A 114,124-nucleotide genomic window follows, 5' to 3' on the forward strand; every position below is an offset into this window, starting at 1 on the left:
CAGGTAATTTTCTGGCGCGCGCATTCAATGCCACGCCAGCGCCAAATCGGCCACCAGCGCCGCAAAGCTCGCCACCACGCCAATCAGAAACAAGCGGTACGCATAACCCAGATAGCGATATTTCCGCCGCTGGAGCACCTGCCCATTCTGGTACATGTCACGTAGCATCGCCCGGCACAGCGCATCGTCATCCGCGACGAGCGCCATCATCCGCTCGCTGAACTCGGCCTCGCTGAGACTGGTGAAGATGCCGAAGAACAGCAGATTGTCACTCTCCTCCACTTGCCCCAACGGCCGCCCGACGCTCGGCAACACCGCGAGAATCGCGCAGGTCGCGGCCAGAAACACGCCCACCGCCAGCACCGCCACCGGCCACACCAGCGCGCCCGACCGCAATTGCGCGACGCACAGGGTGAAGATCACCATCGAAGCGCCGATCAGCATGTTCGCCTTCTGATCGGCCATCTGGCTCAGTTGCATATTGGTCTGCACCGCCGTGCGCAGCAGGTGGATCGCATTGGGCACCGGAGCATTAACCGCGTCCATCATCTTCCCCTCCCCTTTTTCGCGACACTCATGCCCGATTGCCGCCTTATTCCCTTGCCAAAGAGTGACGCTTGAGGGCAAAAGCCGCTCTTTCACGGAAAGCACCACGGATAATGACGGATCGCCAGCAGATTTTCGACAGCGTTTTGAGCCAGATCGCGCCTTTCAACAAAAAGGGCGCGGACCTGACCGAAGCCACCACTTTCGCGGGCGATCTGGAGTGGGACAGCTTGACCGTGATGGACTTCGTCGCCGCGATCGAGGACGAATTCGACATCATCATCACCATGAACATGCAGGCAGAGATCGAGACCATCGGCCAGCTCGTGGAAGCCGTGGCGAAGCTTAAGGGCTGAAGCCGGCTATACTGATCCTTGGCGCTGGCGACGGCGCCCGCATATTCGCTTAGCGTCCGGTTCTGCCCCGGACCAACGGCTATTGGGACCACATATGACGACCGAAACCCGTGACCTCTTCTCCAAATTCGACCCTTTGATCGCTGAGCGCGAGGCGCTGCTGGCTACCGGCGTGCGCGATCCCTTCGCGATCGTGATGGACGAGGTGAAGTCACCGACCCAGGCGGTCATCAAGGGCAAGGACACGATCCTGCTCGGCACCTATAATTATATGGGCATGACCTTCGATCCGGACGTGGTCGCGGCGGGCAAGAAGGCGCTGGACGAATTCGGCGCGGGCACGACCGGCAGCCGCGTGCTGAACGGCACCTATCAGGGGCACAAAGAGGTCGAGGACGCGCTCAAGGAGTTTTACGGCACGTCCGGCGCTATGGTCTTTTCGACCGGCTATCAGGCGAATCTGGGCATGATCTCCACGCTGGCGGGCAGGGGCGATTACGTCATTCTCGACGCCGACAGCCATGCCTCCATCTATGACGGCTGCTTCCTGGGCGATGCGGAAATCGTCCGCTTCCGCCACAACAGCGTCGAGGATCTGGACAAGCGTCTTGGCCGCCTGCCCGCCGACGCGCTGAAGCTGGTGGTGCTGGAGGGCGTCTATTCGATGCTGGGCGATGTCGCTCCGCTGCCGGAGATGGTCGCGGCGGTGCGCAAGCATCCCAATTGCATGATCCTGGTCGACGAAGCCCATGGCATGGGCTTTTTCGGCCCCAATGGCCGTGGCGTCTATGAAGAGCAGGGCGTGGAAAAGGACGTCGATTTCGTCGTCGGCACCTTCTCCAAGTCGGTCGGCACGGTCGGCGGCTTCTGCGTCTCCAACCATCCGAAGTTCGAGGTGCTGCGCCTCGTCTGCCGTCCCTATGTCTTCACCGCCTCGCTGCCACCCAGCGTCGTCGCCACGGCCGCGACCTCCATCCGCAAGCTGATGCATGCGGGCGAGAAGCGTGCCCATCTGTGGAAGAACAGCCAGCGGCTGCACAAGGGGCTTCAGGACCTCGGCTTCAGGCTCGGCACGGAAACCCCGCAATCCGCGATCATCGCGGTGATCCTGACCGACCAGACCCAGGCGGTGGCCATGTGGCAAGCGCTGCTGGAACTGGGCCTCTACGTCAACATGGCGCGTCCCCCGGCGACCCCGGCGGGGACCTTCCTGCTGCGCTGTTCGCTCTGCGCCGAACATAGCGACGAACAGGTGGGCCAGATCATTGCGATGTTCGAAGCGGCAGGCAAGGCCACGGGCGCCATCGGCTGATCGCGCCTTCATCTCGACCGCACGACCGGACGGGCATTTAACGCGACGTATTTTCACGCGAAATCGGAACTTTCCACCTGTGGCATTTCTCGCTTAATATTGTTCGTCTAGTGTAACTGTCGATGGCGGACGGGTTTTTCATGGATGAACAGGTGACCGGGTGGCGAGCGATCACAGCCCGCTTCCTGCCGCTGGTGCTGGTCGTTCTGCTGGTCGGGTCGCTCGGCATATTGCTGTACAGCGCCAGCCACGCCGCGCGCGACCATGAGCGCGCGCTGAAGGAACAGCGCCGCAGTTTCGAGACCATTGCCCTCGCCCGCGCTTTCGAGGCCAAAACCGCAAGGGCGGAGGTGACTCTGGCCCGCTATGTCATTAGCCTCGACCCCGATACGGGCCGGCTGTTCCAGGATCAGTGGCGCACCGCCGCAAGCCAGCTCAAGACCCTGAACTATACCACCCGCCATTCCGACTGGCAGCGCGGCAACGTACTGGCGCTGCAGGCGGCGTTCGACCAACGGGGCAAGACGTTGAGCGAGATCGGGCTGCGCACCACCTATGATCAGAAGGTAGGCGCACTCGCCCAGTTCCATCAGGCGGGCAAATCGCGGGACCTGATGCGCATCACCGCCCTGCTGGACCGGGTCATCCAGGCGGAAAATGCCCGGTTGCAGGAACGCAGCGAAGCCGTGTCGCTGGCCGGGGACCGCAATGCGTGGTTCGGCAAGACCTCGCAACTTTTCGGCCTGGTGCTGCTGGTCTGCGTGCTGTTCGCGCTGTGGTTTGCCAATGCCGCCTATAGCGAGCGGCGCAATGCGCGGCGGCAGGCTGAGAATGAAGGCGAGCGCGCCGACCGGCTGGAAGCGGCGGTCGCCGCGCGCACGGCCGAACTGTCCGACGCCTATGAGCAGCTCAAGAAGCAAACCACCGAGCGCGCCGCCGCTGAGGAAAATCTGCGCCAGATGCAGAAGATGGACGCCGTGGGCCAGCTCACCGGCGGCATCGCCCACGACTTCAACAATATGCTGGCGGTGGTGGTCGGCGGGCTGGAACTGGCCAAGCGCAAGCTGCGCCTGAAACCGCAGGAGGCGAGCCGCCACCTCGACAATGCGATGGAGGGGGCCAATCGCGCCGCCGCCCTCACCCGCCGCCTGCTGGCCTTTGCCCGATCCGAACCGCTATTGCCCAATGCGGTCGATCCCGATGCGTTGGTGGCGGGCCTCTCGGATCTGATCGACCGGTCGATCGGTGATCAGATCACCATGGCCTTCGAAAAGGAAGCGCAAGGCTGGCGGATCTTCGTCGACCAGCATCAGATGGAAAATGCGATATTGAACCTGTGCGTCAATGCGCGGGATGCGATGGATGGACGCGGCCGCTTGGTCATCAGGACCGGTCGCGCCCAACTCGCGCCCCAGGAGATCGGGGAATGCGCGGGCGGCGAATATGTGATGCTGAGCGTCAGCGACGATGGCTGCGGCATGACGCCCGAAATCCTCTCCCGCGTGTTCGAACCCTTTTTCACGACCAAGCCGGTCGGCAAGGGCACGGGCCTGGGCCTCAGCCAGATTTTCGGCTTCGTGCATCAGAGCGAGGGCGAGATCCGCATCGAATCCGAACCCGGTCAGGGCACCAGCGTCCACATCTACCTGCCCCGCCATATCGGCGCGGAGGGTGAGGATGCGGTCGACGCGCATGCCCCCGACCGGGAACCTGTCCTGCATCCGCCGACGCGCATCCTGGTGGTGGAGGACGATCCCCGCGTCCTCAACCAGACGATGGCGGCGCTGGCGGAACTTGGCCATCTGCCGGTGGCGTGCGACCATCCTTCAAAGGCGGCGAAGCTGCTGACCAGCCATCGCGACATCGGCCTCATCATGAGCGACGTGCTGATGCCCGACATGACCGGGCCGGAAATGATCCGCACCCTGCCCGCCGGCTGTGCGCATCTGCCGGTGCTGTTCGTCACCGGCTATGCGGGCGATACCATCGAAAGCGCGGATTTTGCGGGGCATGAAGTGCTGCGCAAGCCTTATACGCTAACGGGCTTGGCGCAGGCGCTGTCCCACGCGCTCAACGGATCGCACCACCCCGGAACAGCCGCGGCAGCAGAGTGAGCGCGCCGATCAGCGGCCAGCGCCGCTGCCAGGGCTTGATCTCGATTTGCGTGCCCGCGTGACGGTTGATCTTCCAGGCGAGATAATCGATGCCGCCCGCATAAGTGAAGCTGGCCTTGGCGAGACGGATGACGGAGAGCCATTTGCCCCGCCTTTGCAGCTGCCGCCAGCGGATAGCCGCCTGATCCGGCGCGAGCGATGGCGGAAGTCCCTGCGCCAGCGCAGCCTCCCCAAAGCGGCGATAGCGATCAGGATCGGCGTCGACGATGGAGAAAGAACGGCCTTTCCGCTCCGCGCGCAACTCCGCCCCATAGGTCAGCGTGAAGCCTGTCTTCCAGAGCGACAATGCATCCTGCTCCTCCGCCATCGGACGGGCGAGCGACAGCAGTGTCGGGGTGGCGCTGGCGACGGCACCGATGGCGCGCTGACGGGCGAGGTCGTCCGCTGCCCAGAGCAGCCGCGCCGGCTGGGCGAAACGCGCCCAGACCGAGACATTGTCGGCGGCCGGACTGTTCAGCCGCGCAAAATCCGCCTCCGACAGCACGGCATATTTGGCGATCAGGCCGTTATGCTCGAACGGGAACACATTGGGCGGAATCAGCCGGTTGGCGGTCGCGAGCCAGCGCTTTCCATAGGCGGTGCGATAGTCCGACACGATCAGATAGAAATCCAGCATCAACCCGTCGAGATTCTTCTCCCGCAGGCAGGAACCGTAGAAGAGCACGGCACGCGAGGCATGGGGGTATTTGGCCGCCAAAGCGCCAGCCATGGCAGCCGCTCGCGGATCGGCGGGGCCGGCGAGTTCGGCGGTGACGAGGGAGAGGAGAGTTTCGGGCATCGGTCCTGCTGGGCACTTCGCGCTCCTGCTTTCGCAGGCACGCGCCGGTCTTTCAATCCCGCCGTTTAAATAGCAACGACAGGTTGTTGGCAGGCATTTCCACAAGGCGGTCGAAGCGCAGCCCTTGGGCATCGGCGGCGGCGATCACATCCTCGACGCGGCGCAGGCCCCATTGCGGGTCGCGGGCCTTGAGCGAAGCATGGAATGCCAGATTGCTGGGCGCGGTTTCCACATCGTCACGCAGATAGGGACCGTAGAGATAAAGCAAGCCCTCGGGAGGCAAGCATGCCCCTGCCCCACGCAGCAGCCCGAGCGTCGCGATCCAGGGGGAGATGTGGACCATATTGATGCAGAGGATCGCGTTGGCGCGATCCACCGGCCAAGGCGCAGCAGCGTCGAGCCGGATCGGCGTGCGGAGATTGGTAAGGCCCGCTTCCTGACGCCACGCCTCGATGGATGCCAGCGCTGCCGGATCGGGATCGCTCGGTTGCCAATCGAGATCGGGCAAGGCTGCGGCGAAGTGGATCGCATGTTCGCCGCTGCCGCTCGCCACCTCCAGCACGAGGCCGGAGGATGGCAGTTCTTCGCGCAGCAGGCCAAGAATGGCGTCGCGGTTGCGCTCCGTGGCGGGAGCATAGCGCCTGAGATCGCCGCTGCCCGCTGCAACCGGGCCGGAACCGGGTTCCCACGGCTCCGGCTGGTCCGTCATTCGGCGGCCTGCGCCAGCGTGGGTTCGCTCCAGGTCAGGACCGGCTTGCGCGCTGCCAGCGTCTCATCAAGGCGGCGGCGCGGGGCGAAATAGGGCGCGCCCTTCAGCGCTTCATCGCCCGCCTTGGCGCGTTCCGCCAGGCTGCGCAGCGCCATGATGAACTGGTCGAGCGCGGCCTTGCTTTCCGTCTCGGTGGGTTCGACCAGCATCGCGCCATGGACGACCAGCGGAAAATACATGGTCATCGGGTGGAAGCCCTCGTCGATCAGCCCCTTGGCGATGTCGAGCGTGGTGAAGCCCTCGGCCAGCCCCTTGTCGCTGAACAGAGCCTCATGCATGCAGGGGCCGCTGCCGCCGAACGGCGCGTCCAGCACATCGTCCAGGCTGCGCAAGATGTAATTGGCGTTCAGCACCGCGTCACTCGCCACCTGGCGCAGACCGTCCGCGCCGTGGCTGAGGATATAAGTCAGCGCGCGGGTGAACATGCCCATCTGGCCGTGGAAGGCGACCATGCGGCCGAAGCTGCTGGCATGATGCTCCCCGGCCGTCTCTTCCTCGACCAGCGCGAAACCATTGCCCTGCTTTTCCACAAAGGGCAGCGGCGCGAAGGGGGCGAGCGCTTCCGACAGCACCACCGGGCCGGAACCCGGACCGCCGCCGCCATGGGGCGTGGAGAAGGTCTTGTGCAGGTTGATGTGCATGGCGTCGACGCCCAGGTCGCCGGGACGGACCCGGCCGACAATGGCGTTGAAGTTCGCACCGTCGCAATAGACGAAGGCTCCGGCGGCGTGGACCGCGTCGGAGATCGTCTTCATGTCGCGCTCGAACAGGCCGCAGGTGTTGGGGTTGGTGATCATCACCGCCGCGACGTCAGGGCCAAGGCGGGCCTTCAAGGCTTCCAGATCGACGCGGCCGTCCGGGGTCGCCGGAATATCCTCGACCTTGTAGCCGCAAAAAGCGGCGGTGGCCGGATTGGTGCCATGGGCGCTTTCCGGGACGAGGATGACGCTGCGGGCGTCGCCACGGGCTTCCAGCGCGGCGCGGATCGCCAGCAGGCCGCACAGCTCGCCATGCGCGCCTGCCTTGGGGCTCATCGCGACCGAATGCATGCCAGTCAGCTTTATGAGCCATTCGGCCAGTTCATGGATCACCGCCAGCGCGCCCTGCACCGTCGATTGGGGCGCAAGCGGGTGGAGATCCGCGAAACCGGGCATCCGCGCGACCTTTTCGTTGAGGCGCGGATTATGCTTCATCGTGCAGGAGCCAAGCGGGAACAGGCCAAGGTCGATGGCGTAATTCTGGCGGCTGAGGCGCGTATAATGGCGCACCGTTTCCTGTTCCGACAGGCCCGGCAGGCCGATGCCGTCCGTGCGGGCGAGATTGCCCAGGCGGCTGGCGACCTTCGGCGCTTCCGCGAAGTCGACGCCGGTGGTGTCGGTCGAACCGATCTCGAAGATCAGCGCCTCCTCCAGCATCAGCGCGCGGTTGCCCGTGGCGGTTGCGGGGGCCGTGTCGGCTTCGTCCAAGGCTTGCGGCGCGGTGGGGCGGCCTTCCTTCAGCATGGTCATGCCAGTTCCTCCTCAAGTGCCTTGGCAAAACTCTCGATATCCTCCGGCGTCACGGTTTCGGTGACGGCGACGACGAGGCCGTGGCCGATATCCGGCGCATCCGGGAACAGGCGGCCCAGCGACACGCCGCCCAGCACGCCCTTGTCGGCAAGGGTGCGAACGATTTCGCGGGCGTCCTTCGACAGAACCAGCGTGAACTCATTGAAGAAGCTGTCGTTGAGCAGCTTCACGCCCGGCACCTGCGCCAAACGGTCGGCCGCCTGACAGGCAAGCCCATGGTTGAGCGTGGCGAGTTCGCGCAAGCCCTTCTCGCCCAGCAGCGTCATGTGGATGCTGAACGCCAGCGCACAGAGGCCGGAATTGGTGCAGATGTTCGACGTCGCCTTTTCGCGGCGGATATGTTGCTCGCGGGTCGATAGGGTCAGCACGAAGCCGCGCTTGCCCGCCGCGTCCACCGTCTCGCCGCAGAGGCGGCCCGGCATCTGGCGGACATATTTCTGCTTGCACGCGAACAGGCCCAGATAAGGCCCGCCAAATTGCAGGCCGACGCCGATCGACTGGCCTTCACCCACCACGATGTCCGCGCCCATATGGCCCGGCGCCCGACAAGCGCCCAGCGCAACCGGCTCCGTCACGACGGCAACCAGCAGCGCGCCCGCCGCATGGGCAGCGTCCGCGAGCGGGGCCAAGTCAGCGATGCGGCCGAGAATGTCGGGATATTGGACGACGACGCAGCTCGTATCCTTGTCGATCCTGGCGATCAGCGCATCGATGTCCGTGACGGCGTCCAGGGTCGGCGCTTCATGCACCAGCGCGTCGCCGGTGAACTTCGCCATGGTGTTGGCGACCGAGACATAATGGGGATGCAGGCCGGAGGAGAGGATCGCCTTGCCCCGCTTGGTGATGCGGCGGGCCATGCCGATCGCCTCCCAGCAGGCGGTCGAGCCGTCATACATGGACGCGTTGGCGACATCGCAGCCGAGCAGGCGCGCCACCTGCGTCTGGAATTCGAACAGCACCTGGAGCGTGCCCTGAGCGATTTCCGGCTGATAGGGCGTATAGGCGGTCAGGAACTCGCCGCGCTGGATCAGATGATCGACGCTGGCGGGGACATGATGCCTGTAGGCGCCTGCGCCCAGGAAGAAGGGCGCCTCCCCTGCCGACAGATTTTTCCGCGCCAGGGCCGCCATGTGGCGCTCGACCGCCAGCTCGCTGGCATGATCGGGCAGGCCTGCGATCTTGTCGGAAAGCCGGGCTTCGGCGGGGACGTCCACGAACAGGTCATCGATGGAGGTCGCGCCGATGACAGACAGCATCTCCTGCCGGTCGGTGTCGGTAAGGGGTAGGTAGCGCATGATGTTTTCCTGCGGGCGTCATCCCCGCCTTCGCGGGGATGACGATGATAAGATCAGAGCGAGGCCACGAACTTCTTGTAAGCGGCTTCGTTCATCAGGCCTTCCAGCTCGCTCGCATCGGCAATGCGCAGCTTGAAGAACCAGCCGTCTTCCTCGGCGTCGCTGTTCACCAGCGCGGGTTCATCCTCCAGCGCGCCGTTGGTCTCGACGACTTCGCCGGAGATCGGCGCATAGACGTCCGAAGCGGCCTTGACCGACTCCACGACGGCGGCGTCGTCGCCCTTTTCGAAGCTGGTGCCTTCGGCGGGCAGTTCGACGAACACGATGTCGCCCAACTGTTCCTGCGCATAGTCGGTGATGCCGACGGTGGCGATTTCGCCCTCGACATCGATCCATTCATGTTCGTCGGTGAAATAACGGCTCATGGATTTACTCCCCTCGGAAAACAGTCAAGCCTTGCGGCGGTAACGGTGCGGCACGAACGGCATCGGCGCGACGGTGGCGGCGATGCGCTTGCCACGCACCTCGATCTCCAGCGCTTCGCCCAGCCCGGCATGGGGCAGGCTGACCCAGCCCATGGCGATCGGCGCGCCCACGGTCGGCGCGAAGCCGCCCGACGTCACCTCGCCCACCAGCACGTCGCCGGCATAGATCGCCGCGCCTTCACGCGCAGGCAAGCGGCCTTCGATCTTCAGGCCCACACGCTTCGAACCCGGCCCGTCGGCCAGTTCCTTCATCACGCGGGCATGGCCGATGAAGCCGCCTTCCTCGCGGCGGCGCTTCTGGATGGCGAAGCCCAGATCCGCGCCGATGGTGCTGACGGCGGGCGTCAGATCGTGACCATAGAGCGGCAAGCCCGCCTCCAGCCGCAACGAATCCCGCGCACCAAGACCGATCGGCTTCACCTGCGGCAGTTCGCACAGCGCCTCCGCCAGCAGCGCCGCATCCTCGGCGGGAACGCTGATCTCGAAGCCGTCCTCGCCGGTATAGCCCGAACGGCTGATCCATAGCGACACGCCGCGCCAGGTGAACGGGCCGGACTGCATGAAGATCAGCTCGGCGGTTTCAGGAATGAGCGCCGCCAGCGCCTCGCCCGCTTCCGGGCCTTGCAGGGCCAGCAGAGCCTGCTCGTCCATATGATTCATGACGACCTCATCGGGCAGATGCTCGATCATCCAGCCGATATCGTCATATTTGGTCGCGCCGTTGACGACCATATAGATGGCCGCGCCATCAAAGGCGTCGCCGCCAAGGCGCGAGACCATCAGATCATCGAGAATGCCGCCCTCTTCGTCCAGCAGCATCGAATAGCGCTGGCGGAAGGGTGTCAGTCCCTTGATGTCGCTCGGCAGCAGATGCTCCAGCGCCTCGTCCACGCCCTCGCCGGAGAAGGTGAGCTGACCCATATGGCTGACGTCGAACAGCCCGGCATGCTCGCGCGTCCAGGCATGTTCGGCCATGATGCCTTCATATTGGATCGGCATGTGATAGCCGGCAAAGCCGACCATTCGCGCACCCCTGCCACGATGCCAGGCATCCAGCGGCAGATCCTGCAGCGGCAATTCTTCTTCGAGATGAGCGATGTCGTCATTGCCGGACATGGGAGGTGGCCTTTCCGTACGAGTTACAGGCGACACACGCAGGCGTCCGGAGTCGGACCCATCGCGTCTGCCACCCCCTCTGTCACGGAACCTGAGAGCTTTGACCACCGGCCAATCGACCGGATGGCTTACCCCTTCGGTGGGACGGCGTTAAACCGTCCGCTTTCCAGAGTGCCTGCCCATGATGCGGTCCTTTGGCCTGAGAGATTCCGGGGCGGTTGCTCCTTCGGCGATGGGGTGGCCTGAAAGGCTTCCCATGCTCTCCCGCATCAAGTCCGGCGCCGAATCCTCGGCAACGGAGACCTCTTCGCATTGCGTCAAACGCGCCCCGGCGTCAATCGGGCAATCGGAGAGTATGAGCGGTTTTAGGCAATCTCCAGCCTGCCGAAGATTTCCGCATGGCGCTTTTCCGCATAACGATCGGTCATGCCGGCGATGAAATCCGCGATGTGGCGGCTGCGCTGCGGTTCGGACGAGACGCAATCGTCGCGCCATTCCTCGGGCATCAGCTTCGGATCGGCCTGATAGGCGCGGAAGAGGTCGATGACGATCACCCTCGCCCGGTCGGCCGCCGCAAGCTGCGTGGGATGGTGGTAGAGCGTGGCGTACATGAAACGCTTGAGTTCGCGCTCCTGCGCCGCCAGTTCGGGCGAGAAGGCGACCAGCGTGCGTCCAGCCCCACGGACATCGTCGACCGTTTTCACGCCGGCGTCCGCGATATTGGCCCGGGTAGCGGCGATCAGGTCGTTCGCCATGACCCCGATCTGCTCACGCACCAGTTCGCGCAGCAACCGGTCCTGGGGCACGTCGGGATAACGGACGCGAACGCGATCCCAGCAGATCCTGACCAGCGGAATGGTCAGCAACTGGTCCAGGCTCAGCAATCCGGCGCGCAGGCCGTCATCGATGTCGTGATTGTCATAGGCGATGTCGTCCGCGATCGCCGCCAACTGCGCCTCCAGCGAGGCATGGCTCGCAAGGTCGAGCGGAAACAGCGCGTCCACCTCTTGCATCGCCCAGCCGGGACGGGTGATCGGGCCATTATGCTTGGCCAGCCCCTCCAGCATTTCCCAGCTCAAATTCAGCCCCCGGAACAGCGGATAGGGGCTTTCCAGCAGCATCAGCGTGCGCAACGTATGGGCATTGTGATCGAAGCCGCCATGATCGTCGAGCGCCGCCTCCAGCGCATCCTCGCCTGCATGGCCGAAGGGTGGATGGCCGATGTCATGGGCGAGGCAAAGCGCCTCAGTCAGATCTTCGTTGAGGCCCAGGGTCCGCGCCGTGGTGCGGCCGATCTGCGCGACCTCCAGACTATGGGTCAGGCGGACGCGGAAATGATCGCCGTCGGGGGAGACGAACACCTGCGTCTTGTGCCGCAGGCGGCGGAAGGCGATGCTATGGATGATCCGGTCGCGGTCGCGCTGAAACACGTCGCGGGGGCCGCGCATCTCGCCGCCGGGTTCGGCGTGGAGGCGGCCCCGGCTCTTGCCGGGGTGCGATGCATAGGAAGCAAGCAGCGTCATGCCGCGCCCTTTAAAGCTGTTTCCCGTAATTGGCTACGCCGGCCTCGCGGTTCCGAGTCTCCAGATGGTCCATCCGACCTGAAATCGCTCTACTTGGCCGGGAGCTGTTCAACGACCTCCCCGGCATCGCTTTTCCAGGCAAACACGTCCGCCCCTGCCGATTTGAGCTTGTCCGCCAGCGCCTTGGCGCGGGCGAAGCTGCTGAACGGTCCGACCAGCAGGCGGTTGGTTCGGCCCCAGCCCGCGACCCAGGCATCCTGGGGTTCGAGCGAGTCATATTTCTTGCGTAGCCCCTTCATGGTGAAGGCCAGCGCACCCTTGTTCGCTCCCGTACCCACCTGAAGCCAGTTGCGCGAGGGATTGGCGGCAAGGCGCGCCTTTTCCTCGGCGGCCTTCTTCTTTTCTTCTGCCAGTTGCTTCGCCTTGGCGTCTGCTTCCGCCTTTGCCTTGGCGGCAGCGGCCTTCTTCGCCTTTTCCGCGGCAACAGCGGCGGCGGTTTCGCGTTCGGCGCGGCGGGCTGCCTGCATCTGCGCGATTTCGGAAAGGTCCACCGCGACGACGCTCGATTGGCGTTCGGATTCCGGCACGTCGATGGCGTGGATGATGTCGGCCAGCGACCGGGTCACGGCGGGGTCGATCTGCGGCTGGGGCGCGGTTGCCGGAGGCGCGGCTTCAGCCATAGCGGCAGGAGGGGTGGCTGGCGGAGTAGGTGCGGGCGCCGGGACGGGCGCGCTCTGCGGTTGTGGCACGGGCGAACGAGGCACGGACGCCTGCGCCAGCGTGATCGCGTTGAGCTGACTGGCCGATGGGCTGGCGGGCGTGGCAGGCTGGGCCGGGACAGACTCGAAACCGGGCGCCGGTGGACCCTGCACATTCGCGGCAGGAATGGTGGCCTGTTGTGCTGCGCGGGGCGCAGCCTGAGGTGTGGAAGCGGGCGCCTGCGCTGGTCGAGCGGCGGCTTCCCGTGTCGGCGCAGGCTGATAGGAAGGCGGCGCGGCGACCGGACGAGGCGGCCCTTCCGCCTGGGCGAGCGTGGCGCTGCCCGCCCCATTGCGGCGCGAACGATCCTGCCGTCCGGCCTTGGCAGCTTGCGGCGTCTCGGCAACCGGCGGCCTGGCGGTTGACGCCGCTGACGCAAAGGCTGGCGGCGTCGGCGTCACGGCGGCGATGGTCGTGCCGACATTGGCCGGGAAATGCCCGAAATGCACGGCCGCCGCTTTCTGGGCCGCCGTCAGATAGGGCATTTTCTGCATATAGGGCAGGATCGCCGTGGCGAGTTGCGACGGCATGGTCTGCTCGGCAATCTTCTTCGCGTCGGCCTGCCGGTTGTTCATCGCCAGGATGAAGGCGCGGTAGCGCCAGGCGGCACGGTCGCTCTTGTAAAGCAGCGGTTTCAGCACCCGTTCCGCCGCATCCACCTGCCCCGATATGCCAAGGGACGCCGCGTAGCGATGGGTCAGTTCCACATCATCGGGCGTCCGCTGGAGCGCCGCCTGATAATCGCGCTGCGCCCCGGCCTGATCGCCGGTCATGTCCTTGGCAAGGCCGCGATCGGACAGCAGCACCACTTCGGAATAGCCCAGCCGCGTTGCCTGATCGAACAGGCGCAGCGCCTCGCCCGGATTCTGGTTCTTGAGCATCACCCGGCCAAGGCCCGCCTTCACCTTGCCATTATTCGGCTGGAGCATGTCGGCGCGCGCGAAAAAGCCCGCCGCCGCACGCGCGTCGTCCATGTCGAGCGCCGCCTCGCCCGCGCCGATCAGCGCTGCCACATCGCGCGGATTGGACGCCAGACGCGCGAGATTAGTGTTGAGATTTTCCGCGCTGGAAGGGCGCATCCCCTGCACCTGAGCCGGTTGTGCCAGAATTGGTTGTGCTGGCGCGAGGCCCGCTAAAAGCAGCCCGCCCAGAATCCATATGTCATAACGTCTCACAGGCAGCCCTTTAGCGGAAGGAAGCGGGGCAAGGGAATATGTCGAAAGAAAAAGCGCGCCCGGTTGCCCATGGCAGCCGATAGCGCGCTTGTCCTGCTGAGGCGGGGCCGAAGCCCGCGTCCGATTACTGGTTGCTCTGACGGTTCAGGAAACGCGGAATATCCGGAGTCGGCGCGCCATCATCGCTGGCCGCGGCGCCCTTGTCCGCGCCACGGGTAAGACCCGCCATCCGCTCGAACAGCGTCCCGCCGGTGGCGACACGCGGAGCCGCCTGCGGCGCGGGGGCCGGAGCCGGCTTGGCTTCGGCTTCCTCAGCGCCTAGCAGCAATTCGTCTTGCGAGGGGTCTTCATCCGAGAAGACGGCGGCCGGACGCGTCGGCGTGAAAGGCGCAGGCTTGGGCTGTTCCGCGACCGGCGGGGTCAGCGGCGCAGGGGCAGGCGCCGCAGGCACGTCCAGTTCCAGCGTTTCAGGTTCCGGCTCGGGCGCGGCGGCCGGCGCAGGGGCCGGAACCGGCTGCGGCGCGGACCTGGACGCGGCGGCAGTCGGCACAGCGACGGCCGGACGGCTGGCGAAGCTGAACGGCTGCGTCAACGGCGCGGCAGCGGCGCCTGCATCGCTGTCGATGCCGGTGGCGACCACCGACACGCGGATCTTGCCGTTCAGATTGTCGTTGAACGCCGAACCCCAGATGATGTTGGCATCCGGATCGACCAGCTCGCGGATATGGTTGGCGGCTTCGTCCACTTCCATCAGGCGCATGTCGTCGCCGCCGACGATGGAGACGATGACGCCCTTCGCGCCACGCATCGACACACCGTCGAGCAGCGGGTTGGCGATCGCCTTTTCCGCCGCCTGGAGCGCGCGGCCGTCGCCTTCGGCCTCGCCGGTGCCCATCATCGCCTTGCCCATCTCGCCCATGACCGAGCGGACGTCGGCAAAGTCGAGATTGATGAGGCCCGGCATGACCATCAGGTCGGTGATGCCGCGAACGCCCTGCTGCAACACCTCGTCCGCCATCTGGAAGGCTTCCTTGAAGGTGGTGTTCGGGTTGGCGATCAGGAACAGATTCTGGTTCGGGATGACGATGAGGGTATCGACATGCTTTTGCAGTTCCTCGATGCCGCTTTCCGCCGACTTCATGCGGCGGTTGCCCTCGAAGGTGAAGGGCTTGGTCACGACGCCGACAGTCAGAATGCCGCGATCGCGCGCAGCCTTGGCGATGACGGGAGCAGCGCCTGTGCCGGTGCCGCCGCCCATGCCGGCGGCGATGAAGCACATATGCGCGCCGTCCAGAGCCTGCTCGACCGAAGCGATGGTTTCCTCAGCCGCTGCCTTGCCGATTTCGGGGCGGGAGCCTGCGCCCAGGCCTTCGGTGATCTGCGGACCAAGCTGGATGCGCCGTTCCGCGGGCGAGGCGTTCAGCGCCTGCGCATCGGTATTGGCGACGATGAAATCAACGCCCTCGACCGAGGCGGCGATCATGTTCGCGATGGCGTTGCCGCCCGCGCCGCCGACGCCGATCACCGCGATGCGTGGCTTCAACTCGTCCACATGCGGTGGGCTGATTTCAATGCTCATAAATTCTAGCTCCCTCCAGCTTCGGTGACGTGAGCGAAACTGTCATCGAAGGTTAATGCAACAGATGATGGCGTAATTCACCAGTAAATTTCGCCTGACTTCACTTTATTTCAATAGTTCGTCTTCATGGCTTTGACCATTCTTTGCCACCAGGCAGGCGCACCGATACGATGAACCGTCTGAGAGGCAGGCGCTATCGTTCTAAGATCAACCGGGTTCGAAGCGCCGTAAAGCGCAAGACCGGCCAAAGTCGCAAAGGCCGGACCGCTATGCGCCTCGGGCAAGGCGGCGAGGCCACGGGGCCGCCCGATGCGCACGGCGCGCCCTAAAGCACCCTGGGCATAGTCGGCAATGCCCTTCATTTCGGCGCCGCCGCCGGTCAGCACCACTTGCCGCCCCGTGGGCGTGTTGAAACCCATGCCGGCGAGCGCGGCGTTCACCTCGACCATGATCTGGTTCAGCCGCTCGCAGATCACCGCCACCAGCGCGGCGCGAGTGATCTTGCCGCCATCGGCGTTGGGACCGGCGCTCTGGCCGGGAATGGCGACATCGCCATGGGGCGCGGCGATCTCGATCATGTCCCGGAAATCGCGGCGATTCTGCATGGCGGAGCCGTAGAAGCATTTGATCCGCTCCGCCTGGCTGCGGCGGATACCGAAGGCGGAAGCGATGTCGTCGGTGATATCCGACGCGCCGATGGGAATGCTGTGCAGGCCGACCAGCATGCCACCCGCATAAAGCGAGACATTGGTGACGCCCGCACCCAATTCGACCAACGCGACGCCCAAGTCCCTCTCCTCTTCGGACAGGCAGGCCAGGCCGGTGGCAATAGGCGAAGCGACGATGCTGTTCACATTGAGATAAGCCCCTCGAACGCACAGGTCGAGATTGGCCAGCGGCGCGCCATCGGCCAGCACCACATGGATATCGACGCCCAGCAGGTCGGCATGCATGCCCAGCGGCTTCTTCACCGGCACGCGGCCATTGATGGTGAAACAGGTCGGCTGCGCGTGCAGAACCACGCGCCCTTCGGGATCGATGCCCTGCTGGCCGGTGGTAAGCAGGTCATCGATATCGGCCTGCTCGACGCGATATCCGCCCATGTCGCGCTCGACCGTGACGACGTCGCTGACGAGAGAGCCACCCGAAAAGCTGACCCAGACATCCTCGATATTCGTGCCCGCCACGCGCTCGGCCTGCTCGACCGTTTCACGCACGGCCAATTCTGTCCGCTCCATGTCGGCAATGAAGCCGCGCCGCACGCCCCGGCTTTCGCGTTGGCCCGTCCCCAAAATCGCCAGTTCGCCATTTTCGGTGCGCCCCGCGATCAGCGCGGACACCTTCCACGATCCGATATCGATCGCGGTGACGAACTTTTCGACCTTGGGTTGAGCCATGGAGTCAGCCTTCCTCGCCCTTGGCGGGCGCGTCCGCGCTTGCCGCAGGCTTTTCGCTGGACGTGCCGGTGCCCTGGCCCTGCGGCAGGCGCAGCACGAAGCGGTCGGGATCGCGCATGTCGAACTTGACGATGCCCCGGCCCAGCAGCCGGTTCACGCCATCCATCCGCGCGAAATTGACGAGCGCCGTGGCCGACGGCTTGTCGCCTTCGGGCAGGGATAGCGTCTCACCCGACTGAAAGCGCAAATCCCAGCGCCGGTCCCCGACCCAGGTGGCGCCAGCCAGCATGGGCTTCAGCGCAGGCGCATTTTCCATCAACTTGTTGAGGCCCGCCGTCTGGAGATTGGCATTGGGGCCGACCACCAGCGGCAAATCGGGCATCGCGCCCGCGGACACCGATTGCAGCACCACGCCCTGCACGTCGATCAGATGGAGTTGGCCGTCATGCTGCCAAACCGCCACCGGATCGCGCTCGACGATATCGACCACCAGCGTATCGGGCAGGCGGCGGGAAATGCGCGCATCCTTGACCCAGCCAAGCTTCAGCATGTCGTCCCGCACCTTGGGCAGATCGAGCGACAGCATGGAGCGGCTCACCTGTCCCAGCGCGATATTGTAGATGGGCAGTTCGTCCATCCGCTCGACGCCGCGCACTTCGACCTTCTCGACCTCGAAACCCGCATTGGCGGCGAGTTCGGAGGCCTTCTGCCCGGCCATGGCGGGAAGACCCATCAGCATGGCTATGCCGACCAAGCCCGCTAGCACAATGCTAACGATGGCCCAGCTCGCCATGCGTTGGAGCGTTTCCTCGCTGAAAGGGAGCAGGTCGAGCAGGCTGTCGACCCAGTTCCGGCGCTTGACCGAGCGGCCCCTCCCTCCGCTGCGGCCGCGCGCGCCGGTCGCGCGCGTCAGCCGCGCCGTCCCGCCACGCCGGATGCGTGCTTCAGCCATGATCTGCCCCCTTTGCGCGCTGCTTCCCCTTCAACGCGTCCTCGACAATACGCTCCACCAGCTCGGCATAGTCAATGCCCAGCTTCGCCGCCTGTTCGGGAACAAGGCTTAAGGGCGTCATTCCCGGCTGGGTGTTCACTTCGAGCAGGAACAGCCCCTCGATCCCCTGATTGTCGTCCCAGCGGAAATCGGAGCGCGACGCGCCCTTGCAGCCCAGCAGTTGATGGGCGCGCAGAGCGATCGCCTTGCAGGCTTCCGCGATCTCGTTGGGAATCTCCGCCGGGCAGACATGCTCGGTCATGCCGTCGGTATATTTGGCGTCGAAATCGTAGAAGCCGCTTTTCGGGCGCAGTTCCGTCACCAGCAACGCCTCATCGCCCAGCACGGCGGTCGTCAGTTCCCGGCCGCGAATATAGGGTTCGGCCAGCAGCTCATCGAAATGCAGCCACGGCCCCTCGACATCCCGGCCGATGGGCGAGCCGTAATTGCCGTCCTGCGTCACGATGGCGACGCCGACCGAGCTGCCCTCATTGACCGGCTTCACCACATAGGGGCGCGGCAGCGGATCGGCTTCGAACAGGCTTTCGCTGCTCACGATATGGCCGCCGGGCATGGGGATGCCATGGGGCACCAGCGCCTGCTTGGTAAGTTGCTTGTCGATGGCGATGACCGATGTGGCGAGGCCCGAATGGGTGTAGGTGAGGCCCATCAGATCCATCATGCCCTGCACCGTGCCATCCTCGCCAGGGACGCCGTGGAGGGCGTTGAACACGACATCGGGCCTCGTTTCGGAGAGGCGCAGGGCCACGTCGCGGCCCATGTCGATGCGCGTGACCTTATGGCCGCGCGATTCCAGCGCCTTGGCGACGCCCTCGCCGCTCGACAGCGAAACAGGCCGCTCGGCGGACCAGCCACCCATCAGGACGGCGACATGCCAAGGGCCACGGCTCACTTGCTTACTCCCACAAGATTTTCCCGATTGGCATCGTCGGCCAACAGGCCGACACGCTGTATTTCCCATTCCAGTTCAATGCCGCTCTTTTCCCTGACGCGGCGGCGGACTTCCTCGCCCAAGGCCTCGATGTCCGCGCTGGTCGCGTCACCAAGGTTGAGGAGGAAATTGGTGTGCTTTTCCGAAACCTGCGCGCCACCCAGTTGCAGACCACGGCAACCGGCTTCATCCACCAGCGCCCAGGCCTTGTGACCTTCGGGGTTCTTGAAGGTCGAGCCGCCGGTCTTGCTACGGAGCGGCTGGCTTTCCTCACGGGCGGCAGCGATGCGGTCCATTTCCGCCTGGATTGCAGCAGGTTCGCCCGGAACGCCCCGGAAAACAGCGCTCACGACAACCGCGCCTTCGGGCAAAGTGCTGTGACGGTAGGTGTAACCCAGCGCGTCGAGCGGCAGCGTGACCACCTCGCCGGAACGCAACACGACTTCGCATTCCACGAGAATATCGCAGGTTTCGCGGCCATAGGCGCCGCCATTCATCCGCACGAAACCGCCGACCGTGCCGGGGATCGAGCGCAGAAACTCCAGCCCCGATATGCCTGCATCGCGCGCGGTCGAGGAAACGAGAATACCCGAAGCCCCTCCCCCGCAGCTCAGGGTCGTCGCGTCGATCTGCTCGACCTTGGCGAAGGGCTTGCCGAGGCGCACGACCACACCTGGAACGCCGCCATCGCGGACGATCAGGTTGGAGCCGAGGCCCAACGCCATCACCGGGATCGCCGGGTCCAAATCACGCAGAAAATCCGAGAGATCCTCCACATCCTTCGGCTCGAACAGCCATTGCGCAAGACCCCCCGTCTTGAACCAGACGAGGGGGCCAAGCGGCGCATCAGGCTTGAGCGAACCGCGAACCGAGGGAAGAGCCGTCGCCGCCAACCTCAATCGCGTATCCCCCAGAGCCGCATCCAGCCCTTCATCGCCTTCATGCCCGCTTCGCCCGCCTGGGTCGCGGCATGCCCGGCCTCGACATTGCGCTGCGCCGTATCGACCATTTCGCGGGCGACTTCGATGCCTTGCATCTGAATGTCGATTATCCGCTTCTGCATTTCCAGGCCGACATTGAACAGTTCGAACATCAGGCGGCCTCTTTCGCTGCAACGGCAGCAGCAAGCCCCGCCGCCCATTTTGTGATGTCCCCCGCGCCGAGACAGATGATCATGTCGTCCGCCTGAACATCAGCGGCGATCACGCGGGCAAGCTCATCGGCTCCTTCGACGATCGAAGCGCGATGATGCCCCCGGCGCTTCAAACCCGCGACCAGTTCGGCACTGTCCACGCCCTCGATCGGCTGCTCGCCCGCCGGATAAACCGGGGCGGCATAGACGATGTCGGCGTCGTTGAAGGCTTGTTGGAACTCGTCCATCAGGTCGCGCAGACGGGTGAAGCGGTGCGGCTGGACCACGGCGATGACGCGGCCTTTAGCCCCTTCACGGGCGGCAGCCAGTACCGCCTTGATCTCGACCGGATGGTGGCCATAATCGTCGATGACCGTGGCCGTGCCGCCGTCGACGGCGATTTCCCCGACCTTGGTGAAGCGCCGCTTCACCCCGCCGAATTTGGCGAAGCCGGTCTGGATCGTGGTGTCGTTGATCCCCATTTGCAGCGCCACGCCGATCGCCGCCATGGCGTTCAGCACATTGTGGCGGCCGGGCATCGGCATTTCGATCCCTTCGATGCGGCGGGTCGAGCCGTCCCGCTCGCGGATCTGCACATCGAAGCGGTTGCCGCCGGGGATAGGCTGGACATTCTCGCCGCGAATATCGGCCTGCGCCGAGAAGCCGTAAGTAACGATGCGCCGGTCCTGCACGCGGGGCAGGATCGCCTGCACTTCCGGATGATCGAGGCACAGCATCGCCGCGCCATAGAAAGGCACATTCTCGACGAATTCGACAAAGGCGTCCTTCACCTTGTCGAAGCTACCATAATGGTCGAGATGCTCGGGATCGATATTGGTCACGACCGCCAGCGTGCCGTCGAGCCGCAGGAAGCTGCCGTCGCTCTCATCGGCTTCGACCACCATCCAGTCGCTCTTGCCGAGACGGGCGTTGGAGCCATAGCTGTTGATGATGCCGCCATTGATGACGGTCGGGTCCACCCCGCCCGCGTCCAGCAGCGCCGCGACCATGGAGGTGGTCGTCGTCTTGCCATGCGTGCCCGCAATCGCGACCGTGGATTTGAGCCGCATCAGTTCCGCCAGCATTTCCGCGCGGCGGATGACGGGGACACGCTTTTCCAGCGCCAGATCGACTTCCGGATTGCCTTTCTTGATCGCGGTGGAGGTCACGACCACGGCGGCATCGCCCAGATTTTCGGCCTTGTGGCCGATCATCACATCGATGCCCTTCTTGCGCAGCCCCTCGACCACATAGCCTTCGGCGACGTCAGACCCCTGAACCTTGTAACCCAGATTATGCATCACCTCAGCGATGCCGGACATGCCGATGCCGCCAATGCCGATGAAATGGATCGTGCCGATGTCGGTGCCGACACCCTTCATGCGGGAACTCCCTGGAGATTAAGGCTGGTCGGCGTAGGGCCGACACGCAGCGGGTCATTGACGATGGGCGCGGGGCCGATGCTTTCCAGCAGGTCGGCCATGTCACGCGCGGCATTGGGGCGGCCGCAGGCGCGAGCGCGCTTCGCGGCATTCTGTAGGGCGCCGGGTTCCAGCGCCATCTTCTGCATCTGCTTGGCGAGTTCGACCGCCGTGAAGCGCGCCTGCGGGATGGTGCGCGCACCGCCCGCCTCGGTCATTTCTCGGGCATTGGCGGTCTGGTGATCGTCCATGGCGCTCGGCAGCGGGATCAGGATCGCCGGACGGCCCGCGCAGGTCAATTCCGCCAGCGTCGAAGCGCCCGCGCGCGCGATCACCAGATGCGACCAGCCCAGTTTCTCCGGCACATCGTTGAAATAGGTCGCGAGATCCGCAGGGATTTCGAGATCGGCGTAGAGCTTGCGCACACGTTCGATATCCTCGGCGCGGCATTGCTGGGTGACTTGCAGACGGCGGCGGAGGCTCAAAGGCAACATGCCCAGGCCATCGGGCACCACGCTGGAAAGGATCGTCGCCCCCTGGCTGCCGCCGATCACCAGTACGCGGAAGACGCTTTCGTCGGTCAGCGCCGGAAATTCCTCCTCGCGCAGATGCTTCACTTCCTCGCGCACCGGATTGCCGATCAGGTGGACCTTCCCGGCATATTTGTCCTTGAGCCGTCCGACCTCCGGATAAGCGGTCGCGATGGCATCGACCCGTCCGGCCAGATAGCGGTTCACCCGGCCCAACACCGCATTCTGTTCATGGATGGCGGTCGGGATACCGTCGGCCAGCGCGCCGAGCAGCGCAGGCATGGCCGGATAGCCCCCAAAACCCACCACAGCAGTTGGACGGAAGGTTTCGTTGAGCCGTCGCGCCATCGCCCGGCCCGCGAGGATCGCATTCAAGGCGCCCGGCCAGCTTTTGGGATTCTTGGTCATCCGCCCTGCGGGCATGACATGGACCTGCGCCTTATCGAAAATGCCGGGAATCTTCGCGCCGCGCTCATCGGTCACCAGAGCGACATGATGGCCGCGCAGCATCAGCTCTTCCGCGACGGCATGCGCCGGAATCATATGACCACCCGTCCCGCCTGCGGCGAGGACGAAGTGACGGGAAATGCTCATCGACCACTCCATTTGACGACCGTGTGCCGACCCATGAAGGGGTTGCGCCGCGTGAACGCGAGCAACAGGCCGACGCCGATACAAAGCGCCAGCATAGAGGAGCCACCGTAGCTGATAAAGGGCAGCGTCATGCCCTTGGACGGAAATATCTGGGCATTGACGCCCATGTTGATGATCGCCTGTAAGCCAAACTGGGTGGTGAGGCCTGCTGCTGCGAGGATGGTGAAATTATCATCCTCATCCAGCATCCGCAGGAAAACGCGCACGACGATGGCCAGATAGACGCAGGCGATGCCGATGCAGGCGAGCAGGCCGAACTCTTCCCCGATCACGGAGAAGATATAGTCGGTATGCGCTTCGGGCAGGCGAAATTTATTCTGCCCGCCGCCAGGTCCGACGCCCAGAAAGCCGCCATGGGTGATGGTGCGGAAAGCCAGTTCGGTCTGGTCCGGCCCGGTATCCTGCGCCACGCCGATGCCGAGAAAGTCGTTGATGCGCTGGCGGCCATTCTCATAGAATATGTACATTAATACCAAGCCACCCAGCCCGCCGCCCGCCAAACCGCCAATGGCGCGCATCGACACGCCCGACAGCAGCAGCAGCCCGCCCCAGCAGGCGAGGAAGATCACCGTCTGACCAAAGTCCGGTTGCCGCATCAGTACCACCGCGATCATCGCGGTGGTCACGAAGGTCAACTGGATCACCGGCAGCGTCATATCCTTGCCGCGCAGCGACAACAGCCAGGCCATCGTCACCACATAGACGGGCTTCAGAAACTCGGACGGCTGGAAACGAAAGCCCGGCAGGTCGATCCAGCGCTTCGCCCCGTTCACCGTGGACCCGAGCACCGGCACCAACAATAATGCCAGCGCAAAGACGATGCACAGGCAGAAAGCCAGCCGCCGCGCCTGTGTCCGGGGCAGCATGGAGATCACCAGCATGATCGGCAGGCCGATGAACACCCACATCAGCTGGCGGTAGAAATAGATGAGAGGCGTCACGGAAACCGTGCTCGTGGACCGGTCGATCGCCGCCACGGGCGAAGCCGCCGCCACCGCCACCAGCCCGATCGCCATCAGTGCGACGATCAGCGACAGCAGCACACGGTCGATTTCCCAGAACCAGATGGCCAGCGCCGTGCGCTCACGCGGGACGGTACGGTTCCTGAACTCCCTGACCAGTTCACCAGCTCTGGACATGCCTCTTGCCCCTCTATTCCAGTGCCGCGACGGCGGCGGCGAAGGCATCGCCCCTCGCCTCGAAATCGCGGAACTGGTCGAAACTCGCGCAGGCGGGCGACAGCAGCACCACATCCCCCGGCTGGGCCACCCTCGCCGCGCGGCGAACGGCGGCGGATAGCATTTCCGAGTCATCCACCGCCATAGAGCCACGCAACAACTCAGCGAACATAGGCCCCGCTTCACCGATGGTGTAGGCCTGTGCCACATTGTCGAAATAGGGTGCGCACTCGTCCAGATTGTCGGTCTTGGCGAGGCCACCGACGATCCAGTGCAGCCGTTTGCGGCCCTCGACCGGCGGATAGGCCGCCAGAGCGGGCGCGGTCGAGGCTGCGTTGGTCGCCTTGCTGTCGTTGACGTAGAGGACGCCGTTCAGTTCCCGCACCCGCTGCATCCGGTGCGGGAGCGAGGCGTAGCTGGCAAGGGCGGCTTTGATCGTAGCAGGATCAATACCGAGCGCCGCAGCCGTTACCATCGCGACTGCGGCATTCTGCGCATTATGCGGCCCTTGCAGCGAGGGCCAGCCACGCTGTTCCACAGGATCAACCAACCCGGACGACACCTCGACCACATCTTCTCCACCGCCACGGGCCTGGCAGACCTGGGCGAGGATGGAACGGCTCGGTTCATCTTCGGCCGCAATGATGGCGCGGTGCCCCGCCGACTGCATTTCAAACAGACGCGCCTTGGACGCTACATAGCCTTCAAAGCCATTATAGCGGTCCAGATGGTCCGGCGTGATGTTGAGCAGCACCGCCACATCGCAATCGAGGCTCTGCGTCAGGTCGATCTGATAGCTCGACAGCTCCAGCACATAGACGCCGCCCTCCGGCAGTGGATCCTGCCCGAGAATGGGAAGGCCGATATTGCCGCCCATGCGCGTCGGGATGCCCGCCGTCTCGATGATATGATGGACCAGCGCGGTGGTGGTCGACTTGCCGTTGGTGCCGGTGATCCCGACCACGCGATGCTTGGGCAGCGCCGGGCGGGCCAGCGCGAACAGCTCTATGTCGCCGATGATCGGTACGCCCGCCAATTTGGCGTGCATGGCGATGGGATGCTTGTTGAGCGGCACGCCGGGCGAAACGACCACGCCGTCAAAGCCCTTGAGGTCGATCTCAGCCGGATCGGCCAGTTCCGCCTTGTCCGCGACAGCCGCGCGGGCTTCGTCGCGGCTATCCCAGGCGACGACCTGCGCCCCGCTTTCCGCCAGGCATTCGACTGTGGCGAGGCCGGAACGGGCCAGACCCAGCACCGCATATTTCTTGCCCGCAAAGACGTCGGATACGATCCCCATGGCGCTCACCGGAGCTTCAGAGTGGCGAGGCCGGCCAGGGCCAGCACGAAGGAAATGATCCAGAAACGGATCACGACGGTCGGTTCGGCCCAGCCTAGCTGTTCGAAATGATGGTGGATCGGCGCCATCTTGAACACGCGCTTGCCGGTCCGCTTGTAGAAGAAGACCTGGATGATGACGGACATGGCCTCGACCACGAACAGCCCGCCGATCACGCCCAGCACGATTTCATGATGCGCGGTGACGGCGATCACGCCAATGGTGCCACCGAGCGCAAGACTGCCCGTATCGCCCATGAACACGGCCGCAGGCGGTGCGTTGAACCAGAGGAAGGCCAGGCCCGCCCCGATGATTGCCCCGCAAAGAATGGTGAGGTTGCCCGCGCCGGGCACATGCGGAATGCCCAGATAGCCCGCAAAGTCCGCGCGGCCGACCAGATAGACGATCGCCATGAAGGCCATGCAGGCGATGATCACCGGCATGGTGGCGAGGCCATCAAGACCGTCAGTCAGGTTCACCGCATTGCCGAAAGCCACGATCACGAACGCTGCGAACAGGAAGTAAAACGGCCCCAACTCGATCGCCGGGCCATTGTAGAAAGGCACATAAAGCGCGGTATTGCCATGCTGGCTGACAATCAGCCATGCCGCAAAACCCGCGATCAGAAACTCGAAGGCCAGACGCATCTTGCCCGAAAGCCCCTTGTGGCTGGCCTTCGTCACCTTGTCATAATCGTCGAGGAAGCCGATGGCGCCAAAGCCCAAAGTCACGAACAGGCAGGCCCATACGTAAATGGACGACAGGTCCATCCACAGCAGCACCGACGATACCACCGACGTCAGGATCATCAGCCCGCCCATGGTCGGCGTGCCGCGCTTGGCAAGGTGGGTCTGCGGGCCGTCGTCGCGGATCGGCTGCCCCTTGCCCTGCCGCACCCGCAGCCAGCCGATGAAGCGCGGCCCGATCACCAACCCGATGATCAACGCCGTCGCAATCGCGGCGCCAGCGCGGAAGCTGAGATAACGGATGAGGTTGAACACACCCGCGAAATCCATGGTCTGGGCAAGCCAGTAGAGCATCAGTTCGTCTTTTCCTTGAGCGCGGCGACGAGCCTCGACAAGCCAATGCCGTTCGAGCCTTTCACCAGAATCGCGTCACCCGCGCGCATTTCCCTTTGAATAAGATCAGTTGCATTCGCCGTGTCCGACACATGATCAAAAGCGATCACGCCGCCGAGCGCATCCGCCAAAGATTGCATTTCCTCGCCAACGAGGATGGCATAATCCACCTGTCCCGCCGTCAGCGGTTCGACCAGCCCGGCGTGCAGCTCCCGGCTCCGGTCGCCCAGCTCGCGCATGCCGCCCAGCACGGCGACGCGGCGCCTGGCCTGCTCCCGGCCCAACTGCTTGAGCGTCGCCGCCATGCTCAGCGGATTGGCGTTGTAGCTTTCATCGATCAGCAGCGCCTCGCCGCCCTCAACCGGCACAATGCGCCGCTCGCCCCGGCCCGGCAGCCCCGGCATCTCCGCCAGAGCCAGCCCCGCCGCCGCCAGGTCGCCGCCCAGCGCCTCGACCGCCGCCAGCACGGCCAGCGCATTGGACACCCAATGCTCGCCTGGCGCGCCCACGGTGAAGCATAGTTCCACGCCGGGCAGCGTCGCCGTGACCAGCGTGCCGCCGCCCGCCGCCGGCACCATTTCGCGGGCGCGGACATCGGCCTCCGGATCAAAGCCGAAGGTCAGGATGCGCGCGGCATGCCGCTCCGCCTTGGCATAAAGGGTGGCGACATGGGGGCTGTCATAGGGGATGACCGCCGTGCCGCCCGGTTCCAGCCCTTCGAAAATTTCGGCCTTGGCCTCCGCGATCTTCTCCTCGGTGCCGAAAAATTCGATATGGGCGGGCGCGATGGCGGTGACGATGGCGACATGCGGTCGCACCTGCTGCGTCAGCGCAGCCAGTTCGCCCGCATGGTTCATGCCCATTTCGAACACGCCGAAGGCCGAGTCCCGCGCCATGCGCGCCAGGCTGAGGGGCACGCCGACATGATTATTATAGCTTTTGACCGAACGATGCACTTTGCCGGGGCAGATCCGGTCGAGCGCATGGAACAGCGCTTCCTTGGTGCCGGTCTTCCCAACCGATCCAGTGACGCCGACCACCTTGCCCTGCATCCGGGCGCGCGAGGCCCGGCCCAAAGCCACCAGCGCCGCCGCGCTGTCGGGCACCAGCACATGCGGCTGGGCGATCGGTTCGCTGACGATGGCGCCCGCCGCGCCCTGCCCGAAGGCTTTTTCCACGAAACGATGGCCGTCCGTCGTTTCGCCCTTCATCGCGACGAACAGGTCGCCGCCCGTCACTTCGCGGCTGTCGAACGCCATGCCAGAAACGGCGAAGGGCGCCGAAGCGACGCCCCCTGTGGCCTGCACAATCTCTTCGGAGGTCCACAATGCGCTCATCCAGCGCATTCCCGCGCCACGGTCACATCGTCAAAGGGCAACACACGGTCCCCGATAATCTGCCCCTGCTCATGCCCCTTGCCCGCAAGCAGCACGATATCATCCGCGCCCGCCTGCGCAATGGCGGCGGCAATGGCGGCGCGGCGCCCACCAATCTCCTCTGCCCCCGGCGCGCCTGCCATCACGGCGGCGCGGATCGAGGAAGGTTCCTCCGAACGCGGATTGTCGTCGGTCACGATCACATGGTCGGCCAGTTCCGCCGCGACCTTGCCCATTTGCGGCCGCTTGCCTGCATCGCGGTCTCCGCCCGCGCCGAACAGCGCGATCAAGCGCCCACGCGTATGCGGACGCAGCGCCTCGATCGCCGCGCGCAGGCCATCGGGCGTATGCGCATAATCGACATAGACCGGCGCGCCCGCTCTGGTGATGACGGCCCGTTCCAGCCGCCCGCGCACCGGCTGCACCCGGCCGAGCAGTTCCAGCACCTTGGCCACATCTTCGCCGCCCGCGATCACCAGCCCGGCGGCGGTCAGCGCATTGGCGGCCTGATAGGCGCCGATCAGCGGCAAATTCACTTTATAGAGTTTGCCCTCGACCTCGACTTCCAGCGCCTGGCCCAACTGGGTCGGGGTGCGGTTGGCAAGGCGAAAGCCAAGCCCCTGCACCCCGACGCTCAGCACACGAAGCCCCCGCTTCGTAGCCCGCTGGATGACCTTGTCCGACCACTCGTCATCGGCCCAGACGACCGCCGTGCCATCGGGCGCGACCACCTCGTCGAACAGCCGCATCTTGGCCTCGAAATAGCTGTCCATGTCGCCATGATAATCGAGATGATCGCGCGACAGGTTGGTGAAGGCGCCGACCGACACCGGCAGCCCTTCGGTGCGATATTGAGCAAGGCCATGGCTCGACGCCTCGAACGCGGCGTGGGTGACGCCCTCGCGCTTCAGGCCGGACATGTTGGAGAGGAAGGTCACGATGTCCGGCGTGGTCAGCCCTGTGGACACCTGATCGACCGAGGTGGTGACGCCCAAAGTGCCAATGGAGGCCGAATGATGCCCCAGCATCCGCCACAATTGCCGCGCCAGTTCCACCGTGGAGGTCTTGCCGTTGGTCCCTGTGACGGCAACCGTGACATCCGGGAAAGGCGCGAAATAGCGCGCGGCCAACTGCGCGAACAGGCGGCGCGGATTGTCATGGGCGATATGGATCGCGCCATCGACCTTGGCCTCGGGCCGGGCAACGACCGCCACGGCTCCTGCGCGAACGGCGGCGGGAATATAATCCTCGCCATTCACGCGCGCGCCCTGGAAGGCCCCGAACACCGTGCCCGGCGCGACCTTCCGATTATCGATCGCAAAGCCCGACACCGGCACATCTAGCGATGCCTTGGTGTCGGGCTTTGCATCCAGCCCCTCGATGAGCGACCCGAGGCGCATCCTATTCTTTCTCCTTGTCGCCGTGCAGCAACGGCATGAGGTCGGAAATATCGACGTCGCGGCGCTCGTCGGGCAGCACGCCCAGCATCGGCCCGGTGCGCTCGACCACCCGCTTCACCACCGGCGCGGCGGTCCAGGCCGCCGTGCGCAGGCCATATTGACCCGTCGCCTCGTCCATGGTGACGAGGACCACATAGCGCGGATTGTCCATCGGGAAGGCAGAAGCGAAAGTCGTCACCAGCGAAGTCTTGTTATACCGGCCTTCTTGGGGTTTTTCGGCCGAACCAGTCTTGCCGCCCACCCGGTATCCCTTGGCGTCGGCGCTGCGACCTGTACCCGCCGCGACGATCATGCGCAACAGTTGCCGCATGCGCGCGCTGGTGGCGGCGGAGAAGACCCGGCGGCCCTCCGGCACCTCTTCGGCCTTCAATTTGCGCAACGTAGCGGGCCGCCACAGCCCGCCATTGACCAGCGCCGCATAAGCCGAAGCGAGATGCAAAGGCGTTACGGCGATGCCATGGCCATAGGAAACGGTCAGCGTGGTGATGCGCCCCCAATTGGCCGGCCAGAGCGTCCCGGCGCGTTCGTTGAGTTCGATCGGCGCACGATCGTTGAAGTGCAACTCGCGGAAAATATGCTGCAAAGGCTCCGCGCCCATCTGGTCGGCGATGCGCGCCGTGCCGATATTGGAGCTGTGCACGAGGATTTCCGGCACGTTGATCCAGCGGCCAAGCGGATGGTCGTCCTTGATCCGGAAACCGGCGATGGCAAGTGGGGCTGTCGCGTCATAGGTCCTGGACATGGAGGTCACGATCCCCCGGTCCATCGCCGCGGCGATCGACAGCGGCTTGAACGCCGAACCCAGCTCATAGCGCGCCTGCACCATATGGTTGCAGAGCGGCGATTCGCTGCACGACTTGCCCGCGTAATTTTGCAGCTTGTTGGGGTCGAAGACCGGGATTGACGCCATGGCGATCACTTCGCCGCTATTGGCATCCAGGATCACCCCGCTTGCGCCCTTGGCGCGGGTCTGCACCAATTGCGCGTAAAGCTCGCTCTCCAGCGCGCCCTGGACCCGGCTATCGATGGACATGGCGAAGGGCTGCCCACGCAGCGCAGGATCGGTCAGGCGGTCGTTGAACGCGGCCTCGACGCCCATGCCGCCCTTGCCATCCGCATTGGGCGCAAAGCCAAGCACATGCGCCGCCAAGGTGCGCTGCGGATAGAGCCGTTCCTTTTCACGCGGAAATTCGATGCCGATCTCGCCCAGCGCATTCACCGCCGCCACTTCCTCGGGCAGCGCGCGGCGGCGCAGATAGGCCCAGCCTTTGCCGGTCAGCTTCTTGTGGAAGGCCGATTCCGGTTCATCGGGGAAAATCTCATGCAGCTTGCGCGCAAGATCGGATGGATCGCTGATCAGCTTGGAAGGCCGCACCGCTATGGAATAAGCGTCCATGGTCCGCGCCAGCGGCACCCCGTTGCGGTCCACAATGTCGGCCCGAGCAGGCAGTCCCGACATCACGTCGCCGCCCCGTCCGCCACCCGAAAAAATGCCGACCCAGGTCAGCCTCAGGACCACCACGCCTGTAACAACCAAGAACAGGATCAGCAGCAGCATCAGCCGGTTGTGCGCGATCGCCGTCAGGTCGACCCGCTGCTTGCCCGCTCTGGCTCCGCCTGGCTGGACGATGATCGTCGCCATTTCAGCGATCCCCCTTGCGACGCTCGCGCTTGGCCTGCGCCGTCAGATCGCCCATGGTGCTGTCGTCCAGCAGCTTCGCGTCCAGCATCGCCATCCGCTCGGCGCGGCGAGCGACGGGATTGGGCTTCGAACTGTCGGCGTCATCCTTTGCCTTTTCCTTGGCGGTCTTAACCACGGGCTTGGCAATCTTGTCGACATTGTCGGCGGCATGGGCTTCGCGAATCACGGCGATGTCGCTGCGGATCTGCGTCGCGGCAGGGCTCGCCGGGGCGGCCTGGGGCGCGGAGGGCAGGTCGGCGGGCGTCTGCACCATCGCCACCATCACCGGCGGCGCGACATAGTCCGGCCCATTGGGCTGCACGCCGTCCAGATGCGCCAGAGCGCGCTCGCCCGCCAGATATTGCTGGGCGGTCGGCGTCGCATACATGAAATCATCCTGATTCCAGCGTTCAAGCTGGCGCATGTTCGCGCGCGCGCTGAACTCGGTCTCCAGATAGCGGATATCGGCCTTCGCCCGCGCGATCTGCACCCGCACCTTCATCAGCTCGTTGCGCTCGGTCGCAACCTTCAGCGACACCATATAAGCCCCCAGCGCACCTAACGCGACGAGCAAGATCCAGATCAGGCTCTGCAATCTCTTGACCGCGATCATGAGCGGGGACTCCGGGTGGCAACAGGGGCGGAAGTGCGAATGGCGCTGCGCAGGGTGGCGGATCGGGCTCGGGGATTGCGGGCCAGCTCCGCTTCTCCGGGCCGCACCGCCTTGGCAGGCTTTTCGAAAGTGGGCGCGGGACCGAGCTTCTTCTGAGGCAAATGGCGCGATCCACCTGCTTCGCCACCACTGCGATTGCGCAGGAACTGCTTGACGATGCGGTCCTCAAGGCTGTGGAAGGTCACGACCGCCAACCGCCCGCCTTCCTCCAATATCGCCTCGGCCGCCTCCAACCCGCGCTCCAGCTCCTCCAGTTCGCGATTCACATGGATGCGGATCGCCTGGAAGGTCCGGGTGGCCGGGTCTTTCTTGTCATGCGGCTTGTGGCCGAGCGCCCGGCGCACGACGCTCGCCAACTGGCCGGTACGCTCCAACGGACGCGCCTCGACAATCGCCTTCGCCACGCGGCGCGAGCGCGGCTCCTCGCCATAGCGATACAGGACATCGGCAATTTCCTGCTCGGGGGCATTGTTGAGGAAATCGGCGGCGCTCATGCCGCTCTGGCTCATGGTCATGTCCAGCGGCCCGTCACCCTGGAAGGAAAAACCCCGCTCCGGCCGGTCCAATTGCATGGAGGACACGCCAATATCCAGCGTCACGCCCGCCACCGAGGGCACGCCCCGCTGCGCCAGCAGTTCCTCCATCCGCGAAAACTCACCGGCGATCAGGGTAATGCCCTTCTCGTCGGCCAGCGCCTGTCCTTCCCGAATCGCATCGGGATCGCGGTCGAAGGCGAAGACCTTCGCGCCCTTGCCCACCATGGCGCTGGAATAGCCGCCCGCGCCGAATGTGCCGTCGACATGGACCTCGCCGGGGTTGATGGCGAGAGCGTCGAGCACTTCGTCGATGAGCACCGGAATGTGACGATCGGGGTCGACGGGAGCGCTCACTTGCCGCCTCCCGCTTCGCGCTGGTCCAGCCAGCGGCGCACCTTGTTGCGGATCAGTTCCGGCCGGTCCTTGCTGCCGACCAGCGTTTCGGGCTTCCAGATCTGGATGTAGCGGCCCACACCATAGAAGAAGACTGCGTCAGTGATGCCATATTCCTCTTTGATATCGGGGTACATGGCGAAGCGGCCGCCTTCGTCGAAATTCACCTCCTCGATCGTGCCGAGGCGGCGTTCCAGCTCCAGATCGGCATCATAGTCGCGGCCGGCCGCGCGCGCTTCGCGGGCCAATTCCTCGACTTCGGTGAACAGATGACGGCGATGCGACTCACCAAAGGCCGTGGCGCAGGGGTTGCCACCATGGACCGAGAGAAAAAGCCGCGTTTCGTTGCCGCTGGAGAGCTTGACCTGCCGGCGCATCTCCAGGGGCAGCACGAAACGGCCCTTGCCGTCCGCGACGCTGAACGCGTTGCCCGTATAGAGAATGACTTCCGACACTTTTGGACCGCTGCCCCTCTGTTCCCAGGGCGCAGGCTGTCGCCAACCGGATCGCCACGATGACGAACCGGCTCACAGGACTAGCAAAGCCTGACAAACCCCTATGGCTTTCAAATACCAAGCCACGGGGTTCAAGAAAAGGGATATTTTGGGAGAATCCGGGAAATCCTGTTTTGTTCTGGTATTTAGTCCCCAATTTCTGGTTTCGGGACGATGACATGTTGTCGAGAGCGGTCAAAATGCGCCCGATTCCGCCGCCGGAACAGCACCGCGCCCAAGGCTGCCCAGAAAATCCCGGCCAGAGCTGCCCAGCGGACGGCGTTGACCAGCGCCTGGCCCGACCTGACCCAGCGGCGACCGGCAGGAAGCTCGCCACCCAAGGCCTGTGCGACAAATTGCGGCGTATCGGCGGTCCACTGACCGGGGTCCAACGGCGCGGCCGGATCGGCCAGCCAGAGGCGGTCGTCGATCAGGTCGGCATCGGCCACGATGGTCGCCACCCCCTTTCCCACCCCGCAGTGCGCCACCAGCCCACGTCCCCCGATGCGGCAATCCGGCCCGGCATCATCGAAACCCGAGGCCGCATAGACGGTCAGCATCCGCCCATCGCCCAGAAAACGGCGTTCCTCGCCCGCTCCAGCGGCAGGCGGCATCAGCTTCACGCCCCAATATTCGATCATCGCGGAGAGCGGGGTAACGGCAGGCGGCCGGCGCCGGTCACCCAATGGCAAGTCCATCGGCCAGCGCAATTGCGGATCGGCCAGGATCAGCGCTTTGCCGCCCCGCCTGATCCACGCATTGAGCGCCACCAGTTCATCCATCGAAAAGGCGCGCGGTTGGGCAAGCAGCAGCGCCTTGGTCCGGCTCTTTTCCAACGCGAATGGGCTGTCGACGGGCGTGACCGTGAAGCGCTGGCGCAACAGGGCGATGATGGGCGCGTCAGCCTTGGCCGCCAGCCCCTTCTCGCCGTCTCTCCAGAAAAGCGGCAAGCCACTGATGACCGCCAATTCCGGCCGCCGTTGTAAAGGTTCAACGCGAGGCTCTCTGGCAAGCCAACATATCGCCAAAGCCAGCAGAGCCAGCCCTAGCCCCACCAACTGCCGTGCTCCTGCAACGGCAGGAGCACGAAACCTTTCAAATTGAAGCCCCGCCAAGGTTGCCAGTGCCACCACGCCGAGCAACCACGCCACCGGCACCAACCCCGGCACATGCCAACTCGCCAAAAACGCGCAAGATAGCACCGCCCCCGGCGTTCCCAGCCCGACCCACCAGGCCGCCCCCTCACCCCGCCGCGCTTTTAAAAAAGCAGCCGCCGGGGTCAACAACAGCGCAGGCAGCATCCAGCCACGCGGATCGACCTGCCCCGTCCGCAGCAACGCCGGAAGCCCGCCGAGCAGCACCAGCACCCCCGGCAAAGCCAGCATCGCCCAAGTTCGGAGCAGAAATTTCAAGCTGTTAGTCAGCGCGAAGCCGGTGGAATCTCACGATCCATGGGTTTCTTCAGATTGGGGTCCGGCTGCAAATCCGGCACGATCGGCGCCTGCTCCGGCGCGGGCTGCACGCCCAGTTCCGCCAGCGGCTCCTTGGGCGACACGGCATTGACGTCCAGCGTGGGCACGGTGGGCGGCGGTACGGTCGGATCGTCAATCCGCGCCTTATCGATCACGATATTCGCCAGACCCACGAGCAACACCACGCCCGCCAGCCCGGTGAGGCCGATCTGGACACGCTGCAACCCTTCCTGTTGGCGGGGTGTTTCAGCCATGAAGCGCTCTTTTTCTTTTACCGTCGAGACCCGTATCAACGGTCAACGAGTGTGCGCGAGCCAGGGGAAGACAGTCAAGCCCTTCGATTCCAGCCATTCGCGATTATAGAGCGTTGAAAGATAACGGAATCCCGTATCGCACAGGATGGTGACGATCCGCTTGCCCGGCCCGAGCTGCTTCGCCAGCGCCACCGCGCCCGCGACATTGATGCCCGAGGACAGCCCCAGACATAGCCCTTCCTCGGCCAACAAGCGCCGCACCCAGAGCAGCCCTTCTTCATCGGAAATGCGGAACTGCGTATCGATCGGCGCGCCTTCCAGATTGGCGGTGATCCGGCCCTGACCAATGCCCTCGGCCACCGAATTGCCCTCCGCCTTCAACTCGCCATGGGCGTAATAATTGTAGAGTGCCGCACCATGCGGATCGCTCAAGGCGATGGTGATATTCTCGTCATGCGCCTTCAGGCCCAGCCCGACGCCCGCAATCGTCCCGCCCGTGCCCGCCGCGCAAGTGAAGCCGTCGACCTGCCCATCCATCTGGGTCCAGATCTCCTCGGCCGTGCCGATGATATGCGCCTTGCGGTTGGCGATATTGTCGAACTGGTTCGCCCAGATCGCCCCTTCGGTTTCCTCGGCCATACGGCGAGAGGTGTGCACAAAATGGCCGGGGTTGGAATAGGGCGCCGCCGGCACCGTCACCAGCTCGGCGCCCAGAGCGCGCAGCGTGTCCATCTTCTCGCGGCTCTGCGTCTCGGGCATGACGATGATCGTCTTATACCCCTTGGCATTGGCCACCAGCGCAAGGCCGATGCCGGTATTGCCCGCCGTGCCCTCCACGATCGTGCCGCCAGGCTTCAACAGCCCCTTTTCCTCGGCATCGTTGACGATGAACAGCGCGGCGCGATCCTTCACCGAAGCGCCGGGGTTGGCGAATTCGCACTTGGCGAAAATGTCGCAGCCCGTCTCTTCCGAAGGGCCGGTGAGGCGCACCAACGGCGTGTTGCCAATCAGGGCAAGGCTATCATTCTGAACCAGCATGGTCTCCGCATAGCGGACCAGATACGCCCTTGCCAAGCAAGGGAATGATGGCCGCGCAAAAGTCCGGTTTGTCCTTCGCCCCGTTAAGCTTTGCTTCCCCCGCTGTTCCATTGCGGGACAGCGCGTAATCGTGGGAGGAAATGGCAAGGCTTTTCCCTTATGGCCGGTGCCAAGCTACGGATTCTCAGAGGAAAAGATCAGTTGGCGGGCGGCAGGACAGTAAAGGCGATGAGGGCGAGGCATGGCGCGATCGCCGCGCTGGCGCTTGTCGCACTGGCCGCGCCGCGCCTGATCACCGCCGCGCCTCTCGACCTTCTGGCCGCGACGGGAATCCAGGATGACCCCGCCGAAAAGCCGGGCCAGAATTTCCCCGGATCAGCCTTTTTCTTCGCTGAGGGCGCTTTCGATCCCGTAGCTGGCGCCGCCACGCTGAACAGCGAGCATGTTCTGGGACTCGACGCGGTGCAGGTCGCCCCCGCCATGGCATTTCGCGGGCTGACGGCGCTCGACAGCTACCGGGCACTCAACTGCCTGACCTCCGCCATCTATTATGAGGCCGGGAGCGAGCCGGAAGAGGGCCAGCGCGCCGTGGCGCAGGTGGTGCTGAACCGGGTGCGCAATCCGCTCTGGCCGAAAAGCGTGTGCGGCGTCATCTATCAAGGGTCGGAACGCGCCGATTATCGCTGCCAGTTCACCTTCAGTTGCGACGGTTCCATGGCGCGCATGGCCAACGCCGAAGGCTGGGCGCGTGCGCGCCGCATCGCCGCCCAAGCCCTCTCCGGTCTCGTCTATCAACCCGTGGGCCTCGCCACCTATTATCACACGCTGGCGGTCCGGCCCGACTGGGCGACGGCGATGCGGCCCGTTGCAGTGATCGGCGCGCATATCTTCTACCGTCCGTCCGGCTTTGACGGAACGCCCGCCGCCTTCCGCGCCGCCTATCTGGGGCGGGAAACGCAGTCAGGTCCGGCCTGGCCGGTGAAGCCCTTGCCGTTCGCCCCTGCCCTGGAACTGCCCATCCCCATTTCCTCCCCGTCCGCCACAACCGGTGCGGCAACCGCCGATCCCTTGCCTGCTGCGGCGCCCGGCCTTCCCCAGTCGACGATCCGGCCCGAATATCGCAACAGCGGCCGTCCCCTCATCTGACCTGGATTTTTTTGGCGGCGGAGGGAATATTTTACGTTTAATCCGTTAGAAACCATTCAACTCGTTGAAAAATAACATAATAAAAATCTGATGATTTTTCGGAGCTCCGGGAACCTAATCCTCCGCCCGATAGTTCTGCACTGCGGATAGCAAATCTTTTGCCCCCCGCTCTTGCTATCCAAAAAAACATGAGCCCGGAACGCATCTCCCCCCCCCCGACGCGTTCCGGGCTCAGAATTTTTGGGCTTATCCCACGGAAATCGGAGATATTTTCGCTTTCGGAACGCTTTTCCGAGCGGCGGGTTGTTCCCTGGGTCACCGGCATGATGTCCGGTTGAAGCATTTCCCGTCAGGGATGCAGGACAAAAAGCTCTGAAAAGGAGACGATGATGACCAGGAAGATTCTAGCTGCCCTTTTGTTGACCGGTTCATTGATGGTCGCGGCCTGCAATACCGTCGAGGGTGCCGGCAAGGACGTGCAGAGCGCCGGCCAGGCGGTCGAGAACGCCGCCAACTGATCCGAAAAGGCTCGCCTCCTCGGCGAGCCTTTTTTCTTCAGCTCGCAGCTTCGGCCGCCGCCACGTCTCTGGCCTGTCTCCGGTCAGTGAACCAGATGGCGATGATGGTGATCTCATACAGCGCCAGCAACGGGATCGCGAGCATCAGTTGCGACACCACATCGGGCGGCGTCAGCACCGCGGCCAGGATGAAGGCGGCAACGATCATATAGCGGCGCAGGCCGATCAACTGCGCCCGGCTGACGAAGCCCGCCCGATTGAGCAGCATCAGCAGCACCGGCATCAGGAAGCTGATGCCGAAGGCCAGGATGAACTGCATCACCAGCCCCAGATAGGCGTCCGCGCTTGGCAACGCCTCCACCTGAAGGCCGCTGCTGTTCCCCTGAAATTCCAGGAAGAAATGAAAGGCGGTCGGCATCACCACGAAATAGGCGAGCGAAGCCCCCATGGCGAAGAGAAAGGGCGTGGCGATGATGAACGGCAGCAGCGCCTTTTTTTCCTTCGCGTAGAGCCCCGGCGCGACAAAGGCCCAGAGCTGGTTCGCGATGATCGGAAAGGACAGGCAGAAGGCGCCGAAAACCGCGATCTTCACCTGCACGAAAAAGGCTTCGTAAAGTTTGGTATAGACCAGCCGCCCGCCGCCATCACCAAAGGCTTCCTTGAGCGGATAGACCAATATGGCGAACAACTGCTCAGAAAAATAGAAACAGATCGCGCCCGTGATGAACAGCGCATAGACGCATTTGAGCAGCCGCCCACGCAGCTCGATCAGATGGTCGAGCAGCGGCGCCTTGCTGTCGTCGATATCCTTCATGCCGCCGTGTCCCCCTTCCGCGCAGGCTCCTGCGCGACATAGGGCGGTCCGTCGGTCGCGGGCTGGACCTCCGCCACATAGGGTGGCGCGTCATTCGTCACCGGCGCGGATTCTGCCACGAAAGGCGGCACTTCCCCAGCCGCCGCCGCTTCAGCGCCAGGTGCGGGCAGCGCTTCCATCTCCCCGGTCGTTTCCGGCGGATGCTCTTCCATGATCCGCTTGTTCTGCGCGGCCCATTTCTTTTCCAGCTCCTCCAGCTCAACCTCGCGAACCATCGCGTCGATGCCGGTGCGGAAATGGCGCGCCATGCCCTGCGCCTTCCCGACGATCTGCCCCACTTTGTAGAGCGCGCGAGGCAGGTCTTTTGGGCCGATGACGATCACCGCAATGATGATGATCACCAGAAGCTCAGACGAATCGATACCAAACATGCGTGCCTACCGCCCCGGCCGGAGGAAAATCAGGCCTTGGTCTTTTCATCTGCCGCATTTGGCGTGGCAGTCGACGCGTCCTGTTCCGGAACGCGATGGCCCTCGATGCGCGTGGCGGGCTTGGTCGGCACGACATCGTCGTCATCCTCCGCCATGCCCTTCTTGAAGCTCTTGATGCCCTTGGCGACGTCACCCATCAACCCGGAAATCCGGCCGCCGCCGAACAGCAGCATGACCACCAGGAGAACGATGACCCAGTGCATCAGCGAAAAGGAACCCATTTTAACTTTCTCCTGAAACTGCCGCTTATCTAAAGTGATTTCGAGTGAAATGGAACATTTCACGGCTCGGAAATCACGACAAACAAAGCCCGCAGATCATATTGCCACAGAATATGATCTAAGCGTCTTCCTCGTCATTTTCCACAACGGATTGGGCGCCCAGACCCTCAAGCGCCAAATCCACCGGATCGAGCAGACCCGCAGCGCGCAGATCATCGATACCCGGCAGGTCGCGGCGGCTGCTAAGGCCGAAATGTGACAGGAATTCATGCGTGGTGGCATAGATCAGCGGTCGCCCCGGCACTTCCCGTCGTCCTGCGGGCCGCACCCATCCCGCCTCCATCAGCACGTCCAGCGTGCCCTTCGCCACCTGAACGCCGCGGATGGCCTCGATCTCCGCGCGGCTCACCGGCTCATGATAGGCGATGATCGCGAGGGTTTCCATAGCGGCGCGGGACAGCTTGCGCGTCTCGTCCTTCTCACGGCGCAGGATATGGGCCAGATCGGCGGCAGTCTGGAAATGCCAGCGCCCGCCCCGCTCGACCAGATTGATGCCGCGCCCGGCATAGTGATCGCTCAATGTCGCGAGCGCGGCGGTCAGATCCCCCGCCTCCCCCACATGCAGCTTGAGTTCGGCCGGGGTCAGCGGTTGTTCGGAGACGAACAGCACGGCTTCGACGGCGCGGAGAAAATCATCAGGTTCTTCGATCACAACAGACGCCCCGCAGTCGGTTCCGGCACAGCGGCGCGCAGGAAAATGGGTTCGAAAATCCCCTCCTGCTGGATTTCCAGCCGCCCCTGCCGCGCCAGTTCCAGCGCGGCGACGAAACTGCTGGCGAGCGCCGATCGTGCCATCGGCCCATCCTGCCCGGTCGGCAGGAAGGCTTCAAGCGCGGTCCAGTCGATCGCCGCGCCGACCAGGGTGCTGACCCGCTGGATCGCTTCGTCCAGAGTCATCACCGGCCGAACCGCGACCATATGCACGACCGGCTGGGTCCGGGCGCGAATCTGGCCGTAGGACTGGATCAGGTCGAACAGGCTCGCCGCCCATTTCGCCCTGCGGACGAGGCGCAGCCCTTCAGGCTTTTCCCGCGCGAAGACGTCGCGGCCGATCCGGTCCCGCGCCATCAGCCGCGCCCCCGCCTCCCGCATCGCGTGCAGGCGCTGGAGCCGCAATTGCAGACGCAGCGCCAGCTCCTCCGGACTGGGGTCGGGCTGCGCCTCCTTGGGCAGCAGCAGCGCCGATTTGAGATAGGCGAGCCACGCCGCCATCACGAGATAATCGGCGGCCAGCTCCAGCTTCAGCTTCCGCGCGCCCTCGATATAGGCGAGATATTGCTCGACCAGCGCCAGGATGGAGATTTCGCGCAGATCGACCTTCTGCGTCCGCGCCAGCGCCAGCAACAGGTCGAGCGGCCCCTCCCAGCTTTCGAAGCTGAGCATAAGGGTTTCGGGCCCGGGAACGGCGGGAGGGGTGAAAAGATCGTCCATCGCTAGACTGTCGCTTTTAGGTTTTTGTGGCATCCCCTCTTCACGCCGGAACCATCGCCAGCAGCGCATCGCGGGTGGCGAGCAATTCCTCCAACAGCGGGCCGTCCGACAGCCTGTGCGTCGACGCCATCGCGCGACCGAGGCGCGTCATGGCCTCCGGCGTGATCTCCGGCAGCAGATCGGCAATCCCCACCATATCGTCCATCCGCCCCCAGCAATTGAGCGCTAGATCGCATCCCGCCGCGACGGTCGCCGCCGCCAACTCGGGAATGCTGCCCTTCAACGCCTTCATGTCGAGATCGTCGGACATCAGCAGCCCATCGAAGCCGATCCGCCCCCGGATGATGGTCTCGATGATGGAGGGAGACAGGCTCGCAGGCAGATCGGGATCCCAGGCGGTATAGACGACATGCGCCGTCATCCCCATGGGCGCGTCCTTGAGCGCCTGGAACGGCGCCAGATCGACCGCCAGCGCATCCTCGTCAGCGGTGACGATGGGCAGTTCATGATGGCTGTCGACCATCGCCCGGCCATGGCCCGGCATATGCTTGACGATGCCGACCACCCCACCATCGGCCAGTCCCTCGATCACCGCCCGTCCCAGCGCCGCGACCCGCATCGGCTCGGCGCCGAGCGTCCGGTCGCCCATGATATCGCTCGCTCCCTCCTGCCGCACATCGAGCAAGGGCAAGGCATCGACGCTGATCCCCACTTCCGTCAGCGTGGCGGCGATCGCCCGGGCATTGGCGCGGGCGGCCGCGATGGCGCTGGACGGCGCGACCTCATAGAGCCGGTCGAACACCGCGCCGGGCGGGAAGCTCGGCCAGACCGGCGCCTGCATCCGCGCCACCCGGCCGCCTTCCTGATCGATCATGATGAGCAGATCGTCCCGGCCATGCAGCGCCCGCAGATCATCGGTCAGCGCCCGAAGCTGCTTCCTATCCACGATATTGCGCCGGAACAGGATATAGCCGGCAGGCTGCGCTTGGCGGAAGAAGGCGCGCTCGTCCGCAGTCAGGGTCTCACCGGAAAGGCCGAAGATAACGGGTTTCATGGCAGCGATGGTAGCGGCTGGAAGAGGCTCTGTCGAAGGGGTTGTGACCTCATCCCTCTCTCCTTCAGGGGAGAGGGGAACAGCTATGCGTCAATTCACCACCATGCAGCTCTCGCCCGCCACCTTCAGCTTGCCGCAGAGCGTGCTGGCCTGCCCGCCCGCCGCCGCGCGCAGGCGATAGACGGTGCTGCCGCTCACCTCTGCCTGCTCGATCGACATCGGCAGCGGCTCCAAATAGGTGAAACGTTTGGACAGCCGCTTCCACGCATCCTTCGCGAAGGCCTGATTGCCATAGGCGCCTAACTGGATCATGCCGCCTGCGGGCCGCGCAACCGTCGTCACGGGCTTCGCATTGGTTTCATCGGCTACCCGAGCCGTGACGCTCTGACCCGGTTTTCCCGCCACCGCCGACTTGGCGTTGCCAGCCGCGCCGGTCGGCGTGATCGGCGCTTCCGGCACCCGAGTCGGATCGATCCGCCCGTCGCGGGCCACGCCCTCGCTCGCCGCATAGCTGGCATCGCCCTCTCCGTCGAACTTCTTGGCGTCGGCTTCCTTGGCGGGAATCTTGTAATCCCCGGCCGGCGCGGCGATCAGCTTGCCTTCGCCGCCAGCCCCGCCCGAGCGGTTCTGGATCAGCCATACACCCGCGACGACCAGACCGATCAACACCAGTCCAAAGAGAATGAAGCCCAGCAGCCGCAGCGGCGAGAGCCCCTGCTCCTCCTCATCCTCGATGGCGGGTTCGAGCCAGGGCAGACGCTCCTCGTCGTCCAGGTCCAGCCTGCCCCGCGCATAATCGCCCATCTCGTCCGTGCCTCCGCCGGTTACTGCATCTCGGTCAAGGCTGCGACGCCCATCAGCGCCAAGCCGTTACGGATGATTTGCCCTATTCCCCGGCTCAAGAAAAGCCGCGCGGAAGTAGTGGCCGGATCGTCCATCAGGATGACCCGCGCCTGCGGATTGTCGTTGCCCAGATTCCACCAGCTATGGAACGCCGAAGCCAAGTCATTGAGATAGAAGGCGATGCGATGCGGTTCGCGGGCCGACGCCGCCCCTTCCACAACGCGGGGGAACTGCGCGGCAAGCTTCACCAGTCCCAGTTCCTCCGTCCCAAGGCGGGACAGGTCAGGCGCGGGCAGGTCGATCCCCGCCTCCTCCGCCCGCCGGCCAAGCGAGGAAATCCGCGCATGGGCATATTGCACATAAAAGACCGGATTGTCCTTCGACGCCTCCACCACCTTGGCAAAGTCGAAGTCCATCTGCGCATCGGCCTTGCGGGTCAGCATGGTGAAGCGCACCACATCCTTGCCCACTTCGCGCACCACATCAGCCAGCGTCACGAAATTGCCTGCGCGCTTGGACATCTTCACCGGCTCGCCGTCGCGCAGCAGGCGGACCATCTGGATCAGCTTGACGTCGAAACGGGCCTTGCCTTCGGTCAACGCCGCGACCGCAGCCTGAATGCGCTTCACCGTGCCGCCATGGTCGGCGCCCCAGATGTCGATCAACTGGTCGGCCGTCTGCGCCTTCTGATAATGATAGGCCATGTCGGCGCCGAAATAAGTCCAGCTTCCGTTGGATTTCTTGATCGGCCGATCCTGATCGTCACCGAATTTCGTCGAGCGAAACAGCGGCAGCTCAACCGGCTCCCAATCCTCCGGCGTCTCGCCCTTGGGCGCTTCCAGCACGCCATCATAGACGAAGTCATGTTCGCGTAGCCATTTTTCCGCGGCTTCGGGCTTCCCGGCGGCCTGCAATTCGGCTTCGGAAGAGAAAATGTCGTGATGGATGCCCAGCAGCGCCAGATCGCTGCGAATCATGTCCATCATCGCCGCCACGGCCCTGGTGCGGAACGGCACCAGCCATTCGCTTTCCGGCGCGCCAACATATTTGTCGCCATAGTCTGCGGCCAGCACCTGCCCCACCGGCACCAGATAGTCGCCCGGATAAAGACCCTCGGGAATCTCTCCGACGGCTTCGCCCAGCGCCTCGCGATAACGCACATGCGCCGACCGGGCGAGCACGTCGACCTGGCCGCCCGCATCATTAATATAATATTCGCGGATCACCTTATGCCCGATATGCTCCAGCAGGGTCGCGAGCGCGTCGCCCACCACCGCACCCCGGCAATGGCCCATATGCATCGGCCCGGTCGGGTTGGCGGAGACATATTCGACATTGACGGTGATGCCCTCGCCCGTGGCGGAGCGGCCATAATCCTCCGCCTCGGCATGGATCGCGGCGAGTTCCGCGCGCCAGGTAGCATCGGTCAGCCTGAGGTTGATGAAGCCCGGCCCGGCGATGGACGCTCCCTCGACCTCGTCCAGCTTTTCCAGGCCAGCCACGATCTTTTCCGCCAAAGCACGCGGATTGGTGCCAGCCGGCTTGGCCAGCACCATCGCCGCATTGGTGGCAAGGTCGCCATGGCTTGCGTCGCGGGGCGGCTCGACCGTTACCGGCTTGCGGTTCAGGCCAGCGGGCAGCGAACCATCAGCCTCCAGCGCGTCGAGCACGGCGTCGAGATGGGCGGTGAAACGGTTATAAAGAGACAAGGGACGAACTTTCCTTCAACTCCGTTCGCCCTGAGCGCAGTCGAAGGGCCGTCCTTTCCTCAAAAAAAGGTCAGGGCATCGACTTGTCTCAGCCCGAACGGAAAATGGGCTTAGCGGGTAGCGTTGTAACGGAGCTGATCCTGGGTCAGGTTGAAACCCACGAGCAGCTCGAAGCTGGTTCGCTGCAAGGCCGCCTTGACGTCCGGCTGCGCGAAGGGATCGATCGCCGCGTCTGCATCGCCCGCTTTACGCTTCTGCGTGATCATCGCCTGGATCGGCCCCGGCAGCGTTGCGGCGGCCTTGTTCACATAGGATCCGGCCTTGGCGTTCGCGCTGGCGCGATATTGTCCCGCCGGGAAATCCAGCACAACCTGGCCCACGCGCTTGGCGACCACGGCGTTGCCGCCCCGCACCACGGCGGAATAATAAGGCAACGTCACCTGCCGGGCAGCGCTTGCGTCACTGCGGCGGGCGTTCACGGTAAAGGTCGCCTCGGTATAAAGCTGCTCTCCATCGGCGCAGGTCGAGCGCAGATTGGTGATTTCCGCCACCACGTCGATCGCGCGGGCATCGGTGCTGCCTGCCGGATTGAACAGGGTGATGTCGCCGGTCTGGGCCGGGACCGCCGCCACCGGGCAGGCCGAGCGCACGGCCACGATGCCGCCGGTCGGGTCGATTTCGCCCCGCTGGGAACAGCCCGCAAGGGCCATGGCGATCATTCCGGTCAGCGCAATTCGAGAAAAGGTCACAGGCAATCCCTTGGGAACAGGCGTTGGGCTTCTTATCCATAGGCTGCGGGACGCGCAACATAAAGGAAGCGGCTTTCATCCTCCGTCACATTCGCCTAAGCGGCAAGCCATGACCTCTCGCTCGCCCATGAAGCTGCTGATCGCCGCCCCACGCGGCTTTTGCGCCGGTGTCGACCGCGCCATCATCATCGTCGAAAAGGCGATCGAGAAATATGGCGCCCCGGTCTATGTCCGCCATGAAATCGTCCACAACAAATATGTGGTCGACAGCCTGAAGGCGAAGGGCGCGATCTTCGTGGAGGAACTGGACCAGGTGCCCGACGGCGTGCCGGTGGTCTTTTCCGCCCATGGCGTGCCCAAGGCCGTGCCCGCCAAGGCAGAGGAACGCGGCCTCGACTATCTCGACGCCACCTGCCCGCTGGTCAGCAAGGTCCACCGCCAGGCCGAACGCCAGGTGGAGGCCGGACGCCACATCCTCTTCATCGGTCACAGGGGCCATCCGGAGGTGATCGGCACCTTCGGCCAGGTCGATGACGGCAACATGACCCTGATCGAAACGGTCGAGGATGCCGAAGCCTTCACGCCCGCCGACCCCGACAATCTGGCCTTCCTGACGCAGACGACCCTGTCGGTGGACGACACCGCCGCCATCGTGGCCGTGCTTCTGCGCCGCTTTCCCACCATCCATGCGCCCAAGGGGGAGGATATCTGCTACGCCACCTCCAACCGGCAGGCGGCGGTCAAGGCGATCGCCGGGCAATGCGACGCGGTCTATGTGATCGGCGCGCCCAACAGCTCCAATTCGCTGCGGCTGGTCGAGGTGGCGGAGCGCGAAGGCACCCCCGCCCGGCTGATCCAGCGCGCCGACGATATGGACTTCGCCTGGCTGGAAGGCGTGCGCACGCTGGGCCTCACCGCGGGCGCCTCCGCCCCCGAAGTACTGGTGCGCGAAGTGGTCGACCGGCTGGCCACGCGGTTCGACGTGATCGAGGAGCAGGTGGAAACCGCCCGCGAAAACATTGCCTTCAAGCTCCCTCGCGGACTGGAGGCCGCGTAAATCCATGGCCGTCTATACCCAGGTTCCCGCCGAAGAAATCGACGCCTTTCTCACCCGCTACAACGCCGGACGCCTCGTGTCGGCCAAGGGCATCGCGGAAGGCGTGGAAAACAGCAATTACCTGCTCGAAACCACCGGCCATGACGGCGCCTTGGGTTCCGGGGGAGGCCACCGCTACATCCTCACCCTCTATGAAAAGCGGGTGAATGAGGCGGACCTGCCCTTTTTCATGGACCTGCTCGATCATCTGGGCGCTCGCGGTTGCCTTGTCCCCCGCTTCATCGCGGACCGCGAGGGCAAGCGCCTCCAGCAGCTCGCCGGCCGCCCGGCCTGCCTGATCGAGTTCCTCACCGGCATCTCCGTCACCGAACCGACCGTCGGCCAGGCCCGCGCGGCGGGCGCGGCGCTAGGCGAAATGCACCGCGCAGCGGAAGGCTTCACCGGCACCCGCCGCAACGCCCTCGACCTACCCGGCTGGCATGAACTGGCCGCCAAATGCGGCGAGGATTTCGACCGGATCGCCCCCGGCCTCGGCGCGCGGGTTGCGCAGGAACTGGCTTTCCTTGATGCGCATTGGCCCGCCGACCTGCCCCGGTCGGTGATCCATGCCGACCTTTTTCCCGACAATGTGCTGATGCTGGGCGATGAGGTGACGGGCCTGATCGACTTCTATTTCAGTTGCACCGATATCCGCGCCTATGACCTTGCCGTCACACACAGCGCCTGGGTGTTCAGCAATGACGGCGCGACCTGGTTCGGGGACCGCGCCGCAGCCCTGGGCGCCGGTTATATGACGGCCCACGGCCTGTCCGACGCCGAACGCACAGCTTTCCCAATCCTCTGCCGGGGGGCGGCGCTGCGTTTCCTGCTGACGCGGGCTTATGACTGGATCAACACTCCCGCCGACGCGCTGGTGACGCGCAAGGATCCGCTGGCCTATCTGCGCCGCCTCGATTTCTACGCCAGCGCCGACCCGGCGGCGCTGCTCGGCGCATGAGCGAGCTTCCAGAGGTCGAGATCTTCACCGACGGCGCGTGCAAGGGCAATCCCGGCCCCGGCGGCTGGGGCGCCGTGCTGCGCTTTGGAGAGAAAGAGAAGGACATCTCCGGCGGAGAGGCGCAGACCACCAACAACCGCATGGAAATGATGGCGGCGGTGCAGGCGCTGGAGACGCTCAAGCGCCCGTGCCGGGTGACGCTCTATACCGACAGCAAATATGTGATGGACGGCATCACCAAATGGGTATTCGGCTGGCAGAAGAACGGCTGGAAGACGGCCGACAGGAAGCCGGTGAAGAATGCCGAACTCTGGCAGCTACTGGTGAAGGCCGCCGCCCGCCATCAGGTGACATGGCAATGGGTGAAGGGCCACGCAGGCCACGCGGAAAATGAGCGCGCCGATCAATTGGCCTGCGCGGCGGCGGAGAGTTTCCGGAAGTAGCGGCTGTAACGGGTGGAAGGCCGCCTTCACCGTAGCCGTCATGCTGAACTTGTTTCAGCATCCATCGTGCCCCACGGACGGCGGAATGTGAGGAGAAATGGATGCTGAAACAAGTTCAGCATGACGAATGAGGCAAAGGCAGCTTAGCCCCCTAATGGCCAAACCCACCCCCACTCTCAAACCGCGCTCAACCCCGCATCCGCCAGCCCGCGCCACAGATGCAGCGCCTGCACGCTTTCCTTGACGTCATGCACCCGCACCATCTGCGCGCCCAGTTCCACCGCGCGGAAGGCCAGGCCCACCGATCCGCCCAACCTTTCCGCCGCTGGTGCCTCATTGGACAAAGCCCCGATCAACCGCTTGCGGCTCCCGGCGAACAGCAACGGCACGCCCAGCCCCTGGAACAGCGCCAAGCCGTTCACCAGCGCCAGATTGTCGCTCAACGACTTGCCAAAGCCCAATCCCGGATCGACCATGATCTTCTCGCGGGCCACCCCGGCCGCCAGACAGGCCTCGACCCGCGTCTCCAGCATATCGAACACATCGGCCACGACATCGCCATAACCGTCCGGATTCGCATGCGGATCGTCCCCAGCCGAGGGCGCATGCATCAGGATCACCGGACAGCCCGCCGAAACCACCACATCCATCGCCCGCGGATCGTGCCGCAACGCGCTCACATCGTTGACGACCGCCGCTCCCGCCGCCAGCGCGGCTTCCATCACCGCCGCCTTGCGCGTGTCGATGGACATGGAAATACCCGCCGCCGCCAGCTTCTCGATCACCGGCACGACGCGGGCGATCTCATCCCCTTCCCAGAGTTTCGGCGCCTTGGGACGGGTCGATTCCCCGCCTACATCAATTAGCGAAGCCCCCGCCGCCGCCATGGCGAAGCCTGCATCCGCCGCCGCCTGCGGATCGTCCATATGCTTGCCGCCATCGGAAAAGCTGTCGGGCGTGATGTTCAGGATCGCCATCACCTGCGGCGCGTCGAAACGGATCGTCCGCCCATCCAGCGCCAAAGGCAGACGCTGCGCCGAAATATTGGCCGCCAACCGTTGCGCCCGCTCAGCCAGCGCATCGGGCAATCCCGCGACGGCATCGACAAATTCCGCGACCGGCACCGTCACCCGAGCCACCCGCCGGCCATCCTTCCGCGCAGTCAGCTCATAGCCCTGAAACCAGATCAGCCCATTGCCCATCCGCGCCGCCGACCCTTCGGCCAAGCCGATGGGCGACGGCACGAACCAAGTGGGGCGCAGGTAAAGCCGGGCGTCGGCAGGGATTTGGGAAAGCATTGCCATGTCCTTCGATCGGATCGAGAGCTTCCCTTAGCGTCCCGCCGTGCTCCTGCGAAGGCAGGAGCCCAGTTCTGAGGTAGCGCGCATAAACCAGGGTCTAAACTGGGTTCTCACGAGCCGCTTGTCTCGCTCGAACGCCTGCCCAGGAACACGGAGCCGCTTAAGGCTCGTTCGCCAGCAAATAGGTCTGCCGCAGCGTATCGATCGGCTTCAGCGCCCCATCGATCTCGATATGCCAGAAGGTCCACCCGTTGCAGCTTGGCGCACCCTGGAGTGTGGCCCCCATCTTGTGGATAGACCCCGTATCCGCCCCGACGCTGAGCGAACCGTCCGCCCGCACCACCGCCTGCCAGCGGCGCTTGCTGTCCGTCAGCACCGCGCCGGGCTGCAAATAGCCCGTCTCGACCAGCGTGCCGAATGCCACCTTGGGCTGCTGCCGCGCCGTCTGCATGATAGTGAGCGCGCTTTCGTCCAGCGGCAACGCCGCCTCGATCCGCTCCAGCGCAACCTCGATATAATCGTCCTCGCGCTCGATCCCAATCCAACGTCGCCCCAGACGCTTGGCCACCGCGCCCGTCGTCCCCGTCCCGAAGAAGGGATCGAGCACCACATCGCCCGGCTTGGTGCAGGCCAGCATCACGCGGTAGAGCAAAGCTTCCGGCTTCTGCGTCGGGTGCGCCTTGGTGCCGTTGCGCTTCAACCGCTCCTGCCCGCCGCAGATCGGCAGCACCCAATCGGAGCGCATCTGCAATTCGTCGTTGAGCGTCTTCATCGCCTTGTAGTTGAAGGTGTACTTCGCATCCTCGCCCTGGCTGGCCCAGATCAACGTCTCATGCGCATTGGTGAAGCGCGTGCCCTTGAAATTGGGCATGGGGTTGGACTTGCGCCAGATGATGTCGTTGAGGATCCAGAAGCCTTCGTCCTGCAGGGCCGTGCCGACGCGGAAGATATTGTGATAGCTGCCGATCACCCAGATCGAGCCATTGGGCTTCAATATGCGGCGCGCCTCGCGCAGCCAGGCCTTGGTGAAGCGGTCATAACTGCCCAGCGTGTCGAACTTGTCCCAATCATTGTCGACCGCATCGACGCGGCTGCCCTCTGGCCGGAACAGGTCGCCGCCCAGTTGCAGATTATAGGGAGGATCGGCAAAGATCATGTCGATGCAGGCGTCGGGCAGCTTCGCCATTTCGGAAATGCAGTCGCCACGCAGCAGGCGGTCGGCCTCGATCTCGACCGGCGCAACCGCCTTTTTCCGCCGCGGCGCGACGCGTTCCATGACACCCATTAGTGACCCCCGTTTGCTTCTGAGGCCCAGCGATGAGTCCTCGGGAGTCCGCCGTCAAGATCAGCAACTTAGGGTTCAAGCCTCACATAAAGGTTAACACGGCGGAGAACGAACCGGGTAGCCACTAGATATTGAGTCGACGGCGACTCGAAAGACTCAACATGGGCTAGTGTGACGCAAAAGACTCAGCGAAAAAGGCCCGGAAAGTTTTTTTGGTTAACGCCGTTTCGGAGGGCAAAAACGGACCTACGCTTGACCATTTCATAACTATTTGGTTATGTCATAACGATGACAGAACATATTTTGAGGGGGGATCGCTCGGCCTCCTGCGACGAACTTTTCAAGGCCTTGTCCGACGGCACCCGGCGGGCGCTGCTCGAATATCTGGTGCGCGAAGGCGAACAGAGCGTCCACGCCCTCACCGCCATTTCCGGCGTATCGCAACCCATGGTGTCCCGCCATCTCGGCAAGCTGAAGCGCGCCAGCCTCGTGACGGCCCGCCGCGCAGGCCGCGAAACCTACTACACCGCCCGCGCCAAGGGGCTCGCCCCGATCGTCCAATGGATGGCGGTATATGGGGCGCTCTGGTCCCAACGCTTCACCGCGCTGGAAGATCTGGACGGTTATTGAGGGCATAACATGCTCCTGCCTTCGCAGGAGCACGTCGCTTCTATATCGCGGCCCCCGCCAAAATCTCTTCGATCAGCACAACATCATCCGGCTTGTCCGCATCGATACAGGCCTCCGCCTGCTCCATCGCCACCAGCCGCGCCACCAGCCCAAAGCGCCGCCCCACCCGCGCAATCCCGCCCCGCAAGCTCGAAATCCTGAGCACCGCCCCCAGCAAAGCCAAAGGCCCGAAGGCGGACAATATCTTCCACCCCTTCTTGCGGTCCTGCTCAACCTCTTGCCAAAGCGCGATCACCGGCCGGGCCTTGCCACTCCCGAACCAGAAGATATTCGCCCCCGACCACCAGCCGTCGCGGAACTTCAGCCAGGTCCGCCGCGATCCCGGATAGCGCGCCAGCAAGGTCGCCCGCTCCACCATCGCCACGGCAATGTCGGCGCCATCAGCCTCCCGCACCATCTGGTCGAGCATCGCTGCATCCAGCAGCACATGATCCGCCGTCGTCATCAGCAGCGGAAAGGGCAAATCCGCCCGGTCCAACAACGCCATCAGCGAGGATGCAATCCCGCCCCCACTCGTTTCGAACCGCACCTTGGGATGCGCCGCCAGCCAGGCGGTAGTCGGATCGCCAGCAAACAGCTCCGGCGCCTGCGTCAGCACGATCACGCGCCCGATCACCGGATGCGCCAGCAAGGCCCGCGCCGGATGGTTGATCATCGGCTCGCCCGCTACGGGCGCCAGCGGCTTCACCGCCACCCCCGCCGCCACAGCCAAGGGATCGGGAACAGGCCGCGCCCCGGCCAGCAATATTGCAGTGATGTCAGAAGCCGGTGCGATCATGACCGCCCGTTAGCGGAGCCTGTTTCCCACGAAAAGCTATTTCCCGGAAGCCGCCGGTCCCGCACTCTGGGCTTGCTGCTTTTGGGCCACCTGCACGGGCAATCCCACGCGCAGGCTCTTCAACTGCACCAGCCGCGCCCGGAAAGCCGCCAACTCCCGCCCAGCCAATTGCGACGTGGTCGTAAAGCGAACCGACAGCGGATTGATCGTCTGCCCGTTGCGATACAGTTCATAATGCAGATGCGGCCCGGTCGACAGGCCGGAGGAGCCGACATAGCCGATCACCTGCCCCTGCCGCACGCGCTGCCCCGGCGCGGCCGCGATCCGGCTCATATGCGCATAGCCGGTGGCAAGGCCACTGCCATGCTCCAGCCGCACATAATTGCCATGTCCGCCATGCCGCCCGGCATAGGACACCACGCCGTCGGTCGCCGCATAGATGGGCGATCCATAGGCCGCCGCGAAATCGATCCCCGCATGCATTCGGGTATAGCCCAATATCGGGTGCCGCCGCATGCCGAAGCTGGACGACATGCGCCCCGCGACCGGCGCGGACAGCACACCCCGCCGCTGGCCCACGCCCGACGCCTCGAACCATTGGGTCCGCCCGTCGCTATTCCATTTCAGCATGTCGATGCCGCGCCCGCTGGCCCGGTGCAGTCCGGCGAACAACAGGTCGCCCACCTCGACATCGCCGGTATCCGCCCGCCGATATTCGGTGACCATATCATAGCGGTCGCCCGCCGAGATCGATCCCAGATCGATCTGCTGCGCCACCACGCGCAGGAAGCTCTGGATCGCCTTGGGCGGCGCCCCCGCGGCCCGCGCCGAATGGTACAGGCTCTCGCCCACGACGCCCTGGATGCGCAGCGGCGTATCGTCGACATGGATCGCGGTCCGCTGCACCTGCAACACCCCGCCAGCCCGCGAAATCTCTATCCCCAGGTCCAGCCGCGCCCGGAATGCCAGCTTGTCCAGCGGCCGGGGCACATCCCGGCTCGCCCGGCGACCGAGCACGATGTCCAGCGGCGTCCCCGGCTTCATGCCCGCGCCGACATCGCCGGCGACAAGGCTCATCACCGTCGCTACATCGCCCCCGCTCACCCCGGCCCGCGCCAGCGCCCGGCCCAGCGAATCGCTTCCGCCGATCTGCGCGCGCAGCTCGATCTGCGGCCGCTCCGGCGTCTCGCGCAGCGGCTGCACGGCGTCGGTCGGTCCCATGCGCCGCCCGCTGTCGGCGCCCATGGCGAGCGGCATGATCATCTGGCTGCGCACTTCGTCGAATTGCCGGGACGCCATCAAAGGCTGCGGCTCGCCCGGCAGCGCATGGAAACCCGGCGACAGATAAAGCGCCGCCGCGCACAGTCCGAAACAGGTCGCAAGTCCCCGGAACCAGGTGAAACTTCCCACCCGCTGGCCAAGGTCGGGAACCAGCTCCACATCCTCCGCCCAGTCGCGCAGCTTTTCGCGCCAATCGCGCGAATCCTCGACCGGCGCCCCATTGCGGATGGAGTCAGTCAGCCACAGGGACGCAGAGGCGCCCCCCTGTTGGGCATTGATCTGACTGCCATGAAACACGGTAAAACAAGCCCCCGGGGCAATATACGCCACGACCCCCGCCGCGCGTTCATCCGCAATTCTGTGAAGGCATAAGGTTAAAGTCAAATAAAGACGGCTATTTTAACCCTTTTTCTGCGCCCGGACGAGCCACATGGCGGACCGGCGGACCAATTTGGGGCATCGCACCGCTTTGCCAGGCCTTTGCCCTTGCCCTTCCTCCCGCCATGCCCGACATAGCAGGGGTCATGGCCCTATTTGCCCGCTCGCCCATCACCGCCGTGTTGGGCCCTACCAACACCGGCAAGACCCACCTCGCCGTCGAACGCATGTGCGGCCATTCCTCCGGGATGATGGGCTTTCCGCTCCGCCTTCTGGCGCGCGAAGTCTATGACCGGGTGGTCGGGATGAAGGGCGCCAGCCAAGTCGCTCTCATCACGGGCGAGGAAAAGATCGTGCCGCCGAACGCGCGCTATTTCCTCTGCACGGCGGAATCCATGCCGGTCGACAGAGATTACGCCTTCGTCGCCCTGGACGAAGCCCAACTCGGCGCCGACCCGGAGCGCGGCCATGTCTTCACCGACCGGCTGTTGCGCGCCCGGGGTCGCGAGGAAACGATGATCCTCGGTTCCGCCAGCATCAGCCGCGTCGTCAAATCCCTCGTCCCCGATGCGGAGATCATCGGCCGCCCTCGATTCTCGACGCTCAGCTACGCAGGCGCGAAAAAGCTCTCCCGCCTGCCCAAGCGCTCCGCCATCGTCGCCTTCTCCGCCGAAGAGGTCTACGCCGTGGCCGAAATGCTCCGCCGCTTCCGGGGCGGAGCGGCGGTGGTGATGGGCGCGCTTTCCCCCCGCACGCGCAACGCGCAGGTGCAGATGTTCCTGAACGGAGAGGTCGACTATCTGGTCGCCACCGACGCGATCGGCATGGGGTTGAACCTGGACGTCGCCCATGTCGCCTTCGCCTCGCTGCGCAAGTTCGACGGCCGCCGCACGCGCCGCCTCACCGTCGCGGAAATGGCGCAGATCGCAGGCCGCGCGGGCCGCCACCACAAAGACGGCACCTTCGGCAGCCTGGGTCATGAAGAGGGCGACGCCGCCTTCACCCCCGAAGAAATCGAGACCATCGAAGCCCACCGCTTCCCGCCGGTCGAGCAACTTTTCTGGCGCGGCGGCACCCCGCGCACCGACCGGCTCGACCATCTGATCTTCGATCTGGAAGAGAAACCCGAACGCCCCGAACTGCGCGCCGCGCCCGAGGCTGTCGACCTTGCCGTCCTCAAACGCCTAGCCGACGACCCGCTGGTAATCGAGCGCGCCAAGGGCCAGAAGCAGGTCGAACGTCTCTGGGCCGCCTGCGGCCTGCCCGATTTCCAGAAGCTGGGGGCGGAACATCATGCCCGCACGGTCAGCCGCATCTGGCGCTTCCTCTCGGAAGGGAGCGGCCACATTCCTCGCGACTGGTTCGCCCAGCAGATCGCGCGACTCGATTCGGTTCAGGGCGACATCGACACGCTATCGGGCCGGATCGCCGCGGCGCGCACCTGGTCCTATATCGCCCATCGCGCCGACTGGCTCGCCCATCCGGCTGAAATGGCCGAACGCACGCGTACGCTTGAAGAAAAACTCTCGGATGCGCTCCACGCCGCGCTGATGCAGCGTTTCGTGGACCGCCGCACCACGGTTCTGCTAAGGGATATCGGCCAGAGCGTGGACAATCTGCCCGTCGAAATAGAGCCGGACGGGACAGTCTGCGTCGATGGCGAGACGATCGGGCGACTTGACGGATTTCGTTTCTCGGTCGATCCCGCTACCCGGCATCAGGACAGGAAGATGCTGTTGGCGGCCGCTGAACGGCGCCTTGGAAGGATATTGCGAGTGAAGGCTGACGAATTGCTGAGCGCACCCGATACTGATTTCGCGCTCATGGACGAAGCAGGACAAGCCCCCGGCATAAGCTGGAAGGGGGACGCGGTGGCCACGCTGCATGGCGGCCCCGCGCTGCTGACCCCGGAAATCCGGCTGGATCGCGCGCTTCTGGCGCTGGGCCAGGATGTGCAGAAGCTCGTTCTCGCCCGCCTCACCACCTGGTTCGACGCGCAGAAGGAAAAGCACCTCCTGCCGCTGACCAAGATGGTCGCCAGCTCCTCCGACCCCGAAGTCCCCGCCGTCGTCCGCGCCGTCTTCGCCCAGCTTGCCGATGCGGGCGGCGTGATCGCGCGCACCGATCTCGATTCGGCGCTCGGCCATCTCGACAAGGATCAGCGCCATTTGCTGCGCCGCGCCGGCATCGATATCGGCGTGCTCGACATCTATCATCCCGGCCTGCTCAAGCCCGGCGCCGCCCGCTGGCGCGCCGCTTTGCTGGCGGCCCGCATCGCCAAGCCCTGCCTGCCTCTACCCGGTCCCGGCCTCACCCTGATCCCCGCCGGCGAAAAGCCCGAGCAGATGGGCGCCCGCATCGCCGGTTTCCGTGGCTTTGGCGAACAGATGCTGCGCATCGACATGGCCGAACGCATGGCCCGCACCGCACATGAAGCCATCGCCAAGAACGAGGCCTTCACCGCGCAAAGCCCGCAGATCGTCTCGCTGGGCCTGTCGGAAGAGGCCTTCCTGCAATTGATGCGCCTCGCCGGCTTCCGCCCCGTGGAAGCGCCCGAGGAGGGCGGCCCCAACTGGGTCTTCCGCGGCCGGCAAAAGCCCCGCCCGCACCAGCAGCACCAGCGCAGCGACAAGCGCGCCGCTCCATCGCAGGGCAAGTCCCAGGGTAAGACACGCGGCGACCGGGCGCCCCGTCCCGCCGCCTCATCCGGCCCTGCGCCCACTGGCAACCACGCTTTTGCGGGTCTTGCCGAATTGCTGGGCCGTAATGGCTGACGCGGGCATGGTGTCGGTCCACGGACCAAGCCTGCGCATCGACAAATTCCTCTGGTTCGCGCGCCTCGCGAAGAGTCGCTCGGTCGCCCAGAAAATGGCGGAGGAAGGCCATATCCGCCTGAATGGCCGCCGCATCGACCGCTCGCACGCCCCGGTGCGGGCGGGTGACCTCATCACCTTCCCCCACCCCAGCGGCGTGCGAGTGGTTAGGGTGACCCAGCTCCCCGATCGCCGAGGCCCGGCACCGGAGGCGCAGGCCTGCTATGAAGAACTGACCGTAGGCGCCTGAAGCCGCAGAAGCTTAAGCCCAACAATCACCCCGCCAACAATATCCTCATTGACCTTCGCCGCGACCGCGCATAGCAGGGCGCCCAATTGTCCTAATTCCAAGAGTGCTGACCCATGACCTACGTCGTGACCGATAACTGCATCCGCTGCAAATATATGGATTGCGTCGAGGTTTGCCCCGTGGATTGTTTCTACGAGGGCGAGAATATGCTGGTCATCAACCCCAATGAGTGCATCGACTGCGGCGTGTGCGAGCCTGAGTGCCCTGCCGAAGCGATCCTACCCGATACCGAAAACGGCCTGGAAAAATGGCTGGAGTTGAACACGAAATTCTCCGCCGAATGGCCGAACATCACCGTCAAGGGTGATGCCCCCGCCGACGCCGACGCGATGAAGGGCGTCGAAAACAAGCTGGCACAGTTCTTCTCGCCCGAGCCCGGCAGCGGAAGCTGATCTGCCGCGCCGCAGCGTCGACCGCGCGCGGTCCGGACATCCCCCAAACTAGCTGTTGCGTTTAATTTGCAAGGCCACTCCCGGATTTTGTGTCCGGGGGTGGCAATTTTGTTACGAATCTGCTAAATAGGGGCCAACAGGTGGACATGGTCGCGTCCGCTACGGAGACAAATGCCTGATGTATTGATGGTGGCGCCGCATCCCCCTCGGCTCGTGCATCTGTTCGCACTTGCAACGCGAACGCCACCGCTCCCCCTGTAATATGGAAAGGTTTCAAATGGCTGCCAAGGCGCTGTCCTTTGACGTAGGTGATTATGTTGTTTACCCCAAGCATGGCGTTGGCCGCGTCATAGAGCTGCAAAAGGAGCAGATTGCGGGCATGGAGCTGGAGCTCTATGTTCTCCGCTTCGAAAAGGAGCGCATGACGCTCCGCGTGCCCACGAACAAGGCCGAAGGCGTCGGCATGCGCAAGCTGTCCTCCAACAAGACGCTGGAGGAAGCGGTCGAAACGCTTAAGGGCAAGCCCAAGGTGAAGCGCACCATGTGGTCGCGCCGCGCTCAGGAATATGAAGCGAAGATTAATTCGGGCGACCTGGTGTCGATTGCCGAAGTGACCCGCGACCTGTTCCGCGCCGACGACCAGCCGGAACAGAGCTATTCCGAACGGCAGATCTTCGAGGCCGCCTCCAGCCGCCTCGCCCGCGAACTCGCGGCGATGGAGGAAACGGACGAGCCGAGCGCGCTCAAGAAAATCCTGCGCATCCTCAACGAAGCCGCACCCCGTTACGTGAAGGTGGAAAGCTGATCAAGCCGCGCTCGAGCCGACAACGGCAGGCGTAAAGAAAAGGGCGTCCCGATCGGGGCGCCCTTTTCCGTACATCCTGAGTTGGCGGCTTCCAGAACCATCCGCTTCTACGCAAGCGCCGGACCGAAGCAGACGGCTCAAGACACGGCGCAGATCGAAAGGCAGAACTGGGTTCCTGCCTCCGCAGGACCACCAAACAGGCGCAATCTTATTGCTGATCCTTTACGGCACCCGCCGCATCCTTGGCTGCGTCACCGACATCGCTTGCCGCCTGACCGACCTGCGTAGCGGCGCCTTCGACAGCGCTATCCTTGCGGGTTTGGCTGCTGATCAGGAAGAAGGCGGCGATCGCCACCACCACGACCAGCAAGAGAACGGCTACCATGGTGCCGCCGCCACCACGTTTTTCGATGACCGTGGTGGTCGTCGGACGCTCCTGATAATCCGCCATAGAAATCCTCCTCATCTTCACGCCACCCGGCAACATAATGCGCAAGCAAGCGGACGGGTTCCTGAGCCTTCAGCGGCAATAGCCCTCCCGCCCCGGCACCACGATCAGACAATCCTGCCTGCCCGCGAGATATTTGAACCCCGTCTCGGCGCCCGCGCCCGGCCGGATGCTGAGCTCCTGGCCGTCCCGCGCGAAGCGGATCGCCGCCCCTGCGGCCACACCGTCATAGCCACCCTGCCGGTCGAGATTGTCCCGGTTCGTGATGGCATAATGGCCTGGCCGGCCATCCGGCGAGGGCTGAATGTCCAGGAAAAGCCCCTCCGGCCCGTTCCACCGTCCCACCCAATCATCAGTGAGGCCCGCCGCTTCATTGGCGGCCACGCCGACCGCATCCGGCTCCTCGACCGCCTCGACATCCGGCGCCTGCGCGGCATTGTTCGTGACCGGCCCCTTGTCCACGCTCTTCGCGCAACCGGACATCAGCGCACCCGCCAGCATCAACGGCAGAAGCGCGCGGTTCAGATCAAGACGCCTCATTCATCTTTCCCCTTGCAATTGGCCTCATAAACGGCTGAACGCCGGTCTTCGATCCATTTTCCTGAATGGGGACGGAGCGCTTGCCAGCGGTTCCGGCAGGGAGCAGGATCATGGTGGGGAAAAGAAATGGAGCACAAGGTTGAAGGGCGCCCCGAACGGGCGCGTTTCGTTCGCGAAACCGCAGATGTCCGGCGGCAGGCTCTGATCGAGGCAACCGCGCGCTGCCTGGCCGAAAAGGGCGTGGGCGGCACCTCCGTCCGGGCGATCTGCGCCTATGCGGGCGTGTCCGCAGGCCTGCTGACTCATTATTTCGACGGCGTGGACGCCCTGATCCTGGCGACCTATCGCGATGTCGGGGAACAGGTCGCCGCCGCGATGGAACGCGCGGTGGCGGAGGCTGGAGCCGATCCCCGCGCCCGGCTCTGGGCCTATTTGCGGTCCAATTTCCAGCCGCCGGTACTGGATCCCAATCTGCTTGCGACCTGGATTTCCTTCTGGAGCCTCAACAAGACCAATCCGAAAATCGCCGCCACCCATGCCGAAACCTATGGCGGCGGGCGCGAACGCATGGAGGTGCTGCTGCGGGAGGCCGCGCCGCAAATTCCCCGCCCGGACGCGCGCATCGCCGCCATCGGCCTTACTGCGATGATCGATGGCCTCTGGCTGGAACTGTGCCTCGATTCGTCCACCTTCACCATCGAGGAAGCGTTGGGCATGATCGAGGAAGCGATGAATTACGTCCTGCACAAACCCAGAGGCGGTCCGATCGATCAATAAGACGGTCTGTGATCGCTTTTATCAATCGACTTGGCCAAGAAAACCAATTTCACGGCACCATGCGCATTCCCTACATGGGTCGGGCAACAGCAACTCCCTAAAAGGAACTGGAAAGCCCATGGCTCTTATCAACACGACCATCAAGCCGTTCACCGCCACCGCGTACAAGCAGGGCAAGTTCGTCGACGTCACCGACGCCGATGTGAAGGGCAAGTGGGCCGTCTTCTTCTTCTACCCCGCCGACTTCACCTTCGTCTGCCCGACGGAGCTGGAGGATCTGGCCGATATCTACCCGACGCTCCAGAAGCTGAACGTCGAGGTTTACTCGGTTTCGACCGACACGCATTTCAGCCACAAGGCCTGGCACGACACCTCGCCGGCGATCGGCAAGATCAACTATTTCATGCTGGGCGACCAGTCGGGCACCATCACCAACAATTTCGACGTGATGCGTCCGGGCGTCGGCCTGGCTGACCGCGCCACCTTCCTGGTCGATCCCGAAGGCGTGATCCAGTTCATGGAAATCACTTCGGAAGGCGTCGGCCGCAACGCGACCGAACTGCTCCGCAAGGTCAAGGCCGCGCAATATGTCGCCGCCAACCCTGGCGAAGTCTGCCCGGCCAAGTGGGAAGAAGGCGAAGCCACGCTGGCGCCCTCGCTCGACCTCGTCGGCAAGATCTAACGGCCTCGCCGACATTCCGCCCATGCGGGCCTGCGAAGCGCGATTTCCTGCGCTTCGGTGCTCACGGACCAGAAGTCCGCTGCGCTCCGATGCTCGGAAATCACGCTTCTCGGCTCCACCTGAACGAAATGTCGACAAGGCCTTAACTCTTGTCGGGCTGGGTCGAAGGCACCCTCCCCGGCCCGGCGGGAGCCATTATATGCAACGTGCTCCTGCGAAGGCAGGAGCCCAGAGCGTCAGGTCACGCGCCAAAGCCTGGGATCCTGCCTTCGCAGGAGCACGCCGCTCTCAATTTACAACCTCCGCAAACGCCGGGCCTTCGGATCGCACCGTCCCGGCGAAGGACAAGCCGCGTGCCCCGGATCGGCGCGCCCAACCCATGGAGACCAATATGTTGGACGCAAATCTCAAGGGCCAGCTCAAGGCCTATATGGCGAACATCACCCAGCCGATCGAGCTGGTGGCGTCGCTGGACGAAGGCGCGAAGAGCCGTGAACTCAAGACGCTGCTGGATGAGATCGCCGAACTGTCGGACAAGGTATCCATCACCACCGGCCCAAAAACCGATAGCACCAAGCGCGTCCCCAGCTTCATGATCCGCCGTACCGGCACGGACATCGGCGTGACCTTCGCCGGCCTGCCCATGGGCCATGAATTCACCTCGCTCGTCCTCGCCCTGCTGCAAGTCGGCGGCCACCCGTCCAAGGCGGCGCAGGAACTGCTCCAGCAGATCAAGGACATCGACGGTGACTTCGCCTTCGAAACCTATTTCTCGCTGTCCTGCCAGAACTGCCCCGATGTGGTGCAGGCGCTGAACCTGATGGCCGTCCTCAACCCCCGCATCAGCCACACCGCCATCGACGGCGCGCTATTCAAGGAAGAAGTCGACGCCCGCAAGGTCATGGCCGTCCCCACCGTCTTCCTGAACGGCGAACCCTTCGCCAGCGGCCGGATGGAACTGGAGCAGATCGTCGCGAAGATCGACAGCGGCGCGGCCACCCGCGCAGCGGAGAAGATCAAGGCGCAAGACCCGTTCGAAGTGCTGATCGTCGGTGGCGGTCCCGCTGGCGCTGCGGCGGCGATCTATGCGGCGCGCAAGGGCATCCGCACCGGCGTCGCGGCGGAGCGCTTCGGCGGTCAGGTGCTCGACACCATGGATATCGAGAATTTCATCTCGGTCAGCCGCACCGAAGGCCCCAAATTCGCCGCCGCGCTGGAAGCCCATGTGAAGGACTATGACGTCGAGATCATGAACCTGCAGAAGGCCGCCAAGCTGATCCCGGCCAAGACCGAAGGCGGCTATCATGAGGTCGTGCTGGGAAATGGCGCGTCCTTGAAGGGCAAGACCGTCATTCTCTCCACCGGCGCGCGCTGGCGGCAGATGGGCGTGCCCGGCGAAGACGAATATCGCAACAAGGGCGTGGCCTACTGCCCGCATTGCGACGGCCCGCTGTTCAAGGGCAAGCGCGTGGCGGTGATCGGCGGCGGCAATAGCGGCGTCGAGGCGGCCATCGACCTGGCCGGCATCGTCGCCCATGTGACTCTGATCGAGTATGACAGCCAGCTCCGCGCCGACGCCGTGCTCCAGCGCAAACTCGCCAGCCTGCCCAATGTCAGGATCATCACCTCGGCCCTCACGACCAAGGTGGACGGCAATGGCGAACGCGTCACCGGCCTCAGCTACAAGGATCGCAACAGCGGCACGGAGCATGATATCGAACTGGAAGGCATTTTCGTCCAGATCGGCCTCGTCCCGAACACCGAATGGCTGAAAGACACGATCGCCCTTTCCCCACGTGGCGAGATCGAGATCGACGCGCGCGGCGAAACCAGCCAGCCCGGCATCTTCGCGGCGGGCGACTGCACGACTGTGCCCTACAAGCAGATCGTGATCGCTTGCGGAGCGGGCTCGACGGCGGCGCTCTCCGCCTTCGATTACTTGATCCGCCTGCCAGCGGCGGAGGAGACCGCCGAAGCGGCCTGATCATCCGGGCCAAAGAATCGCGGGGCGGCGGATTCCACGGGAGGATCAGCCGCCCTTGCCTCATCCAAGCCACTCAAAAGACACGCGATTGTAAAGTTAATGTCTTTTTCACCATGATTCGCGATTCTGGGCGGCGTCAATTACGCAAGCAGGTATCGTCATGGCGCCATGTGCCTATCGCAATCCGGAATGGCTGTCAGCGGTCTACGCCATGGTCGACGATGTCTGCGCGCGGGATGGCGCCCCTCCGCCGGGGATGATCGGTGCCCTGACCCGCCTCATCGACAGCGCGCAAAGCGATCGCTCGGCGGACAATTTCCTTCCCCGTGCACAGGACATGCTGCTGGCCATCCACCGCCTGCGCGCCTCCCTCGCGCAATCCGATTCCCAGGCCAGCGCGATCCGCGGCGAGCTTCGCCTGATGTGCAACGACTGGATCAAGTCGGCCCGCTTCTGCTAACCCGAATTCCTCTTAACGCCGCATCAAGCGCAGCCGGAAAATCCCCGGATCGACCTCCAGCATCGGCGCGGCCGTCTCATCCCGCTGCGCCAGCACCACCGGCGCTTGCGGCGCGAAAGTCACGACGGCGCTTCCCGGATCGCCCACCACCAGCGCATCCACCATCAACACCGGACTCAATCGGTCCGAGGTCACACTGACCAGAGTCCCGACTTGCGTCATCCCGAACAGCTTGCGCGCAAAGGCATAAGGCAGCCTGATGCACCCATGGCTCGCCGGATGGCCGGGATTATGCCCCGCATGGAGCGCAATCCCGTCCCAGGTCAGCCGCTGCATGAAGGGCATGGGCGCGTTGGAATAGATGTTCGACCGATGCCATTCCCGCTTCTGCAGCACCGGAAACTCCCCGGTCGGCGTGCGATGCCCCTTCATGCCCGTCGACACGCTGGCAATCCCGACCAGCCGGTCGCCATCATAGACATGCACCATCTGTCGCTCGATGCTGATCACCATATAGAGCGGCCCGACGAACGGCCCCTCCTCCAGCCAGCGATAGCCCCCCGGCCCCACCGGCTCCTGCCCCGCCACGGGCACGGCGATCACGCACAGCAGCGGCAAAAGCATCCAGGTTAGAAAGGCGCGCATCAACACTTTCTTAACCACAAGACGCGCCAGCGCCAGCCCCTGATCGGCCCGCCCAGGTTCAGACTGGGACGATGCTACAGCAAGCTCAATTGCGCGACCGGCGCGAAGCTCCTGCGGTGCAGCGGCGTCGGCCCATGTTCGCGCAGCGCGGCCAGATGCTTGGCGCTGCCATAGCCCTTGTTGCTTTCCCAACCATAATGGGGATGCACCGCCGCCGCCTCGATCATCATCCGGTCGCGTGCTTCTTTCGCCAGGATGGAGGCCGCCGCGATCGACAGACATTTGGCGTCACCCTCGACCACCGCCGTCGATGCCCAGCGCCATTGCGGGCAGCGATTGCCGTCCACCAGCACATGCGCGCAATCCTGGGTCAACGCCTCGACCGCCCGCCTCATCGCCAGCATGGTCGCCCAGAGGATGTTGAGGCTGTCAATCTCCTCGACCGAAGCGACGCCCAGCCCCCAGCACAGCGCCCGCGCCTTGATCTCCCCCTCCAGCATGGCGCGCCGGGCAGCGCTCAACTGCTTGCTGTCGTTGAGACCTTGCGGGCAATCCTCCTGCCGCAGGATCACCGCCCCCGCCACGACCGGCCCGGCCAGCGGGCCGCGCCCTGCCTCGTCCACCCCGGCAACCAGTCCCGGATGATGCAGCAGTTCATGGGAAAAATCAGGCATGGTCGTGAAACCCGAAAGGCGCGCCCATCGGCCCATGTCCCTGCCCTAGTCCCGGTGCGAGAGCGAGCGCCTCCCGCACATATTTGCGCCCGCGTTCGATGGCGTCGACCAGATCCAGACCCTGCCCCAGCCCGGTCGCGATCGCGCTGGCCAGCGTGCAGCCGGTGCCATGGGTGTGCGGCGTATCGATTCGCGCATTGCTCCACGCCTTGAGAACGCCCTGTGGCCCGATCAGCCGGTCCGTCAGCATCGGCCCCTCGCCATGGCCGCCCTTGGCCAGCACATGGGTTGCAAAACGGATCGCGATCTCCTCCCCGCCCAGCGCTTCCAGCTCCGGGATATTGGGCGTGACCAGCGTGGCCAGCGCCATCAGCTTCTCAAAGGCGGCGACGGTCGCCTCGTTCGCCAGCGCGGAACCGCTGGTGGCCACCATGACCGGATCGAAGACGATCGGCACGCCCTCCAGCGCCGCCAGCCGCTCCGCCACAGCCACCGCCGTTTCCGCCGATCCGATCATGCCGATCTTCACCGCATCGACCCCGATATCGCTGATGACACTCTCCATCTGTTGGAGCACCATGTCGGTCGGGATCGGATGAACGCCCTGCACGCCCAGCGTATTCTGCGCGGTAATCGCGGTGATCGCTGTCATGGCATGGCCGCCGAGCAGCGTCACGGTGCGGATATCCGCCTGGACGCCCGCGCCCCCCCCGCTGTCGGACCCGGCAATGATGAGGATGCGCGCGGAAGTCATGCCTTGAAATGCCGCTCCGTCGAAGCCGGATGGCGTTTGAGCGCATCGCCGGTCCGGGTCGGCCGGTCCATCAATTCACCGCCGCAATTGGGACAACGATCGTCCAGCGCCTCAGCGCATGACGCGCAGAATGTGCATTCGAAGGAACAGATAAATGCCCCCGGTTCATCGGCGGGCAGGTCCGTCCCGCAACGCTCGCAATCGGGCCGCAATTCCAGCATCAGGCAGCCGCCTTCGCCACGGCGTCGCAGATGCGCTCGACCACGTCCTTGACCTGCTCCTCCCGGTCGCCCTCGGCCATCACGCGGATGACCGGCTCCGTGCCCGAAGGCCGGATCACCAGCCGCCCGCACCCGTTCAACTCCGCCTCGGCCTGGGCGATCGCCCGCTTCACATCCTCATGCTCCAGCGGCTTGCCACCGGAGAAGCGGACATTCTTGAGCAATTGCGGCACCGGATCGAACTGATGCAGCACTTCGCTCGCAGGCTTGCCCGATCGCACCAGCGCCGCCAGCACCTGCAACCCCGCCACGGTGCCGTCGCCGGTCGTCGCATAGTCGGAAAGGATCATATGCCCTGACTGCTCGCCACCGACGTTGAAACCGCCCTCGCGCATCCGCTCCAGCACATAGCGGTCGCCCACCTTGGTCCGCTCCAGCGCCATGCCCTGACCCACAAGGAAACGCTCCAGTCCCAGGTTCGACATCACCGTCGCCACCAGCCCGCCGCCGCGCAGCATCCCCGCCTTCGCGAAATTGCCTGCGATCAGCGCCATGATCTGGTCGCCGTCGACGATCGCGCCATGTTCGTCCACCACGATCAGCCGGTCGGCATCGCCATCCAGCGCAATGCCTATGTCCGCGCCCGCCGACACCACCGTTTCCTGCAACAGCAACGGCGCGGTCGATCCGCACTGGTCGTTGATATTGATGCCATTGGGCGTGACGCCGATCGCCACCACCTCTGCCCCCAATTCCCAGAGGGCCGAGGGCGCGACCTGATAAGCGGCCCCATTGGCGCAATCGACCACGATCTTGAGGCCATCCAGCCGAAGGTCGGCCGGAAAGCTGGATTTGACGGCATGGATATAGCGGCCCCGAGCGTCCTCCACGCGACGGGCGCGGCCGATTTCCTGCGACGCGGCAAGCGGAATATCTTGGCTTAGCATCGCCTCGATCTTCAGCTCATCCTCATCCGACAGCTTGTAGCCATCCGGCCCGAACAGCTTGATGCCATTGTCGAAATAGGGGTTGTGGCTGGCCGATATCATCACGCCCAGATCGGCGCGCATCGAATGGGCGAGCAGCGCCACCGCCGGAGTCGGGATCGGCCCGAACTGCACCACATCCATGCCGACGGCGGTGAAACCCGCGACCAGCGCATTTTCCACCATATAGCCCGACAGGCGCGTGTCCTTGCCGATGACGACGCGATGGCGATGCGTGCCGCGCTGGAAATGCTTGCCCGCCGCCATGCCGACCTTCATCGCCAGTTCGGCGGTCATCGGCCATTGGTTGGTGCGTCCGCGAATGCCGTCCGTGCCGAAATATTTTCTGCTCATAATCCCTGCCCGCCCATGCGGTTAAACCTCTCATCATTCCCATAGCAATCTTTGTTCGACTTTCCAGCAAGGAGCAGCCATCCCTTTGCAAATGGACGGATTCAATGCAGCGGTCGACGCCCTTTCCGGCGCGGTCTTCTTCAAGGTGCCGGTGCTGGGGACGCAGATCGAGCTGATCGTGCTCTATCTGGCGCTGCCGATGCTGTTCTTCACCGTCTGGCTGGGCTTTCCCAATCTGACCGCGGTCGGCAGGGCGCTGCGCATCCTCAAGACCCAGCCGCATGAGGGCGAGGCGAAGGGCGACGTCAGCCAATGGGGCGCGCTGTCGACGGCGCTGTCCGGCACGATCGGCCTGGGCAATATCGCGGGCGTGGCGGTGGCGCTGACGATGGGCGGGCCGGGCGCGATCCTCTGGATGTTCATCATCGGCTGGTTCGCCATGACGGTGAAGATGGCGGAGGTAACGCTGGGCCTCAAATATCGCACCTTCGACAGCCGGGGCCATGTGCATGGCGGGCCGATGTATGTGCTCAAAGCCGTGGGCGCGGCGCGGGGCTGGCCGAAGATCGGGCTGCTATTGGGCGGGTTCTACGCCTTTTTCGCGCTGTTCGGGGCAATCCCGATGGTGCAGGTCAACCAAAGCTTCGCGCAGGTGAAAGTGGTGACGGGCTTCAGCAATGGCTGGGCCTATGGCACGATCCTCGCGGGTGCGGTGGCACTGGTGACTTTGGGCGGCGCTGCCTGGCTGGGGGAAGTGGCGAAGAGGCTGACGCCGCTCAAGGTCGCGGTCTATATGATCGGCGTGGCGACGGTGCTGATCCTGCACGCCGCCGCCATTCCAGCCGCGCTGACGGAAATCTGGCAAGGCGCCTGGAACGGACAGGCCGCGACCGGCGGCGCCGTGGGCGCGTTCGTTTCGGGAATGCGGCGCGCGGTGTTCGCGAGCGAGGCAGGCGTGGGGTCGGCGGTCATGGCGCATAGCCTGGCGCGGGCGCGGCATCCGGTGTCCGAGGGGCTGGTCGCGCTGCTGGAGCCGTTGCTCGGCACGATGATCGTCTGCGCCTTGGGCGGGCTGGCGCTGGTGGTCGCGGGCACATGGAAATCGGGGCTGGAGGGCATTGCCATCACCTCCGCCGCCTTCGCGCAGGTGTCGCACTCCTTTCCATGGCTGCTGGCGGTGGTCGTGGTGCTGTTCGCTTATTCGACGCTGGTCGCCTGGGGCTTCTATGGCTTGCAGGCCTGGGGCTATCTGTTCGGCAACGGACCCAAGGCGCAGTGGAGCTACAAGATTCTCTACATCATCGCCCTACCCCCGGCGGCGGCCATCGATCTCGGCCGGGTGGTCGGCATTGTCGACAGCAGCTTCTTCCTGATGGCGATCCCCAATGTGATCGCACTCTACCTCTGCGCCGGGGAATTGCGGCGCGATGTGCGCAATTATCTGGCGACACCCGAGGAGGATTAACGCGCCATCGCCGTTTCGATTTCCTCGACGGTTCGGGGAATGCCTTCGCTCAGGCGCTGCGATCCGGTCGGCGTGATCAGATAGAGATCTTCGATCCGAATGCCATAATTGGCGGATTGGACATAAAGGCCCGGCTCCACGGTAATGACCGCGCCCGCCGGCAGCGGCTTGGACATGTCGCCCACGTCATGGACATCAAGGCCGACCAGATGACCAAGGCCATGGGTGAAATCATCGACCCGCCCGGCCTTGCGGAAGACATCTTTCGCGGCCTCCACCAGATCCTCATAATAGACCCCGGCCTTGAGCTTGGCCACGGCGGCGGCCTGAGCGGCGAGTACCAGTTCATAGGATGCGCGCTGTTCAGCACTAAACTTGCCGCTGGCGGGGAAGGTCCGCGTCACGTCGCAGGCATAGCCACCGACCGAAGCGGCCGCGTCGATCAGGATCAGGTCATTGGGTCCGATGACCCCGCTGCCGCCGGTATAATGCAGCGAAGCCGCGTTGCGCCCGGTGGCGACGATGCTGTCATAGGCCAACCCCTCTCCTCCCCCGGCGCGGAAAGCATCCTCCAATATGGCCTTGAGCTGCCTTTCGCTCATGCCGGGCCGCACTTGCTTCATCGCCGCGATATGGCCGCGCGCCGTTGCCGCCGTCGCCCTGCGCATCAGGTCGAGTTCGCGCGGTTCCTTGACGATGCGGAGCGAAGGCAGCAGGCCGCTCTCATCCTTGAGCGAAACGCCGGGCACGCGCTGCATCACCTTGCCGTAAAGCTCCAGCCCCTGGGGCACCGGCGCGGATGCGCTGACGATAGGGCCAAGGAAATGCAGCGTCTTGGACCGTTCGGCCAGGGTGGTGACGAGGCCTCCCAGACCGCTGGTGCGCGACACGCGGGCAAAGCCGGTGCGCCGCTCCAGTTCCGTGCCCAAAGGCAGGCGTTCGACCTCCCAACGCTCCGCCTCCGGATCGCGCGAGGGGAGCAGCAGCCATTCCTTGATCGTCCGCTCGGCGGGCGCCATGACGAGAATCGCGCCGGGTTCATCGACGATGCCGGTCAGCCAGGCAAAGTCCCCGTCCTGCACGAAGGGCGGCGCGACGGCGGCGGCAATTTCTACCGGCCCGGCGCCATAAACGACGGCGACACCGTCTTTCAGCAATTCCATGACGCGACGGCGGCGTTCGCGAAACACATCCGGGGTGAAAGGCGAAGTGCCCGCCGGGGTCGCGAAGCCCTGCGGCGGCAATGTCTGTGCGATGAGTCGCGTGGAAAGGACCAGCGATGCCGTGGCGCCCGCCAACATGGTCCGCCGATTATACATAGAGTTCTCCCTTGCTGCGCCAAACAGGAGCATGAAAGGAAGCGGGCGGCAAGGGGCGTATCAGGGTGATGATACAGTAAAGACCCCGCCAAAGGGCGAGGCCTTTCATGATGTCTGCGGCGGCGGGTCAGATCTTGTCGCCCAGGGCGCCTTTCACCGAACCCTTGATGTCCTGAACGGTGCCCTTGCCCTTCTGGGCCTGGCCTTCCGCCACCAGATCGGGATCGCGCCGGTTGCGGCCTACGGCTTCCTTGACGGCGCCTGCGGCCTTATTGCCTGCGGCCTTTGCCTTGTCGGTCAGTTCGCCCATGGAATGTCTCCTGTCAGTTGCTCTTGCAGGGTCAACCAATGGAGTTGGCGGAAGGTTGCCATCGGTGCGGATGCGAAATGGTGGCTTTGGGTAGATAGGAGACGGTCTGCTTCGCGCTGCTTTCCTTGAAGCGCATCGTGCTCCTGCGAAGGCAGGAGCCCAGTTCCTACGGTGCGATGATCCACAAGCGGCGGAACTGGGTTCCTGCCTTCGCAGGAACACATATCCACTCAATGGCAGCTAATGGCCGAAATCGGCCTTTTGCGCACAAAAAGAAAAGGGCCGGAAAACCGGCCCCTTCCCCAATTTCGTTCCGATCGAAAGATCAGCGCTTCGAGAACTGGAAGCTGCGGCGGGCCTTGGCCTTGCCGTACTTCTTACGCTCGACGGCGCGGCTGTCGCGGGTCAGGAAGCCTTCGGCCTTGACCGCGCTACGCAGCGCCGGCTCGTACTTCGACAGAGCCTGGGCGATACCGTGCTTGACCGCACCGGCCTGGCCCGACAGACCGCCGCCCTTGACGGTGGCGATCACGTCGTACTGACCTTCGCGCTCGGTGACGCCGAAGGGCTGGTTGATCACCAGACGCAGGGTCGGGCGGGCGAAATAGATTTCCTGATCGCGGCCGTTGACCGTGATCTTGCCGGTGCCGGGCTTCACCCAGACGCGAGCGACGGCGTCCTTACGACGGCCAGTCGCATAGGCGCGGCCGAGGCTGTCGATTTCCTGGGCGCGCAGCGGAGCCGAAGGCTGGACCGGAGCGATCGGCGCGTCAGCAGCGATGGGCGCTTCCGCAGCAGCGGTGGCGGGCGCCGGGGCGTTGGCGGTCAGCGACGCGAGGTCGGACAGGGACTGGCGGTTATCGGACATTATGCACCCACCTTGTTCTTGCGGTTGCGCGACGCGAAATCGAGCACTTCGGGGTTCTGCGCTTCGTGGGGATGCTCAGCGCCGGCGAAGATGCGCAGGTTGCGCATCTGCTGGCGGCCCAGCGGACCACGGGGGATCATGCGCTCGACGGCCTTTTCAAGCACGCGCTCGGGGAAACGGCCTTCCAGAATCTTCTGGGGGGTGGTTTCCTTGATGCCGCCGGCATAGCCAGTGTGCTTGTAATAGACCTTGTCAGTCAGCTTGCGGCCGGTGAACTTCACCTTGCCCGCATTGACGATGATGACATTGTCACCGCAATCGACATGGGGCGTGAAGCTCGTCTTGTGCTTGCCGCGCAGGATGTTCGCGACGGTCGAGGCGAGGCGGCCGACGACGAGGCCTTCCGCGTCGATCAAAATCCACTTCTTTTCGACCGTGGCCGGGGTTGCCGGCTTGGTGGTCTTCATCAGCGCCTTCATGGTGCCAATACTCCAGTTGAAATTAGTCACCGATCACCGTCACCGGCTTTCGGAAGATGCGCGCTAATGACGGGTGAGGCGCGCCAAGTCAAGAGATTCGGCGGGATTGCTGACGGGTAAAATAATACCTGTCATTTGGTGGACTGATCTCCCACCCACCGGGCGAAGGCGCTATCGGCCGCCTCCACCGGCAAAGCGAGGATCGCGGGAACCTCATAATCATGCAGTTCGGCAAGGCGCGCCATCAGCGCATCGCGGCGGGACGGCGCGGTCTTGAAGAGGACCGGCACCTCGGCCGCCTCCTCCATCGCGCCGTTCCATTCGTAGAAGGAGGTCGCCTCCCCCAGCAGGTTCGCGCAGGCCGCCAGCCGTTCCTCGACCAACTGGCGCGCGATGCGGGTCGCGGCCTCACGCGAGCCGAACAGCGTGTAGACGAGCGCGACGGCGCTCATCCCCGGCGTTCCCCAAGCGCATGGGCGCCCCAGGTGGCCGATGCGACCACCAGCGCGCCGACCGCCTGGTGCAGCACGGCCAGCGGCAACGCGATGCCGCTGATGACGGTGGCGATGCCAAGCGCGACCTGCGTGCCGACCGCCGCGTTGATCGCGATGGAGGGGCCGCGCTCCCCAGCCTGCTTGGCCATGCGGGCCAGCATGACCAGCATGAACGCAGCGACCCAGGCCCACCAGCGATGGATGAAATGCACCAGATAGGGATCGCTGGACAGCGTCGCCCAGAGCGAGCCGAGCCACTGGATTCCTTGCGGTACGAGATGGTCGTTCATCAGCGGCCAGGTGTTGGAAACATAGCCCGCATCCAGCCCCGCCGTGAACGCGCCGAACATCAACTGCACCAGCAGCGCCACCAGCGCGGCGATCGCGAAGGGGTGCAGCATCGCCGGTTTCGCAAAGGGCGTGCGCGAGCGCGTCAACAGGTCCAGCGCGGTCCAGATCAGCCCGCCCATGATGAACAGCGCCGTCAGCAGATGCACCGCCAGCCGGTAGTGGCTGACATCGGTTCGCACCGACAGGCCCGACTTCACCATCCACCAGCCGATCGCGCCCTGCAGACCGCCCAGCGCCAGCAGCGCAAGCAGGCGCGGTCCATAGCCCTGCGGGATCGCCCGCTTCCACGCGAACCAGAGCAGCGGCAAGGCGAAGGCCACGCCGATCAACCGCCCGAGCAGCCGGTGCACCCATTCCCAGAAGAAGATGAACTGGAAATCGCCCAGGGTCATGCCCTGCCGCAACTGCTGATATTCGGGAATCTGCTGATAATCGCGAAACGCCTCCATCCACTGGTCATGGGTCAGCGGCGGGATGGCGCCGGTAATCGGCTTCCATTGGGTGATCGACAGGCCGGATTCGGTCAGGCGTGTGATGCCGCCGACGACGACCATGCAAAAGACGAGGGCGGCGACCGTCAGCAACCAGCGCGCGATCGTCGCGGGGCGTGGGATGGCGACGGCGGGGCGGGTCAGGGTCAACGCGGTCATGGTGCCGATCCATGCTCGCTTGTCCGGCCGGTTGCAAGAACAACAGGAACCGGAGGACAAAAGGTCATAACGCCTTGTGCATCAACGGATACAAACCGTCGGACAGGCGTATCACGCCTCATGGGAAAGCTGATCGAGGATAAGATGAGCGGCACGCAGGGCATTGCGGGCATGATCGCCGCGCAGGGGTCTCTGGGCGCCTTGACCGCGCGCATCGACGCCGGGTCTCCGCTGGGTCCGGTGGAGGGATGGTCTCCGGCACTGGTGTCGACCGTCCGGCTGATGCTGTCGTCCAGGGCGGAGATCGTGCTGTTCTGGGGCTCCGATCTCTGCGCGCTCTACAATGAAGCCTATGCGCCCACCATCGGGGACAAGCATCCCCGCGTGCTGGGCCGTCCGGCGCGGGAGGGATGGTCGGAACTGTGGGACGATCTGGAACCGCTGCTGCGGTCGGTGGTCGAGGGCGGCGAGTCCGTGCACGCCAGGGACCGCCCCTTCTATATCGAGCGCGACGGTGGCCAGGGAGAACAGGTGTTTTTCGACATCAGCTACTCCCCGGTGTTCGAGGCGGACGGGTCGATCGGCGGCGCGCTCTGCATCGTCAGCGAGACGACCAGACGCGTGCTGGCCGAAAAGGAAGTGCGGGCCGACCGCGCCCGGCTGTGGGCACTGGCGCGCGATCCCTTTCTGGTCGCGGACAAGGACGGCGTGTGGATGGCCGCCAGCCCGGCCTGGACGGACATATTGGGCTGGAGCGAACAGGAACTGATCGGGCGCACGTCGGAATGGATGGAACATCCCGACGATCTGGAGAAGACGAAGGGCGAAATCGCAGGCCTGGCCAGGGGCATGCCGACGGTACGCTTCGAAAACCGGTTCCGGGCGAAGGACGGCAGCTATCGCAATTTCAGTTGGACGGCGGTGCCGGAAAACGACCTTGTCTATTGCGTCGCCCGCGACGTGACGGAGCAGCGCGCCCATGCCAGAGCCTTGGCGGAGGCGGAAGCGGCGCTGCGGCAGGCGCAGAAGATGGAGACGCTGGGCCAGCTTACCGGTGGGGTGGCGCATGACTTCAACAATCTGCTGCAGATCGTCACCGGCAATCTGGAACTGTTGCAGCGCGGGGTGGATAAGATCGGCGGCGAAGATCAGGCGCGGCTGCGCCGGGCGGCGGACAATGCGATGGGCGGCGCCGAGCGCGCCGCGCTGCTGACTCAGCGGCTGCTCGCTTTCTCCCGGCGCCAGCCGCTGGCGCCGGAGCGGATCGATCCCAACCGGCTGGTGAGCGGCATGTCCGACCTGCTCAATCGCACATTGGGCGAGACCATCGAGATCGAGACGATCCAGAGCGCCCGCGTGTGGCCGGTAGAGATCGACGTCAACCAGATGGAAATCGCGTTGCTCAACCTGGCGGTGAATGCCCGCGACGCCATGACGGACGGCGGCAAGCTGACCATCGAAGTCGCCAACACGCATATCGATGCGGACTATGCCGCGCAGGAAGCGGAGGTGTCGCCCGGTCAATATGTGCTGATCAGCATGTCCGATACCGGCGCGGGCATGGACGAGGAAATATTGAGCCACGCCATCGAACCCTTTTTCACCACCAAGGAGGTCGGGCGCGGAACGGGCCTGGGCCTGTCGATGGTCTATGGCTTCATCAAGCAGTCGGGCGGCCATTTCCGCGTCTATTCGGAGGCGGGGCACGGCACGACGGTGAAAATTTATCTGCCGCGTTTCTACGGGCTGCTGCCGGACAATGACACCGGCACGGTGGACCGCTGCGCGCCGGAATGTCCCGGCGACGAAACGGTATTGGTGTGCGAGGATGATGAGAAGGTGCGGGCCTATACCGTCGATGTGCTGAAGGAACTGGGCTATCGGGTGATCGAGGCGGCCGACGGTCCGGCCGCGTTGCAGGCGCTGGAGGGGCCTTCACAGCCGATCGACCTGCTGTTCACCGATGTCATCCTGCCCGGCGGGATGACCGGCGCGGACATAGCGCGCGAGGCGCAAACGCGTCGGCCGGGGCTGAGGGTGCTGTTCGCGACCGGCTATGCGCGCAATGCGATCTTCCATCATGGCCGGCTCGATCCGGGGGTGGAGTTGCTGACCAAGCCCTTCACCTATGCCGAGCTGGCCGCGAAGGTGCGGGATATGCTGGATCGTGCTGAAGTGCGGCATGCGGGGTGAGTCAGTATATGCGTTAGAGCGTCCGCCTCCACGCAGCGACCAGTTCCACCGCCCGTTCTCTGACCGCCGCGACGCTGTCGCCGGGACGATAGAGCGCTCCGCCGACACCGATCCCTTCGCAGCCAGCGGCCAGCCATTCCCCGATCGTGTCGGCGCCCGTGCCTCCGACCGCCCAGACGCCGACATGTTTGGGCAGCACGTCCTTCACCGCCTTCACATAGGCAGAGCCGAGGCGCGCGGCGGGGAAGAGCTTGATGCGGCGAGCGCCCGCCTTGATCGCAGCGAAGGCTTCGCTGGGCGTCATGAAGCCGGGAAGCAACTCCAGGCCCAGCTGCGCGCCTCGGGCAATGACCTGCGGGTCGGTGTTGGGCGTCACCATGATGCGGCCGCCTGCATCGTGCAGATTCTGGACCGCCTCGACCGACAGCACCGTGCCGCCGCCGATCAGTGCGCGGTCGCCAAATTCGGCCTGCATCGCGGCGATGCTCTTGAGCGGTTCGGGCGAATTGAAGGGGACTTCCAGGATGCGGATGCCTGCCTCGATCAGCGCGGCGCTCATGTCGAGCGCTTCTACGGGCTTCACGCCGCGCAGGATCGCGCAGATAGGAGGCGCGCCGACGGCAAGCAGGTCATCGAGGGTCATAGGCGGGGTCTCCGGTCAATGAGGCAGGTTGTGCGGTGTGTTTTGGCCATTTCCGTACATTTTCGAAGTTCGTCATCCCCGCGAAGGCGGGGATCCATCTCCTGACCTAACCGCTTGATGCAACGCTGGGAGATGGATTCCCGCCTTCGCGGGAATGACAAAACAGGAAGCGTCCGCCTTCCACCCAAAGCTGCCATCACACCAAACCCAGCCCGGCTAGCGAACAAGCATCGCCATCCAGCACTTGCGAGGCCAGCCCCTGTCTTCCCAGCGCCTGCGCATAGCGAACCGATAACTGGGCATCTCCGACCAACAGAATGTCATCCGCTTCTCCCAGCGTGCTGCGGATTTCCGCGATCTCGCAGCCGATGATGAGGCCGGACAGATAGCCCGTCGACCAATCCTCCGACCTGCCGCCACGCAACCGCATCGCCCGCGCGGCGAACAGCGAGGCGAGCAGCCGCCCCTCCCCTGCCCGCTCCAGCCCTTCGGCAAAGCCTGCTGCTTCCTGCGCGGGATCGGCCCGGTCAACCTTCGTCCCCAGGGTCGAGCGATCCCGCAGCAGCGCGAACAACTCCCCCGTCGGCATGGTGCGGAAGGAGACAATGCGGCCATCTTCTACCACCGACCATTTATTGTGCGTGCCGGGCAGGACGATGAGGTGCCGCCCCTGCCGCAATGCCGGTTCGCGGGCCATGGCTCCGAAAATCTGCGTTTCCTCGCCCCGCATCACATCGGGCACCCCGTCAGGACCGACGCAGGCGAGCCCGGCCATGATGCTGAGCGGCGTGCCGCGCCAGTCGAAGCGCACCGCGGCGGCGCGCCAGGCTGCGGCGTCAGCGGGGCAATCGGCATAGGGCGCCTCCACCCAGCCGTCGCGAGCGCCGGCCATGCCGCAGAGGCGTATCTCTCTGGGCGCGCCTTCCTCCAACCAAGGGGCGATGGTGGCGGCAAAGGCGGCTTCAGCTTCCTTTCCCACCGCGCCGATGCCGGGGCCGTCGCGGCGGGCCGTGACATGGCCCTGCTCCACGCGAAACAGGCGCAAGCGGCTGGTGCCCCAGTCCCCGATGACCGCATATTGGCTCATCAAATTCGTCACTAGCTCTCAAGCATCCTTGAATTTCTATTTGTCTGAGTATATCGGAGAGGCGAGCGCGTCAATGTGCCCCCAATTCGATCTGCCCTTTTCTTCGACAGGATGCCCCTTTCATGAGCGAATCGCCCAAGCCCGCCCATAAGTTGCGCAGCCGCGCCTGGTTCGACAACCCCGACAATATAGACATGACCGCGCTCTATCTGGAGCGTTATCTGAATTTCGGTCTTTCGCTGGAGGAACTGCGCAGCGGCAGGCCGATCATCGGCATCGCCCAGACCGGCAGCGACCTGTCACCCTGCAACCGTCACCATATGGTGCTGGCGGAGCGCATTCGCGAAGGCATCCGCGAAATGGGCGGGATCGCGCTGGAATTTCCGGTGCATCCGATCCAGGAAACCGGCAAGCGGCCGACGGCGGGGCTGGACCGCAACCTCGCCTATCTGGGGCTGGTCGAGGCGATCTACGGCTATCCGCTGGACGGGGTGGTGCTGACCACGGGCTGCGACAAGACGACGCCCGCGCTGCTGATGGCGGCGGCGACGGTGAATATTCCCGCGATTGCCCTGTCGGTCGGACCGATGCTCAATGGCTGGCACAAGGGCGAGCGCACCGGGTCGGGAACCATCGTGTGGCATGCGCGGCAATTGCTCGCGGCGGGCAAGATCGATGATGAGGGCTTCATCAAGCTGGTGGCGTCTTCGGCGCCCTCGACCGGCTATTGCAACACCATGGGCACGGCGACGACGATGAACTCGCTGGCCGAAGCGCTGGGCATGATGCTGCCCGGATCGGCGGCGATCCCGGCGCCCTATCGCGATCGGCAGGAGGTCGCCTATCGGACCGGCAAGCGCATTGTCGAGATGGTGGCGGAGGATCTGAAGCCTTCCGATATTTTGACGCTGGACGCCTTCCATAACGCCATTGTGGTGAACTCGGCCATTGGCGGATCGACCAATGCGCCGATCCACCTGGCCGCCATTGCGCGCCATGCCGGCATCGACCTGCCGCTCAAGGATTGGGAGACGGTCGGGCATAAGGTGCCGCTGCTGGTGAACCTCCAGCCTGCGGGCGAATATCTGGGCGAGGATTATTATCGTGCCGGTGGCGTGCCCGCCGTGGTCAGCCAGCTTATCGGGCAAGGACTGATCCGCGAGGGCGCGATGACCGTCAACGGCAAAACCATCGGCCAGAACTGCAGGGGCGTGGAGATCGAGGATGAGAAGGTCATCCGTCCGTTCAACCAGCCGCTCAAGGAAGAGGCGGGCTTTCTCGTCCTGTCGGGCAATCTGTTCGACGCGGCGGTGATGAAGACCAGCGTGATCTCCGAGGAGTTCCGCAGCCGCTATCTCTCCAACCCCAACGACCCCAATGCCTTTGAAGGTCCGGCGGTCGTGTTCGACGGGCCAGAGGATTATCACCGCCGCATTGATGATCCAGCGGTCGGCATCACGCCCGACACGCTGCTGTTCATGCGCGGCGCTGGCCCCATCGGCTATCCAGGCGCGGCGGAGGTCGTGAACATGCGGCCGCCCGCTTATCTGATCACCGAAGGCATCTCCGCCCTGCCCTGCATCGGTGACGGACGTCAGTCGGGCACGTCGGGCAGCCCCTCGATCCTCAACGCCTCGCCCGAAGCGGCGGCGATGGGTGGGCTTGCACTGCTGCGGACCGGCGACCGGGTGCGGATGGACCTCAACACCGGCACGGTGAACGTCCTCATTCCCGACGAGGAACTGGAAGCGCGCCGGGCTAAGCTGGTGGCGGAGGGCGGGTTCAAATATCCCGCCTCCCAGACCCCGTGGCAGGAAATCCAGCGCGCCGTCGTCGGCCAGATGAATACAGGCGCGATCCTCGAAGGCGCGGAGAAATATCAGCGCATCGCCCAGACCATGGGCCTGCCCCGCGACAATCATTGAAGGCCATTGGCATTAATCCCCCAATCCCGGAGTTTTTCCCATGTTCAACGGAGCCATCCTCATCGGCGCGAGCGAGCGTCAGGGCGGCGAGCCTTTCTTCGCGATCGATCCGTCGACCGGCGCGAAGGGCGAAGTCGCCTTCCGCAACGCTTCGGCCGCTGACGTAGCCGATGCCTGCACACTCGCTGACGCCGCGTTCGAGAGCTTTTCGACGCTGACGCCCGAAGCCCGCGCCGCCTTTCTGGAGGCCATGGCCGACCAGATCATCGCCATTGGCGACCTGCTGATCACGACTGCCATGAGCGAGACCGGCCTGCCCCGCGGCCGTCTGGAGGGTGAGCGCGGTCGCACCATCGGCCAGTTGCGCCTGTTCGCCGGCTATGTCCGTCAGGGCGACTGGCTGGACGCCACCATCGACCCGGCCCTGCCGGAACGCACCCCGCTGCCGCGCGGCGACCTGCGCCGCGTCAACCATGCGGTCGGCCCGGTCGCCGTGTTCGGCGCGTCCAACTTCCCCCTCGCCTTCTCGGTCGCGGGCGGCGACACGGCATCGGCCTTCGCCGCCGGTTGTCCGGTCGTGGTCAAGGGCCACCCCGCCCACCCCGGCACCGGCGAGCTGGTCGCCCGCGCCATCGCCGCCGCCGTCAAGGCCAGCGGCCTGCATGAAGGCGTGTTTTCCTACCTGCCCGGCACGACCAACGAACTGGGCGGCGCGCTGGTGGCCGATCCGCGCATCAAGGCGGTGGGCTTCACCGGATCGCGCGGCGGCGGCCTTGCTCTGATGAAGATCGCGGCGAACCGCGAGGAACCGATCCCGATCTATGCCGAAATGTCGAGCATCAACCCGGTCGTGCTGTTGCCGGGCGCGCTCGCGGCCCGCGCCGAAGCCTTGGGCAGCGCCTTCGTCGGCTCGCTGACTCTCTTTTCGGGCCAGTTCTGCACCAATCCTGGCATGGTGATCGCGCTCGACGGCCCCGATCTGGACCGCTTCATGGCTTCGGCCGCCGAAGCGCTTTCGGCCAATAGCGCGCAGGTCATGCTGACGCCGGGTATCCATGCGGCTTACGAAAAGGGCGTCGCTGCGCTGGCCGGGGCCGAGGGCGTCGCCACGCTCGCACGCGGCGCGGAACCAGAGGGCGTCAACCGGGGCCGGCACGCCCTGTTCGCCGCCAGCGGCGAGCAGTTCCGCGCCAATCCGGCGCTGGCGCATGAAGTGTTCGGTTCCTCCTCGATCCTCGTCAAATGCGCGACCATAGAGGAAGTCGTCGCCACCATCGCCCGGATGGAGGGCCAGTTGACCGCGACGCTCCAGATGGAAGACAGCGACCAGGCCGATGCCGCAAAGCTGCTGCCCACCTTGTCCCGCAAAGTCGGCCGCGTGCTCGCGAACGGCTGGCCGACCGGGGTCGAAGTGACCCATGCCATGGTGCATGGCGGTCCCTTCCCTTCGACCTCCGACGGGCGCACCACCTCGGTCGGCACACTGGCGATGATGCGCTTCCTGCGCCCGGTCTGCTATCAGGATGTGGCCGACGCGGTGCTGCCCCCTGCCTTGCAGGCCGCCAATCCGTGGAAGCTGACCCGCCGCATCGAAGGCAGGCTGGAAGTCGCGGCATGACCATCAAGGCAGGCCTTGTCGGCTTGGGCAAGATCGCCCGCGACCAGCATCTGCCCGCGATCGAAAAGATCGAGGGCATAGAGCTGGTCGCGGTTGCCAGCCGCAATGCGCTGGGCGAAGGGGTGCGCAATTATCCCGACCTTGGCGCCATGCTGCCGGGCGAGCCGGATCTCGACGCCGTGATCCTCTGCCAGCCGCCGCAGGTCCGCTATCAGGCGGCGCGGCAGGCGATATTGGCGGGCAAGCATGTCTTCCTGGAAAAGCCGCCCGGCGCGACCGTGTCCGAAGTGGAGGCGCTGATCGCGCTGGCGAAGGCGCAGAATGTCACCCTCTATGCAAGCTGGCACAGCCGCTATGCCGCCGCCGTCGCGCAGGCCAAGACGTGGATGGCTTCGCGCACCATCGAACGCATATCGATCCAGTGGCGGGAGGATGTGCGCCACTGGCATCCCGGCCAGCCCTGGATCTGGGAAGCGGGCGGCTTTGGCGTGTTCGATCCGGGCATCAATGCGCTCTCGATCCTGACCGAGATCGTGCCGGAGCCGGTGACGCTACTGTCCGCCAGTCTGGAAGTGCCCGCGAACAAGGACGCCCCCATCGGCGCCGACCTTAAAATGGCGACCGCTTCGGGCGCGCCGGTGGAGGCCGTGTTCGACTGGCGGCAGACCGGGCCGCAGACCTGGGACATCGCCGTCGAAACGGCGAATGGCAGCCTGCTGCTGTCCGAGGGCGGGAACACGCTTCGACTGGACGGAGAAGTCCAGTTGAAGGCGCCGGACGAGGAATATCCGGCCATGTATCGGCGTTTCGTCGGGCTGGTGGCGGACAAGGCGATCGATGCCGATATCGCGCCGCTGCGATTGGTGGCGGATGCCTTCCTTTGTGGGCGGCATTGCCCTACGACGGCGTTCGAGGATTGAACCGAGGGGGCTGAAAGTTGGGAAGCGGGCGCAAGGATGGGACGGAACGCAGATTTGCGCCGGACGAAAGCTCGCTCCGCATCCACCAAGCCATTGCGAAGCAGTTGGGCACCGCGATCCTGATGGGCACCCACAAGCCCGGCGACCTGTTCGAAGGGGAGATCGAGGCGTCGGAACGGCTCCAGGTCTCCCGCACCGCCTATCGCGAGGCGGTGCGCATCCTGATCGCCAAGGGCATGCTGGAAAGCCGCCCCAAGGCCGGAACCCGCGTGCTGCCGCGCGCCCGCTGGAATGTGCTGGACCCCGAAATGCTCGCCTGGATGTTCGCGGGCGAGCCGGACCGCGATTTCATCCGCGATCTGTTCGAACTGCGCGGCGTGATCGAACCGGCGGCGGCCGAATTCGCGGCGCGGCGGCGGACTGATGAGCAATTGGCCGTCATGGCGCAGGCACTGGAGGATATGGAAAGCCATGGCCTCTCCACGCCAGAGGGCCGGGCGGCGGACCAGCGCTTTCACAACGCGATCCTCGCCGCGACGCATAATGACGCGCTCGCCGCGCTGGCAAGCTCAGTGGGGGCGGCGGTGAGCTGGACCACCACCTTCAAGCATCGCAAGAAACTCCTGCCCCGCGACCCACTGCCCGATCACAAGGCGGTCTGTCAGGCCATCGCCAGCCGCGACACTGCGGCCGCGCGCAACAGCATGGTGGAATTGCTGCGGCTGGCGATGGCCGACATGGACAGTGTCCTCGCTGAACCCGGCAGGGATTGAGGGTTCGTCCAAGGGCTGCGCCAGGGTCTGCCGCCAACGGATAATCCGGCTTGCCAGCCTTTGCCGGGAACAGGGCGGCGGTACGTGGCATGCCCCCTCCCCTGGCTGTGCGATGAGCCGCGCTGTCGAGCAAGTGGGCCATGCGCTGTATCAGAGCAGTGATCCGTGCCGCGATTAAACTGGATCAACTTCCCTATATGGATAGAAACATTATGATATGTTTATAGACATATATCTAATGATATAAATGACCCGTTTTGATACTTATGCTTTACTCCAACCGCATTGAAAATGACAAATTTCTACTTCATCTTCCCCTAGGGCTTACCAAAGAAATATGTCGATTCGGGCATATTCTTAACGCGTTGGGTATGTGTCGGGCGCTGAGCCGCCCATGTGGGGGGGCATTGTCATGGCAGGTGCAAGCGGTACGACCATTTTGAACGGCGGGACCGGCAGCGACAATCTCGTCGGCGGATCGGGCGACGACTTCCTGGATGGCGGCGCGGGGAACGACACGCTGAACGGCGGGTCCGGCAGCGACACGCTCGATGGCGGCGCCGGCATCGATCGCGTCCTGGGCGGATCGGGGGCAGACACGCTGATCTACAAGGCATTCGAAAATCAGTGGCTCAGCGGGTCCAGCTATTCCAGCGGCGCCGTTTCCGGCGGAACCTATATGGGCACGTCGAGCGGCACGGGATATTCGGGCTATGACTATTATGACGGCGGGTCGGGCTCGTCCAAGCTGGGCACGCAAAATGTCGCTGATGTGGACAAGCTGCAAATCTGGCTGAGCCCGACGCAACTTGCCGACGCGGCGATCCGCGCAGAGATCGACTATGTCCAGAACATCTGGATCCCGGCGCAGAAGAACGCGAATACCGGCCAGACCGGGCCTGCCATCTATCAATTCAAGACGATCAACCTGCAGATTTCCCAGGTTGAAACCATCGACATTCGGAACTTCAACGGAAGCACCGATATAATCGGCCCTAAGCTTATCTCCGTGACGATGAGCGACACGGCGCTGAAGATCGGCGATACGTCGACGGTGACGGTCACCTTCTCCGAAGCGGTGACCTTCGACAATAGCGACGTGACGGTGGAGCATGGAACGCTCTCGACCTTCACCAGCAGCCCGGACGGCAAGGTCTGGACAGCGACTTTCACGCCGACGGCGAATATCGAGGACAGCTCGAACGTCGTGACGGTGGGGCCGAACTATACCGACATTGCAGGCAATGCGGGCACCGGCGGGACGAGCGCCAATTACGCGATAGACACCAAGGCGCCGACCCTGTCGATCACCGATGATGAAGCCGCGGCGGTCGCCAACAATGCTGGCGGCGCGGTGGTATTCACCTTCACCTTCAGCGAAAATGTGACGGGGTTCGCGGCAGGCGACATCACTGTCACCGGCGGCACCGCCGGAACGTTCACGGCGATCAATGGGCAGAGCTATACGCTGTCGGTCACGCCGGACGCCGACAGCCAGTCGGGGACGATCGCTGTCTCCGTCGCCGACGGCGCTGCCGTGGATGGTGCGGGCAACCCCATCATCGGAGCAAGCGCCAGCCAGAATTACGATACAAAGAACCCGACCGTGACCGACGTGACGGTCAGCGATGCGCTGATCGCGGACAATGATGCTGGTTCGATTTTCACGGTGACGGTGACCTTCAGCGAGGCGATGGACCAGAGCGTCGATCCGACGCTGAGCTTTGCTCCCGCCATGGGCGCCACCCTCACGCCTGGATCGGGCGGCTGGGTCAACGCGACCACCTATCAGGCGCACTATGCCGTCGCGGACGGCAATGTCGATCATGACAGCGTGACCATCGACGTCAGCGGCGCCCGGGACTTGGCGGGCAATCTGCAGGACGACTATGCCCCGCAGAGCGAGTTTGCGGTGGATACGCTCAATCCGACCGTGACCGTCGGCTTTGCCGGGACGGCGCTCAGCGACGGCACCGCCAGTTCGCAGGTAAACTTCGTCTTCAGCGAGGCGCCGGTCGGCTTTGCCCAGGGCGACATCAGCGCGACCCACGGCGCCATCAGCAATCTGGTGATGGACGACGCCACCCATTATCACGCCACCTTCACCGCCGATGACGGCTTTAGCGGCACTGGCTCGGTGACGGTCGACGCGGCCAGGTTCACCGATGCGGCGCTCAACGGCAATGCGGCGGCCACCCCGGCAACGATCGATATCGACACGCTCAATCCCACTCTTGTATCGGTGACGATGAGCGACACGGCCCTGAAGATTGGGGACACGTCGACGGTGACGGTCACCTTCTCCGAGAAGGTGCTGGACTTCGACAACAACGACGTGACGGTGGAGCATGGGACGCTCTCGACCTTCACCAGCCTGGACGGCAAGGTCTGGACCGCGACCTTCACGCCGACCGCGAATATCGAGGACAGCTCGAATGTCGTGACGGTGGGGCCGAACTATACCGACCTGGCGGGCAATGCGGGCAGCGGCGGGACGAGCGCCAATTATGCGATCGACACCAAGGCGCCAACCCTGTCGATCACCGATGATGAAGCCGCGGCGGTCGCCAACAATGCAGGCGGCGCGGTGGTGTTCACTTTCACGTTCAGCGAGGATGTCACCGGCTTTACCACCGATGACATCACCGTCACCGGCGGGACGGCGGGCACGTTCACGGCGATCGACGGCCACAGCTATACGCTGTCGGTCACGCCGGACGCCAATAACCAGGCAGGAACCATCGGCGTTTCCGTGGCGAACGGCGCCGCCACGGATGGCGCGGGCAACCCCATCATCGGATCGAGCGCCAGCCAGAATTACGATACAAAGAACCCGACCGTGACCGACGTGACGGTCAGCGATGCGCTGATCGCGGACAATGATGCTGGTTCGATTTTCACGGTGACGGTGACCTTCAGCGAGGCGATGGACCAGAGCGTCGATCCGACGCTGAGCTTTGCTCCCGCCATGGGCGCCACCCTCACGCCTGGATCGGGCGGCTGGGTCAACGCGACCACCTATCAGGCGCACTATGCCGTCGCGGACGGCAATGTCGATCATGACAGCGTGACCATCGACGTCAGCGGCGCCCGGGACTTGGCGGGCAATCTGCAGGACGACTATGCCCCGCAGAGCGAGTTTGCGGTGGATACGCTCAATCCGACCGTGACCGTCGGCTTTGCCGGGACGGCGCTCAGCGACGGCACCGCCAGTTCGCAGGTAAACTTCGTCTTCAGCGAGGCGCCGGTCGGCTTTGCCCAGGGCGACATCAGCGCGAGCCATGGCGCCATCAGCAATCTGGTGATGGACGACGCCACCCATTATCACGCCACCTTCACCGCCGATGACGGCTTTAGCGGCACGGGCTCGGTGACGGTCGACGCGGCCAGGTTCACCGATGCGGCGCTCAACGGCAATGCGGCGGCCACCCCGCGACGATCGATATCGACACGCTCAATCCCACTCTTGTGTCGGTGACGATGAGCGACACGGCCCTGAAGATTGGGGACACGTCGACGGTGACGGTCGCCTTCTCCGAAGCGGTGACGGGCTTCGACAACAGCGATGTGACGGTGGAGCATGGGACGCTCTCGACCTTCACCAGCCTGGACGGCAAGGTCTGGACCGCGACCTTCACGCCGACCGCGAATATCGAGGACAGCTCGAATGTCGTGACGGTGGGGTCGGGCTATACCGACCTGGCGGGCAATGCGGGCAGCGGCGGGACGAGCGCCAATTATGCGATCGACACCAAGGCGCCAACCCTGTCGATCACCGATGATGAAGCCGCGGCGGTCGCCAACAATGCTGGCGGCGCGGTGGTGTTCACTTTCACCTTCAGCGAGAATGTGACGGGCTTTACCGCCAGCGACATCACCGTCACCGGCGGGACGGCGGGCACGTTCACGGCGGTCAATGGCCACAGCTACACGCTGTCGGTCATGCCGAACGCCGACAGCCAGTCGGGGACGATCGCCGTCTCCGTGGCCGATGGGGCTGCCACCGATCTTGCCGGCAACGCGGTCACCGGCGCCAGCGCCAGCCAGAATTATGATACGCTCAACCCCACCGTGACCGTCGGCTTTGCCGGGACGGCGCTCAGCGACGGCACCGCCAGTTCGCAGGTGAACTTCGTCTTCAGCGAGGCGCCGGTCGGCTTTGCCCAGGGTGACATCAGCGCGAGCCACGGCGCCATCAGCAATCTGGTGATGGACGACGCCACCCATTATCACGCCACCTTCACCGCCGATGACGGCTTTAGCGGCACGGGCTCGGTGACGGTCGACGCGGCCAGGTTCACCGATGCGGCGCTCAACGACAATGCGGCGGCCACCCCCGCGACGATCGATATCGACACGCTCAATCCCACTCTTGTGTCGGTGACGATGAGCGACACGGCCCTGAAGATTGGGGACACGTCGACGGTGACGGTCGCCTTCTCCGAAGCGGTGACCGGGTTCGACAACAGCGACGTGACGGTGGAGCATGGGACGCTCTCGACCTTCACCAGCCTGGACGGCAAGGTCTGGACCGCGACCTTCACGCCGACCGCGAATATCGAGGACAGCTCGAATGTCGTGACGGTGGGGCCGAACTATACCGACCTGGCGGGCAATGCGGGCAGCGGCGGGACGAGCGCCAATTATGCGATCGACACCAAGGCGCCAACCCTGTCGATCACCGATGATGAAGCCGCGGCGGTCGCCAACAATGCTGGCGGCGCGGTGGTGTTCACTTTCACCTTCAGCGAGGATGTCACCGGCTTTACCACCGATGACATCACCGTCACCGGCGGGACGGCGGGCACGTTCACGGCGATCGACGGCCACAGCTATACGCTGTCGGTCACGCCGGACGCCAATAACCAGGCAGGAACCATCGCTGTCTCCGTCGCCGACGGCGCTGCCGTGGATGGTGCGGGCAACCCCATCATCGGATCGAGCGCCAGCCAGAATTACGACACCCTCAATCCGACTCTTGCGTCGGTGACGATGAGTGACAGCGCTCTCAAGATTGGCGATACGTCCATTGTGACGGTGACCTTTTCCGAAGCGGTGACCGGGTTCGACAACAGCGACGTGACGGTGGAGCATGGGACGCTCTCGACCTTCACCAGCCTGGACGGCAAGGTCTGGACAGCGACTTTCACGCCGACGGCGAATATCGAGGATGATTCGAACGTCGTGACGGTGGGGTCGGGCTATACCGACCTTGCGGGCAATGCGGGCACCGGCGGGACGAGCGCCAATTACGAGATAGACACCAAGGCGCCGACCCTGTCGATCACCGATGATGAAGCCGCGGCAGTCGCCAACAATGCTGGCGGCGCGGTGGTGTTCACCTTCACCTTCAGCGAGAATGTGACGGGCTTTACCGCCAGCGACATCACCGTCACCGGCGGGACGGCGGGCACGTTCACGGCGGTCAATGGCCACAGCTACACGCTGTCGGTCACGCCGGACGCCAATAACCAGGCAGGAACGATCGGCGTTTCCGTGGCGAACGGCGCCGCGATGGATGGCGCGGGTAACCCCATCATCGGAGCCAGCGCCAGCCAGAATTATGATACGAAGAACCCGACAGTAGCTGTAAACATCATCGATGCTTCTTTGGATAATAACGATCCCAGTTCCCAGGTGACCTTCACATTTTCCGAAACGCCGGTTGGATTTGGATCCGGCGATATAAGTGCGGTCGGCGGCACGATAAGCAACTTCCAGTCTACGGCCGATCCGCTGGTCTATACCGCGACATACACCAAAACTGCCGGCTTTACCGGGACTGGCAGCGTATCGGTGGGTTCGACGCTCTATACGGATGCGGCGCTCAATCCGGGCGCTCCGGGATCGGACACCGTGGCGGTCAGCAGTGGAGATACGACATCACCGGGCATCACTTCTATTACAGGCCTTCAGGGCAATAATAATCAAAACAGCAAGTTGATCATTACGTTCAACGAAGCGATGAACACGTCGTTCTTCGATGCTTCGAAAATTCACCTTGCCGCCGCCACCGGAACCGCCTCAATCGTGACAGGAACCGGGGCATGGTCATCGAACAACACTGTGTTCACGATCGAGGTCGCCAAAACGAATGGCGCCAATAACGGCACATCCTATACTGCAGCCATCGATGCGGGCGCGTTCAAGGATGTCGCAGGCAATTTAAGCAATGCTGCACAGGCAAGCGGCCTGAAACCGGCGGGCGTCGCGGGAGCGCCGATCAACCTTGGCCTCTCCTCTCCGGCCGACCAGGCGGGCGATGTTCTCGTCACCGTCACCCACATGCCCGACGACTGGGCGCTGAACGGCGGCACCCGCAATGCTGACGGCAGCTGGACCGTCCTGACCGCCGATCCGCGCGCACTGTCCGTCACCACGCCTTCCACCTTCGCGGGCGCCATGGTGCTGGATGTCGCGATGAGCTGGACGCAGGCAGACGGGGCCATGGCGACCATGCATATCGCTGACAATGTCGAGGCCTATGCCCCCGGCAACCCGATCTTCGCCTGGTCGGGCGACGACACGCTGACCGGATCGGCGCAAGCGGACATCTTCGTGTTCGCTCAGCCGATCGGCGCCGATCAGGTACATGATTTCGATATCGGAGCCGACCGGATCGATCTGATCGGCTATGCCGGGATCGGTGATTTTTCCGGCGTGCTCGCGCATCTTGCGGAGGACGCATCGGGCAATGCGCTGCTCACCTTGGCGGAAGGGCAGACGATCACGCTTCAGGGCGTGACGGCGGCGGCGCTGACGACGGCAAACTTCCTGTTCGACGAAACGCCTGTGGTCAGCAATTCCGGCGTCATGACTATCGGCAACGGGGCAATGCTTCCCTTGAGCGGCACGATCGTCAACAGCGGCGTGATCAGCCTTGAATCGACGGGCGACACGACATTGCTGCAGCTTATCCAATATGGCACGACGCTTCAGGGCGGCGGCCATGTGGTGCTGAGCGACGATGGCGGCAATGTCATCAGTGGAACGCTGCCGTCCGTCACGCTGAACAATGTGGACAACATCATATCTGGCGCGGGCGAGATCGGCGCGGGCACGCTGACCCTCATCAATGGTGGCTCGATCATCGCCGACGGAACCCATGGGCTTGTGCTCGACACGGGAACCAATATGATCAGCAACAGCGGAATCATCGCAGCCACGGGCAGCGGTGGCCTGACGGTGGTCAGCGCGATCGACAATGAAGGTCTGATCCAGCTCAACTCCAGCCATGCGGTGCTGGTCGGGGATGTAAGCGGTAGCGGCGATGTGGTGCTGTCGGGCACCGCGACGGTCGAATTCGGCGGTCACGTGACATCCGACATCGTGGTCGATGCGGGGGCGACTGGCCTGATCCTGTTCGATGACAGCATCTCTTTCAGCGGGACGATCGCGGGACTGGACAGCGATGATCGCGTCGACCTTTCAGACCTGGCGTTCGATGCGGCGACCATGCTGAGCTATGCTGCCAATGATACAGGGACCGGCGGGGTGCTGACGGTGACCAGCGGAGCCGACGTCGCGCATCTGACGCTGATCGGCAGCTATCATGCCGAAGATTTCGGCCTGTGGTCCGACGGGCATTCGGGAACGCTGATCAGTTTCGGCTGATCTGGGTCTCTTCGAAATTCCGATGGCATTTCCCGCCGGGACCATCATGATCGGTTACATGAGCACCATGGCAGCGCCATGGTGCTCATGCGTTTTCCCGATGAACCAAGAGAGCCTTGATCGACGCGATGATGGAGCACCCCATTCTCATCAATCGTCCGCTGGTGGTGTCACAGCTGAGCGTTAAGCTCTGCCGCTCATCCGAGGCGGTTCTGGATCTCCTCCCATCCCCGCAGTCCGCCCCTTTCGTGAAGGAGGATGGCGAAGCCGTGAAGGCGACGCGGCGATGACCATCGTCATTCGTCCGGCCAGGATCGCGGACGCGGCTTCGATCGCCGCGATTTATGCTTATCATGTACTGCATGGCACGGCGACTTATGAGACCGTTCCGCCCTCCGTCGCTGATACCGAGGCGAAAATCAGGAACCTGGCCGGACGCGGCTGGCCCTTTCTGGTCGCCTACATCAATGCGGAGGTCGTTGGCTATTGCTATGCGACGCAGTTTCGGGACCGGCCCGCCTACGCCTTTGCGTGCGAGGACAGCATCTATGTCGCCCATGACCGCCTGGGCGCCGGGATCGGCCGCGCCTTGCTCCGGGCCTTGATCGATGCCGCCACAATTTCCGGCTTTCGCCAGATGGTCGCGGTCGTCGGAGGCGCGGAGCCGGCGTCCGTGGCGCTGCATGCATCCTGCGGCTTCCACCAGGTCGGACGCCTGGCCGCTATGGGCTGGAAAGCCGGAAAATGGCTGGACACCGTCTATATGCAGATCGCGCTGGGCGACGGTTCCACGACGCCTCCCCCTTCCGCCTGATCGGAGATCCGGCCATGACCCTGTTCGAACGATATCTCACCTTGTGAGCGGCCCTTTGCATGGGCGCGGCATCGGCGTGACGCGCGTCGTGCCCGTGGTCGTCGCACAGCTTGTTCGGTCCGCCATGTTACGGCGCAACCATGCCGCGCTCGATGCGCTGCCACTTAACTGTGGTCACGACCCGGCAATGCCAAGCCGGGGAAATGGGGTGGGGCAAAGCCCACCCCGCCCGTCTCACAGACCGTCTACGGCCTTGCTGACAAGAATATTCACCGCAACGCGGCGGTTCTGCGCCTTGCCTTCAACAGTATCATTGCTCGCCACAGGGTCCGCTTCGGACATCCCGGTGGGGGTCAGCATGCGATAGGGTTTCCAGCCGCAGGCTTGCTGCAGGTAATTGATGACGCGACCGGCTCGCTTTTCGCTAAGCTGCTGGTTATATTCATAGTCTCCCGTCGAATCCGTGTAACCGACGACAAGCAGCAGGGCGTTGCTCATCCCTTCGGCAGTGGTCGCCGCGGCGCAGAGCTCGTTTTTCGCCTGAGCGGACAGCACCGCCTTGCCAGTGTCGAAATTCACGTTCGTCGTGCTTTTGATATTATACTGGTCGATCTCACCCATGCGACCGCGCAGCGCCGCCGTTGCCGCAGTCTGTTCGGCAAAGCCCTGCTCGGTGCCGTTTTGGATCATCGACGCAGTCCGGAGATCCTTGTTCTGCAGATTGATCTGGCTCGCCACCAGGCCGCCATCCGATTGCAGCGTCTTGACCGTCACCGGCACACCGTTGAGCAGCGAGGTCGCGGCAAGCCTGCTGCGGTTGAGGCCGAAAAAGCCCTTGCTGGCGCTGATCTTGGTGGCATCGTTGATGACGATGACGGACTTGGTGCCGTCGGCCGCCGTGACCTGCATCTTGTCGCCGCTGCGCGCGGAAATGATGCCCTTGATCTCCGGCCCTGCGGCCAGCTTAGCCGGAGGCAAATAGGCGGTCGCCGAAACGTCGGCGGCAGGCGCGGGCGCGTCCTGCGTCTGCGCGGACAAACTGCCCGAAGATGCCCCGGAAAGTAGGGCAAGCATTAAGAGAAATTTCGGGCTTTTGGAAATGACACTCATCACGCTACTCCTTCAAAATTCGACCAGTCGGGCCTGCGTGACCGCAGCTTTTCGTCCGACTGCCGCCCGCGTGATGGCGTATTCAGCTGTCAGAACCCCCTCCATTTACCTTCGTAAGATGTACGGCACGGCGCTGCGGATGAGCGCCATGGATGTTCTGCCTGTTCAGATTAACCTTTCTGCCACATGAACAGGCCGCTCACGCCGGTGCTTGTGCAGGCAATAGGAGTGCATCGTGCGACGAACCGATGCAGACCATGCAGACCATGCCGGGCAAACGAATGTTCATGCGTGGTAGAGTTACCCAATAGATTTTGGAGAGATTGTCCTCAATTGACAACCATTTGTTCCAAAGAAAGCAGTACTGAGTTCCCGGCCAAAATTCGACAGTCCACGATTTTTCCTTTCGAAACATTCATTTGGTGCCGTCTTGGCATCTGCTTTCGGCGCCTTGAACCGGTCCTGCCCACCCGAATCGGGAATCCAAGCCGGGATTTGAGCGATCTCCCATTCAAAGCAACGAGGCAGATCCGAGGTTCCGGAACGATCAGGGAGTCCGTCATGAAGCGCGTCGACCAGCCCGCAACAATTCTTGCGCGGGGTAGAGCTTGTTATTGATTAACGCAGGGCGCATATCAGGGTCATTGGCACTCTTGTTGGAGACTGCCAGCTCGCAAATTGGTAGCGCTGGCTTCCGCTTGTGAAAGCGACGATTTAGTCGCGGACCAGCGCCAGGAAAGTCGGACCCAAGCCATGACAGCCAAAGACGTGAAATTGGCGCACGAAGCCCGTGAAGGCATCGCGCGCGGCGTCGACATCCTTGCCAATGCCGTGCGCGTGACGCTTGGCCCAAAGGGGCGCAACGTCCTTATCGACAGGGGCTTCGGCGCGCCCCGGATCACCAAGGACGGCGTCACCGTCGCCAAGGAATTGGAATTCAATAACAAGTTCGAGAATATGGGCGCGCAGATGATCCGCGCCGTCGCGTCCAGGGCGCATGATCATGCTGGAGACGGCACCACGACGGCGACCGTCCTCGCCCAGGCGATCGTTCAGGAGGGGATGAAGTCGGTATCGGCCGGCATCGATCCAATGGACCTCAAACGGGGCATCGACCTGGCCGTCACCGCCGTCGTTGCCGAACTCAAGGCCCGGTCCAAGCCGGTGTCGAACAATCAGGAAATCGCACAGGTCGGCATCGTGTCGGCCAATGGCGATGAGATCGTCGGCAACCGGATTGCCGAGGCGATGGAGAAGGTCGGCAAGGAAGGCGTCATCACCATCGAGGAAGGGGCGAGCGTCGAGTTCGAACTGGATGTGGTCGAGGGAATGCAGTTCGATCGCGGCTATCTGTCGCCCTATTTCGTTACGAACAGCGAGAAGATGGCGGTCGAACTGGAAGACCCCGTCATTCTGATCCACGAAAAGAAGATGAGCAATGTGCAGGCGATGCTGCCCATATTGGAAGCGGTCGCGCAAGCGCACCGTTCGCTGCTCATCATTGCCGAGGATATCGAAGGGGATGCGCTGTCGACGCTGGTCGTCAACAAGCTGCGCGGGGGACTGAAGGTCGCTGCGGTCAAGGCGCCGGGCTTTGGCGATCGCCGCAAGGCGATGCTGGAGGATCTGGCCATATTGACGGCAAGCGACGTGGTGACCGAGGATCTTGGCATCAAATTGGAGGATGTCACGCTGGACAGGCTGGGTACGGCCAAGCGCGTGACGATCGCGAAGGATCACACGACGATCGTCGACGGCGCCGGCAGTCCGGAAGTCATCAAGGCCCGCGTCGCGGCGCTCCAGGCACAGATCGAAACCACCACGAGCGATTATGACCGGGAAAAGCTGCAAGAACGTCTTGCGAAGCTGTCCGGTGGCGTCGCCGTCATCAAGGTCGGCGGGTCATCCGAACTGGAGGTCAAGGAACGCAAGGATCGAGTGGAGGACGCTCTGCACGCGACCCGCGCAGCGGTGGAGGAAGGCATATTGCCCGGCGGCGGCACCGCGCTCCTTTATGCGTCGAAAGCGCTGGACGGCCTTGTCCCCGTCAATGACGACCAGCGGCGCGGCATCGACATCATCCGCAGGGCACTGCAGGCGCCGCTCCGCCAGATCGCGGAGAATGCCGGACATGATGGCGGCGTGGTTGTAGGTCGATTGCTGGACGGGAAAGACGAAAATCTGGGCTTCAACGCGCAGAGCGAGCAATATGAGAATCTCTTCCAGTCCGGCGTCATCGATCCCACCAAGGTTGTCCGCACCGCCTTGCAGGATGCGGCCTCCATTGCCGGGTTGCTGATCACCACCGAAGCGGCGGTTGCCGAACTGGGAACCGACAGCCGCGGCCCGCAAGCCATGGCTTCCGGCGCGGGATTCTAGAGCATCGTGTGCAAAAGTGGGAACCGGTTTTGCGCGAAAAACGATGCGACAACAAAGAACTAGAGCGCGTGCCCTGCGTCCAATCACCGTACACGACTCATCGGGAATGGAGCGGAATGAGTAGCCGTATGGGAGCGGCGTCGCTCCATGCGGAGGCGGCTTTGGGTTGATCGTTGATAATCCATTGCCTGAGGCTGTCGAAGCCGAGCCGGAACCATGATTTTTGGCGTCGCCCATGGGTTTTGCGCGGGATGGCTTTCATGCCCATGACGCGGGTGGCGCATCGATATGCCCAGATTATAGCGAGGGTGACGACGACGAGCAGACAGTCGAGCTTGCGTGGGTTTTTGATGCGGGTGTCTTCCAGGTTGAGACCGCGGGTTTTGGCGTCACCGAAGAGGCATTCGATGCCCCAGCGCCTGCGGTAGAGATTGAGAGCCTGCCTTGCCTCCGGCTGGTTGGTCGCGACGATCAAAACCTGCTTGTCGGCCAAGCGTTTTGCGGCGATCCGCAGTGGCTGGCTGGTGGCGCCTGTCGTTCCATTGAGCCGCCCTTCCCATATTGCCGTTCCGCCCACCCGCTTTCGCCGCAAGAGCGTGCGGAACGACCATGTTGTGCCGTTAGCCAGGTTGAGGGTCATGTCTTCCTTCAGGCGGATCGCAAAGGGAATATTGTTTTCATTGAGGAAATCCATCCACTGTGCGCCGATGAACTCGCGGTCGGCGAGCAGCAGTTCGATTGAAGCAGCGGGAAACAGGGCCAGATAGCGCTGCATCAAGGCAATGCGCTGATCGGTATCGGAACAGCCCTGATGTCCGATCATGCTCCACAGCAACGGCACTCGGAAACGGCGCGTCACGATCGCCAGCATGAGGATGTTGACGTCGGTCGAGCCGATCTTCCAGTTGGTCCGATCGAGTACCAGGCATTTCTTGCGGGACAGATTGAGCATGCTCACCACGAGCAGCGCCAGCCGATCCGATTCCAGTTGAACGTGCTGGAAAAAGCGCTGCAGTCGGCGATAGCCCGAAGCGTGCGTTGCTTGCCCGGGCAAATGACAGGCCAGATGTGTCAGGTTCACTGTCCGCGATTGCGCAAGCGCCATCACAAGCACCGCCAATGTTTCAAGCCGGCTCTTGCCCAGCCTGAACTGGCGGCATAACGTCTTCATCAGGGCGGCATGACAAGCTGTGAACATCGTAGATCCTCTTGGTCGAGAATCTTCAGTTCAAGCACATCATGCCGCCCTTCGACACTCTGTCGTGTACGGTGGCGTCCAATTTAACGCAGCGCGCTCTAGCGGCTTCGATCCCGTGGGCTGCATCGATCCGGCACCCTGACGAATAGATGCACGCCGACCGGAAGTTTCGTGTTAGAATTCGTCATCACGCCGATCATGCCGCAGGCATGTTGTGACAGAGAGACCATCGCGCTCCCGCCTGCAAACGGGAGATAGAGCAATGTCTGATGATCCGACCCCTAGCCGCCCTGCCGATGCGACGGCGTCATGACGATCCGCACGACACGCAAAGCGATGACATTTTCAGCGCCCTTTCGCCTGCCGGAATTCGAAGCGCTTTTGCCCGCCGGCACTTATGTCGTGGAAACCGATGAAGAACCATTTGAGGGCAATGTCCACACAGGCTTTCGCCGGGTCGCGACCACCCTGCGTATCCGGAAAGGCGCGACCATCGAACATCACCAGGTCGCCCCTCAGGATCTGGAGGCAGCGTTGCAAAAAGATCGCGATACCGCGCATGGCGGGTTGGTTCCAGCCGGTCCGCCGACAGAGCAGACCCGGCCTTCTGATGGCCCGCCGCCGGCAAACTGGCGCTGGGTTCCTTTGTGGGTCCGAAACACGCCCTCCGATGGCGGACGGTAGGCCAGTCATGTTCAACAGTTCAGCGATGTGCAGGCAGCAGGCAGCGCATCATCGGCAGGTTGCCGCCGCCACGCTGCTTGAGAAGGTACGGACGATCGCGCTGGCGGCCGCAAGCGCCTGGGACATCCAGGCCGGGGAGGCTGAGGCACGCGAAGCCGGAAAGCAGGATATGCTCAGCGCGGAAGATGCGGCGATCGCTCTGGAATTTCAGCGGGAGGATGAAGAAGAGGCGGCGATCCGCGCCAACGACAAGCTGGACGAAGCGATTTCAATCCCCTGCGACAGCCATGATAGGACCAGCATGTGAACGTTCAGATCGAGCAATTCGGTACCTGGTTGATAGGACAGCACAGCCGTCCTGGTTGGATAGGAGACCTGGCACGGGCGGCGGCGGGCGACCGGACATTTCCTCGGTCGGGAGACCCCGATACGATACGCGGTCATCTTAATCGAACGCACGCGGACGCGGACATGTTCGAGGCGCTCGACGATGCTGAAGCGCTCTGGTTCGGATTCGGACGGCACTGATCGCAGCTCCCCGCAACAATCCAAAAACACTTTTTGAAGGAATGCCCAAATGGCCAAAAGTCAGAAAAAATCAAATCGCGAGGTTCGCAAACCCAAGGCCGAAAAGCCCAAGAAGCACAATGCATCCAACCCGTCGCAAAAGCCGGGCGGATTGAATATTATAACCTTGAAAAGCTGAAACCCTTCCGCTGGTCAAATAAGCAACCCCTAAAGGGTATGCCGCGAACCTATGAACCGGCCTTGCAAAGGGGGTGCAAGCCGGGCATTGGACGGCGTCACCGCGCAATGGACGCCATGCTGGTTTACGTCGCGATTGATCTGAGAATGCGACAGGAACAGCATGAATCGTAACGACGCTTCATCAAAGCGGTCTTCTGACATGCGGGCCTACATCGCCGATGAACGGCAAGCCAAGACCGCCAAGGCAAGCCACCCGCCCATAGAGACGGTGGATGTCGCGGACATTCCGGGCGGTGGCCAATTGCATTTGCTCAAATGCGGCAGGGAATTTTCCATCCAGTTCGGCAGCGACGAGTTGATGGGAAGTCAGGACCATGTTTCGGAAATGGCGCTGGCCACGATGACGAGCCAACGCCTGACCAGGAAAGACGGGCATGTCCTTGTAGGCGGGCTTGGCATGGGCTTCACTCTGGACGCGGTCCTTGCGGCCTGGACTGCCGAGGCCTTTGTGACCGTCGCGGAACTGGTTCCTCAGATCGTCGTCTGGGCCAAGGGGCCGCTGGCGCATCTGTTCAAGAATAATCTCGCGGACCCCCGCGTCAGCCTCCGCCTGCACGACGTCTACGATGTCATCGCGGAAACGTCGGAGCATTTCGACGCCATCCTGCTGGATGTCGATAACGGGCCGGACGGCTTCATCACCCCCGGCAACGACCGGCTATATTCGCATGCCGGTCTTGCCGCTGCCTACGCCGCATTGCGGCCGGGGGGGCTCTTGTCCATCTGGTCGTCCTATACGGACGATTGCTTTGCCGGGAGGCTGGAAGAGTCGGGTTTCGAAGTCGATGAAATCATCTTGCCAGCCTATATCGGCAGTTCGGAGCGTTGGCATAATATCTGGTTCGCGGCCAAGCCGGGCAACCCCGCCAACCTATCTCCCCCGCAGTGATGCCCCCTTCCGGAGCAGAACGGAAATGATCTTGGAATAGGCCCGCGCCTGTTCCTCATGCTTCCTCCTCTCGACAGGGCAGATGGCGAGATCGGCATGGTTCAGTTCCGCCTGTCTGCGGCGATCGAGATAATCGAAGCGGTCCATGGTTATTTCCGATGGAGCGAGGGGGACCATTGCCGGGCCATGTGCGATGCCGAGCGGGTTACGGCGCCCTCGATCAGCTTGTCCTTCATCAATATGCGAAAGGCGTCGGCATCCCTGGGATCGAGCATCACGACCCTTGCGCCACCGGAAACCAACGCTTCCACGGCGGATATCCGGAATGCGTGCTTCGTGCATGCCGCCTCGATGACATCGGTCGTGGCCCACACGTTGACGACCCTGCTCATGCCGCACCGCCTTCCACGTTGAACGGAAAGGGGTTGAAGGAAGCCGAACCATCCGATCGCTGGGTGCGGTAAGGATGGGGATGGTGGCGGATGCGGGTCGCATATCCCTGTGCGAGCCGTTGATGAACGCGGCGCGCCACGGAGCTATGCGCGATCCGTGCGCGCAGCAGCTCCTCCTGCTCGCGTTTCAACAGGTAATTCAGGTCTTCCATGACTGGGCTCCTCTGCTGGCAAGCGGGAGCACGATGGTCTCTCTGTCACGGCGAATGCTTGCAGCAAATTTCGCGCAATAATGACTTGATAGCATGGAAGGCCATTCCCGTCCCCCGGGAAAGGCGCGCGGATGTAAAAAATTCTGTTCCGGTCGCCTGGGGGCTGCTACGGAAGATCATCGGGTCTTTCTTCCGCACGATCCGACAGAGAGACTTGGGTGCTCCCGCGCATAGGGAAGCATGTGATGCAGGAAGATCATCTCTCTTTCCAAGTGGCACTGATCGCATCGGTCATCGTGCTGATCTTTCTTGGCTGGCGCATTTTCGGACGCGGCGGCTGATACTTGCCTTATAACGGCGCCGCAGGTGCCCCGGTTGTTCCAGACTATTATCGAAGGCCTATGACGATCCAGCCCCAATCCCCCCCATCGCTTTCCAGGATTCAACAGAACTGGCTTGCCGCCAATGAGCGGCGGCTGCTCAACTGGCTGTGCCACCGGATGCCGTCCTGGATAACGCCGGATCGCCTGACGGCGACCGGCATGGCAGGCGCGGTCATGATTTTTGCGGGATATGCCGCCAGCAACCTCGCTTCATCCTGGCTGCTGCTCGCCATTGCGGGCTATGCCGTGCAATGGTTTGGCGATTCCATGGATGGCAGCCTGGCGCGATACCGGCGTATCGAGCGTCCATCCTACGGATATTTCATCGATCATAGCTGCGATGGGCTGGCGACGCTGCTCATCCTTGCTGGGATCGGCCTCAGTCCATTCGTCACCATGGATGTCGCCCTGATCGCGCTGGCGGGCTATCTGCTGCTGTCGATCCATGCCTTTCTGTCGGCGCGGGTGTTGGGCGAATTGAAGCTTTCCTATCTTTCCGCCGGACCGACCGAACTGCGGCTGATGCTCATCGGGCTGACCATCATGATGATGGTGCTGGGAACGGAGCCTGGTCTCTTCGGGCGCTGGTCGGGCTTCGATATATTCGTGGGAGCGGCGGGATCGATCCTGATCGTCCTCTTCATCGCCCAGACGCTGATCACGGGGAAAAGGCTCGCCCTGGCGGAAACGGAACGCCGGATTTCGAGGTGAGGGACAGACCGCCGCCTGGACGGCGATCAGGATTTTCCGCCGCCCGAATTCTGAAAAGCGCGCCTGAAGGAATTCAGGCGTCCGCCCGTTCTTCCAGCCGCTGCTCCGCAGCGCGCAGGCCTTCGGCGCTCTCTATCGCCAGATCGAGCGGCCTTCCGCCCAATTGCTCGTCATTGCCGTTGAGAAAAGCGATGGCGTCCTGCGCGCCCAGTCGGGCGATGGCCAATTGGGAAATGCGGCCTTGCCGCGCCGCCTGTTCCGGAGAAAGACGGGGGCCATTGAAATGTCTGCCTGAATGTCTAGCCAAAGAGCCGCTCCTGATGGGCCGCCTTGTCGGCGGCCTGTTTTTTTCGGTCAGCCTCACCCATCAGGACACGGTCGGCCATCGCCTGCCACGCCGCCTTCGCGCGCAGGCAGCGATCGCGGACATTGGCCAGATCGGTTTCGCCCGCCTCGCGAGCGCATTGGGCAACCCGCGCCAGGTAGAAATCACTGGTGACGGACATGGGCAATCTCCCGAATGGAATCGAGCCGCGGCGTTTCAGCCGAGCATTTCAGCCACGACACGGCGCAGATCCGGGGCCGACAATACGCCCGCGGACGCGGGCCGATGGTCCGGACGGCGCATCTTGCGCAAAGCGGAAGGCCCATTGGAAAGGCCGGAGATGTTCGGAAATTTGAAATTCATGATATTCCTGATGAGCGCCTATGGGCGCACAATGATTGTAAAGTGGCGCGCAAACTCGGCGCTGCCTATGCCGCCGCGATATGGGCGGTCCGGCTGTGTGCGGACGACTTGCATCGTCCGACGCTTGGAAGTCGCCGGACCGGAATCCGGCCGGGCGGCAGGAGACCGACTACAGCCTCCCATGTCCTTGAACATTTCCTGCACTCCCGCCAGCCGAACAAACGGAAAGGCGGGGAATGCCGCCCCGGCACCGCCAAAGGCCGTGCCGGGAAAGCTTGCTTCAAAGCGGATTGTCCGCTTGACCGTCTGTCAGGCGGCTTCGAGATTGATGGCGGACTGCTTGCCGCGACGGTCGATCTCGATCTCGTAGCTCAGCCGCTGGTCCTTGTTCAGCGTGGCCATGCCTGCGCGTTCGACGGCGGAAATATGTACGAAGCTGTCGTTGCCGCCATCCTCGGGCGCAATGAAGCCATAGCCTTTGTCAGCGTTGAAGAATTTGACGGTGCCGATGGGCATGGGATGTTTCCTTTCACGAAAACAGGATACCCGCCCGCAAAAGCACGAGCGGAGCCGATAGCGCGAGAAGGGAAGGAGCACCCATTGGGGCAAATTCCGTCGCAGGCGACGTTTAGCGCCTTCCATATGGCGGGCGACGGGGCAAAAGTCAATCTGCCTTCCTCAGACGCTTACGGAATAGTTTAAATCTCGGCTTGAGCCACGACAGGATTATCGTGGGACAACATAAAATGACGCCCTTCCTGATCGAAAGACAGAAGCGAAATAGGCTCAGTGAATTTGCCGCCAGCCTCGTTATTGTGTCAGCTTATCCAATGCTTCGTTAAGTCGGCGAGCTTCCTCTGCTGAAAGATCAAAATCACGTTCCACTTTTTCTTTCGCGATGCTCAAAAGATGGGCCAGATGGTCGAATTTTATGAGTGAGCCAAAATCGTCTGGCTCCGACCCCGACTACCGGGTCGCCCCAACCAGCATAATGGCCATCGTTTCAACCGTCGGTTATTTGCCTGACCCGCGCGCGCCCGGCAGTGCGGCGCAGGGCATCGATGGCATCCCGACAGTCCTTCGCATTGGTGAAGCTGCCGCCGGAGGCCCGAACATGACCATCGGCCGTGCAGAAGCGCCACCGCCAATCCTCAGGCCCAGCGCGCTTGGCCAGCATATGCGCGGGCATGACCCGATAGATTTCGAAATAGGGTTCAGCATGATCATTGGAAACCCATAAGGGCACTGAGCGCCAAGGAGCCAATCCCAACGGGCCAGCCTCATTTTGAGCATTTGAAGCGTCGCCAGACTGCAACTGCTGGTTGGCCGAATATTGTTCAACATGCTTCTCAGCACCAATCTCAAGCGCATCGAAAAACGGATGGTCCAGAGAACCGGACATCGTCATCCTCCTGCTGTGCAAGCGGGAGTGCATGAGTCTCTCTGTCACAGGAAGCTTGCGGCGGAAAATCGCGTGATCATGCTCCATAGCATATCCTGCCATGAACCCTGCATCGATTCTCAATGTGCCCGGTCGACCGCTGGCTTCATGCCTTCCGGTCCTGTATCATTCGTCGATCGTTCGCGCGTTTCTGCAAGATGCGACCGGCTGAGAGACCAGATTGTGCTCCCACTTGCTGACGGGAGAATGAAAATCGACGAACTTCTTTCCCATCGGAATATCATAAGAAGCTGGCATGAGTGGGAGATTGATGGACGAGAACGGCATCTCATCCTGGTGATTGAAACCGATGTCGAGATGCAACCAGAAGCCGAGAATTATGACGCCGCCTTGATGGAGGAGGTGCGAACGGCAGCAGTTGCGCTGTTGCGCGCCACACCCAGCGCGATCGACCGCATTCGGATCGTTCCCGCGCGCTATTGATTGCTCTCCACTGCACCATGGCTTGTGCCCTGGCCGATCAAGCGGCCAAAGTCGGGCAAATATCTTGACGCTGCCCACCGCACGCAACGCGCAAGCATCCTTGAGGGCGCCTGCGACTTCTTCCAGCATGACCCTCCCAGCCTCAAACTTCCTCTCCTTATGCGTGTCGGTCGTATCGAATTGCGATACGGCGCCAGTTTCAAGATGGCCCAACAGCCGTTCAATGACATTGCTGCGTCGATAGATCCGCCGTTCAAAAGCGGCTTTCTCTGAAATGCTGGCGGCGACTTCTTCGCACGCGGGCCGTTTACGACTGGAGATCACCACCCGCGTGCCCGCCTCTGCGAGGGCTTTTACGATGGCGCAGCCGATGCCGCGTGACGAGCCGGTGATAAGCGCGACTTTCCGGTCAAGTCGGACTGTTTCATAGATCCTCTCCGGTCCGAAGTAACCTCATGGTTGATTGGCTGGAGGCATCGACGCAGAGCTTTCCTGCACCTGCAAGCACGGCAGCCGCAAAGTCCGCGTCTACATCCCGCACGCTGAGCCCCCTCTCCGCGTCCACGTCACCACGGGGGTGCCGGCGCGCTGTTCAGGGCGTCATGAAGTTCAAGCATCGAGCCGCAGGTTCAACGTCCGCGAGGCGTCTATCGGAAGCGCTGTCTTGTAGGTGACCTGTTTCAACACGAGGTTTGACCGGATACTCGCCACCCCTTCGATCTTGGACAACTTCTTGGCGATCAGCCATTCAAGCTCTTCGACGTCCCGAACGATGACGCGAAGGAGAAAGTCACACTCGCCCGTCATCCAGTTGCATTCCATTACTTCAGGCAACCGTTCGACGGCCGCCTGAAACGCGTCCAACGCGGCGCGCGGCTGCTTGTCGAGAGTGACCTGGATGTAGGCATTGATCTCCAGCCCCATGACCTTCGGGTTCAGAAGCGTGACGCGCCGGTCGATGATGCCGGTCTGCTCCAGCTTCCTCACTCGGGTGAGACAGGGCGAAGGCGAAAGGTTGACCCGGTCGGCAAGCTCCACATTGGTCAGATTTGCGTCTCTTTGCAGTTCATTCAGGATCTTGATGTCCGTCCTATCGAGCGTGAGCATGTTCATTTTGCTATCCTACCCGCTTTGAAAAAGCAGCCTGAAGTGCAAATGCGGCGGATACCGGCACAAAATTCCGTGGACCGTTACAACCGGATCTCCAGGCATCTATCCTCGTCGATTTTTACCAAAACCACGGCAGACTATATTCCGGCGGATCGACCGACAGGATTCACATAATTGCCAATTTATGTCGCAAAACGGTCAAAATCGGGTATAAACTTGGCTGAAAAGGAGAGTGCGGCATGTCAGAGATGGCACGAAGCATCGCGAATCGGTCAACTGACATTATAATGGATGAGGCCGCCAGACGCTGCTGGGATCTGGAGGGTCTGCGCGTCAGTTTTTCATCACTCGATCCTGACGAATATCCCCGCCCAGTGACCTCCTTCCTGGTTCAGCGCAAAGAGAATGACGACGAGCTGCCGATCCACCAGCACAGGAAGGGGCAACTGGTCGTCAGCGCGCAGGGTTCGATTGTCTGCCGCACACTTGACGGCATCCGCATTGTTCCGTCCAACGGCGCCGTGTGGGTGCCGGGCGGTGTGCCCCATCGTATCGCTATCTCTGACAATGGCAGATCCTATTGCGTGTTCATTGACCCGGATGTCGGCGCGCTTCCGCATTCCTGCGCAACCTTCTCTATCAATCCCATGCTGCGGGAGATGATCTTCCACCTCGCCAAGCTGCCGCCGCTCTACCCGCTGGAAGGGCCGACCAGCCGCCTCGCACGGGTTCTTCTGGACGAATTGGCCCAGATGAAGGCGGAACCTCTTCACTTTCCTGTCACCAGCCATCCGAAGATACAACAGATCGCCGCGGAATTGCTTGATTCGCCCGACGATCGAAGAACCGTGCGGGAGTGGGCCAGGACAGTGGCCATGAGCGAGCGGACGCTGGCAAGGCTGATTCTCAAGCATACCGGCATGACGTTCGGCCGCTGGCGCCAACAGCTCCACATCGTCATCGCGGTGCAGAAACTTGGCTTTGGAACGACGGTCCAGGTCATATCTCAGGAGCTGGGATATGATTCCCCAAGCGCCTTCACCGCTATGTTCAAGAAATATATGGGCCAGCCTCCGCGGCGGTATCTGCAGGATCGGGTGGAGGGAGAGGCGACCTGATCGGTGGGCGGCTTCAGAGAACGGACCGCCCCTTACGCTGGGAAGCGCCGCCTCCACCTCCGCGGCTTCAACTGACGATGTCGTTGCGCATCGTCCGGCGGGCCATCAGAAATGCGATCGTCGCCGCAAAATATCCGAAAACTGATGACGATCAGCGACCATCGAATTCCCCCGCCAGCGCCCAGACGAGCGGCAAACACGTCGCTCAACGTACCCACGCTCAGGGGCAACCGAGCAGGTTACCGAAGACTCCCGGAGGCTGGGTGATGAGGCGGGCGCCATAGCGTTGACGGCCATGCGCCGTGGCTCGGGCAGGCTCCACAGGGAAATAAGGCCAAGAACGATTCCGGGTAATCCGACGATCAACGAGCCAACGGGAATGCCGAGCGAAAAAACGGCCATTGCCGAAGCCCGCTGTTCGCGGGGAACATAGTCGCTGATCAAGGAGTGGGACGCCGGCGTACACCCCGCCTCCCCAACGCCGACTTCTACCCGCGCCAGGAAAAGCTGCGCCAAGCTCTGGGCGAGGCCGCATAGCGTCGTGAAGAAGCTCCATACGATCGCGGAAATGCAATGACATTCACCCGGTCGCCGCGCTCGCCCACGCGGGCGATCGGCAGAGCAAGCGTCGCGTAGAAGAGTGCGAAAGACAGTCCCGCCAGGGAACCAAGCTGCCAGTCGGCCAACTGCAGATCTCGTTTGATCGGCTCGGCAAGAATGTTGACGACCTGGCGATCAAGTAAATTGAATGCGTAAAGCAGAAACAGGACCGCAAGCGCATAGCGGGGATATCGCCGCGACAGTTGCATGATCCTGTTGTCTGCTTCCAACGCGTTGCCATCGCTCATTTGGCCGCTCCCCCTCATCGCGGCCGCATGGGACACGCTGCCCAACATCGGGGGATGCCGCTCGACGTCCCCCGACTACCATTAGAATTTATAGGAGAAGGAGCCTTTGATCACCCGGGGCTGCCCTATCCTTGCGTCGCTGCACCTATCGCAGGCGCCGTTGACCCGGTCGCTCAGAATCTGATCCTGATACTCGGTGTTATACACCTTGTTGAAGGCATTATCGATGCGCAGGGCAAATTCCCATTTATCGTCGATATCAGCCAAGGAGATCCGGAAGCCGGCAATATCATAGGCCCGCTGCTTTGTGAGATTGGGGACATCCCAGTAGAAGCTGCTGGTGTGGGTAAGTTCGCCGCGCAACCCGACCTTCAGCTTGTCCGTGACGGGATGGGTATAGTCGGCATTGATGTTACCCGAGAAGCGCGGCGCGTTGGTCGCGGTGTTCCCAGTCACATCTTGCTCGAAGAAAACACCTTTCTTCCACTTGGAATGGAGGAAGCCGCCGCTGGCCGATATGGACAGGTCCCGTGTCGGCCGCAATGTTCCGGAGAACTCTGCGCCATACGATTCGGACGTACCGATATTGGTGATGAACTCAGTGATAATGCCGTCGACGTTGATGCGGGTCTCGAACTGGCGATCCTTATATTTTATGTAGAAGCCGGCCACGTCATATTGCAAAAGACCGCCAAACAACTCACCTTTGGCGCCAACTTCGAAATTGTTCGCCGTTTCCCGTTTGAACGGGATCAACACCGCATCCGCGGCGATGTTGAGCCGCCCTGGCTCATAACCCTTCGAAGCAGATGCGTAGAGCAGCAGATCGCGAGAGGCATGGTAGGCTAGCGAAAGCTTGGGCAGAACGATCGTGTCGGACGTATCGTTCTTTCCGCCGGTATTGAGATCGATCCCCTTCACCTTGTTATGGTCCAGGCGAGCGCCGAAATTTACCTCAAAACCACCGGATTTCCAGCCGATGTTGGCAAAGCCAGCATATTGCCGCGCCAGCGTGGTAACATTGTAATAGTTGGCGACGGTCGGATCGCCGGCCGCAGGCGCGCCAAGGTAAAGATCAACATGGCTCAGCAGATCAAGGTCGCGGATCGAACTGTAATATACGCCTGCCAGCCAATTGAGAGATCCGCTATTGTCGGACGCGAGCCGAAGCTCCTGGGTAAACACCTTCGTGACGACCGGAGCGTCCTGCGAGGCGGTAACATCGTCCGCAGGCGTATAGTCGATATCCCAAAGGATGCGGTTCTTACGTCGCGTATAAGAACTCAATGATGTCAACGTCGCGAAGTCGAGATCGCGTGTGACGGACAAGATCCCGCCCAGGATCTGCTTATGGTTGTAATTTCGCTCGCTGAGCGGCGTTTCGAACGAATATTCCTGCGGGCCACTTGTCACATAATAGTCGTTCCCGGCATTCTCCGTCCGGCTGTACCGGAAGCTGGCGAGCACTTCAGTTGCGTCGTCCGGGTTCAGGCGCAGCACCGTACGGAAGCCATATTCCGTCGATTTGTCGGAATTGACATGCAGATTGGGGTTGTACTTGTAGCCGCCGTCGTGATCGGCATAACCCGAGATGCGCAGTGCGGCGACTCCGTCGACGATCGGGACGTTGACCGAACCCAGGACATTCAAAATGTTCTGCTCGCCGCCCTCGACAGTGAAATGGCCTTCCTGTTCATAGCTCGGCTTCCTGGTCACGAACTTTATCGCGCCGCCGATGGAACTGCCGCCGTAAAGAGTTCCCTGCGGTCCCTTCAGCACCTCCAGACGCTCAAGGTCGACGAGCCGTGCCGATTGATCGGTGATGTTGCGCACATCGTCCACATAGAAACCGACACCCTGGGTGTTACCGAACGCACCAATGCCACGGATGACGACATTGGGTTCATTGTCGCCGCGACGGTTCAGTATGACGTTAGGCAGTTGCCGGCCGAGGTCATCGACATTGGCGATGCCGCCTTTCGTCAACATATCGGCGGAGAAAGCGGTAATCGTCTCCGGCACGTCTTGCAGACGCTCGCTCCGCTTACGGGCAGTGACGACGATGTCACCAGCCGAGCGGCCTTCCTCCTGCGCGTCCTGGCTGAACGGCTGGCCTTGAGCCGATGCGGGCGTCACTGCCAAGCCAAGGATCGACACCGATGCCACAGTCGAAAGGCAAATAGATAGAATAGGTCTGTGCTTCATTTTACTCCCCTTTTTGTCTGGATCGCGCAGATGCGCTGACCTTTTGCCGCATTGCTTGACAGAGCTTGAAGGTGCGTCGCCAATACAGCGCCGCCTTAAACCAGCTGCATTCCGCTCTCGAAGGTGAGTGGGTCACGATCACCTTACGCACTCTATCAAAAGTGCACTCAATCATGCGGCACCTGCTGCGGATGACTGAGCCGCCTTCATTCTTCCTGCGAACTTTTTATTGGATGGTCTAAAGTTGACCGCCTTGGTATTTCCGGAAAATTTCTCCCCTATTCATTATGAACAATTCAACCGAAGTTACCCGAAGAATAGATGAGTGGCGCCCTGCTGCCGTCCATCGCCGCAAACCCCTGCGCGAGGGCGATGTCGTCAATCGACAGGACGTTCCAGGAGAATGTCCCCGTTTTCAGGATGATGTCGTGCGCCTCGGCGCTTCGATTGATGCATGCCAGGACCATTGGCGGCTCGACACAGAGGGAGGACGCGGCCGTAACGGTGAGCCCGCGCCTGTCGGCGCCCCGCCCCGCCGCCACGATCGACCCGGACCCTACGATCGCGCGCAGAACCTCCTTGAAAGATGCCGGGCCGACACATTCCTGAAGCAGATTGTCCTGGTTGGTCACACGCCCTCACTGGTGTAAGCGTCGTCGTTCAGAGACGCTTTTGAAGTTTCCATTCCGCAAACTCTCACAAGATAACCGGCATGAGATGCCGATCTCGCACCGCCCGAACGGCACATGCGGAATGATCTGCCGCTGAGGATAAGAGGGGCAAGAATCCCGCTCGCCGCCGAACATGGACTTGCACATTCCCTGAATCGGCACCCATCGGCCTTCGCAGACGACCATCAGCAGAGATGAGGGAGCCCGCCGAAGGTTGCGGAATGAAGTCAGTTCATTGGCATCGATCAAGGGCGCGATGATGTTGCCGCGGATTGATGGCGTCGGGACCAACTATCCGCGATAGTAATTCAACGGCCGCGATCAGTGTGCATTCAAATTTGGCGATGTTCCACGATGTTCAGCCCATACCCCTTCAGCGCGACCGGCGTATGCGGCGAATTGGTCAGAACGATCATGTCGTGGATGCCCAGTTCAGCGAGGATCTGGGCGCCGACGCCATAGTCGCGAAGCTCTTTCACGTCACCGAGCGGTTCGCCGGCCTTGACGCGCAGCAAGCGCGAAAGCGGCGTATCGCGACTGAAGAGAACGACAGCCCCGTTTCCATCAGAAGCTATCAGTTCCATGGAGCGCGAGAGAAGATCGCTGCGGTTGTCGGCCTGGCCGAGAACGTCCGAGAAAATGTCCATGGCATGCATTCTGACGATCGTCGGCTTGTCCGGATCAATCTGTCCCTTGACCAATGCGAGCGCTTCGTTCTCCGCCCCTTTGACGCGAAAGGTGATCGCCATCCATTCACCGCCCCACTTGCTCGCGAACCTGGCACTCGCCAGCCTTTCGACACCGTGATCATGGCGGCGCCTGTACGCGATCAGATCCCGGATGGTGCCGATTTTCAGCTCATGGAGCCTTGCGAATTCCATGAGGTCGTCGAGCCGGGCCATCGTCCCGTCGTCTTTCATGATTTCGCAGATCACGCCGGACGGGTTGAGGCCGGCAAGGCGAGCGACGTCAACGGCCGCCTCGGTGTGGCCGGCGCGAACCAGCACTCCGCCCGACCTCGCGACAAGAGGAAAGACATGCCCTGGCGTCACGATATGCTCTGGTCCCTTGGACCCGTCGATCGCCACGGCTATCGTCCGGGCACGATCGGCGGCAGAGATGCCTGTGGAAACGCCGTCCCTTGCCTCGATGGAAACAGTGAACGCCGTCTCGTGCCGCGTCTCGTTCTTGGGACTCATCAAGCCCAGGCGCAACTGGTCCACCCGATTTTTGTCGAGGGCCAGGCAAATCAGACCCTTGCCGTGCATTGCCATGAAATTGATCGCGGTCGGCGTCGCCATCTGCGCCGGGATCACGAGGTCGCCTTCATTTTCCCGATCCGCATCATCAACCAGAATGAACATCCGGCCGTTGCGCGCATCTTCGATGATCTCCTCCGTGGACGAGAGAAATCGATCATTGGCATTGGATGGTGCGCCTGTCATTGTTCAACTTTCAACAAGAAATCCATTCCAGCGATGGTCGGCGTTTGCCAGGCCGCTTTCGGCCTAGAGCAGATTCCGATCCGATTGCATCGGCTCGACTGCTCTAGTCTTTTGATTTAACGCGTTTTCCGAGCCAGCAGGTGATTGGTTTCGCCGAACTGGCGTTTCCATCTGCTTCGAAAACGCTCTAGGAAAATGCCTGGCGGATAAGAATATCCTCAGATTCATCGTACAGGGAGTCGATCAAGTCCTTGTATCGATTATTGAGGTTCTTCCGTCGCTTCTTGCGAGTTGCCGTCATCACGCCATTTTCCACCGACAGTTCCTCGGGCAATATGCAAAATGCCTTGATCTGCTCCACTTGGGCAAGCCTCTGATTGGCTTTCGCCACCTCCGCTTCGATAAGGTGGATCACTGCCTCGGACGTGCACAGATCGGAATAGTTCTGGATCGTGTCCGACCGGCCCTTGATCCAGTCCATCATCGCGACGCGGTCCACTTCGATCAGCGCGACGAGATATTTTCTGCCGTCGCCGCAGACTGCCGCTTCGGAAATATACGGGCTTTGGCGCAGTTCATTTTCAATCTGCGCCGGACTGATCGACTTCCCGCCGGAAGTGTTAATGATTTCCTTTTTCCGGTCGATGAGCGCGAGCAAGCCGTCAGGTCTGAATTCGACAATATCGCCGGTGTGAAGCCAGCCGTCCCGCAGCGCATCCAGCGTCTCGTCGGGCTTGTTGAGATAGCCCACGAACAGCCCCGGCCCCTTGACGAGCATCTCGCCGTCGCCCGCTACCCTGGTTTTCCAGCGTGGATGGGCAATCGGCTCTCCTATCGTGCCCGGCTTTGACCAGTCACTCATCTGCGCTGCGTTGGCGCCGACCAACTCGGTCTGGCCGTAGCACTCCTTTAGGTTCACCCCCCATGTCTGCCACAGCTTCATGACGTCCGGAGGCATGGGCGCGGATGCAGTATATGGGTAGGTCAGTTGATCGAGACCGATCTCGGCCAGGATCGGCAGAAATATCTCGCGGCGGCAAGTCTCGAACAGGGCCTGGAGGAAACTATCCTTTGGACCGGCACTTTGACGATTTGCGAGCGCCTTCTGCGCGATCGACATCGCGAAGCGGTAAGACTTTCTTTTTGCCGGGTCCGAGGCGTTAACCTTACTGGCGAGTTCCGCCGCGTAGCGCTGGTAGAAACGCGGCGGGGCCATCCAGTAGGTTGGCCTGACATCTCGCATAGTAGCACCGAAATCCGCTCCCGAATCGCCAAAATAAGGGACCACCTCGCTTATGAGCGGCAGGACGATGCCCTGGCCAAGACCGACGACATGGGACAGAGGAAGATGGACTACGACGCGCTGCGGCTCCGAGAAGAGTGCCGGGCAGAAATAGCGCGTCGTGGCGACACCCTCTATCACCGCCCGATGGCTCAACATCGCGCCCTTGGGATTTCCGGTAGTGCCGGAGGTATAGATGATCGTGGCGATATCGTCGGGCTGCACCTGCGCTGCCTGCTCGTCGAGCAGTGAGGAGCTGTCCCCAACGTCGCGTAAGAAGGTAGGCAGCGGCACCACGTTGTTTGACGATGCCGTGTCCGGATCAAAGGTAATGATCTTCCTGAGAGACGCAGCCTGCGCCGCGCCGAGGATGACGCCAAGCTCCTTCTCGCCGGCGACGAACATGAACTTGCTTTTGGAATCTTCCAGATAATATTCCACTTCCTCTGTCGAAGAAGTGAAATAGATTCCGACCGCGACGCCGCCCGCACAAACCGTCGCCATATAGGCGGTGACCCAGTCTTGCGAGACATCGCCCATGATCGCGACATAGTCGCCCTTCTGAAGTCCGTTATCGAGAAGAGCGCGGGAGAGGCGCGCTATGTTCGCCGCATACTCCCCCCAGGTCGTCGTGCGCCATTCCCCGGCTCGCTTCTGTGAAAAAACGATTTTCTCGCTTAACATGTCACGTCGGTTACGCAACAACGACGCAAGTGTGTCGTCGTCATAGGCGACCAACTGGGGAGAGTATTGGGTGCTCACCTCAATTATCACCCTCAGCAAAGCGCTTGCGCTTCTCGCGAAACGCTGCGACGGCCTCCGTCCGCTCCGGGCTGCGGAATGTGATAACCTCGAGCGCTGCGGCCGTGTCAAGGTTGAGGGCGACCTGGTCCTTGATCAGCTTGTTCACGGCATATTTGGTCCAGACAAGCGCGTCGCGGGGGCCGCTTGCCAGCAATTCGGCATATTGGATCGCATGGTCAAGAAGCTTCCCGTCCGGAATGACCTTATTAATCATGCCCGCGGCAGCGGCATCTTCCGCGGAGATGAAGTCACCCGTCAGGAGATAGTGCTTTGCCCGCGCCGGGCCGAGCAGCAACGGCCACATCACAGCCCCGCCGTCGCCCGCAACGACACCGGCGTTGACATGCGTATCCGCGAAACGGGCGCTCGGGTCAGCGAAAATGATATCGCAGTACAGGGCGAGCGTAGCGCCCAGACCCACCGCGACACCGTTCACCGCGGCGATCAACGGTGACTCGAGTTCCAGGATGTTCCGGATCAGATGGCGACCCGAGCGCGTCGGTGAAATGGCATCGAGACCCTCATCGAGCGAGCCCTGGTCGCCGCCCGAGCAGAAGCCACGGCCGGCGCCGGTGAGCACGATCGCTTTCACCCGCGGGTCATTATCGAGATCGACGAAGACCTCCTCCAACGCGGAATGCATCTTCCAGCTGATGGCGTTCAATATTTCCGGGCGGTTCAAAGTGACGATCGCAACGCCGCTGTCGCGGACCTCGATCAGCAGATCCTCGTAGTTGTTCTTAAGCATTTCTATCTCCAGGCGTCCCAGGCTTCAGGCGGAAAGGCTGTCTTCGCGCATGGCACGAATTTGTCCGAGAACATCTTCATAGGGCCGGACGACATTGTTACGGTTCTTGAAGTACGGAATGACGTGCCGTCCAATCAGATCGATCGCCTTCATGATTTCGTGATGTGTAACGGAATCGAGGTGGAATAATATTTCGTCGATGCCAAGATCGACATATCTTTCCAGCTGGCGAATAACTGTCTCCGGACTTCCGCAAACTACGCTGGCGGACTCTTCGATCAAATAGTCCCAATCCGTTGCCGCACGGAGAAGCGCATCCTGGCTTTCCGCCATATATGCGTAATCCTTCGAGAACTTCGCAAGCTTTGGATAGCCGGTGGTAGAAATCTGGGCGTAATGCTTGAGCGGTTCGGCATATATGTCGATTGCCTCCTGGTCGGTTCTCCCGATGCCGATGAACAGCGGCATCCCAATGCGGGGCGCGGCCAGCGGACCGTCTGGATCCCTTTTCCAGTTCGACTTATAGGCATTGATGAGCGCGGCCTGCGCTTCCCACCCCTTGTAAAGGCTATGGCTTAGTACGGCGAGACCCTGCTCGCCGGCCCACACATGGCTCCGCTCGCTTGTCGCCGCGATGCCAATCAGTGGATACGGCTTCTGAAGGGGCTTCGGGACGAGCATGCGCGGAGGCACCTGGTAGTGCTTGCCATCGAATGTGAACACGTCGTTCTTAAAGGCTTCGCGGACAAGGGCCATGCCCTCCTCCATCTGCTCCAGCGTCTCGTTGGGATCCACATTGAAGCCGCGCATGGCTATCGTGGTGTTGGCGCGACCGCAATACAGCTCGTACCGGCCGTTGGAGAGGACGTCAGTCACCGCTGCGCGTTCCGCGGTGCGGAGAGCATGGTTGAAATTCTTCGGCATCAGAACCACCGAGGGCCTAAGCGCTATACGGCTGGTCTTCGCGGCGAGATGGCCATACACGACCTCCGGCGCCGAACTCGATATTCCGCCTAGAGCGAGGTGCTGTTCCGAAAGGGAAATGATGTCAAAACCCATCTTTTCGGCAAAGATCGCCTCATCGACCAGATCATGCAGCCGCCGCGCGTAACTTTCGCCGACCTGGGTTTCCTGCTCCGACCAGAAACCAAATTTGATAGACATTCAATTCTCCTTTCGGCACTCGACGAGCCCCTTTGATGTCGCGATCTTCCCATCAAGGTACCGGCAGAAGCTGCCGAAGATGCGGGGATCCAGACCGAATTACGGAATAATGTAGCTTGCAGCTGATGCTCGACGGTATCGAGTATGCACGACGGTTGGCGCTCGCTTTTTTGCCCGGTAACAGTGGGTGGCCGCGTCCTACCCAACGCAATCGGCAGTTCGGTTGAGCCCCTATTGGGCCGCGGCATCCAGAACCTTATCGATCGCCGCACCCACATCCGCGATCGCGGCCATGCCGTTGATCCTCCCTACAAGACCTTTGGCCTCGAAATGAGGCAGTATCGGCTGGGTCTTCGCGTGATATTCAGCCATGCGGGTGCGCGGTCCCCGCTTGAACATGTGGCCGCCGCAGACGTCGCATGTGCGCGCTGTTTTCGGCTGCTTATAACTGTCGTGATGGCCAGTTCCGCAAGCGGCGCATGTAAAGCGGCCGACGATCCGTTCGACCAGCCTGTCCTCATCCACCGCAAGCGCCAAGGAGTTCATCCAGGGCCACGACTTGAGCATGGGTATGCGGATAGCCTTCAAAGATCGTGCCTTCACCCTCCGGCATCGCATCCAGCACTCGCCGATGATGATCCAACCGGCAGCAGGAAGAGGGGCAGCCCGCGCGTTGCTAAGCGCGATCAACTGCTGCGGGCCTGGTAGGCGGCCTCCTGTTCGGCGAAGCCCTCAAGCAGAAGCGCAGCGATCCGCTCGATACAGCGCCGTCCGATCGAGACCGTCGAACCGTTGGGATCGCCCAAGATCCCGTTGGCGCTGACGGCGCGGAGCCCTTCCCGCCACATCAGCTCCAGGTCCGACTGGGACAGCAGCCCCAGCCTGCCTGCCTCATAGGCCTCCACGCGTACCCGTTCCGGATGGATATCGAGCATGACGGATGTTTCAGCGAGATCAGCATGGCCGCCGACCCTGATCGGCTCCCCGCCTGCCTCTGCGACCGCGTCGCGCCATGTCTCCAGCCAAGCACGAGAGTTGGTGTAGGCGATCACACGGCAAGGCTCCGGCACCGCCAATCGCAAGCGGGGGAGCATCGCCGCCAGTGGCGGACAGTTGCCCACATGGGCGGTAAAAATGAAGATGCGCTCAAAACCGTGCCTGGCAAGGCTGGTACAATAGTCTTGCACGATCATCTCGAACGTCTCGTCTCGGAGCGAGATCGTTCCCGGAAACACCATATGATGCGTTGAACAACCGACCCGGATCGTGGGCGCTACTAGCGTCTTTTCCAATCTTTGGGCGAGCAGGATGCCGAGATAGTCTGCATGGTCCGCATCTACGCTGAGCGGGAGATGCGCCCCGTGCTGCTCGACCGCGCCGCACGGCAAGATGATCGATCGAACGCCCGCATCAATCGCTTTTGCGATTTCGGCGGAGGTCAGGAGTTCAAGCCGAAGCGCATCATTCCCGCTGGTCATGTCACTTCGCCTTGCGCTGCAAGAACTGCTGGCGGGCGGCGGCGGCTTCGCCGCGGGAAATATAGTCGACGAGATCAGTGATCGTTCGTTCTTCCAGCGCTTCATCCGTCATGCGAGGGGCATCTCTGAGGGTCTTTTTGATGGCGGCGAACAGGTTCATATCCTTGCTGCGAAGCAGCTCAGCTTGCGCGACCGCCCGGTCCTGCAGCACATCGAAGGCGACCACCTCGTTGACCAGACCAATCGCCAGAGCTTTTTCAGCGGATACCAGTTGGCCGGTGTACAGCATCTGCTCGGCCGCACGGCGCCCGATGCGATTGACCGCCTGACGGATGCCCTTCGCAGCCGGCAGCAGACCATGATTGATTTCAGGAAAGCCGAACTGCGCCTTCTCGCTCGCCACGACATAGTCTGAGTGGAGGACCATCTCCATGCCCGCGCCGACGGCATATCCATTGACCGCGCTGACGATTGGCCGTCCGTAGTTCTCCTGTTCGATGAGGAACTGGTGGAAGGCGCGCATGCGGGGGACGGCGACTTCGGGATTGGCCGTAACCTCTCCGATATCGCCACCGGCACAGAAGAAGCGCGGCCCCGCACCCGTCAGGATGATGGCCGGGGCATCGGCGTCGTCACGGAGATGGACGAACCGGTCGACCAGCTGCTGAAACAGATCATGCGTCAATGCATTGGCGGGGGGCCGGTCTATCGTCAGCCGTTCGAGCGTCAGAGAGACGCGATCGATCCTCAGCATTCCATATCCTTTTCGTAGTCCAGAATTTAAGGGCGGATCCGCGACATTCCGGCCACCCAATCATCGTCACAGGGAACGGACCGCGCGAAATAATATACGCCG

The 114,124-nt window shown here is 63.1% G+C and carries 112 protein-coding genes, 2 pseudogenes and 1 riboswitch (1 of these 115 cut by a window edge); of the genes and pseudogenes, 34 read left to right on the plus strand and 80 right to left on the minus strand.

Going from position 1 to position 114,124, the window contains the following annotated elements:
* Positions 1-7: the 3' portion of an ETC complex I subunit gene (locus K426_RS16490; RefSeq protein WP_066559337.1), read on the plus strand. Its footprint begins 272 nt before the window's first position; 7 of the gene's 279 nt are visible here — the last part of the coding sequence; its start codon lies off the left edge, out of view; the stop codon is at positions 5-7.
* A 17-nt stretch (positions 8-24) separates the two neighbouring features.
* Here K426_RS16490 and K426_RS16495 read toward each other — a convergent pair whose 3' ends face one another.
* Complete coding sequence (locus K426_RS16495; protein ID WP_066559345.1) at positions 25-549, minus strand: Pycsar system effector family protein; 525 nt, start codon at positions 547-549, stop codon at positions 25-27.
* A gap of 110 nt (positions 550-659) precedes the next feature.
* Between K426_RS16495 and K426_RS16500 the strand changes: the two genes are divergently transcribed.
* From K426_RS16500 to K426_RS16510, 3 genes are all read left to right on the plus strand, one after another.
* The gene (locus tag K426_RS16500) at positions 660-902 is read left to right on the plus strand and encodes an acyl carrier protein (RefSeq protein WP_066559347.1); all 243 of its coding nucleotides are present in this window, start codon (positions 660-662) and stop codon (positions 900-902) included.
* Positions 903-996: 94 nt separating this feature from the next.
* On the plus strand, positions 997-2,214 hold the full coding sequence (gene spt, locus K426_RS16505; RefSeq protein WP_066559350.1) for a serine palmitoyltransferase: 1,218 nt from the start codon (positions 997-999) through the stop codon (positions 2,212-2,214).
* Positions 2,215-2,336: 122 nt separating this feature from the next.
* Positions 2,337-4,328, plus strand: a complete 1,992-nt coding sequence (locus tag K426_RS16510) for an ATP-binding protein (RefSeq protein ID WP_066559351.1) — start codon at positions 2,337-2,339, stop codon at positions 4,326-4,328.
* Here K426_RS16510 and K426_RS16515 read toward each other — a convergent pair.
* From K426_RS16515 to K426_RS16650, 28 genes are all read right to left on the minus strand, one after another.
* Positions 4,285-5,166 carry a hypothetical protein gene (locus tag K426_RS16515; protein WP_066559354.1) on the minus strand — a complete coding sequence of 294 codons (882 nt, stop codon included), beginning with the start codon at positions 5,164-5,166 and terminating at the stop codon, positions 4,285-4,287. The two genes, K426_RS16510 and K426_RS16515, sit on opposite strands and share 44 nt — an antisense overlap.
* A gap of 52 nt (positions 5,167-5,218) precedes the next feature.
* Positions 5,219-5,875, minus strand: a complete 657-nt coding sequence (locus K426_RS16520) for a DUF938 domain-containing protein (RefSeq protein WP_066559357.1) — start codon at positions 5,873-5,875, stop codon at positions 5,219-5,221.
* Positions 5,872-7,443 carry an aminomethyl-transferring glycine dehydrogenase subunit GcvPB gene (gcvPB, locus tag K426_RS16525; RefSeq protein ID WP_066559360.1) on the minus strand — a complete coding sequence of 524 codons (1,572 nt, stop codon included), beginning with the start codon at positions 7,441-7,443 and terminating at the stop codon, positions 5,872-5,874. Before gcvPB ends, K426_RS16520 begins: the two co-directional genes overlap by 4 nt.
* The gene (gcvPA, locus tag K426_RS16530; protein ID WP_066559362.1) at positions 7,440-8,798 is read right to left on the minus strand and encodes an aminomethyl-transferring glycine dehydrogenase subunit GcvPA; all 1,359 of its coding nucleotides are present in this window, start codon (positions 8,796-8,798) and stop codon (positions 7,440-7,442) included. Before gcvPA ends, gcvPB begins: the two co-directional genes overlap by 4 nt.
* A 53-nt stretch (positions 8,799-8,851) precedes the next feature.
* Positions 8,852-9,223 carry a glycine cleavage system protein GcvH gene (gcvH, locus tag K426_RS16535; RefSeq protein WP_066559365.1) on the minus strand — a complete coding sequence of 124 codons (372 nt, stop codon included), beginning with the start codon at positions 9,221-9,223 and terminating at the stop codon, positions 8,852-8,854.
* 24 nt (positions 9,224-9,247) lie between these two features.
* A complete protein-coding gene (gene gcvT, locus K426_RS16540; protein WP_066559367.1) occupies positions 9,248-10,399 on the minus strand; it encodes a glycine cleavage system aminomethyltransferase GcvT in 1,152 nt (383 codons plus the stop codon).
* 177 nt (positions 10,400-10,576) lie between these two features.
* Positions 10,577-10,676, minus strand: a riboswitch (glycine riboswitch).
* A gap of 88 nt (positions 10,677-10,764) precedes the next feature.
* Positions 10,765-11,922: a deoxyguanosinetriphosphate triphosphohydrolase gene (locus tag K426_RS16545; protein ID WP_066559368.1), complete on the minus strand. Its 1,158-nt coding sequence runs from the start codon at positions 11,920-11,922 to the stop codon at positions 10,765-10,767.
* An 89-nt stretch (positions 11,923-12,011) separates the two neighbouring features.
* Positions 12,012-13,856 (minus strand): SPOR domain-containing protein, encoded by a 1,845-nt coding sequence (locus tag K426_RS16550; protein ID WP_066559372.1) that lies wholly within the window; start codon positions 13,854-13,856, stop codon positions 12,012-12,014.
* 124 nt (positions 13,857-13,980) lie between these two features.
* On the minus strand, positions 13,981-15,435 hold the full coding sequence (ftsZ, locus tag K426_RS16555; RefSeq protein ID WP_066559375.1) for a cell division protein FtsZ: 1,455 nt from the start codon (positions 15,433-15,435) through the stop codon (positions 13,981-13,983).
* Positions 15,436-15,545: 110 nt separating this feature from the next.
* Positions 15,546-16,832 (minus strand): cell division protein FtsA, encoded by a 1,287-nt coding sequence (gene ftsA, locus K426_RS16560; protein ID WP_066559376.1) that lies wholly within the window; start codon positions 16,830-16,832, stop codon positions 15,546-15,548.
* Between the two features lie 4 nt (positions 16,833-16,836).
* Entirely contained in the window at positions 16,837-17,784 is a 948-nt protein-coding gene (locus tag K426_RS16565; RefSeq protein WP_066559379.1) for a cell division protein FtsQ/DivIB, read from the minus strand.
* A complete protein-coding gene (locus K426_RS16570) occupies positions 17,777-18,736 on the minus strand; it encodes a D-alanine--D-alanine ligase (protein ID WP_066559381.1) in 960 nt (319 codons plus the stop codon). The genes K426_RS16565 and K426_RS16570 overlap by 8 nt, the downstream gene beginning before the upstream one ends.
* Positions 18,733-19,674 carry a UDP-N-acetylmuramate dehydrogenase gene (gene murB, locus K426_RS16575; RefSeq protein ID WP_082748644.1) on the minus strand — a complete coding sequence of 314 codons (942 nt, stop codon included), beginning with the start codon at positions 19,672-19,674 and terminating at the stop codon, positions 18,733-18,735. Before murB ends, K426_RS16570 begins: the two co-directional genes overlap by 4 nt.
* Entirely contained in the window at positions 19,671-19,868 is a 198-nt protein-coding gene (locus K426_RS16580; protein ID WP_066561907.1) for a hypothetical protein, read from the minus strand. Before K426_RS16580 ends, murB begins: the two co-directional genes overlap by 4 nt.
* Positions 19,868-21,289: a UDP-N-acetylmuramate--L-alanine ligase gene (murC, locus tag K426_RS16585; RefSeq protein ID WP_066559383.1), complete on the minus strand. Its 1,422-nt coding sequence runs from the start codon at positions 21,287-21,289 to the stop codon at positions 19,868-19,870. Before murC ends, K426_RS16580 begins: the two co-directional genes overlap by 1 nt.
* Positions 21,286-22,452 (minus strand): undecaprenyldiphospho-muramoylpentapeptide beta-N-acetylglucosaminyltransferase, encoded by a 1,167-nt coding sequence (gene murG / locus K426_RS16590; protein ID WP_066559386.1) that lies wholly within the window; start codon positions 22,450-22,452, stop codon positions 21,286-21,288. The genes murC and murG overlap by 4 nt, the downstream gene beginning before the upstream one ends.
* A complete protein-coding gene (locus K426_RS16595; RefSeq protein ID WP_066559387.1) occupies positions 22,449-23,651 on the minus strand; it encodes an FtsW/RodA/SpoVE family cell cycle protein in 1,203 nt (400 codons plus the stop codon). Before K426_RS16595 ends, murG begins: the two co-directional genes overlap by 4 nt.
* 13 nt (positions 23,652-23,664) lie before the next feature.
* Positions 23,665-24,987: a UDP-N-acetylmuramoyl-L-alanine--D-glutamate ligase gene (murD, locus tag K426_RS16600; protein WP_066559390.1), complete on the minus strand. Its 1,323-nt coding sequence runs from the start codon at positions 24,985-24,987 to the stop codon at positions 23,665-23,667.
* A 5-nt stretch (positions 24,988-24,992) separates the two neighbouring features.
* Complete coding sequence (mraY, locus tag K426_RS16605) at positions 24,993-26,066, minus strand: phospho-N-acetylmuramoyl-pentapeptide-transferase (RefSeq protein ID WP_066559393.1); 1,074 nt, start codon at positions 26,064-26,066, stop codon at positions 24,993-24,995.
* Entirely contained in the window at positions 26,066-27,442 is a 1,377-nt protein-coding gene (locus K426_RS16610) for a UDP-N-acetylmuramoyl-tripeptide--D-alanyl-D-alanine ligase (RefSeq protein WP_066561910.1), read from the minus strand. The genes mraY and K426_RS16610 overlap by 1 nt, the downstream gene beginning before the upstream one ends.
* On the minus strand, positions 27,439-28,881 hold the full coding sequence (locus K426_RS16615; RefSeq protein ID WP_066559395.1) for a UDP-N-acetylmuramoyl-L-alanyl-D-glutamate--2,6-diaminopimelate ligase: 1,443 nt from the start codon (positions 28,879-28,881) through the stop codon (positions 27,439-27,441). The genes K426_RS16610 and K426_RS16615 overlap by 4 nt, the downstream gene beginning before the upstream one ends.
* Before the next feature lies 1 nt (position 28,882).
* Positions 28,883-30,583, minus strand: coding sequence for a peptidoglycan D,D-transpeptidase FtsI family protein (locus K426_RS16620; protein WP_066559398.1), 1,701 nt, complete (start codon positions 30,581-30,583; stop codon positions 28,883-28,885).
* A gap of 1 nt (position 30,584) precedes the next feature.
* Positions 30,585-31,235, minus strand: coding sequence for a colicin transporter (locus tag K426_RS16625; RefSeq protein ID WP_066559400.1), 651 nt, complete (start codon positions 31,233-31,235; stop codon positions 30,585-30,587).
* The gene (rsmH, locus tag K426_RS16630) at positions 31,232-32,185 is read right to left on the minus strand and encodes a 16S rRNA (cytosine(1402)-N(4))-methyltransferase RsmH (RefSeq protein WP_066559402.1); all 954 of its coding nucleotides are present in this window, start codon (positions 32,183-32,185) and stop codon (positions 31,232-31,234) included. Before rsmH ends, K426_RS16625 begins: the two co-directional genes overlap by 4 nt.
* Positions 32,182-32,679 (minus strand): division/cell wall cluster transcriptional repressor MraZ, encoded by a 498-nt coding sequence (locus K426_RS16635; protein WP_066559403.1) that lies wholly within the window; start codon positions 32,677-32,679, stop codon positions 32,182-32,184. The genes rsmH and K426_RS16635 overlap by 4 nt, the downstream gene beginning before the upstream one ends.
* Before the next feature lie 185 nt (positions 32,680-32,864).
* On the minus strand, positions 32,865-34,130 hold the full coding sequence (locus K426_RS16640) for a Gldg family protein (protein ID WP_237229822.1): 1,266 nt from the start codon (positions 34,128-34,130) through the stop codon (positions 32,865-32,867).
* Positions 34,131-34,138: 8 nt separating this feature from the next.
* Positions 34,139-34,444: a hypothetical protein gene (locus K426_RS16645; RefSeq protein WP_044660141.1), complete on the minus strand. Its 306-nt coding sequence runs from the start codon at positions 34,442-34,444 to the stop codon at positions 34,139-34,141.
* Between the two features lie 42 nt (positions 34,445-34,486).
* A complete protein-coding gene (locus tag K426_RS16650; RefSeq protein WP_066561911.1) occupies positions 34,487-35,482 on the minus strand; it encodes a cysteine synthase A in 996 nt (331 codons plus the stop codon).
* 228 nt (positions 35,483-35,710) lie between these two features.
* Between K426_RS16650 and K426_RS16655 the strand changes: the two genes are divergently transcribed.
* On the plus strand, positions 35,711-36,628 hold the full coding sequence (locus K426_RS16655) for a cell wall hydrolase (RefSeq protein ID WP_066559406.1): 918 nt from the start codon (positions 35,711-35,713) through the stop codon (positions 36,626-36,628).
* A gap of 389 nt (positions 36,629-37,017) precedes the next feature.
* A complete protein-coding gene (locus K426_RS16660) occupies positions 37,018-37,146 on the plus strand; it encodes an entericidin A/B family lipoprotein (RefSeq protein ID WP_025546951.1) in 129 nt (42 codons plus the stop codon).
* Between the two features lie 37 nt (positions 37,147-37,183).
* On the opposite strand, the gene tatC is transcribed toward K426_RS16660, so the two are convergent.
* The 9 genes from tatC to K426_RS16705 form a co-directional block, all read right to left on the minus strand.
* Complete coding sequence (tatC, locus tag K426_RS16665; protein ID WP_066559409.1) at positions 37,184-37,960, minus strand: twin-arginine translocase subunit TatC; 777 nt, start codon at positions 37,958-37,960, stop codon at positions 37,184-37,186.
* Positions 37,957-38,391 carry a Sec-independent protein translocase protein TatB gene (gene tatB, locus K426_RS16670; RefSeq protein ID WP_066559412.1) on the minus strand — a complete coding sequence of 145 codons (435 nt, stop codon included), beginning with the start codon at positions 38,389-38,391 and terminating at the stop codon, positions 37,957-37,959. Before tatB ends, tatC begins: the two co-directional genes overlap by 4 nt.
* A gap of 29 nt (positions 38,392-38,420) precedes the next feature.
* Positions 38,421-38,672 carry a twin-arginine translocase TatA/TatE family subunit gene (locus tag K426_RS16675; RefSeq protein WP_066559414.1) on the minus strand — a complete coding sequence of 84 codons (252 nt, stop codon included), beginning with the start codon at positions 38,670-38,672 and terminating at the stop codon, positions 38,421-38,423.
* Positions 38,673-38,790: 118 nt separating this feature from the next.
* Positions 38,791-39,384 carry an SMC-Scp complex subunit ScpB gene (gene scpB, locus K426_RS16680; RefSeq protein WP_066559416.1) on the minus strand — a complete coding sequence of 198 codons (594 nt, stop codon included), beginning with the start codon at positions 39,382-39,384 and terminating at the stop codon, positions 38,791-38,793.
* A complete protein-coding gene (locus tag K426_RS16685; protein WP_066559418.1) occupies positions 39,381-40,163 on the minus strand; it encodes a segregation and condensation protein A in 783 nt (260 codons plus the stop codon). Before K426_RS16685 ends, scpB begins: the two co-directional genes overlap by 4 nt.
* 40 nt (positions 40,164-40,203) lie before the next feature.
* Positions 40,204-41,217: a beta-N-acetylhexosaminidase gene (nagZ, locus tag K426_RS16690; protein ID WP_066559423.1), complete on the minus strand. Its 1,014-nt coding sequence runs from the start codon at positions 41,215-41,217 to the stop codon at positions 40,204-40,206.
* Positions 41,218-41,307: 90 nt separating this feature from the next.
* Positions 41,308-42,021, minus strand: coding sequence for an SPOR domain-containing protein (locus K426_RS16695; protein ID WP_066559425.1), 714 nt, complete (start codon positions 42,019-42,021; stop codon positions 41,308-41,310).
* Positions 42,022-42,041: 20 nt separating this feature from the next.
* Entirely contained in the window at positions 42,042-43,769 is a 1,728-nt protein-coding gene (argS, locus tag K426_RS16700; RefSeq protein ID WP_066559427.1) for an arginine--tRNA ligase, read from the minus strand.
* A 110-nt stretch (positions 43,770-43,879) separates the two neighbouring features.
* On the minus strand, positions 43,880-44,488 hold the full coding sequence (locus K426_RS16705; RefSeq protein WP_066559428.1) for a hypothetical protein: 609 nt from the start codon (positions 44,486-44,488) through the stop codon (positions 43,880-43,882).
* Positions 44,489-44,627: 139 nt separating this feature from the next.
* On the opposite strand from K426_RS16705, the gene ispH reads away from it, so the two are divergent.
* Genes ispH through rnhA form a run of 3 tightly spaced genes read left to right on the plus strand, consistent with a single transcriptional unit; the run spans position 44,628 to position 47,015 of the window.
* Positions 44,628-45,575: a 4-hydroxy-3-methylbut-2-enyl diphosphate reductase gene (ispH, locus tag K426_RS16710; RefSeq protein WP_066559429.1), complete on the plus strand. Its 948-nt coding sequence runs from the start codon at positions 44,628-44,630 to the stop codon at positions 45,573-45,575.
* 4 nt (positions 45,576-45,579) lie between these two features.
* Complete coding sequence (gene thrB / locus K426_RS16715; protein ID WP_066559431.1) at positions 45,580-46,572, plus strand: homoserine kinase; 993 nt, start codon at positions 45,580-45,582, stop codon at positions 46,570-46,572.
* On the plus strand, positions 46,569-47,015 hold the full coding sequence (gene rnhA, locus K426_RS16720) for a ribonuclease HI (RefSeq protein WP_066559433.1): 447 nt from the start codon (positions 46,569-46,571) through the stop codon (positions 47,013-47,015). Before thrB ends, rnhA begins: the two co-directional genes overlap by 4 nt.
* Positions 47,016-47,191: 176 nt before the next feature.
* Here the strand turns inward: rnhA and folP are convergent, their stop codons facing one another.
* Entirely contained in the window at positions 47,192-48,313 is a 1,122-nt protein-coding gene (gene folP / locus K426_RS16725) for a dihydropteroate synthase (protein WP_066559435.1), read from the minus strand.
* A 163-nt stretch (positions 48,314-48,476) separates the two neighbouring features.
* Positions 48,477-49,601 carry a site-specific DNA-methyltransferase gene (locus K426_RS16730; protein ID WP_066559437.1) on the minus strand — a complete coding sequence of 375 codons (1,125 nt, stop codon included), beginning with the start codon at positions 49,599-49,601 and terminating at the stop codon, positions 48,477-48,479.
* A gap of 288 nt (positions 49,602-49,889) precedes the next feature.
* Between K426_RS16730 and K426_RS16735 the strand changes: the two genes are divergently transcribed.
* Positions 49,890-50,231, plus strand: coding sequence for an ArsR/SmtB family transcription factor (locus K426_RS16735; protein ID WP_066559439.1), 342 nt, complete (start codon positions 49,890-49,892; stop codon positions 50,229-50,231).
* Between the two features lie 40 nt (positions 50,232-50,271).
* Here K426_RS16735 and K426_RS16740 read toward each other — a convergent pair whose 3' ends face one another.
* Positions 50,272-51,069 carry a nucleotidyltransferase family protein gene (locus K426_RS16740; RefSeq protein ID WP_066559441.1) on the minus strand — a complete coding sequence of 266 codons (798 nt, stop codon included), beginning with the start codon at positions 51,067-51,069 and terminating at the stop codon, positions 50,272-50,274.
* A 36-nt stretch (positions 51,070-51,105) separates the two neighbouring features.
* Positions 51,106-52,647, minus strand: coding sequence for a M23 family metallopeptidase (locus tag K426_RS16745; RefSeq protein WP_066559443.1), 1,542 nt, complete (start codon positions 52,645-52,647; stop codon positions 51,106-51,108).
* Positions 52,648-52,874: 227 nt separating this feature from the next.
* On the opposite strand from K426_RS16745, the gene K426_RS16750 reads away from it, so the two are divergent.
* From K426_RS16750 to K426_RS16765, 4 genes are all read left to right on the plus strand, one after another.
* Positions 52,875-55,502 (plus strand): helicase-related protein, encoded by a 2,628-nt coding sequence (locus tag K426_RS16750; RefSeq protein WP_443018196.1) that lies wholly within the window; start codon positions 52,875-52,877, stop codon positions 55,500-55,502.
* Complete coding sequence (locus K426_RS16755) at positions 55,495-55,791, plus strand: RNA-binding S4 domain-containing protein (RefSeq protein WP_066559447.1); 297 nt, start codon at positions 55,495-55,497, stop codon at positions 55,789-55,791. The genes K426_RS16750 and K426_RS16755 overlap by 8 nt, the downstream gene beginning before the upstream one ends.
* Before the next feature lie 113 nt (positions 55,792-55,904).
* A complete protein-coding gene (gene fdxA, locus K426_RS16760; RefSeq protein ID WP_066559458.1) occupies positions 55,905-56,243 on the plus strand; it encodes a ferredoxin FdxA in 339 nt (112 codons plus the stop codon).
* Between the two features lie 277 nt (positions 56,244-56,520).
* The gene (locus K426_RS16765; RefSeq protein ID WP_066559459.1) at positions 56,521-57,048 is read left to right on the plus strand and encodes a CarD family transcriptional regulator; all 528 of its coding nucleotides are present in this window, start codon (positions 56,521-56,523) and stop codon (positions 57,046-57,048) included.
* Positions 57,049-57,256: 208 nt separating this feature from the next.
* Here the strand turns inward: K426_RS16765 and K426_RS16770 are convergent, their stop codons facing one another.
* Both K426_RS16770 and K426_RS16775 read right to left on the minus strand, forming a co-directional pair.
* A complete protein-coding gene (locus tag K426_RS16770) occupies positions 57,257-57,499 on the minus strand; it encodes a hypothetical protein (protein ID WP_066559460.1) in 243 nt (80 codons plus the stop codon).
* Positions 57,500-57,568: 69 nt separating this feature from the next.
* Positions 57,569-58,036 carry a hypothetical protein gene (locus tag K426_RS16775; protein ID WP_066559462.1) on the minus strand — a complete coding sequence of 156 codons (468 nt, stop codon included), beginning with the start codon at positions 58,034-58,036 and terminating at the stop codon, positions 57,569-57,571.
* 126 nt (positions 58,037-58,162) lie between these two features.
* Between K426_RS16775 and betI the strand changes: the two genes are divergently transcribed.
* The 4 genes from betI to K426_RS16795 all read left to right on the plus strand — a co-directional run bounded on the left by betI (position 58,163) and on the right by K426_RS16795 (position 61,939).
* Positions 58,163-58,813, plus strand: a complete 651-nt coding sequence (betI, locus tag K426_RS16780; protein ID WP_066559464.1) for a transcriptional regulator BetI — start codon at positions 58,163-58,165, stop codon at positions 58,811-58,813.
* A 118-nt stretch (positions 58,814-58,931) separates the two neighbouring features.
* Positions 58,932-59,495: an alkyl hydroperoxide reductase subunit C gene (gene ahpC, locus K426_RS16785; protein ID WP_066559466.1), complete on the plus strand. Its 564-nt coding sequence runs from the start codon at positions 58,932-58,934 to the stop codon at positions 59,493-59,495.
* A gap of 391 nt (positions 59,496-59,886) precedes the next feature.
* A complete protein-coding gene (gene ahpF / locus K426_RS16790) occupies positions 59,887-61,479 on the plus strand; it encodes an alkyl hydroperoxide reductase subunit F (protein WP_066561913.1) in 1,593 nt (530 codons plus the stop codon).
* Positions 61,480-61,639: 160 nt separating this feature from the next.
* Entirely contained in the window at positions 61,640-61,939 is a 300-nt protein-coding gene (locus K426_RS16795) for a hypothetical protein (RefSeq protein ID WP_066559469.1), read from the plus strand.
* 12 nt (positions 61,940-61,951) lie between these two features.
* On the opposite strand, the gene K426_RS16800 is transcribed toward K426_RS16795, so the two are convergent.
* The 5 genes from K426_RS16800 to glmM form a co-directional block, all read right to left on the minus strand.
* A complete protein-coding gene (locus K426_RS16800) occupies positions 61,952-62,584 on the minus strand; it encodes a L,D-transpeptidase family protein (protein ID WP_443018197.1) in 633 nt (210 codons plus the stop codon).
* Between the two features lie 74 nt (positions 62,585-62,658).
* On the minus strand, positions 62,659-63,258 hold the full coding sequence (locus K426_RS16805; protein WP_066559472.1) for a ribonuclease HII: 600 nt from the start codon (positions 63,256-63,258) through the stop codon (positions 62,659-62,661).
* Complete coding sequence (gene thiD / locus K426_RS16810; RefSeq protein WP_066559474.1) at positions 63,251-64,012, minus strand: bifunctional hydroxymethylpyrimidine kinase/phosphomethylpyrimidine kinase; 762 nt, start codon at positions 64,010-64,012, stop codon at positions 63,251-63,253. The genes K426_RS16805 and thiD overlap by 8 nt, the downstream gene beginning before the upstream one ends.
* Complete coding sequence (locus K426_RS16815; RefSeq protein ID WP_066559476.1) at positions 64,009-64,233, minus strand: DUF1272 domain-containing protein; 225 nt, start codon at positions 64,231-64,233, stop codon at positions 64,009-64,011. Before K426_RS16815 ends, thiD begins: the two co-directional genes overlap by 4 nt.
* A complete protein-coding gene (glmM, locus tag K426_RS16820; protein ID WP_066559478.1) occupies positions 64,233-65,573 on the minus strand; it encodes a phosphoglucosamine mutase in 1,341 nt (446 codons plus the stop codon). The genes K426_RS16815 and glmM overlap by 1 nt, the downstream gene beginning before the upstream one ends.
* A 91-nt stretch (positions 65,574-65,664) precedes the next feature.
* Between glmM and K426_RS16825 the strand changes: the two genes are divergently transcribed.
* Positions 65,665-67,038 carry an alanine/glycine:cation symporter family protein gene (locus tag K426_RS16825; protein WP_066559480.1) on the plus strand — a complete coding sequence of 458 codons (1,374 nt, stop codon included), beginning with the start codon at positions 65,665-65,667 and terminating at the stop codon, positions 67,036-67,038.
* On the opposite strand, the gene K426_RS16830 is transcribed toward K426_RS16825, so the two are convergent.
* From K426_RS16830 to K426_RS16855, 6 genes are all read right to left on the minus strand, one after another.
* The gene (locus tag K426_RS16830) at positions 67,035-68,357 is read right to left on the minus strand and encodes an aminopeptidase P family protein (protein ID WP_066559483.1); all 1,323 of its coding nucleotides are present in this window, start codon (positions 68,355-68,357) and stop codon (positions 67,035-67,037) included. The genes K426_RS16825 and K426_RS16830 overlap by 4 nt on opposite strands.
* Before the next feature lie 127 nt (positions 68,358-68,484).
* Positions 68,485-68,667 (minus strand): general stress protein CsbD, encoded by a 183-nt coding sequence (locus tag K426_RS16835; protein ID WP_066559486.1) that lies wholly within the window; start codon positions 68,665-68,667, stop codon positions 68,485-68,487.
* A gap of 325 nt (positions 68,668-68,992) precedes the next feature.
* On the minus strand, positions 68,993-69,535 hold the full coding sequence (gene rpsI, locus K426_RS16840) for a 30S ribosomal protein S9 (RefSeq protein ID WP_082748646.1): 543 nt from the start codon (positions 69,533-69,535) through the stop codon (positions 68,993-68,995).
* Positions 69,535-70,014, minus strand: coding sequence for a 50S ribosomal protein L13 (rplM, locus tag K426_RS16845; protein WP_082748648.1), 480 nt, complete (start codon positions 70,012-70,014; stop codon positions 69,535-69,537). The genes rpsI and rplM overlap by 1 nt, the downstream gene beginning before the upstream one ends.
* Positions 70,015-70,145: 131 nt before the next feature.
* Entirely contained in the window at positions 70,146-70,466 is a 321-nt protein-coding gene (cutA, locus tag K426_RS16850) for a divalent-cation tolerance protein CutA (protein WP_066559489.1), read from the minus strand.
* Positions 70,463-71,509, minus strand: a complete 1,047-nt coding sequence (locus K426_RS16855) for a COX15/CtaA family protein (protein WP_066559492.1) — start codon at positions 71,507-71,509, stop codon at positions 70,463-70,465. Before K426_RS16855 ends, cutA begins: the two co-directional genes overlap by 4 nt.
* A 120-nt stretch (positions 71,510-71,629) precedes the next feature.
* On the opposite strand from K426_RS16855, the gene K426_RS16860 reads away from it, so the two are divergent.
* Positions 71,630-73,702 (plus strand): hybrid sensor histidine kinase/response regulator, encoded by a 2,073-nt coding sequence (locus tag K426_RS16860; RefSeq protein ID WP_066559494.1) that lies wholly within the window; start codon positions 71,630-71,632, stop codon positions 73,700-73,702.
* A 13-nt stretch (positions 73,703-73,715) separates the two neighbouring features.
* Here the strand turns inward: K426_RS16860 and K426_RS16865 are convergent, their stop codons facing one another.
* Positions 73,716-74,345 (minus strand): 2-dehydro-3-deoxy-6-phosphogalactonate aldolase, encoded by a 630-nt coding sequence (locus K426_RS16865; RefSeq protein ID WP_066559496.1) that lies wholly within the window; start codon positions 74,343-74,345, stop codon positions 73,716-73,718.
* A 196-nt stretch (positions 74,346-74,541) separates the two neighbouring features.
* Positions 74,542-75,432 (minus strand): 2-dehydro-3-deoxygalactonokinase, encoded by an 891-nt coding sequence (locus K426_RS16870; RefSeq protein WP_066559498.1) that lies wholly within the window; start codon positions 75,430-75,432, stop codon positions 74,542-74,544.
* A 122-nt stretch (positions 75,433-75,554) separates the two neighbouring features.
* Between K426_RS16870 and K426_RS16875 the strand changes: the two genes are divergently transcribed.
* The 8 genes and pseudogenes from K426_RS16875 to K426_RS16910 all read left to right on the plus strand — a co-directional run bounded on the left by K426_RS16875 (position 75,555) and on the right by K426_RS16910 (position 89,096).
* The gene (locus K426_RS16875; protein ID WP_066559501.1) at positions 75,555-77,357 is read left to right on the plus strand and encodes an IlvD/Edd family dehydratase; all 1,803 of its coding nucleotides are present in this window, start codon (positions 75,555-75,557) and stop codon (positions 77,355-77,357) included.
* 40 nt (positions 77,358-77,397) lie between these two features.
* Complete coding sequence (locus tag K426_RS16880; protein ID WP_066559503.1) at positions 77,398-78,975, plus strand: aldehyde dehydrogenase (NADP(+)); 1,578 nt, start codon at positions 77,398-77,400, stop codon at positions 78,973-78,975.
* Positions 78,972-79,895, plus strand: a complete 924-nt coding sequence (locus K426_RS16885; RefSeq protein ID WP_066559506.1) for a Gfo/Idh/MocA family protein — start codon at positions 78,972-78,974, stop codon at positions 79,893-79,895. The genes K426_RS16880 and K426_RS16885 overlap by 4 nt, the downstream gene beginning before the upstream one ends.
* 17 nt (positions 79,896-79,912) lie before the next feature.
* The gene (locus K426_RS16890) at positions 79,913-80,668 is read left to right on the plus strand and encodes a FadR/GntR family transcriptional regulator (protein WP_066559509.1); all 756 of its coding nucleotides are present in this window, start codon (positions 79,913-79,915) and stop codon (positions 80,666-80,668) included.
* A gap of 412 nt (positions 80,669-81,080) precedes the next feature.
* The gene (locus tag K426_RS16895) at positions 81,081-84,146 is read left to right on the plus strand and encodes an Ig-like domain-containing protein (RefSeq protein ID WP_066559512.1); all 3,066 of its coding nucleotides are present in this window, start codon (positions 81,081-81,083) and stop codon (positions 84,144-84,146) included.
* Between the two features lie 2 nt (positions 84,147-84,148).
* The gene (locus K426_RS16900) at positions 84,149-88,282 is read left to right on the plus strand and encodes a beta strand repeat-containing protein (protein ID WP_066559516.1); all 4,134 of its coding nucleotides are present in this window, start codon (positions 84,149-84,151) and stop codon (positions 88,280-88,282) included.
* A gap of 104 nt (positions 88,283-88,386) precedes the next feature.
* A pseudogene (locus K426_RS16905) lies at positions 88,387-88,572 on the plus strand (ArsC/Spx/MgsR family protein); the annotation flags it as partial.
* A complete protein-coding gene (locus tag K426_RS16910; protein ID WP_066559525.1) occupies positions 88,569-89,096 on the plus strand; it encodes a GNAT family N-acetyltransferase in 528 nt (175 codons plus the stop codon). The pseudogene K426_RS16905 and the gene K426_RS16910, both read left to right, overlap by 4 nt.
* Positions 89,097-89,330: 234 nt before the next feature.
* On the opposite strand, the gene K426_RS16915 is transcribed toward K426_RS16910, so the two are convergent.
* On the minus strand, positions 89,331-90,206 hold the full coding sequence (locus K426_RS16915) for an OmpA family protein (protein WP_066559527.1): 876 nt from the start codon (positions 90,204-90,206) through the stop codon (positions 89,331-89,333).
* Between the two features lie 753 nt (positions 90,207-90,959).
* Between K426_RS16915 and groL the strand changes: the two genes are divergently transcribed.
* Entirely contained in the window at positions 90,960-92,585 is a 1,626-nt protein-coding gene (gene groL / locus K426_RS16920; RefSeq protein ID WP_066561921.1) for a chaperonin GroEL, read from the plus strand.
* Positions 92,586-92,682: 97 nt separating this feature from the next.
* On the opposite strand, the gene K426_RS16925 is transcribed toward groL, so the two are convergent.
* Positions 92,683-93,699: an IS4 family transposase gene (locus tag K426_RS16925; RefSeq protein WP_237230037.1), complete on the minus strand. Its 1,017-nt coding sequence runs from the start codon at positions 93,697-93,699 to the stop codon at positions 92,683-92,685.
* A gap of 429 nt (positions 93,700-94,128) precedes the next feature.
* Positions 94,129-94,344, minus strand: coding sequence for a hypothetical protein (locus K426_RS31355; RefSeq protein ID WP_145907359.1), 216 nt, complete (start codon positions 94,342-94,344; stop codon positions 94,129-94,131).
* A 130-nt stretch (positions 94,345-94,474) separates the two neighbouring features.
* On the opposite strand from K426_RS31355, the gene K426_RS16935 reads away from it, so the two are divergent.
* The 3 genes from K426_RS16935 to K426_RS16945 all read left to right on the plus strand — a co-directional run bounded on the left by K426_RS16935 (position 94,475) and on the right by K426_RS16945 (position 96,124).
* Positions 94,475-94,774 carry a hypothetical protein gene (locus K426_RS16935; protein WP_197672723.1) on the plus strand — a complete coding sequence of 100 codons (300 nt, stop codon included), beginning with the start codon at positions 94,475-94,477 and terminating at the stop codon, positions 94,772-94,774.
* Between the two features lie 270 nt (positions 94,775-95,044).
* Positions 95,045-95,173, plus strand: a complete 129-nt coding sequence (locus K426_RS32860; protein WP_257721798.1) for a hypothetical protein — start codon at positions 95,045-95,047, stop codon at positions 95,171-95,173.
* A 201-nt stretch (positions 95,174-95,374) separates the two neighbouring features.
* The gene (locus K426_RS16945; protein WP_066559533.1) at positions 95,375-96,124 is read left to right on the plus strand and encodes a spermidine synthase; all 750 of its coding nucleotides are present in this window, start codon (positions 95,375-95,377) and stop codon (positions 96,122-96,124) included.
* On the opposite strand, the gene K426_RS16950 is transcribed toward K426_RS16945, so the two are convergent.
* From K426_RS16950 to K426_RS16960, 3 genes are read right to left on the minus strand one after another with little or no spacing between them, the layout of a single operon-like run.
* Positions 96,107-96,271 carry a hypothetical protein gene (locus K426_RS16950; RefSeq protein WP_162492912.1) on the minus strand — a complete coding sequence of 55 codons (165 nt, stop codon included), beginning with the start codon at positions 96,269-96,271 and terminating at the stop codon, positions 96,107-96,109. The two genes, K426_RS16945 and K426_RS16950, sit on opposite strands and share 18 nt — an antisense overlap.
* Positions 96,272-96,273: 2 nt before the next feature.
* Positions 96,274-96,516, minus strand: coding sequence for a hypothetical protein (locus tag K426_RS16955; RefSeq protein WP_066559540.1), 243 nt, complete (start codon positions 96,514-96,516; stop codon positions 96,274-96,276).
* A complete protein-coding gene (locus K426_RS16960) occupies positions 96,513-96,728 on the minus strand; it encodes a hypothetical protein (protein WP_066559543.1) in 216 nt (71 codons plus the stop codon). The genes K426_RS16955 and K426_RS16960 overlap by 4 nt, the downstream gene beginning before the upstream one ends.
* A gap of 401 nt (positions 96,729-97,129) precedes the next feature.
* On the opposite strand from K426_RS16960, the gene K426_RS16965 reads away from it, so the two are divergent.
* The gene (locus tag K426_RS16965; RefSeq protein WP_066559550.1) at positions 97,130-97,822 is read left to right on the plus strand and encodes a CDP-alcohol phosphatidyltransferase family protein; all 693 of its coding nucleotides are present in this window, start codon (positions 97,130-97,132) and stop codon (positions 97,820-97,822) included.
* Positions 97,823-97,895: 73 nt separating this feature from the next.
* On the opposite strand, the gene K426_RS16970 is transcribed toward K426_RS16965, so the two are convergent.
* From K426_RS16970 to K426_RS17000, 6 genes are all read right to left on the minus strand, one after another.
* Positions 97,896-98,129 (minus strand): hypothetical protein, encoded by a 234-nt coding sequence (locus K426_RS16970; protein ID WP_206377484.1) that lies wholly within the window; start codon positions 98,127-98,129, stop codon positions 97,896-97,898.
* Positions 98,122-98,328 carry a hypothetical protein gene (locus K426_RS16975; protein WP_066559551.1) on the minus strand — a complete coding sequence of 69 codons (207 nt, stop codon included), beginning with the start codon at positions 98,326-98,328 and terminating at the stop codon, positions 98,122-98,124. The genes K426_RS16970 and K426_RS16975 overlap by 8 nt, the downstream gene beginning before the upstream one ends.
* 491 nt (positions 98,329-98,819) lie before the next feature.
* Positions 98,820-99,026, minus strand: a complete 207-nt coding sequence (locus K426_RS16980) for a cold-shock protein (protein WP_066559552.1) — start codon at positions 99,024-99,026, stop codon at positions 98,820-98,822.
* A 487-nt stretch (positions 99,027-99,513) separates the two neighbouring features.
* On the minus strand, positions 99,514-99,999 hold the full coding sequence (locus K426_RS16985; protein WP_145907362.1) for a YegP family protein: 486 nt from the start codon (positions 99,997-99,999) through the stop codon (positions 99,514-99,516).
* A gap of 78 nt (positions 100,000-100,077) precedes the next feature.
* On the minus strand, positions 100,078-100,827 hold the full coding sequence (locus K426_RS30380) for an SDR family NAD(P)-dependent oxidoreductase (RefSeq protein WP_082748654.1): 750 nt from the start codon (positions 100,825-100,827) through the stop codon (positions 100,078-100,080).
* A gap of 177 nt (positions 100,828-101,004) precedes the next feature.
* Positions 101,005-101,508 (minus strand): Lrp/AsnC family transcriptional regulator, encoded by a 504-nt coding sequence (locus tag K426_RS17000; protein ID WP_066559560.1) that lies wholly within the window; start codon positions 101,506-101,508, stop codon positions 101,005-101,007.
* 284 nt (positions 101,509-101,792) lie between these two features.
* Here K426_RS17000 and K426_RS17005 point away from each other — a divergent pair, with 284 nt between their 5' ends.
* Positions 101,793-102,623 carry an AraC family transcriptional regulator gene (locus K426_RS17005; RefSeq protein WP_066559562.1) on the plus strand — a complete coding sequence of 277 codons (831 nt, stop codon included), beginning with the start codon at positions 101,793-101,795 and terminating at the stop codon, positions 102,621-102,623.
* Between the two features lie 105 nt (positions 102,624-102,728).
* On the opposite strand, the gene K426_RS30385 is transcribed toward K426_RS17005, so the two are convergent.
* From K426_RS30385 to K426_RS17055, 11 genes and pseudogenes are all read right to left on the minus strand, one after another.
* On the minus strand, positions 102,729-103,139 hold the full coding sequence (locus K426_RS30385) for an MFS transporter (RefSeq protein WP_237229823.1): 411 nt from the start codon (positions 103,137-103,139) through the stop codon (positions 102,729-102,731).
* Positions 103,112-103,471, minus strand: a complete 360-nt coding sequence (locus K426_RS32565) for a hypothetical protein (RefSeq protein ID WP_237229824.1) — start codon at positions 103,469-103,471, stop codon at positions 103,112-103,114. The genes K426_RS30385 and K426_RS32565 overlap by 28 nt, the downstream gene beginning before the upstream one ends.
* A gap of 81 nt (positions 103,472-103,552) precedes the next feature.
* The gene (locus K426_RS17015; protein WP_082748658.1) at positions 103,553-105,676 is read right to left on the minus strand and encodes a TonB-dependent receptor; all 2,124 of its coding nucleotides are present in this window, start codon (positions 105,674-105,676) and stop codon (positions 103,553-103,555) included.
* Positions 105,677-105,972: 296 nt separating this feature from the next.
* Entirely contained in the window at positions 105,973-106,308 is a 336-nt protein-coding gene (locus tag K426_RS17020; protein ID WP_066559571.1) for a flavin reductase family protein, read from the minus strand.
* 371 nt (positions 106,309-106,679) lie between these two features.
* Positions 106,680-107,792, minus strand: coding sequence for a 3,4-dihydroxy-2-butanone-4-phosphate synthase (gene ribB, locus K426_RS17025; RefSeq protein WP_066559573.1), 1,113 nt, complete (start codon positions 107,790-107,792; stop codon positions 106,680-106,682).
* Positions 107,793-107,979: 187 nt separating this feature from the next.
* Positions 107,980-109,836, minus strand: coding sequence for an AMP-dependent synthetase/ligase (locus tag K426_RS17030; RefSeq protein WP_066559575.1), 1,857 nt, complete (start codon positions 109,834-109,836; stop codon positions 107,980-107,982).
* 1 nt (position 109,837) lies between these two features.
* On the minus strand, positions 109,838-110,626 hold the full coding sequence (locus tag K426_RS17035) for an enoyl-CoA hydratase/isomerase family protein (protein ID WP_066559580.1): 789 nt from the start codon (positions 110,624-110,626) through the stop codon (positions 109,838-109,840).
* 24 nt (positions 110,627-110,650) lie between these two features.
* Positions 110,651-111,790 carry an LLM class flavin-dependent oxidoreductase gene (locus K426_RS17040; RefSeq protein ID WP_066559586.1) on the minus strand — a complete coding sequence of 380 codons (1,140 nt, stop codon included), beginning with the start codon at positions 111,788-111,790 and terminating at the stop codon, positions 110,651-110,653.
* Positions 111,791-112,021: 231 nt separating this feature from the next.
* A pseudogene (locus K426_RS17045) lies at positions 112,022-112,412 on the minus strand (adenylate kinase family protein); the annotation flags it as partial.
* A gap of 64 nt (positions 112,413-112,476) precedes the next feature.
* Entirely contained in the window at positions 112,477-113,268 is a 792-nt protein-coding gene (locus tag K426_RS17050; RefSeq protein ID WP_066559588.1) for a creatininase family protein, read from the minus strand.
* Position 113,269: 1 nt separating this feature from the next.
* Positions 113,270-114,022, minus strand: a complete 753-nt coding sequence (locus K426_RS17055; protein WP_066559589.1) for an enoyl-CoA hydratase/isomerase family protein — start codon at positions 114,020-114,022, stop codon at positions 113,270-113,272.
* Positions 114,023-114,124 lie beyond the last annotated feature (102 nt).

Source organism: Sphingobium sp. TKS (genome assembly GCF_001563265.1).
Classification (GTDB): Bacteria; Pseudomonadota; Alphaproteobacteria; order Sphingomonadales; family Sphingomonadaceae; genus Sphingobium.

Bases quoted from the DNA above. Each gene is read 5' to 3' on its own strand.
- K426_RS16495 (WP_066559345.1), bottom strand. From the start codon at position 549: ATGATGGACGCGGTTAATGCTCCGGTGCCCAATGCGATCCACCTGCTG.
- K426_RS16500 (WP_066559347.1), top strand. From the start codon at position 660: ATGACGGATCGCCAGCAGATTTTCGACAGCGTTTTGAGCCAGATCGCG.
- spt (WP_066559350.1), top strand. From the start codon at position 997: ATGACGACCGAAACCCGTGACCTCTTCTCCAAATTCGACCCTTTGATC.
- K426_RS16510 (WP_066559351.1), top strand. From the start codon at position 2,337: ATGGCGGACGGGTTTTTCATGGATGAACAGGTGACCGGGTGGCGAGCG.
- K426_RS16515 (WP_066559354.1), bottom strand. From the start codon at position 5,166: ATGCCCGAAACTCTCCTCTCCCTCGTCACCGCCGAACTCGCCGGCCCC.
- K426_RS16520 (WP_066559357.1), bottom strand. From the start codon at position 5,875: ATGACGGACCAGCCGGAGCCGTGGGAACCCGGTTCCGGCCCGGTTGCA.
- gcvPB (WP_066559360.1), bottom strand. From the start codon at position 7,443: ATGACCATGCTGAAGGAAGGCCGCCCCACCGCGCCGCAAGCCTTGGAC.
- gcvPA (WP_066559362.1), bottom strand. From the start codon at position 8,798: ATGCGCTACCTACCCCTTACCGACACCGACCGGCAGGAGATGCTGTCT.
- gcvH (WP_066559365.1), bottom strand. From the start codon at position 9,223: ATGAGCCGTTATTTCACCGACGAACATGAATGGATCGATGTCGAGGGC.
- gcvT (WP_066559367.1), bottom strand. From the start codon at position 10,399: ATGTCCGGCAATGACGACATCGCTCATCTCGAAGAAGAATTGCCGCTG.
- K426_RS16545 (WP_066559368.1), bottom strand. From the start codon at position 11,922: ATGACGCTGCTTGCTTCCTATGCATCGCACCCCGGCAAGAGCCGGGGC.
- ftsZ (WP_066559375.1), bottom strand. From the start codon at position 15,435: ATGAGCATTGAAATCAGCCCACCGCATGTGGACGAGTTGAAGCCACGC.
- ftsA (WP_066559376.1), bottom strand. From the start codon at position 16,832: ATGGCTCAACCCAAGGTCGAAAAGTTCGTCACCGCGATCGATATCGGA.
- K426_RS16565 (WP_066559379.1), bottom strand. From the start codon at position 17,784: ATGGCTGAAGCACGCATCCGGCGTGGCGGGACGGCGCGGCTGACGCGC.
- K426_RS16580 (WP_066561907.1), bottom strand. From the start codon at position 19,868: ATGTTCGAACTGTTCAATGTCGGCCTGGAAATGCAGAAGCGGATAATC.
- murC (WP_066559383.1), bottom strand. From the start codon at position 21,289: ATGAAGGGTGTCGGCACCGACATCGGCACGATCCATTTCATCGGCATT.
- murG (WP_066559386.1), bottom strand. From the start codon at position 22,452: ATGAGCATTTCCCGTCACTTCGTCCTCGCCGCAGGCGGGACGGGTGGT.
- K426_RS16595 (WP_066559387.1), bottom strand. From the start codon at position 23,651: ATGTCCAGAGCTGGTGAACTGGTCAGGGAGTTCAGGAACCGTACCGTC.
- murD (WP_066559390.1), bottom strand. From the start codon at position 24,987: ATGGGGATCGTATCCGACGTCTTTGCGGGCAAGAAATATGCGGTGCTG.
- mraY (WP_066559393.1), bottom strand. From the start codon at position 26,066: ATGCTCTACTGGCTTGCCCAGACCATGGATTTCGCGGGTGTGTTCAAC.
- K426_RS16610 (WP_066561910.1), bottom strand. From the start codon at position 27,442: ATGAGCGCATTGTGGACCTCCGAAGAGATTGTGCAGGCCACAGGGGGC.
- K426_RS16615 (WP_066559395.1), bottom strand. From the start codon at position 28,881: ATGCGCCTCGGGTCGCTCATCGAGGGGCTGGATGCAAAGCCCGACACC.
- K426_RS16620 (WP_066559398.1), bottom strand. From the start codon at position 30,583: ATGGCGACGATCATCGTCCAGCCAGGCGGAGCCAGAGCGGGCAAGCAG.
- K426_RS16625 (WP_066559400.1), bottom strand. From the start codon at position 31,235: ATGATCGCGGTCAAGAGATTGCAGAGCCTGATCTGGATCTTGCTCGTC.
- K426_RS16645 (WP_044660141.1), bottom strand. From the start codon at position 34,444: ATGGCTGAAACACCCCGCCAACAGGAAGGGTTGCAGCGTGTCCAGATC.
- K426_RS16650 (WP_066561911.1), bottom strand. From the start codon at position 35,482: ATGCTGGTTCAGAATGATAGCCTTGCCCTGATTGGCAACACGCCGTTG.
- K426_RS16655 (WP_066559406.1), top strand. From the start codon at position 35,711: ATGAGGGCGAGGCATGGCGCGATCGCCGCGCTGGCGCTTGTCGCACTG.
- K426_RS16660 (WP_025546951.1), top strand. From the start codon at position 37,018: ATGACCAGGAAGATTCTAGCTGCCCTTTTGTTGACCGGTTCATTGATG.
- tatC (WP_066559409.1), bottom strand. From the start codon at position 37,960: ATGAAGGATATCGACGACAGCAAGGCGCCGCTGCTCGACCATCTGATC.
- tatB (WP_066559412.1), bottom strand. From the start codon at position 38,391: ATGTTTGGTATCGATTCGTCTGAGCTTCTGGTGATCATCATCATTGCG.
- K426_RS16675 (WP_066559414.1), bottom strand. From the start codon at position 38,672: ATGGGTTCCTTTTCGCTGATGCACTGGGTCATCGTTCTCCTGGTGGTC.
- K426_RS16685 (WP_066559418.1), bottom strand. From the start codon at position 40,163: ATGGACGATCTTTTCACCCCTCCCGCCGTTCCCGGGCCCGAAACCCTT.
- nagZ (WP_066559423.1), bottom strand. From the start codon at position 41,217: ATGAAACCCGTTATCTTCGGCCTTTCCGGTGAGACCCTGACTGCGGAC.
- K426_RS16695 (WP_066559425.1), bottom strand. From the start codon at position 42,021: ATGGGCGATTATGCGCGGGGCAGGCTGGACCTGGACGACGAGGAGCGT.
- K426_RS16705 (WP_066559428.1), bottom strand. From the start codon at position 44,488: ATGATCGCCATGGCCCTTGCGGGCTGTTCCCAGCGGGGCGAAATCGAC.
- ispH (WP_066559429.1), top strand. From the start codon at position 44,628: ATGACCTCTCGCTCGCCCATGAAGCTGCTGATCGCCGCCCCACGCGGC.
- thrB (WP_066559431.1), top strand. From the start codon at position 45,580: ATGGCCGTCTATACCCAGGTTCCCGCCGAAGAAATCGACGCCTTTCTC.
- rnhA (WP_066559433.1), top strand. From the start codon at position 46,569: ATGAGCGAGCTTCCAGAGGTCGAGATCTTCACCGACGGCGCGTGCAAG.
- folP (WP_066559435.1), bottom strand. From the start codon at position 48,313: ATGCTTTCCCAAATCCCTGCCGACGCCCGGCTTTACCTGCGCCCCACT.
- K426_RS16730 (WP_066559437.1), bottom strand. From the start codon at position 49,601: ATGGGTGTCATGGAACGCGTCGCGCCGCGGCGGAAAAAGGCGGTTGCG.
- K426_RS16735 (WP_066559439.1), top strand. From the start codon at position 49,890: ATGACAGAACATATTTTGAGGGGGGATCGCTCGGCCTCCTGCGACGAA.
- K426_RS16740 (WP_066559441.1), bottom strand. From the start codon at position 51,069: ATGATCGCACCGGCTTCTGACATCACTGCAATATTGCTGGCCGGGGCG.
- K426_RS16750 (WP_443018196.1), top strand. From the start codon at position 52,875: ATGGCCCTATTTGCCCGCTCGCCCATCACCGCCGTGTTGGGCCCTACC.
- K426_RS16755 (WP_066559447.1), top strand. From the start codon at position 55,495: ATGGCTGACGCGGGCATGGTGTCGGTCCACGGACCAAGCCTGCGCATC.
- fdxA (WP_066559458.1), top strand. From the start codon at position 55,905: ATGACCTACGTCGTGACCGATAACTGCATCCGCTGCAAATATATGGAT.
- K426_RS16765 (WP_066559459.1), top strand. From the start codon at position 56,521: ATGGCTGCCAAGGCGCTGTCCTTTGACGTAGGTGATTATGTTGTTTAC.
- K426_RS16770 (WP_066559460.1), bottom strand. From the start codon at position 57,499: ATGGCGGATTATCAGGAGCGTCCGACGACCACCACGGTCATCGAAAAA.
- K426_RS16775 (WP_066559462.1), bottom strand. From the start codon at position 58,036: ATGAGGCGTCTTGATCTGAACCGCGCGCTTCTGCCGTTGATGCTGGCG.
- betI (WP_066559464.1), top strand. From the start codon at position 58,163: ATGGAGCACAAGGTTGAAGGGCGCCCCGAACGGGCGCGTTTCGTTCGC.
- ahpC (WP_066559466.1), top strand. From the start codon at position 58,932: ATGGCTCTTATCAACACGACCATCAAGCCGTTCACCGCCACCGCGTAC.
- ahpF (WP_066561913.1), top strand. From the start codon at position 59,887: ATGTTGGACGCAAATCTCAAGGGCCAGCTCAAGGCCTATATGGCGAAC.
- K426_RS16795 (WP_066559469.1), top strand. From the start codon at position 61,640: ATGGCGCCATGTGCCTATCGCAATCCGGAATGGCTGTCAGCGGTCTAC.
- K426_RS16800 (WP_443018197.1), bottom strand. From the start codon at position 62,584: ATGCGCGCCTTTCTAACCTGGATGCTTTTGCCGCTGCTGTGCGTGATC.
- K426_RS16805 (WP_066559472.1), bottom strand. From the start codon at position 63,258: ATGCCTGATTTTTCCCATGAACTGCTGCATCATCCGGGACTGGTTGCC.
- thiD (WP_066559474.1), bottom strand. From the start codon at position 64,012: ATGACTTCCGCGCGCATCCTCATCATTGCCGGGTCCGACAGCGGGGGG.
- K426_RS16815 (WP_066559476.1), bottom strand. From the start codon at position 64,233: ATGCTGGAATTGCGGCCCGATTGCGAGCGTTGCGGGACGGACCTGCCC.
- glmM (WP_066559478.1), bottom strand. From the start codon at position 65,573: ATGAGCAGAAAATATTTCGGCACGGACGGCATTCGCGGACGCACCAAC.
- K426_RS16825 (WP_066559480.1), top strand. From the start codon at position 65,665: ATGGACGGATTCAATGCAGCGGTCGACGCCCTTTCCGGCGCGGTCTTC.
- K426_RS16830 (WP_066559483.1), bottom strand. From the start codon at position 68,357: ATGTATAATCGGCGGACCATGTTGGCGGGCGCCACGGCATCGCTGGTC.
- K426_RS16835 (WP_066559486.1), bottom strand. From the start codon at position 68,667: ATGGGCGAACTGACCGACAAGGCAAAGGCCGCAGGCAATAAGGCCGCA.
- rpsI (WP_082748646.1), bottom strand. From the start codon at position 69,535: ATGTCCGATAACCGCCAGTCCCTGTCCGACCTCGCGTCGCTGACCGCC.
- rplM (WP_082748648.1), bottom strand. From the start codon at position 70,014: ATGAAGGCGCTGATGAAGACCACCAAGCCGGCAACCCCGGCCACGGTC.
- cutA (WP_066559489.1), bottom strand. From the start codon at position 70,466: ATGAGCGCCGTCGCGCTCGTCTACACGCTGTTCGGCTCGCGTGAGGCC.
- K426_RS16855 (WP_066559492.1), bottom strand. From the start codon at position 71,509: ATGACCGCGTTGACCCTGACCCGCCCCGCCGTCGCCATCCCACGCCCC.
- K426_RS16860 (WP_066559494.1), top strand. From the start codon at position 71,630: ATGGGAAAGCTGATCGAGGATAAGATGAGCGGCACGCAGGGCATTGCG.
- K426_RS16865 (WP_066559496.1), bottom strand. From the start codon at position 74,345: ATGACCCTCGATGACCTGCTTGCCGTCGGCGCGCCTCCTATCTGCGCG.
- K426_RS16870 (WP_066559498.1), bottom strand. From the start codon at position 75,432: ATGAGCCAATATGCGGTCATCGGGGACTGGGGCACCAGCCGCTTGCGC.
- K426_RS16875 (WP_066559501.1), top strand. From the start codon at position 75,555: ATGAGCGAATCGCCCAAGCCCGCCCATAAGTTGCGCAGCCGCGCCTGG.
- K426_RS16880 (WP_066559503.1), top strand. From the start codon at position 77,398: ATGTTCAACGGAGCCATCCTCATCGGCGCGAGCGAGCGTCAGGGCGGC.
- K426_RS16885 (WP_066559506.1), top strand. From the start codon at position 78,972: ATGACCATCAAGGCAGGCCTTGTCGGCTTGGGCAAGATCGCCCGCGAC.
- K426_RS16895 (WP_066559512.1), top strand. From the start codon at position 81,081: ATGGCAGGTGCAAGCGGTACGACCATTTTGAACGGCGGGACCGGCAGC.
- K426_RS16900 (WP_066559516.1), top strand. From the start codon at position 84,149: ATGAGCGACACGGCCCTGAAGATTGGGGACACGTCGACGGTGACGGTC.
- K426_RS16910 (WP_066559525.1), top strand. From the start codon at position 88,569: ATGACCATCGTCATTCGTCCGGCCAGGATCGCGGACGCGGCTTCGATC.
- K426_RS16915 (WP_066559527.1), bottom strand. From the start codon at position 90,206: ATGAGTGTCATTTCCAAAAGCCCGAAATTTCTCTTAATGCTTGCCCTA.
- groL (WP_066561921.1), top strand. From the start codon at position 90,960: ATGACAGCCAAAGACGTGAAATTGGCGCACGAAGCCCGTGAAGGCATC.
- K426_RS31355 (WP_145907359.1), bottom strand. From the start codon at position 94,344: ATGCGCGGTATCGCGATCTTTTTGCAACGCTGCCTCCAGATCCTGAGG.
- K426_RS16935 (WP_197672723.1), top strand. From the start codon at position 94,475: ATGTTCAACAGTTCAGCGATGTGCAGGCAGCAGGCAGCGCATCATCGG.
- K426_RS32860 (WP_257721798.1), top strand. From the start codon at position 95,045: ATGGCCAAAAGTCAGAAAAAATCAAATCGCGAGGTTCGCAAACCCAAG.
- K426_RS16945 (WP_066559533.1), top strand. From the start codon at position 95,375: ATGCGGGCCTACATCGCCGATGAACGGCAAGCCAAGACCGCCAAGGCA.
- K426_RS16950 (WP_162492912.1), bottom strand. From the start codon at position 96,271: ATGGACCGCTTCGATTATCTCGATCGCCGCAGACAGGCGGAACTGAAC.
- K426_RS16955 (WP_066559540.1), bottom strand. From the start codon at position 96,516: ATGAGCAGGGTCGTCAACGTGTGGGCCACGACCGATGTCATCGAGGCG.
- K426_RS16960 (WP_066559543.1), bottom strand. From the start codon at position 96,728: ATGGAAGACCTGAATTACCTGTTGAAACGCGAGCAGGAGGAGCTGCTG.
- K426_RS16965 (WP_066559550.1), top strand. From the start codon at position 97,130: ATGACGATCCAGCCCCAATCCCCCCCATCGCTTTCCAGGATTCAACAG.
- K426_RS16975 (WP_066559551.1), bottom strand. From the start codon at position 98,328: ATGTCCGTCACCAGTGATTTCTACCTGGCGCGGGTTGCCCAATGCGCT.
- K426_RS16980 (WP_066559552.1), bottom strand. From the start codon at position 99,026: ATGCCCATCGGCACCGTCAAATTCTTCAACGCTGACAAAGGCTATGGC.
- K426_RS16985 (WP_145907362.1), bottom strand. From the start codon at position 99,999: ATGGAGCATGATCACGCGATTTTCCGCCGCAAGCTTCCTGTGACAGAG.
- K426_RS17000 (WP_066559560.1), bottom strand. From the start codon at position 101,508: ATGAACATGCTCACGCTCGATAGGACGGACATCAAGATCCTGAATGAA.
- K426_RS17005 (WP_066559562.1), top strand. From the start codon at position 101,793: ATGGATGAGGCCGCCAGACGCTGCTGGGATCTGGAGGGTCTGCGCGTC.
- K426_RS32565 (WP_237229824.1), bottom strand. From the start codon at position 103,471: ATGAGCGATGGCAACGCGTTGGAAGCAGACAACAGGATCATGCAACTG.
- K426_RS17015 (WP_082748658.1), bottom strand. From the start codon at position 105,676: ATGAAGCACAGACCTATTCTATCTATTTGCCTTTCGACTGTGGCATCG.
- ribB (WP_066559573.1), bottom strand. From the start codon at position 107,792: ATGACAGGCGCACCATCCAATGCCAATGATCGATTTCTCTCGTCCACG.
- K426_RS17035 (WP_066559580.1), bottom strand. From the start codon at position 110,626: ATGCTTAAGAACAACTACGAGGATCTGCTGATCGAGGTCCGCGACAGC.
- K426_RS17040 (WP_066559586.1), bottom strand. From the start codon at position 111,790: ATGTCTATCAAATTTGGTTTCTGGTCGGAGCAGGAAACCCAGGTCGGC.
- K426_RS17050 (WP_066559588.1), bottom strand. From the start codon at position 113,268: ATGACCAGCGGGAATGATGCGCTTCGGCTTGAACTCCTGACCTCCGCC.
- K426_RS17055 (WP_066559589.1), bottom strand. From the start codon at position 114,022: ATGCTGAGGATCGATCGCGTCTCTCTGACGCTCGAACGGCTGACGATA.